Here is a 115,343-nt window from a genome sequence, read left to right as displayed (position 1 = left end):
CCTCAACGGTCTGAAGGAGGCCAACGACCGGCTGGGCCACGATGCGGGCGACGCATTGCTGCGCCGGTTTGGCGAGATCCTGAATGGCGCCGTGTCCCATCCCGACTATGCCTGCCGCATCGGCGGCGACGAGTTCGCTGTCCTTATGCCCGGTGCGGATGCGAAGGGGGTGGCGACAATGACCGAAACCATCAACGAACTGCTCAAGATCAACAACCAGTTCTACTCCAGCGCTCCCTTGCGCATGTCCTATGGTGCGGCGACCAGCGAGCCTGGTGAAGCAATCGAGAACGTCATAAAGCGAGCGGACATGCAAATGTACGAGCGCAAGAGGGAGTACTACGAGGCCGATGGCGCCGGCGAGCTTGCGAAGGGTCGGTCGGCGCGGCGCGCCTGATCACCAGCCTGGATCTCCGGCAATCGTACAAGCCTTGAACTGCCGCCATCCAACCGATATCCGACGCGCATGATCGGACACGTAAAGCTATTGATAGGTTGAGCAGCATGGCCCCAGACTTTCTCGTAACGCATTCCGGCGGCTTCCATGCGGATGAGCTGCTGTCCAGCGTCATTCTCACCCGCCTTTTTCCTGCTGCTCAAATCGTACGCAGCCGCGCGCCTGAGTGGGTTACGCCGGGCAGTGACAGGATCATCTACGATGTCGGCGGCGCCTACGATCCCGGTGCCGGAATTTTCGATCACCACCAGCGCGGAGCGCCGCTGCGCGAAGACAGCCAGCCATTCAGTTCCTTTGGCCTGATCTGGCGCCAGTTCGGGCGGGGCTACCTGGAGGCCCACGGCGTGCCCGCCGCAGACATCGAAGCACTCCATGCGCGCTTCGACCTGGATTTCGTCCTTCCCGTCGACCTGATGGACAACGGCGCCGTGAGCCCATCGGGCGCCGGTGTGATGGGCAAGCTCACGCTGCCTGTCCTGCTCGAGACGCTCAAGCCCGTCTTCGACGACGAGGAGCCGGATGCCGGCGACCGCGCATTCCACGGCGCGCTGTCGATCGCTCGCAGTTTCGTGGAGGCAAGCATAAGGCAAGGTGCTGCGAAACTGCGGGCCGAAACGATCGTGATGGAGGCGATTGCGGAGACGGGAGACGGTCACGTGCTGGAGCTTCCGATGGGTATGCCCTTCCGTCCCGCGATCGTGAAGGCGGGCGCCGATCATCTGCTGTTTGTCGTGCACCCCCGCGAGAATGACTGGTGCCTGACCGGAATCCGAAGGTCCGGCGAAGGATTTGAGCTTCGCGCCGATTTGCCGTTGGCCTGGGCAGGTTTGACCGGCGCAGATCTCGCGGCGGTCTGCGGGGTAGCTGAGGCAACCTTCTGCCACAACGGTCGCTTTATCGCGGCGGCAAAGACTCGCGACGCGGTGCTGGAGATGGCACGGCTCGCCGTCGCGCAGGCTCTGCCGGCGTAATCGCCACCCGCTCGCACGGCATGAATTTGATCTGATCCGGTAGCGCGATATCGGACATGAGGCGGCGCGCAGACGCAGAAGCGGCCGCACGGCGCTGTGTCGTGCGTGTCGGAACCTGCAGACTCGTGAGGACATCCTCGGCTTGTGGATGGCAAGGATCGTCGCATGATTGACACATAGACAATATATATTATGTTTAATTGTATATCGACTTCAGCAAGGGGGAAGCCAATGAAGATCGTAGCGGTCAGCGATACGCTCTCGGTCGCGTCCCAGCCGGAAATTTCCGACTTTGCTGATTTGAAGGCAAGCGGATTCGGTGCCGTCATCAACCTTCGGCCGGATCGTGAAGCGCAGGATCAGCCCGGCAACGATGCGGAAGCCGAGGCGGCCAGACGCAACGGCATGGCCTATGCGTTCATACCCGTAACGATGGCGACCATTTCCGAGGCTGATGTGCGCGCCTTCCAGAAGGCCGTGAATGCGGCCGGAGCTCCGGTCGTGGCTCATTGCAAATCCGGTGCGCGTGCGCTGTCGCTGCACGCGATCGGAGAGGTTCTCGACGGCCGCATGAAGGCAGACGAGGTCGTGGCTTACGGCAAAAGGCTGGGCTTCGATCTGGCGGCGGCCGAAGCGTGGCTAAACCGGGAGTCGTCCCGGCGACCGCAGGTACGGGGCTTTTTTGATCCCCGCACCTATAGCGTGCAGTACGTGGTTTCCGACCCCGAGACGGGCAAATGCGCCATCATCGACCCTGTGCTGGATTTCGACGAGAAATCCGGCTCGACGGCAACGGCCAGTGCCGATGCGATCCTCGCCTATGTCAAGGAGCGGGGGCTCAGCGTCGAGTGGATCCTCGATACCCACCCGCATGCCGACCATTTCTCCGCGGCCTCCTATCTGCAGGAAAAGACCGGTGCGCCCACCGCGATTGGGGTGCGTGTCGTGGACGTGCAGCGGCTCTGGAAGGTCATCTACAACTGGCCGGAGTTTCCCGCCGACGGGTCGCAGTGGGATCGGTTGTTCGCCGATGGCGACACCTTCAAGGTCGGCCAAATTGAGGCCCGCGTGATCTTCTCGCCGGGCCATACGCTCGCTTCGATCACCTATCTCGTCGGCGATGCCGCCTTTGTCCACGACACGTTGTTCATGCCGGACAGCGGCTCGGCACGGGCGGATTTCCCGGGCGCCGATCCCCGTGTCCTCTGGAATTCGATCACGCAGATCCTGGCCCTGCCCGACGAAACCCGGCTGTTCACCGGCCACGACTACCAGCCGGGTGGCCGCGCACCGCGCTGGGAAAGCACGGTTGCCGAACAGAAGCGCGCCAATCCGCATGCCGCCGGTATTTCGGAACAGGAATTCATCGCGCTGCGAACCGCTCGCGACCGAACCCTGCCGATGCCCAAGCTCATCCTGCACGCCCTGCAGGTCAACATTCGCGGCGGGCGGCTGCCGGAGCCGGAGGCGAACGGCAAGCGTTATCTGAAGTTTCCCCTCAACGCACTGGGCGGGGCGGCATGGTGATGGACACGCCGATCACACAGGCGGCAAAGACCGGAACATCGCCCGCCGCAATGGGCGCGCGAGCGGAAGAGGTTGCCGCACTGCTCAAGACACTGGCCCATCCGGCCCGTCTGATGCTGGTCTGCACGCTTGTCGAGGGTGAGCATTCCGTTGGCGAACTGGAAGAGAGGCTCGACCTGCACCAGCCGCACCTCTCGCAGCAGTTGACCGTGTTGAGAGCGGCGGGTGTCGTTGCGACAAGGCGCGACGGCAAGCAGATCTTCTACAGCCTTGCCGAGGCGAAGGCCGCCCGACTGATCGGGGCGCTGCACGCGATTTTCTGCGCGGAGGCCATGCAATGACGGTATACCTGACTTCTCTGCTGGGCGGAATGATGATCGGGCTGGCGGCGGCGTTGCTGCTCTTGCTCAACGGGCGCATCGCCGGGGTCAGCGGCATCGTCGGAAGGCTGGCGCTCGGGATCGACCGTGCCACCAATCTGGCCTTCGTGCTCGGCCTCGTCAGCGGGCCGCTTTTCTACCGTGCCGCCTTTTCGGCGTGGCCTTTGGTGTCGATCACGGCGGGATGGCCGCTGTTGATGCTGGCCGGGCTGCTGGTCGGCTTCGGTTCGCGCATGGGCTCCGGCTGCACCAGCGGCCATGGCGTGCTGGGGCTTGCGCGGCTCTCCGTGCGCTCGATGGCGGCGGTGGCCACCTTCCTTGCGACCGGCGTTCTGGCCGTTGCCCTGCTTGAGAGTTTTACCCCATGAAGAGACATCTCGCGCAAGTCGCCACCGCGCTGGCATCGGGCAGCCTTTTCGGCTTCGGCCTCTCGTTGTCGGGGATGCTGAACCCGGCCCGTGTTCAGGGGTTCCTCGACGTCTTCGGCAACTGGGATCCCAGCCTCGCCTTTGTCCTGGGTGGTGCGGTTTGCGTTGCCTTTGCCGCCGTGCAGCTCATGAAGCGCCTTGCACATCCCGCTTTCGACGCGTCGTTCCATCTGCCGCCAAAGGGCAGGATCGATCCGCGGTTGATCATCGGGTCGGCGATCTTCGGTGCCGGATGGGGGCTTGGCGGCTTCTGCCCCGGACCGGCGATCGCATCCCTGTCGCTTGGCAGGCTCGAGCCGGTCCTGTTTGTGCTGGCGATGCTCGCGGGCATGGCGGCTCATGACAGGTTCGTTCGCGGGCGCCAATGAACCGAACCGGGTCGCCAGCCGCGATCCAGCCTGTCATGCGAAGGTGGGGGATGGCTGCGGCAAATTCGCCGGCGACCATAAGATTAACGAAGTTCTAAGCAATCGGTCTGAACCTCGTGGTGATATTGCGCCGATTCTCGCAAACGACACATCAGGAATTGCACCGACTGATCCGCATGATGATCGATTTTCTTTTTCGCCGCCTTCGCGGCACGACTGTATCGCCGTCTGCTCTGACGTCTCGCCTGGCGGCCGTGGCGCTTGCCGGGGCGCTGTTGTCCGGCTGTCTCGCGATGGACTACGAGTCCCTTTCGAAGGTCGAGCCGAAGCTGTCTTCGAAGGTCGCCGCCGAAATGTCGCGCAAGGGGATGAAGCCGGAGAGTCCCGTCCTGGTCCGCATCTTCAAGCAGGAGAGCGAGTTGGAGGTCTGGAAGGTCGACAAGAGCGGAAACTATGCGCTGTTCAAGACCTATCCGATGTGCCGCTGGTCCGGAAAACTCGGGCCGAAAACCAAGAGCGGCGACCGGCAGGCGCCGGAAGGCTTCTATCACGTCTCGGCCGGCATGCTGAACCCGAACTCCCAGTACTACGTGTCGTTCAACCTCGGCTATCCCAATCGCCTGGAATCGGCGCTTGGCTATACCGGCGAGGCGCTGATGGTGCACGGCGCCTGTTCCTCCGCCGGATGCTACGCCATGACCGACCAGGGCGTCGGCGAGATATACGCCATCGTCAGGGCAGCGCTGAAGGGCGGCCAGGAGCGGTTCCAGGTTCAGGCTTATCCGTTCCGCATGTCGGCGCAGAACATGGCGTTGCATCGCGACGATCAGAACATGTCGTTCTGGCGGACGCTCAAGGAGGGTTACGACACATTTGCCTTCACGAAGAAGCAGCCGAAGGTATCGATGTGCGGCGGGCGATACGTCTTCAACACCGAATTCGAAGGTGAAGAGCCAACAGACCCGCTCGCCCAATGCCCGCCGGTTGCCGGCCCGCCGGCGACGGAACTGACGGCGCGGATGCAGACGGAGCGGCTTAAGATCGATGCGGCTATTGCCGACGCCACTTCCTCGCCTATCTCTGCTTATGTGGACGGTGGCATGCATCCAAGCTTCCGTGCGCTGCTCAAGCAGCAGGGCCCGAAGAGGATGGCGGCCAAGGTCTCGGGAACAAAATATCCGGTCAGCCGTCCAGAGGCAGCGTTGGCTGACCCATACGCCAGCAGCAGGTAGAGGATGATGAGCATGAGCCTTGTGCACGCGAGAACGACCCGGCGGTCCTTCCTTCTCGGTGGCGCAGGGATGGCGAGCGGGGTGCTCGCCGGTTGTTCGACGGCTCCGCGCCCCACGCTTGCAGTCGCCCCGCAGCCGGTGGAAACCTCGATCTTCGCCAGCATGTACGGCGAGAAGCCGGACGAACTCTATCCGCTGCCGGCCATCCCCTATGAGAGGATCGAACCGCAGTTCCGCCGGCAGATGGTACCCGACCCGACCGGCGAGCGGCCGGGCATTCTCGTGGTCGATACCGCCAACCACTTTCTCTACCTCACCTATGACGGCGGCCAGGCGATGCGATATGGCGTCGGCCTCGGCCGCGCCGGCTTCGAATGGGAGGGTCGGGGCCAGATCCAGTACAAGCGGCAGTGGCCGCGCTGGACGCCGCCGGATGAGATGGTTGCCCGCCAGCCGGAGCTCGATCCCTACAGCATCGCCAATGGCGGGATGGAGCCGGGGCTGAACAATCCGCTGGGCGCCCGGGCTCTGTACATCTTCCAGAATGGCGAGGACACGCTCTACCGCATCCACGGCTCGCCGGAATGGTGGACGATCGGAAAATCGGTGTCGTCGGGCTGCGTGCGGATGATCAATCAGGATGTGGTCGATCTCTACGACCGAGTGCCCAACGGCACACCAATTGTCGTCACGAACTTGCTCGGTCCGAGACCCGTCGTCTGATTGCAGGCGGCGGCGCAAACCGCGCCTTCGGCGGGGAACTCAGGTCTCAGGAATGTTCTCGCGGAATATGACCTGCAGGCGCGGCGGATGGTAGTCGATCGGACGCCCTTTCGCCGTCAGGCTCAGCATCGACAACGCCTCGCGCGCCTCGACCCGCGGGTTCTGGTCGATCACCGCATCCATCACCCCGCTCAGAAGCAGCATCTTGGTATGCTCGGTCAGTTCGTGGCCGACGAAAATCACATCCTTGGCGAGGCCGGATTCGACCAGGGCCCGGCCTATGCCGGAATTGCCGGCGCCGATGTTGTAGATGCCGGCGAGGTCGGGATGACGGCGGAAGAGGGCGGTCGCCTCCTCGAAGGCGCGATCGCGGTCGTCGCGGATTTCGCGCAGCTCCACCACCTCGAGATCGGGAAATTCATCGGCGATGATGTGGCGAAAGCCCATTTCGCGCTCCTCGTGTCCCCGATACGACAGCGAACCGGCAAACAGCGCGACCTTGCGCTTGACGCCATGCCCGAGGAAACGCCCCAGCAGATAGCCGCCGAGCCGTCCTGCCGCCCGGTTGTCGATGCCGATGTAGCCGATGCGCGGCACGTGCAGAATGTCTGAGACGAGGGTGACGATCGGAACGCCGGCGGCGGAAAGCGAGCGCATCGCCTCGCGCACGGTCGGATGGTCGAGCGCGATGACGCCCACCCCCATGGTCTGTCCGTGCAGGTCGTGCAGCGTGCGCGCCAGCGTGTCCGGATTGAAGCCCTCGATGGAATGGATGCGCACATCGAGGTCTGGCCGGGTGGCAGCCTGGCTCTCCAGTTGCTGCAACAGGTTGGCAATGAAGGTGTTTGTCCCGGCGGGCAGGACGAAATCGAGCCGGACGCGGCTGTCGACGAAACCGGCCGGGGAACCGGCGCTGACATAGCCCAGCCGGCGTGCCGCATCCATCACCACTTCCCGGGTGCGTTCCTTGACGCCGGTGCGATTGTTCAGGACGCGATCGACCGTGGCGCTGGAAACGCCTGCTTCCCGGGCGATGTCAATCAGAGTCGATCGCACTGCGAATCCTTTTTGTTGAATGATGTAATTTGATGTAAATCGATGCAGCAAAGATGCAAGCCCTCCGTCGCGTTTTTCCGCGGAATCCAGTGATTTTGCGCGCCACTTTCTTGGGCCAGGTGCAAAAATCGCAAATCAAATCAGAAAAATGACGTTATAGATGGGATTTGCCGCATCGCAGACGCGGAAATGAATGATGTAAAATGATTATTTATGATGTTGACAATGATGGTGCTCAAGGTCAGTATCCCGGCAATTCGGTAGCGGAGGAATAAGTCTGCCGATGGGGAGGAACGTCATGTCAGATATTTTCCGCATGTCGCGGCGCCGGCTTCTTGCCGGTAGTGGGAAGGTGGTCGCGCTGACCGCTGTGGCCGGCATCGCGCCGCAGTTCATTCGTCCGGGCCGTGCTTTTGCAGCCGACGCGCTCGCGCCGGGTATGGTCGGAGGTCCGACGGGTTTCGACGGCGCCGAGCGCTACCAGTATGGACCCGACACGCCCGAGGGGCGGGCGATTGAGGCAGTCAAGTCGCTGAAGGGCGCCGGCAAGGCGCCGGATCGCATCGTGCTCGGCCTGTCAGATGGGTCGATCGGCCAGTTGACGCAGCCGTTCCCGGCTGGTGCGCCGTCCATCAAGGAGCTCTGGGAAAAGGAGACGGGAATCACGCTCGACATCGTCGGCGTGCCGAACGGCCAGGAGTTCACCAAGACGATGCAGGACATTTCCACCAAGGGTGGGGCGTTCGACATCTACGCCGTCGAATGGAACCGTCTGGGCGATCTCGCCGAAACCGGCGGCATCGTGGCCCTCGACGACTATGTCGCCCAGCACAAGCCGGAATGGGACGATCCCGAGCGCGGCTATGTGAACGGGCAGAGGGGCGTCTCGCTGCTGAACCAATATCGCGGCTCGACCTACGGCGTCTCGCTGGATGGCGACTTTCAGACCTGGAACTTCCGCACCGACCTCTTCAACGACGAAGCTGAAAAGAAGGCCTTCTCCGACAGGCACGGTTACGAGCTGGCACCGCCGACGACCTGGAAGCAGCTCGACGAGGTCGCCGCCTTCTTCCATCGCCCTGACAAGGGGCAGTTCGGCTGTACCGACCTGCGCAACCAGGGTTGGGGTTACACCAACTGGTACCAGCGTTTCGTCTCGATGGCCTCGCCCAACCAGTTCCTGTTTGACGACGACGGCAACCCGCTGATCAACGGCGAGGCCGGGTTCCAGGCAACCAGGGAATATGTCGACTCGCTGTCCTACCACTCGCCGGACGCGATCTCCTGGGGCTGGCCGGAACAGTACGGCAACTTCGCCAGCGGCGGGGCGGCGATGACCTGCGCCTTCTCGAACCTGCCGAAGTTTCTCGACAATCCCGGCAACCAGGGCTCCAAGGTCACCGGCAAGGTAGGCTCCATGCTGCCGCCCGGCCGCGAGGTCGACGGCCAGCTTGTCCGGCGCTCGGTGCTATGGCTCAACCTCTCGGCCTCGGTGTCCTCGCAGAGCAAGCACCCCGAGGCCTGCTACCTGCTTCTACAGTGGCTCGGCTCCAGTCGCATCTATTCCTGGATGACGGCCAATCCCGGCGGCTATTTCGATCCTTTCCAGCTGTCGAACTTCGCCGATCCGCTGGTGCGCCAGACCTATCACGACTACCACATGGATATCGTCCGCGAGACGGTGGCGCGCACCGTGCCGACCATCAACTATCCCGGTGCCACGGCCTTCCACAACGCGCTCGATGAGAACCTCGTTGCAGCGCTGACGAAGACCAAGACCCCGGAAGAGGCGATGGCCGATACCGAGCGCCAGTGGAACCGCATCGCCCGCCGCATCGGCGAGGACAAGCTTGTGGCTGCCATCAAATCCAACAAGGAGGCGTGGCCGACCGTGCTCGATCCGGTGACCGGCTGATAAGCCGGTCCACTCGACGGAACCGGAGCGGGAGCGATCCCGTCTCCGTTCCGCATGCGTGCACAGATGCTGCAGTGATATGATGAACCGCTCCGTCCCCTTTGAAATCTTCCGCTATGCGACGATCCTTCTGGCGCTGGCGATCACGCTGGTGCCGACGCTCTGGATGGCCTCGATGGCCTTCAAGCCGATCGCCGAATGGTCTGCCGCCGGCGCCGATCTGACGTGGTGGCCGAAGAACCCGACGCTCGACAATTTCCGCTTCATCTTCGGTACCTCGACCAGCGACCTGATCGTCGCGCTCGACCGCACCGCCGGCAAGCCGATCCTGTCGTCGCTGCTCTCGGCGGTCTTCGGCACGCTGATCGCCATGAGCTGCGGCACAGCCGCGGCATACGGCCTGTCGCGCTTCGGCTCGGGTCAGAACCTGCCGCTGGCGCTGATCCAGCTCAGGCTCTTCCCGCCGATGGCCGTGATGATCCCGGTCATGATCATGTGGGCCTTTCTCGGCCTGGTCGACAGCTGGTGGGGGCTGGCGCTGATCTACGGCATCGTCACGCTGCCCTTCGCCTTCTGGCTGATGAAGACCTTTTTCGACGACATGCCACGCGAGATCGAGGACGCCGCACTTGTCGAAGGCTGCTCGCGCACCCGCGTGTTCATGAAGATCACGCTGCCGATGATGCGCCCGGCACTCGCAAGCTCTGCTCTCTTCGTCTTCATCCTCAACTGGTCCGATTATCTGATCGCGCTGCTTCTGACGACGCGCGAATGGGTGACAATCCCGGTCTACATGGCCTCGCTGTCGTCCTCGATGACCGGCCAGCTCTATGGCGCGAAAGCAGCGCTCGGGCTGATCGCCGCCGTTCCTCCCGTCGTCATGGGCATCGCCATCCAGCGTCATCTCGTACGCGGCCTGACCTTCGGAGCGCTGAAGCAATGACCAGCCTCGCAACCCCGGAGAAAATGCCCATGGCGGATGCGGCTCTGAAAGACGGCGCCGCGGCTGCGGACGACGGTCGTCGCCTCGGCTTCGCACTGACGATGCCGGCCCAGGTGCTGGTGCTGTTCATCGCCGTCTTCCCGCTGCTCATGCAGCTCTATATCAGCCTGACGGACTGGTCGCCTCTGGACGGCATCGGCTGGTGGCAGGCCTATGAACTGTGGAACGGCTTTGCCAACTATACCGACCTGATGGCGGATACGCGTTTCTGGAGCGCGCTCGGCCGGACTGCGCTCGTCATGCTGATCTGCGTGCCGGCCGAATTCCTGCTCGGCCTTGGCCTTGCGATCCTGTTCATGGACGACTTCGTCGGCAAGCGCGTGTTCTACTCGATCATGCTGGTCCCGATGATGGTGGTGCCCGCGGTCGCCGGCTACATGTTCTTCATGCTGTTCCAGTCCGGCGGCCCGGTGAACGACATCCTGTCCGGCGTCACGGGGATGAACGTCTCGATCGCCTGGCTCTCTGATCCGACGACTGCGCTGATTGCGGTGATGATCGCCGACATCTGGCAGTGGACGCCGCTGATGTTCCTGATCCTGCTTGCCGGCCTCGTCGGCGTGCCGGAAGATCAGGTCCGCGCCGCGACCCTGCTGGGGGCTTCCTGGTGGCAGCGCTTCCGCACGATCGTACTGCCGAAGATGAAGACCATCATCATCATCGCGCTCGCCATCCGCGTCATCGAGAACTTCAAGATCTTCGACACGCTATACATCATGACCGGCGGCGGGCCGGGCGTGGCGACCGAAACGATCTCCGTTTACATCTACAAGGTGACGCAGCAGGACCTGATCTGGGGCTATGTGGCGGCGATCGCGCTCGTCATCCTCATCTCCCTCTCCATTCTCGTGTCGCTGGCCATCAGCCGCATGAACAAGAAGAAGGAAGCCTGAGCTGTGACCGCCATTCACCTTGAAAACCTGGTCAAGCGGTTCGGAGCCTTCACGGCGCTGAAGACGATGGATCTGGAGATCCGCGACGGCGAGTTCATGGCGCTGCTCGGCCCCTCCGGCTGCGGCAAGTCGACCACAATGAACATGATTGCCGGCATGGAGGGCCCGTCGGAAGGCCGCATCCTGTTCGACGGACGGGACATGAACGGCGTGGCGATGGGACGCCGCGGCGTCGGCTTCGTGTTCCAGAACTATGCGATCTTCACCCACATGAACGTCTACGACAACCTCGCCTACGGCCTGCGGGTCCGCGGGTTGCCGGACGCCGAGATCGACAGCCGGGTAAAGAAGATTGCCGATTTCCTGCAGCTGACGCCGCTGCTCAAGCAGCCGTCCGCCAAGTTGTCGGTGAACATCCTGCAGCGTCTGGCGATTGGCCGCTCGGCGATCGTCGAGCCGGCGATTTTCCTCCTCGACGAACCGCTGTCGAACGTCGATGCCGCCTTCCGTGCGGTCATGCGCACCGAACTCAAGCATCTTCAGCGCCAGTTCCGCCAGACCATGGTCTATGTGACCCACGACCAGCTGGAAGCGATGACCATGGCCGACAGGATCGCAGTGATGGATCACGGCGTCCTGCAGCAGGTGGGTACGCCGCTGGAAGTCTACAACAACCCCGTCAACCTGTTCGTGGCCGGCTTCATCGGTTCGCCGGGCATGAACCTTCTGAGGGGAAGCCTTGCAGATAGCGACCGCGGTCTCGTCGTGGATCTCGGCGAACTGGGTCTGACCGCGCCGCTCTCCCCGGAAGTGGCAGCCGCGGCGCGCGCCCATGCCGGCCGCGAGGTCGTCTACGGCTTTCGGCCGGAACGGGTCTCGCTCTCGGTGACGGGCGAGGGAGTGCCCATGCCGGTGACCTTCGTCGAGCGCATCGGCGCGCGCACCATCGCCCATCTCGGCACCGGCGCGCAGCGGGTCAAGGCGGTCTTCGACAACGATGTCACAGCCGAAAGCGGCACCACCGTCTCCGTCGCAGTCGAACCCGCGTCCGTCCGGCTCTTCGATGCCGCAACGGGCATTGCCATCAGGGAGGCGTGACGATGGCCGGTATCTCCTTCCGCAATGTCACCAAGCGCTACGGCAAGACTGTTGCGGTCAAGAATGCGAGCTTTGATATCCAGTCGGGCGAGTTCTTCTGCTTTTTCGGGCCGCCGCTTTCCGGTAAGTCCACGATCCTCAAGCTGATACTCGGACTTGAGACGCCCGACGAGGGTGAGGTGCTGATTGGCGGCAAGCCAGTCAATCACGTTGCGCCGGCGAGCCGCAATGTTGCGATGGTGTTCCAGAACCTGGCGCTCTTTCCGCACATGACGGCTGCGCAGAACATTCGCTTCCCGCTGGTGGAACGGAAGGTGCCGGAGGCGACGATCAAGGCGCGCGTCGATGAAGTGGCGGCGAAGCTTCACATCGCGCACCTGCTGCACAAGCCGCCGGCGCAGCTGTCGGGCGGGGAACGCCAGCGCGTTGCCATCGCCCGGGCACTGGTGCGCGATCCCGTCGCCTACCTGATGGACGATCCGATTTCGGCGCTCGACGCCCGGCTGCGCGAAGAGACACGCGTTGAGCTGAAGCGGATCCAGCGCGAGCTCGGCCAGACGCTGATCTACGTGACCCACGATCAGGAAGAAGCGATGTCGGTGGCGGATCGTATGGCGATCATGGAGGACGGCGAGATCCGACAGATCGGCACGCCGGTCGAGATCTACGACCGTCCCGCAAGCCGCTATGTCGCCCAGCTTCTCGGCGCGCCCATGATGAACCTGATGGCGGTCGACGCTTCCGGGCTGGAGGCGGGCGAGGGCACGATCATCCTGCCGGGCCAGGCGATGCCGCAGGACGTTGCAGGCGTCGGCATCCGGCCGGAAGACCTCAAGGTCGAGCCCTGGGCCGAAAGCCATCCGGGGCGGCCGGCAACCGTCTACGAGGTCGAACCCCTCGGCGGCTACACCGTCGTCACGCTCGACACTGGCGGCCAGAAGCTGCGGGCGCTCATGCGCGGCCAGCCGGACGTTCGCATCGAAAGTGCTGTGGCGCTGAGCTGCAACCCCGAGCGGATACACTTCTTCGGCGCGGCGGGAGAGGCGCTGCGTCCATGAACAGACAGATGAAATGGGAGGAACGAATGAGCGACTCGAACGGCTTCGTGCCTGATCCGCCGGTGCGGGTGAAGGATTACAGGATCGGCTGCATCGGGGCCGGCATGATCATGGCCGAATGCCACCTGGCTGCCTACAACGAGGCCGGCTTCCCAGTCGTCGCCATCGCGTCGCGTACGACGGACAAGGCGAAATCCGTCGCCGAGCGCTGGGGCATTGCAACGGTGCATGACACGCCGTCGGCGCTGATCGATGATCCGCAGGTCGAGATCCTCGACATCGCCTATCCGCCGGACCAGCAGCCGGCACTGATCCGCGAGGCGCTGGGCAAGCCGCACATCAGGGCGATCCTGGCGCAGAAGCCGCTGGCGCTCACGCTGGACGAAGCCCGCGCTTTGCGCGACGAGGCGGCGAGAGCCGGGAAGATCCTCTCGGTCAACCAGAACATGCGCTACGACCAGTCGATGCGGGTGCTGAAGCAGATCCTCGACCGGGGCGAGCTCGGGACCCCCGTCATGGCGACGATCGAGATGCGAGCCATCCCGCACTGGCAGACCTTCCTCGAGGACTACGACCGGCTGACGCTGTCCAACATGAGCGTGCACCACCTTGATGTGCTGCGCTTCCTGTTCGGCGATCCCGACGCGATCACCACGGTGACGCGCACGGACCCGCGCACGAAATTCGCCCACAAGGACGGCATCACCGTTTCCACCCTGACGTTCCCGAGCGGCGTCCTTGCCGTATCGATGGAGGACGTCTGGTCGGGGCCGCGCGAAGAGGGTTTCGACAGCGACATCTATATCAAGTGGCGCGTCGAGGGGACCGACGGTGTGGCGCAGGGCACCATCGGCTGGCCGGACGGGTCTCCGTCCACCCTTTCCTACGCCTCGAAGAAGACCACCGGCGGCAAGTGGGTCTCGCCCGAATGGGCAACCATGTGGTTCCCGCATGCCTTCGTCGGCGTGATGGAGCAACTGCAATATGCGGTGAAGTCCGGCGAGCCGCCGGCGCTCTCCGTCGCCGACAACGTCAAGACCGTCGCGCTCGTGGAGGCGGGATACCGCTCCATCGAGGAGGGGCGAACGGTCAAGCTTTCAGAAATCGCAATCAACTGAATTCCAAGGGAGGATTTTCATCATGATGCAAACCGGCATTTTCTCCGGATATTTCCCCTACGGGCTCGAGGAGACGGCCCAGAAGATCAGGGCGCTCGGCTTCAACACCGTCCAGCTCGACATGCACTTCAAGGATATCGACCTTTCGGCCGGCCAGATCACCAAGGACAAGTGCGTTCGCATCCGCGAGACGTTCCGCGATCATAACCTGCCGATCTGCTGCATCTCCGGCTACACGAACATCATCCATCCCGACAAGGCCGAACGCGAGCGCCGCGTCGGCTACCTGAAGGAAATCATCCGCTACGCCCAGCACCTCGGCACGCCCTATGTGATTTCCGAGACCGGCACCTTCAACACCGAATCCGACTGGGTGCATCACCCGAAGAACAAGACCGAGGAAGGCTTCGAGGAATGCCGCAAGGTCATCGCCGACCTGTCGCAGCACGCCTATGACCATGGCGCGGTCTTCCTCCTGGAAACCTACGTCAACAACGTGGTCGGCTCGGTCGAGGAAACGGTGAAGATGTTCGCCCAGGTCGACCATCCCGGTCTCGGGCTGCTGATGGACCCGACCAACTACTTCGAATCCCACAACATCGACCGCATGGACGAGATCCTGAACCAGGTGTTCGACACGCTGTCGGACAAGATCAAGATCGCGCACGCCAAGGACGTTAAGCGTTCCGGCGACGACAAGACGGAGAAACACGCCGACATCGGCGATGCGGAGGCGCTCGAAAGCCACACCTTCCGTGGGGTCGGCGAGATCGAGCTGCCGGCACCGGGTCTGGGTTCGCTGAACTACGACCTCTACCTCCAGCGGCTTTCCAAGAAGCACCCGAACATCCCGATCATCATCGAGCATCTCGATGAGAGCGACGTTCCGCGCGCCAAGAAGTTCCTTGACGGCAAGCTGCGCGCCAACGGGCTCTAAACGCCAATCCGGCAGCCGGGCCCTGGTCCGGCCGCCTCAACCGAAGACAGGACAGTCCGCAACACCGGGCTCACAACAGGAATACTCTCATGGTCGAACTCTACGGGAGGGCGATGTCGCGCCGCGACGTTGCCGCCAGCGCCGGATCCTTTTCGCAATTTGCCGGCGTGCGCCTGATGACGCTCGGAGACGGTGTCGAGCGCGGCATCCGCATGCTGGAGTTTCGCAGCGGTACGGGGCTGCGCTTCACCGTTCTCATCGACCGAGCCTTTGACATTGCCGACTGCGAATATCGCGGCATGGCGATCGGCTGGAACTCGCCGGCCGGCTTCAAGCATCCGGGCCTTGCCGAATATGAGGGCGAGGGCGGGCTGGCGTGGCTGCGCTCCTTCTCGGGTCTGATGGTCACCTGCGGCCTCGACCACATCCTGTTCATGAACGACGAGCCCGGCGACACCTACGTCTACGGCCCGCGCAAGACCATCAGCCATTCGCTGCACGGCCGCATCGGCACCATTCCGGGCAAGCTCACCGGTTACGGCGAAGACTGGGAGGGCGACGACTGCGTCCTCTGGTGCGAGGGCGTGGTGACGCAGGGAACGGTGTTCGGCGAGCATCTGGAACTCGTCCGCCGTATCGAGATCAAGGCCGGCACCAACGACATCAGGCTGACCGACCGGGTCGTCAACCGTGGCTTCTACCGCACGCCGCACATGTACTGCTACCACATCAATGTGGGCCACCCGGTTTTGGCGGAAAAGTCGCGCTATCTCGCGCCGCTCAAGGAGGTGGTCTGGGCGGCGCATGCGGGGGCCGACTATCGCAAGCAGGAAGTCGGCTACCGCACCATGCCGGCGCCGCAGATGAACTTCCACGAGCAGGTCTGGCAACACGAGATGATCGCCGACGGCAACGGCGAAGTGCCGGTGGCACTCGTCAACGACGCGCTCGGCATCGGTTTCGAAGTCGTCACCCGCAAGGACCAGTTCCCCTGCATGTACGAGTGGCAGAACCTGCAGTCGGGCCAATATGCGCTGGGCATCGAACCGTCGACCAACCACGTGCTCGGCCACACCGCAGCGCGCGAACGCGGCGAACTCATCTGGCTCGAACATGGCGAGGAGCGCCGCTACGACACCACCTTCCGCATCCTGCCCGATGCCGAAGCTATTGCGGCGAGCGAGCGGAGAATCCGGGGGCTTTCGGGGCAGCCGGCCGAAGAGTTCCCGGAACCCACCGGCAACCACGCGGAAATCGGAGGCCGGCGATGAACCTCCAGCTTTCCCCAGCCAAGGAGACGCTTTCCGCCATGTCGATTTCAGGCAAGGTCATACTCTACACGGGGGCGGCCGGCGGCCTTGGCACCGATACGACGCTGAGTTTCCTGCGTGGCGGTGCCAGGGTCGTCGCCATCGACAATGACGAGAGCAAGACGCGAGCATTGCTTGATGCGGCGGCGAGAGAGGGCCTGAAGGGCCTCACGGTGCGGGTGATCGACCTCTCCGACCTTCTAGGCCTGCGAGCGGAGCTCGACCGCTTGACCGGCGAGGTCGGCGGCATCGACGTCGTCATCAACAACGCCGCCATCTATCCCTCGAAGCCCTTCGAGGAATACGGCATCGAAGATTTCCAGGCGGTTCAACGGGTGAATGTCGATGCAGGCATTGTCTGCGTCCAGGCGGCCCTGCCGCATATGCGCAAACAGGGTTGGGGGCGCATCGTCAACATTTCCAGCGTCACCGTCTATGGCGGGTGGGCGAACCTTGCACCCTACGTGCAGTCCAAGGGCGCGCTCGTCGGGCTGACGCGGGCCTGGGCGCGCGAATTCGGCGCCTACGGCATCACCGTCAATGCCGTGGCGCCCGGTGCCTTTCCGACGGATGCGGAGAAGATCCACCCGGATCCGGAAGGCTACACGCGGTTCGTGCTGGAGCATCAGGCGGTCAAGCGGCGCGGCAGCCCTGCCGATATCGCCGCCGCCCTGACGTTCCTGATTTCCGATGCTGCAGGTTTCATCACCGGCCAGACGCTGAACGTCGATGGCGGCTGGGTGATGCACTGACCCTTTGTCACACTCAAGGAACTGAAAGAAATGGGAATTCTTAGCGGATTTCGTGTCCTCGACTGCTCGATCGCCATGGCCGGGCCGTTCGCCGCGCAAAGGCTCGGCGATCTCGGGGCCGACGTGATCAAGGTGGAGCCGGTCACCGGCGAATGGCAGCGGCATGTCTCGGCGGGCGGGGCCGGCGGAAACAAGATCAACGTCTCGTTCCTGTCGCTGAACCGCAACAAGCGGTCGCTCGCCGTCGACCTCAAGTCGGCCGAGGGCAAGCAGGTGTTGCTCGACCTCGTGAAGACGGCCGACGTCTTCCTGCAGAACTATCGCCCGGGCGTGGCGAAGCGTCTCGGCGTCGACTACGAAACCCTGTCGAAGATCAATCCGCGGCTCGTCTATGTCTCCATGTCCGGCTATGGCGAGGATGGCCCCTACATTAACCGGCCCGGACAGGATCTCGTGCTGCAGGGCATGTCCGGCGCCATGCTTTCGGCCGGACGCGGCGACGAGGCGCCGACGGCGGCCGGCCAGTATCTCGTTGATGCGATCACGGCCTACAGCGCCTTCGAAGGCGCACTCGCGGCCCTCTTCCACAGGGAGCGGACGGGGGAAGGGCAGCTCGTGCAGGTCAACATGCTGGACGCGATCGCGACGATCCAGATGCAGGAGCTGTCGGTTTTCACCATCGGCAACAAACCGCAGACCCGCTCGGCCGAACCGCACGCGCATGTCTATATCCGCGCACCCTATGGCGCCTTTGCCACCAGCGACGGGTTCATCATCGTCGCCTTCCCCAAGCTGAAGACGCTGGGCGAGGTGATCGGCGAGGAAAGCTTCCTGACGATGGAGGACGAAGTCGACAGCTGGACCAAGCGTGACGAGATCTTCGCCAAGACCCGCGAACGACTGAAGACCCGAACGTCCGCAGAATGGCTGGAGCGGATGCGCGCCGCCGACATCTGGTGCGGTCCGGTCTACGGCTATGCCGATCTCGTCGAGGATGCGCAGATCAAGCACAATGGCACCTTCGTCGAATATGACCATCCGACCGAGGGGCGGGTGAAGACGCCCGGCTTCCCGATCAAGTTCTCCAAGACGCCATCGACCATCGACCGCGGCGCGCCGATCGTCGGCCAGCATACGCGCGAGATCCTCAAGGAGGCCGGCTACGACGACGCCCGTATCGCCGGGCTGGAGCAGGCGGGGGCCGTGGCCTCCGGGGAGCTTTGACCATGCAGCGTCTGAAAGGGCTGACGTGGGACCACCCGCGCGGCTACAACGCCCTCGCTGCGGCAGCAAGACGCCCGGAGCTTGCCGAAAGCGGCCTTGCAATTGAATGGGAAAAGCAGCCGCTCGAAGGCTTCGAGTCCCATCCGATCGCCGATCTCTGCGCGCGCTACGACCTCGTCGTGCTCGATCATCCGCATGTCGGCGAGGCCCTCGCCGGGGATTGCCTCCAGTCGCTGGGGGAGGTGTTCGGCGAGGAGACGGTGCGGGCGATCGAGGCGGACAGCATCGGCCCGTCCTTGCGCAGCTATCGGTTCGCGGGCGCCCATTGGGCGCTGCCGCTCGACGCGGCGACGCAGGTGCTGGCCGCCCGCACAGACCTCTTGCCCGCGGCCGTGCCGGGCCTGTGGGAAGACGTCGTCTCCCTGTCGCGGCAAACGGGCAGGGTGGCGCTTTCGCTTGCCGGCCCGCACGCCGCGCTCTCCTTCCTGTCGATCGCTGCCGCCTTTGGCGAGCCCCCGGCTGAAAGGGACCCCGACATTCTGGTCTCCGTCGAGACCGGAAAGCGCGTCTACGACCTGATGTCCGATCTGGCCTCGCGCAGTCCGCGGTCTGTCAGGGACAAGAACCCGATCGGAATCCTCGGCCACATGGCTGAGAACGACGACGTAATCCTTTGCCCGCTGGTCTACGGCTACGTGAACTATGCCGCCCCCGGCAGCGGCCACGCGATCACCTTCCATAACGCACCGCGGGCTGTCGCCGGCGGACGACCGGGCTCGACGCTGGGCGGGACGGGCATCGGCATCTCCAAGCGATGCGAGGTTACCCCCGCCCTGAAGCAGCACCTTCTCTGGCTGATGGGACGGGAAGCGCAGGTCGGCTTCATCCCCGACCATGACGGCCAGCCGTCACGCCGCGAGGCCTGGCACGACGGCGGGGTGAATGCCCGGTGGGGCAGCTTCTACGAAAACACCGCCGATACGCTGGAGCAGGCCTATGTCCGCCCGCGCCACGACGGCTACATCGCCTTCCAGGGACAGGCGTCGGCACTGCTGCGGCAGGCCTTCGAGGAAGGGGCACCGGCCGGTGGCGCGCTCGATCGATTGCAGACCCTTTACGCAAGCCACCGCTCAGCCGGCGGCGAAAGGTAGGAATGACATGACCGAAGACATCCTCTTTGCCGTGGACGGTGCCATCGCCACGATCACGCTCAACCGTCCGCAGAAACTCAACGCGGTGACGCCGGAGATGGCCGATGCGATCGTAGCCGCCGTCGGAGAGTGTAACGACAGCGACACGATCCGGTGCGTCATCCTGACGGGCGCGGGGGAACGCGCCTTTTGCGCCGGCTCCGATATCCGCGAGCTCGACACCTACGAGACGCCATGGCAGTTCCGCAACCGTCCCGACTATTGCGACGCCTTCCGCGCGCTGCTGAAGCCGACGATCTGCGCCGTTAATGGATATGCGCTCGGCGGCGGTCTTGAAACGGCGATGTCCTGTGACATCCGTATTGCCTCGGACAATGCCCAGTTCGCCGCCCCCGAGATCAAGCTCGGCTGGATCGGTGGCGGCGGCATGGCCGCCCATCTCATGCATTCGATCGGCGCCTCCAACGCCGCGCTGATGCTGATGACGGGCGACACGATCCCGGCGGAAAAGGCGCTGTCCTGGGGCCTCGTCAGCGAAGTCATCGCGCCGGACGAACTTCTGCCGCGGGCGCGCGCGATCGCGGAGGTCATTGCCTCGCGGGCGCCGATCGCCGCCGAGACGGCCAAGGCCAATCTGAAGGCCGCGGTCTCGATGCCGATCGACAAGGCGATCGAATACGAGCGTGACCTGCAGACGATCTGCTTTGCCACGCAGGACGCCGCCGAAGGACGGGCCGCCTTCAAGGAAAAGCGCGCGCCTGTCTTCAGGCGCCGGTGATCGCCATGCAGGCAGGACTGACATTCGTGCGCGGCCTTGGCCGCCATCGTGAGGCCTCGGTCTTCGCGATGCTTGCCGCCGTCGCTATCTACCTCTCCTTCGCAAGCGATTATTTTCTCGAGCCGCGCAACCTGCTGAACGTCGGTCGCCAGGCCTCGGTCGTCGCCATCGTCGCGCTCGGCCAGGCGCTCGTGATCATCGCGCGCGGCATCGACCTGTCGGTCGGCTCGGTAATCGGCCTGTCGGCGGTGGTGGCAGCAGTACTGATGCGGGATACGGGCAGCGAGGCCATTGGCCTCACGGCGGGCCTGCTGACAGGCCTTGCCTGCGGCCTCGTCAATGGCGTGCTCTACACCCGCTTTCGCATCAATCCGTTCATCGCCACGCTCGGTACGCTTTCGATCGCGCGCGGCATCGCGCTTCTGATGACCGGCGGCATTCCGGTGCCGTTCGGCGGCTTTGCGGAGTTCGTGGGCGCCGGGCGCATCTTTGATATTCCGGTGTCCTTCCTGCTAATGATCGTGCTGGCCGTGGTCGTGCACCTGTTCGCCAGCCGGACCGTCATCGGCCGCGAAATCTACGCGATCGGCGACAATCCGAAGGCGTCGCGGCTCGCGGGCGTGAACCTGCGCGCCATCCGGCTCTTCGTCTTTGCGTTCTGCGGTCTGCTCGCGGGCCTGGGCGGGCTGATCCTTGCCGGCAATCTCGCCAGTGCCGATCCGAACCTCGGCATGGGCTACGAACTCGACGTCATCGCCGCCGTCATCCTCGGCGGCACCGCCCTCAGTGGCGGTCGCGGCTCGATTCTCGGGGTGGTCATCGGCGCGCTTCTGATGGCGCTTCTCAACAACGCTTTCGTGCTGCTCGGCATTTCCGCCTACTGGCAGGTGGTGACGAAGGGGCTGGTGATCATCTTCGCCGTCGGCCTGGACGGGCTGCAGCGCGGCGGCGACGACGACTGATAGATATTTGATGGAGGAGACGAACATGCTTTTCAACAAACTCAGGACTATGACGCTTGCGGCGGTTGCCGCCACGACCATGTCGCTTCCCGCACTTGCAGCCGAGGCGCCGCAGGGCGGCAGCGTCGCCGCGGTCGAAAACACCAAAGGGCCCGTCCGGATCGCGTTCCTGTCGTTCCAGAACAACCCGTTCTGGACGCCGGTGACGGAGGGGGCGAAGGCCGCCAACGATTATCTTTCGAAGTTCGACGCGACGGTGGATTTCGTCGATCTCGGCGACGAGCTTTCTGCGGAAGCCGTCGTTGCCGGCATCGAGGGGGCGCTCGCCAAGAAATATGACGGCATCGTCGTGGTGCCGATCTTCGACGGCACGGCGCGCATCATCAACGAGGCGACCGACGAGGGCGTTCCGGTCTTCAATATCGTCGCCGAGGGGGCGACGGAATCCAGGCGCCTTGCCTTCATCGGCCAGGACGCGACCTCGGCGGGCAGGCAGATCGGCGAGTTCATTGCCGAGAAGATGGACGGCAAGGGCAAGCTCGGCGTCATCACCGGCTACTTCGGCGCCACCCAGCACACCCAGCGCATGAACGGTGCGCTGGATTATCTCAAGGCCACCTTCCCGGACATCCAGATCGTCGGGCCGTTCGAGAACAAGGACAAGGCCGAATCGGCCTATTCGCTCGTGCAGGACATGATGACCGCCAATCCCGACCTCTCGATGGTGTATGTGACGGCGGGCGGCCCATTTGGCGCGGCGAAGGCAGTCAAGGATCTCAACCTCACCGGCAAGGTCGGCGTCGTCGGGTTCGACCATACGCCCGACAACATGCAGTACCTGAAGACGGGCGAGATGGTCGGGCTCCTCGACCAGGCGCCCTACCAGCAGGCGCTCGATTCCAGCGTGATGCTTTATAACTACGTCGTCGCCGGCCAGGAACCGCCTGCGAAAGTCATTCCGGTGACCGGAAAGCTGCTGACGTCCGATGATGCAAAGTGACCGCATGAACGAGGCGGCTGCGCCGGACGCAGCCGCCGCTTCGGCGCAGCCGCCGCTCATCCGGGCGCGCGGCATCGCCAAGAGTTTCTCAGGCAACGCGGTGCTCCATTCCGTCGATCTCGACCTGCATGCGGGCGAGGTTGTTGGCCTCCTCGGCGAAAATGGTGCGGGCAAGTCGACGCTGATGCACATCCTGTCGGGCGGCCTTCAGCCGGATATGGGCACGATCGAGATGGAGGGTGAACCCGTCCGCTTCGGCTCCGTCGCGGAGGGCATCGCGGCCGGCGTCAGTTTCGTGCACCAGGAACTCTCCGTTATCGGCGCGCTGAGCGTGGCGGAGAACCTTCACCTTGGCCGAATGGCGAAGACCGGCGCCGGCCTGGTGGACTTCCGGCTCATGCAGGAGGCGTCGCGTGCGCTTCTCGAACGGGTGGGGGCTGGCCACATCGATCCGCGCCAGGAGGCAGGTTTGCTTCGTGCTGGCGAGCAGCAGCTGATCGAGATCGCCAAGGCTGCGGGCCGCAAGCCGCGCCTGCTGATCCTCGATGAACCGACGTCCTCGCTGACGCCGCACGAGGTCGGCGGCTTCTTCTCCTATGTCCGCGAGGCGCGCGCGGCGGGTGCCGCCATCATCTTCATCACCCATCGCCTCGAAGAAGCAATGTCGCTCTGCGACCGCGTCGTCGTCCTGCGCAACGGCGCGATCGTCAGCGAGCGCCGGCCGGCCGAAACGAACAGGCAGCAACTGATTGCCGACATGACCGGCAAGCCCGCGATCTACGAGCACAGGCCGCGGTCCGTGCGCGGCGGCGAGATCGCGCTGTCGCTTCGCGGCGTATCCGACGATCGCCTGCTCGAGGGTATCGACCTCGACATCCGCAAGGGCGAGATTTTCGGCATGTTCGGGCTCGTCGGCGCGGGGCGGACGGAACTGCTGGACCTGATCCACGGCGTCCATCGCCATAAGGCCGGCACGATGACGCTGTTCGGCAAAGAGCTGTCGCTGCGCGATCCGAGCCAAGCGGTGAGGGCGGGGATCGCACTCGTTCCCGAGGGACGCAAGACGGCGGGCATCCTGCCGCAGCACTCCGTGCGCGACAATGCGGCGATCAGCAGTCTCAGGCGCTTCGCCAGGGGCGTGTTTTCCGATCGCGCAGGTGATGCCGGTCGCGTGGAGCGCCACCGCCACAGCCTCGGCATCCGCATGGCGTCGGATCGGCAGGCGATCTCGACGCTTTCGGGCGGAAACCAGCAGAAGGTCATCTTCGCACGCGCCCTGATGGCCGATCCGCGCCTGCTTCTGCTGGATGAACCGACCCACGGCGTCGATGTCGGCGCCAAGTCCGATCTCTACGAGATCGTGACCCGGGAGGCGGACAAGGGATTGACGGTCATTGTCGCCTCCTCGGAGGTCCCGGAAATCCTGGCGCTTTGCGATCGCGTCGCGATCCTCTCCAAGGGAAGGCTTGCGGGGGTTCTCGAACGCGCCGAGATGACCGAAGATCGAATTCTGACCATGGCATTCAAGGAGCACTGAACGTGAGCACGAACCAGAAAGCATTTGCGACCGGGGTCTTTGTCGGCAGGGTCTGGAACCCCGCAGTGGCAGGGCCCAGCGTGGTGGTCGTGCGGGACGGAAACGTGATCGACATCACCTCGAAGACGGTGCCGACGATGCGCGACCTGCTGGAGCGCGAAGACGCTGCGGCCTATGCGGCGAGCGCGGAGGGGCCGGTGCTGGCAGATCTCGAGGGTCTCCTTGCACGGGGTGTCGGCACGCCCGAGGCGAATTCCGTCCATCTTCTCGCGCCGAACGACCTGCAGGCGGTGAAGGCCTGCGGCGTCACCTTCGCGCGCTCGATGATCGAACGGGTGATCGAAGAGCGTGCGGCAGGAAACCCCGATGCCGCCCAGAAGATCCGGGAGAAGGTGAGCGCGGTCATCGGCGAAAGCCTGCGCGACCTGAAAGCCGGCTCACCCGCGGCCTTGAAGGTGAAGGAGGCGCTGATCGAGGAAGGCGTCTGGTCGCAGTATCTTGAAGTCGGTATCGGCCCGGATGCGGAGGTCTTCTCCAAGGCGCAGGTGCTTTCGTCCGTTGGACACGCGGCCGATGTCGGCCTGCATCCGATTTCCAAGTGGAACAATCCGGAGCCGGAAATCGTGCTCGCGGTCAATTCCCGCGGCGTCGTCCAGGGGGCAGCACTCGGCAACGACGTCAATCTTCGCGACGTGGAAGGACGCTCCGCGCTTCTGCTGGGCAAGGCGAAGGATAACAATGCGTCCTGCTCCATCGGCCCCTTCATTCGCCTGTTCGATGCTACCTACACGATCGACGACGTGCGAAACGCCGAGTTGACGCTGCGCGTCGAGGGCGAGGACGGCTTCGTTCTCGACGGACGCAGTTCGATGAAGGAGATCAGCCGCGACCCGCTCGACCTTGTCGGCCAGACGATCGGCCGCCATCATCAGTATCCGGACGGCTTCATGCTCTTCATGGGAACCTTGTTCGCACCGACAGAAGACCGGGACGCGCCGGGGCAGGGCTTCACCCACAAGATCGGCGATATCGTCACGATCGCCAATGACAGGCTCGGCGCGCTGACGAACCGCGTCCGCCTCTCGACCGAGTGTGCGCCCTGGACTTTCGGGGCCTCGCATCTGATGCGCAACCTTGCGGCACGCCAGCTACTTTGACGAACCTCAGGGAAGGCCGGCGGGATCTTCCGCCGGCCTTCCCCTTGCCTGAAGGTTACGAAGATTTAATGCGGGCAGTCGTTGACGTTCGCAGGTCGACTAAATAACGGTACCAAGTAGTTCTGTTATTAGTGTCGATCATGAAGCTCAGATATCCAATCATTCTACTATGCCTGCTTGCCGCGGCTGCCGCCTTCTTCCTGAAGGAAGATCTGTCAGCCGCACAGTCGGCCAGCTATCTCACCGCACACGTGGAGAGGGGCGACATCGAGGAAACCGTACTGGCGAGCGGCACGCTCAAGCCGTCGCGGCTGGTCGCCGTCGGTTCGCAGGTGTCGGGCCGCATTACCGCGCTGAAGGTCAAGCTCGGCGACACCGTGCGCGAGGGCGATCTCATCGCCGAGATCGATTCCACCACGCAGGACAACGCCCTGCGCAAGTCGAAGGCAGCCCTTGCGAACGTTCAGGCACAGCGCAGCGAAAAAGTGGCCGAACTCGAAAATGCGCGGCTGACGCTTAGCCGGCAGCAGACCATCTTTTCCAAGCACGTCGGTTCGGAAGCGGATCTCCAGTCGGCCGAAGCGGACGTCAAGATGGTTGCCGCACAGATCGAAGCGCTGGACGCCCAGATCGCGGAGGCCGAGGTGGCCGTGGAGACCGCCAGGGCCGACGTCGGCTACACGCGCATCACCGCGCCGATGGACGGGACCGTCCTCGCGGTCGTCAACCAGGAAGGCCGTACCGTCAATGCGATCCAGTCGGCGCCGACGATCGTCATCCTCGGCGACCTCACGACGATGACCGTGCGGGCCGAAATCTCCGAGGCCGACATTACGCGCGTCAAGGAAGGCCAGCCGGTCCGCTTCAGCCTGATCGGCGACCGGGCAACGGCCTACGACGCGGTCCTCGCTTCGATCGAACCCGCGCCGGAATCGATTACGAGTGACAGCAGCGTCCAGACCTCGACCTCGACGTCGCAGACTTCGTCTTCGTCCTCCTCGTCCGCAATCTACTATATCGGCGTGTTCGACGTTCCCAATGACGACGGTCGCTTCCGCACCTACATGTCCGTGGAGGTCAGCGTCGTGCTCGGCGCGGCCAAGGGCGCGTTGACGATACCCTCTTCTGCGCTGGGAACGGCAGAAGGTCCGGGGCGCTACCGTGTACGGGTCATGGCCGCCGATGGCACGGTGGCGGAGCGGAGCGTCGAAATCGGCCTGAACAACAAGATCACCGCCGAGGTCCGCTCCGGGCTGGAAGAGGGCGAGCGCGTCGTCATCAGCTCGGCGAGCACAAGCGCCTCTCCCGCAAGGACCGGTCGCGCCGGTGGCCCGCCGCCGATGGGACTCTGACCGATGACGCCGCTGATAACCGTTGAAAAGCTGAGGCGTGAGTATGCTTCGGGCGAGGGCACGATCGCCGTCCTCAAGGACATAGACCTGACCATCGAAAAGGGCGAGATGGTGGCGATCGTCGGTTCCTCAGGGTCCGGCAAGTCCACGCTGATGAACATCCTGGGCCTGCTCGACCGGCCGACATCGGGAACCTATCGCATTTCCGGTCAGGAAACCTCCACGCTCGAAAACGACGAGCGCTCGGCCTTGCGCCGGGAGCATTTCGGCTTCATCTTCCAGCGCTACCATCTGCTGTCCGAACTGTCGGCGCTCGGCAATGTCGAGATACCGGCAGTCTATGCCGGTCGGGCCCGCTCGCAAAGGCGCGAGCGCGCTGCCGCCCTGCTTGGGCGTCTCGGAATGGCTGAGCGGACCGGGCACCTGCCGGGGCAGCTCTCGGGCGGCCAGCAGCAGCGCGTTTCGATTGCCCGCGCGCTGATGAACGACGCCGAGGTCATCTTGGCAGACGAGCCCACCGGCGCGCTCGACAAGGCGAGTGGCGACGAGGTGCTACGCATCCTGGACGAGTTGCACGCCGAGGGGCGCACCATCATCATCGTCACGCATGATCCCGGCGTGGCCGCGCGCGCCGGACGCATCATCGAGATTTCGGACGGCCGCATCATCGCCGACCGCCGTTCGCAGAGGGATTCCGCCGGCGTCGAGACCGCTGTTTCGGCGACGCCCGAAGCACCGTCTCCTTCGAAGATCGGCGCGCGCGTCGATCGCTTCCGCGAAGCCTTCTTCATGGCGATCAAGGCGCTGCGTGCACACCGCATGCGCAGCTTCCTGACGATGCTCGGCATCATCATCGGAATCGCCTCGGTCATCTCGGTCGTGGCACTCGGCACCGGAAGCCAGCAGAAGGTGCTGGCGAACATATCCAGTCTCGGCACCAATACCCTGGAGATATTTCCCGGTACCGGCTTCGGTGACGTTCGTGCCGCAAGGGTCAAGACGCTGGTCGTGTCCGACGCAGACGCGCTGTCGCAGCTTTCCTATGTAGATGCGGTCACGCCGACCGTCTCCACGGCTGAGACCGTCCGTTTCGGTGCGGTGGAGGCCAATGCGCTCGTCAACGGCGTCGGCAGCGAGTATTTCGTCGTAAAGGGCTCCACGCTCGTTAACGGGCGGCTTTTCAACGCGGACAGCGTTGCGTCCATCGCACAGGATGCCGTAATCGATGAGAACGCCGCAAAGGCGCTCTTCGGCGACAGCGGGCGCGATCCGATCGGTCAGGTCATCATGGTCGGCAGCGTTCCCTGCCGGGTCGTCGGTGTGATCTCGTCGCAGCAGGGCGGGTTCGGCTCCAGCGACAACCTCTCGATCTTCCTGCCCTATACCAGCGTGCAGGCGCGCTTCCTCGGCGACATGTCGCTCCGGAGCGTCACGGTCCGCGTGGACGACACGGTCGATACCGCCGTGGCCGAACGGGCCGTGACGGAGTTCCTCACCCGCCGCCATGGCACGAAGGACTTCTTCATTCTCAATACGGACGATATTCGCCAGACTATCACCAGCACGACGCAGGCGCTGACGCTGCTTGTGAGTGCCATTGCCGTCATCTCGCTCGTCGTCGGCGGGATCGGGGTGATGAACATCATGCTGGTATCCGTTTCGGAGCGGGTCAGCGAGATCGGCGTGCGCATGGCGGTCGGCGCGAGACGCCACGATATCCTGCAGCAGTTCCTGATCGAGGCGGTGCTCGTCTGCCTCATCGGCGGCGTGGTGGGAATAGCGGCGGCGTTGGCCTTCGGACTCGCCTTCAATGCGGCCGGCACCAGCTTCACGCTGGTCTTCTCGATGACGCCGATGCTCGTGGCGTTCGCCTGCTCCTGCTTCATCGGCATTGTCTTCGGCTATCTCCCGGCCCGCAACGCTTCCCGGCTCGATCCGGTGGCGGCGTTGTCATGACCCGTGCGGGGGCGCAATGTATCACTCGACAGGCAAGGGCAGCCCGAGACCAGGAATGGCCAACCGCGAAGAGAAACGACCCGTAACCCAAACGGCCCGGAAGCGGGGACGCCCGAGGACGCAGAGCGACGACGAGCGCCGCGCCTTAATCGCTGACATCGCCCGGCGCACCTTCGTCGAACTCGGCTATGCCGGCACGACGACGGATATCGTGGCGACGCACTGTCGGATTTCGAAGCAGACGCTCTACCGGCTCTTTTCGACGAAAACGGCCCTCTTCCTCGCCGCCGTCGCCTCGCACCGGCAGATGATGCTGGCGCTGCCAAGGCCGGAGCAGGAGGAAGGGAGCCTGCAGGACGTGCTGGAGCAGATCTTCATGATCGACCTGGACGAAGGAAGCTACCGCGAGCGGGAGGCGTTCATCCATGTCGTCATGCGGGATTCCGCGCGCGTGCCGGAACTTGCAGAGATCTTGCGGAAGGAGGGCATCGAGCGATCCCGCGACAGTCTCGCAGACTGGCTGAAGCGGCAGGATGAAGCGGGCCGCCTTGTCATGGATGACCCCCAGAGCGGCGCGAGAATGCTGATGGACATGATCTTCGGGGGGATGAGGCCCGGATGGCTCAGTCCGGAGGCCCGGCGCGTTCATCTGCGGCGATGCATCCGGGTTTTCGTCCGCGGCGTCTCGCCAACCTGATGTCGAGCAATCGCGCTCAGCGCAGGCGGTGATCCATCCGGCTCAATCGGACGACGTTTGATTCGCTGAGGGCATGTTCGATTTCGGCAAACAGGCCCTCGATCAGGTCGATGAACTCGGCGCGCCGCCGATCGCGCAACTCCGGCGGCAGATTGTCGACGGTGGCCAGCGCACGTTCGGCGGCTGCCAGATCATCGCACATGGAGCGGAAGTCGTCGTCGCGCCAGATCAGCGCTCGTATACGTTCGGCCTGCATCGGAAATCGACGAACGACCGATGGCATGCCCTCGCTCAAGCTGAAATCGGCAGTCGCCATGCCCACGCGTCCTCCCTGTCAGGAGCGTTGATGCATCTCTTGCGATGATATTGGACAACGTGTCGAGTTGACGTAAGATACCCGAGTATACAGGCGTGGGCGCCTGTGGCCTCGCGTGTTGCGGCTGGGGGAAGCTATGAGCCTCGTACACCAGGGAACACTGCTGGCGGAGGTGGAGACGCCGCCCTCGGATCGCGAAGTCAGGGCGCAACTGGCGAAGATCCAGGGCAGTTCAGCCTTCGAAGCGCCGGAACGCGCGCGTAGATTTCTTACCTATGTCGTTGATGAAACACTGCAAGGTCGCTCCGACCGGATCAAGGCCTTTTCCATCGCGGTCGAGGTGTTCGGCCGCGACGCTTCCTTCGACGCCCAGAACGATCCCGTCGTCCGCATCGAGGCCGGGCGCGTTCGTCGCTCGCTGGAGCGATACTACCTGCTGGCCGGGCAGAACGATCCCATCATCATCACCATGCCCAAGGGCGGGTATGTGCCGGTCTTCACCCGATTCGGGGGGGCGGTAGCAAGACCGCAGTCCGATGAGGGACGCCGTACGAGCGTAGGCTCCCCGCCCGCGCTCCCGCGCCAACTGGCCTGGGCGGTTGTCGGTGCTGCCGCAGTGGTCGTGGCGGCGCTCGTCGTCTACACGGCGCTGGTGCGACCTGCGACAGAGCTTGCCAGGCGGCAAAATTCCATTCCAGGAAAACCGGGCGTTGCGACGGTGCTCATCGAGCCGTTCAAGGACCTGACCGACACAAGAAACTCGTCTGCCCTGGCCAGAGGGCTCACGGACGAAGTCATCGGTCAGATGGCGCGCTTTCGCGAAATCACCGTTGTGACCAAGCAGGCGGATCCGGGCGGTAAAGAGGACACCTCGCAGCCGCATGGTGGACTGCCTTTCTATGCGCTCGAGGGAAGCGTGCGCACCGACGAGCAGAAGATCCGTCTGAGCGTGCGCTTGCTGGATCGTGCCGACAACTCTGTCATCTGGTCGAACAGCTACGACCGCCAACTGCAGGTCTCAGACGTATTGGCCATGGAGACCGACATTGCGCGCTCCGTGGTGACAGCTTTGGCGCAGCCTTACGGTGTGATTTTCCAGACGGATGCAGCCAGGTTGCTGCAGTCGCCGCCCGACGACTGGGACGCCTATGCATGCACGCTGTCCTACTATGGGTATCGCGCAAATCTCGACAGCAGATCACATGCCGCCGTTCAGAACTGCCTGTTGCGCGCTGCAGAAAAGTATCCGGATTATGCGACTGCCTGGGCACTGCTTTCGCTCACCTATCTCGATGAGTACCGCTTCCGCTATCACCTGCGCTCACCTGCGGTCGCATCGATCGACAGGGCCGCGGAGACGGCGAAGCGTGCGGTCGAACTCGATCCGGAAAATCTTCGCGCTCTGGAGGCGGAGATGCTCGCCTATTTCTTCCAGGGAAATGTGGAGACGGCGCTTTCAATCGGCGCGCGCGGCATTTCGATCAATCCGAACGATACGGAGTTTGCGGCGGAGTACGGCTTCCGGCTCGCGCTGGCGGGCGAATGGGATCGGGGGTGCGCGATGGTCTCCGATGCCCTCGGTGCCAATCCCGGACCGCTCGGCTATTTCGAAGCCGCCCTGGCCGTATGCGCCTATGTCAAGGGCGACTACGGCGCGGCGGAAAAATGGGCGCGCATGTCGGACCTTGCCAGCAATCCGATCTACCGCATCATCATGATCGCCATCCTCGGCCAACGTGGCGAGATGCAGGAGGCTGCGGAGCAGATGCGCTGGCTGGAAATCAACGCTCCGGAATTCGTCAAGGATCCCGCGCGGGAAGTCCGCACCCGGATCCATCGCCCCGAAGATCAGGCGCATTTCATCGATGGCTTGAAGAAGGCGGGCATGGCCTTGCCTTCACCCGCAAGCGTGACCCGTTGACAGGCCGAGCCGACATAGGGGCGGACGATAGCCGCGCCGTTGATGCGTGCGCTGTGCCGCAACAGACCGATTCCGCCTTCGTCGGTTCGAGCCATGTTCGTCGCCCGGCTCGTTTCGGAGCTGTCCTGCATTGGAAATGGATGTGATGGAGCCGGTCGCCGACATGCCCGACCCCTCGCAGAGCACCCTGCAAGCAGTTGTGGAGCCTGTGCACGTCCTGGCCGCGCGCGTCGGTGCCGTGCTTTCGGCAATGCCGCATGATGTCCTGGATGCGGCCGAACGCCGGCAGGCGGATGGATTTGTTCACCTTGAGGATCGGGAGCGCTACCAGGCAGGCCATGCGCTCGTTCGCCATGCGATTGCAGCCGTGAGCGGTATTCCGGCCTCTGCACTTGCCTTTGTGGCCGGCCCGAATGGCAAGCCTGCGACCGTGGTGCCGATGGGGCTCGACTTCAACCTGACGCATAGCGGCCGATGGGTCGCCATCGGCCTGTCGAGGTCGGGGGCTGTCGGTGTCGATGTCGAGGCAGATCGACCCGAGGCCTTCTGGCGCGAGATAGCGGCTTCCTTCCTGTCGCCCATGGAAATGCGGGACCTGCCATCGGCGGGAACGTCGCGATATCTGCGGGTCTGGACGGCGAAGGAGGCGGCTCTGAAAGCTTGCGGCGCCGGCTTCTCCATCGCGCCAGAGAGCATTTCCGTCGCTATTCAGGCCGGCGGCTTCTCCGCCGACATTGCCGGCAGACACGTTATCGGGACGTGGCATCTGCTGGACGACGACCACCTGCTTGCGGAGGCCCGGGATGCCGCGCGCGCCTCGTTTGTCGCGTGCCGAACCTCAAGCGAGCTCACGGACGAACTGGAGCGCCTCACAATGGCACGGCAAGCCTGGTTCGGCGGCGCCTATTGACGCGAGGGCATGGGCTTTTGGCCCAGAATAGTTTCGAAAAATGGCGATCGTCAAGCATTTGTAATATTTGCCGTATGTTCAAGTCGGAAGTATTGTGCCATAAATCTGCTAATTGAGGATCGGCGTCGCCCGGTTTGACCCACGAAATACATATTGGGCGGACGCTTTTGGCGCGTCTTCTCCTTGGGGGGTTTGTTTGTTTTGACCCCTTCTGTTGAAATTACGGTGCATTGCATGAATCTTCCGCCTCGGGAGGTTTCCCATACATGGAGCGTCACTATTGTTTCACCGTCTCATGCTTCGGTCGTTTCTCACGATTTCTCCCACCTCCTTCTACTTCCCGAAATAGGCTAAGATCGGCCAGTCGCCGTAAGTATATCTCGCGGCGGCCGCCGTGCAGATCCATACGAACGCGCTCAGACGTGGAAGCAAGTGCCTTTCCTGCAGAAACCGGGTCGAGCGCGTGATGCGTTCAGGCCGGCGGTCCTGTCGGCCTCGGTGTCCCGGCCCTTCAGGAATCCCGCGTCACCGGAATTGCCATTGGGAGTTTCGTTATGAACACAAACGTTGGAATGCTGACTGGACGAGAAGCCGACCTGAATTTCAATTCCGCGGTAGCACATGTCGCCGGGCAGGCGGCACGCGGACGTGGCGCAGCGACACAGCCGGCCGAGATCGCCCCCCTCGTTCCAACCTATGCATTCTCGACGGATGCTCTCCGCGTCGCTGACCGCTTCGACGCCTGGTGCCGCAGTTTTGCGCCGATGGTCGATCTTTCTCGCGAGACGCGCGGAGATTTTTACGGAAGCCAGGATCTTTGGGATCTCGGCGGGCTCGCCTTCTCCCGGATCAAGACGGGGGCGGTGCGCTATTCCTGCAGGCCGCCGCAGGCGCAGAGCCACCCGCTCGATCATTGGGTGATGACGCTGCTGCTCAGCGGCCACTCTTCAACGACGACTTCCAACGCAAGCTTCGTCGGGCGGCCTGGCGTGGTTCAGATCCACACGCTGGGCCGGAAATTCCAAGGCGCGATGTCGGACAGCGAAATGCTGATGCTGTGGGTGCCGCGCGACTTCTGTCGCGATATGGCCGGGGTACTCGACGCGGCCGAGTTCACGACGCTCGACACGGCGATGGGGCGTATGTTCACGACGTTCATGATTGGCCTCGCCCATCAGGTGACGTGCATGCGTGTGGACGAATTGCCGAGGTTGATGTCGGCGGCGCGGGAAATGATTTTGTCCTGCGTGGCACCCAACGCCGACCGGCTGGACGAGGCGCAGGGCACCCTCGTGACGCTCCGTCTGGAAAAGGCGCGGCAGTTTATTCAGAAGAACCTCTACAATCCGAAGCTCGGGCCGGAGATGCTGATGCGGGAGTTGGCGATTTCACGCACGCGCCTCTACCGGCTTTTCGAACCGGCCGGCGGCGTCAACCGCTACATCCAGCACCGCCGGCTGCTGGACGCCCACTCCGCGCTCGCCGATCCCAACGAGCAAAGGCGCATCCTGGAGATTGCCGAACAGCGCGGCTTCGACGGTGCCGAGTTCAGCCGTGCTTTCAAGCGCGAGTTCGGTTACAGCCCGAGCGACGTTCGTCGCGGGGAGCGCATCGGGCGGCCGAGCTATGCGGCGGAAAGCATGTCCAGCCTTCCCCCCGAGGAGTGGCTGGGCGCCCTTCTATGGCGCCTGCAGAACGACAGGAAGGCGGCCTGAACGGTCTGGCGCCAAGACCGCGGGTGGAGGATTTCACTGCCCTATTGGCGCCGGTCGCCGCCGGCAATGTTCCCGCGGAGCACGCTTGATTGGCCCAGAGCTCGCTGAGGTTCCTATACCTCGTCAGACGCCGTTGTGGCCGGCGGGATCATAGAAACGCAAACGGACGTCTGCCGCGGCAAGGCGTTCGAACAGCTTGCGTTCTTTTGCGATCGGCCACCATTCGTACAGGAAGATCTCCAGCGGACGCCACAGCGCCACCCAGCCAACGATCACGAGACCTTCCTCGACGAAAACGACGATGCCATTTTCCGGCATGAAGGCGGCGAAGGCCTGCGCCAGGATCAGACAGGCGCCGAGGATCAGGCAGCCGATGAGGAGGGTCCTGCGGCCGGTGCTGAACAGCTCGCGCAACTCCCTGTTCGTAACGGCCGCGCGCTGGCGGAAGAAGGTGGCGATCGAGGCGCGCAGATCGCGCGCCACTTCCTGCTCGCCCGTCCCTTCGGGAAGATAGACCACGAGCTCAAACGGCTTGTCACGTGGCATTTCGCGGGCGCTGTCGGCAATGTATTCCTCGGCATGCGCGGCCAGATCGCGCGCACGGAAGGGTAGCGGATCCAGCGTCTCGAACAGCTGCGACAGGTCGCGCAGCTTGATTTCGATCCGATTGACCGCATCGCCATTGCTCATCGTTTCCTCGCCGCGGTGCAGCGCGTCGGGCGCCGGCTTGCCCGATGTCACGACGTCGTTCGCCGGCCGCGTTGCGCCATCCATCGGGGCGCTCACGAGCCGGCCGGTGCCAGTTCCGGCTGTTCGGTGCCGGTTGGCGCAGGCTCGTCCTTCGCCTGCGGCGGTACACGGAACCAGAGCACGTAGAGAGCCGGCAGGAAGATCAGCGTCAGCACGGCCGCCACGATCAGGCCGCCGATGACCGTAAAGGCCAGCGGCTTCCAGAACGGATCGCGGATGATCGGCAGCATGCCGAGAATGGTCGAACCGGCCGTGAGGAAGATCGGTCGGACACGGTCCGCCGTTGCATCGATCACGCTCTGCCAGGAGCGCCCGTGCTGCTCGATCTTCTTGTCGATCTGATCGATCAGGACGACGGAGTTGCGTGTGATCATGCCGATCAGGGCGATCATGCCGAGCACCGCAATGAAGCCGACGGGCACGCGCGTGATCAGCATGATCAGCACGACGCCGATCAATCCGAGGGGCACGACGCTGATGACGAGGAACAGCCGCTGCACGCTCTGCAACTGGAACATCAGTATGACCAGGATGATGACGGCCATCACCGGCAACATGGCGGTCACGGCGGCAAGGCCGTCCTCCGCTCCCTCGACCGAGCCGCCGACCTCGATCCGGTAGTTCGGGTTGTCCTGCGCGAGCGCTGAAATCTTCGGCGCGGCCGCATCGACGATGTCGGTCGCCAGCACGCCCGTTGCCGCATCGGCCTGGACCGTGATCGTCGTGGATCCGTCACGGCGCCAGATCAGCGGCTGCGTTGTCTGGTATTCCACCGATGCTATGCTTGAGAGCGGCACCGTGTGGTTGGGGCCCACCGGGATTTGCAGCGACCGAAGCGTGTTGATGTCGATGCGCTGCTCCGGGGTCGCGCGGATAACGACATTGACCAGATAGATCGAGTCCCGCACCTGCGTGATCGGCAGGCCGGAGGACGTCGCAAACAGCGCCTGGGCAATGACCGAGGAGTTCAGCCCGACCAGCCGGGCGCGGTCCTGATCGACATTGATGACAACCTTGCGGATCGGCTCGTTCCAGTCGAGGTTCGGCTCGACGGCTCCCGGAACGTCGTGGAGCACGTCCGCGACCTTCCAGGCGAGGTCGCGGACCCCGGCAATATCCGGCCCGCTGACGCGATACTGGACGGGCCAGCCGACGGGCGGTCCCATTTCCAAAGGTGAAACGCGTACGATGACATTGGGGAACTGGTCGTCGAGCTGTTGCTGCAGCCGCGCCTGCAATTCATCGCGTTCGCCGACACTCTTGGCGATGACGACCGCCTGCGCGCGGAACGGCGCCGGCGGGTTGATATCCATCGACAGATAGAAGCGAACGGGATCCGAGCCGACATAGAAGCTCCAGTCCGCGACGCTTTCGTCGGCGGCCAGAATTTCTTCGATCCGCGTCACCTCGGCACCGGTCGCCTCCTGCGAGGAGTCTTGCGGCATGGTCAGGGACAGGAGGAGTTCCGGCCGATCCGAGGCGGGAAAAAATTGCCGCCGCATGTATTGCGATGCGAAGATCGAAACGACGAACAGGGCAACCGTCGCCAGGATGACGAGGACGCGCATCCGTATGCAGGCGAACAGGATGTTCTTGAACCCGCGAACGAGCGCACCTTCCGCTCTCTCGCCCGTGCTGGTGCTTTGCTTCAGAACAGCAAGGCCGACGATCGGGGTCAGCAGCACGGCCACCAGCCAGGATACGATCAACGCAAATCCGATGACGAAGAACAGAGAGCGCGCATATTCGCCGGACGAGCTCTGGGCGAAGCCCACCGGAATGAACCCGGCGATGGTAACGAGGGTGCCGGCGAGCATCGGGAAGGCCGTCGAGGTATAGGCGTAGGCAGCCGCCTTGACGCGGTCCATCCCTTCCTCGATCTTCGCCATCATGATCTCGACGGTGACCATCGTGTCGTCGATCATCAGCGTCAGCGCGATGATGAGGGCACCGAGGGAGACACGCTGCAGGGCGATGTCGGTGATGTTCATGAAAAGAAACGTCAGCGCCATCACCAGGGGAATCGATACTGCCACGGCCAAACCGGCGCGAACCCCGAGCGCCAGGAAGCTGACGCCGAGCACGATGATGACGGCCTGCCCGAGCGACGTCGTGAAGCCGCGGATAGCGTTGTCCACCACCGTCGGCTGGCTTGCGACCCGCGACAAGTCGATGCCGATCGGCAGGTCGTGCTCGAACCGGTTCATGACGGCGTCGATGTTCGCGCCGAGTTGCAGGATGTCGCCGCCGGAGGCCATCGAGACGGCCAGTCCGATCGCAGGCTTGCCGTTCACCCTGAACCGTGGCTGCGGAGGGTCTACCGTGCCGCGCGTGACGCTGGCGATGTCGCCGAGGCGGACGAAGCCGGAGCTGGTCGGAATATTCAGATCGCGCACATCGTTTTCGTTCACGAGGCTGCCCGACACTTGCAGGACCGTCCGATCTCGATCGGTGGTCAGCTGGCCAGACGGAAGGACCGCATTCTGCGCCTGTATGGTGGAGATGATGGTCGCGGTGCTGAGGCCGAGGCTCGCCAGCCGTTCGACGGAGAACTCAATGTAAATCGTCTCTTCCTGCGTGCCGATCAACTGGACCTTGCCGATATTGTCGAGCTTCAGCAGGCGGTTGCGCGCTTCATAGGCCCAGTCTCGAACTTCGCGGTCGCTGAAGCCGTCGGACGTAAAGCCGTAGATGATGCCGAACGTGTCGCCGAAATCGTCGTTGAAGAAGGGCCCGCGGACGCCGGCGGGCAGGGTCGCGGCGATATCGCCGACCTTCTTGCGGGCCTGGTACCACGATTCCCCGACCGCATCTGGCGGCGTCGCATCATCAAGAATGACATAGATGACCGACTGCCCGGCGCTCGTCAGGCTGCGCAGATGGTCGAGATGCGGCACCTCTTCGAGCGTCCGTTCCAGCCTGTCGGTGATCTGGTCGGTGGTCTGCTCGATCGTGCCGCCCGGCCAGCCGGCGGAGACGACCATTGTCTTGAAGGTGAACTCCGGATCCTCGTCGCGGCCGAGATTGACGTAGGCGAAAATGCCCGCGGCGGCGCTGAGCAGAACGAGAAAGATGATGAGGGCCTGGCGCTTGATCGCCCATTCGGACAGGTTGAAGCCTTCGTTCATCAGCGGTTTCCCTGCAGCAGGCGCACAGCCATGCCCGGGCGCAGCTGCTGCGCGCCGGCGACGACCACGTTGTCGCCGGCGGCGATGCCCTTCGTCACCAGGAAATCGTCCGTCTCGAAGCGCAGGACGGTCACCGGCACCAGTTTTGTCGTGCTGCTCGCGGGATCGACGACCCAGACCGCCGAGTCGTTGCCCTTATTGAACAGGGCCGTCATCGGCAGACGGGCGACGGCATCGCCGGCGAGGCGGACGCTGCCGCGCACCGCACTGCCGAAACGGAAGTCTTCCGGCGGATTGTCCAGGGCGACGCGGACGGTGAAGTTGCGGGTGATCGCGTCGGCCACCGGCGAGATCTCGCGGACCCTGCCGCCGGTCGTGCTCTGCGGATTGCTCAGAAGCCGCACCTCGATGCGCATGTCGCGACTGGCCGCCTGGATCGCGCTTTCGGGGACCTGGAACACTGCGTCCTTGTCCTCCAGGCGCGCCACGCGAACCACCATCTGGCCACCGCCGACATTCTGGCCAACCTCGGCGCCGACGGCCGTGACGACGCCATCGGTATTGGCCTTCACGGTGCGGTTGTCGAGGTTGTTGTTGGCGACGCGAAGCGCAGCTTCGGACGCGTCCTTGCTCGCCTGGGCCGTGGTAGCCTGGGCGATCGCGGCATCGAGCGCCTGCCGGGTTGCCGTGCGGGGATAGAGCGACTGGGTCCGGTCTCGGTTCTGGACGGCGTTCTGCAGGTTAGCCACGGCCGCAAAGACGTTGGCTTCGGCCTTGCGGACGGCATCCTGCTGGTCTTCGGAATCAAGCCTTGCGAGTACGTCGCCCGCCTTGACAATATCGCCCACCTCGACGGCGCGCTCGCGCACTTCGCCGCCCTGTCGGAAGCTGAAATTGGTTTCGAAACGCGGCTGCACCTCGCCAACGAGCGAGCCGAAGGTGTCGTCCGGATTGAAGGATACGGTGACGGTCTTTACCGGCCGCGGGGGCACCTCCGTCTGTTCCTCCTCGTTCTGGCAACCGGTTACGAGAAACAGTGCGGCGGCCAGCCACATGCCGCGCACGGCCACCTGTCGTGTGAGGAAGAGCTTCGGCGTCATGAGAACCTCTTGTGGCGGCTGGGACAGCGCGCGACCGCGGCCGCGCGCGTTTCTCTCGAAGGTTGTCAGTAGTCGACCGCATCACGGATGATCGGGCAGGTCATGCAATGACCGCCGCCGCGTCCGCGGCCCAGTTCGGCGCCGGTGATCGTAATCACCTCGATGCCTTCCTTGCGCAGCAGCGTGTTGGTGTAGGTGTTGCGGTCGTAAGCATAGACAACGCCCGGCGAGGCGCAGACGAGGTTCGCGCCACTGTCCCACTGGGTGCGTTCGCGCATGTAGTCGTTGCCGCCGGTCTCCACAACGCGCATTTTCTTGAGGCCGAGCGCATCGCGCACGGTCTCGACAAATGTGCCCTTGTCCTTGTGCAGTTCGACACCACCCTTTCCGTCGGGGCGGTAGGAGAAGGCGTCGATGCCGTTGACGATATCGGGATAGAGCAGCACGCAGTCACGGTCGGCGAAGGTGAACACGGTATCGAGATGCATGGCCGCGCGCAGCTTCGGCATGGCTGCGACGATGACGCGCTCCGCCGCGCCCTTTTCGAACAGGGCCGCCGCCACCTGGCTGATCGCCTGGCGTGACGTGCGCTCGCTCATGCCGATCAGCACGTTGCCCTTGCCGATCGGCATGACGTCGCCACCCTCGATCGTGGCCAGCCCCCAGTCCTTGGTCGGGTCGCCCCACCAGACGTTCACCTTGCCGGCGAAATCGGGGTGGAACTTGTAGATGGAGGAGGTGAGGATCGTCTCTTCGTGCCGGGCGGGCCAGTAGAGGGAGTTCAGCGTGACGCCGCCATAGATCCAGCAGGTCGTATCGCGGGTGTAGAGCGTGTTCGGCAGCGGCGGCAGCAGGTATTCGTTGACGCCGGCCGCATCGCGGATCAGCATCAGCTGGTCGCCGCCGACCGTCTCGGGGAATTCATAGGTCGAAAGGCCGCCGATCAGCGTTTCGGCGAGTTCCCGGTTGGAGAGGCCCTCGAGATAGGAGCGGACCTCGTCCAACAGGCCGAGGCCGATCTGGTTCGGCACGACCTGGTTGTCGAGGATCCATTTCTTGGCCTCGGGTATGGCCACGGTTTCCGCCAGCAGGTTGTGCATCTCCACCACCTCGATGCCGCGATCGCGCATCTTGGTCATGAAGTCGAAATGGTCCCGCTTGGCATTGTCGACCCACAGCACGTCATCGAACAGCAGGTCGTCGCAGTTGGAGGGGGTGAGACGCTGGTGCGCGCGGCCGGGCGCGCATACCATGACCTTGCGCAGTTGGCCGACTTCGGAATGCACGCCGAAATTGCTTTCCATCTTGGGGACTCCCGTTCTTTTCTCGTTAGTGGGTGATGGTGCCTGTCAGCAGGCCGTATGTGCCGATAGCGCCGGCTACGACGGTGACGGCAAAGATGACGAGTTCCACAGGCGTAAAGATCTGTGCGTTCTGCTCGCGGCGGGCCCAGAAGTAGAGAATGGTGCCGGGCACGAAGAGCACTGCGACCAGAAGCACATATTTCAGACCGGCGGCGACGAACATGAACAGCGTGTAGACCACTGCGATCCATGCGAAGATCTGGTCTCGCCCGCGCTCCTGCGGCGTCGTCTCGTAGCCTTCGCCGCGCCGGGCGATCAGCACGCCGTAGCCGGCGACGAGAAGATACGGCAGCAGCGCCGTCACGCTCGTCATGTCGAGCATGAAGTTGAAGGCGTCGCGCGACCAGTAGGTCGAGATCACGAAAAGCGAAACGACGATGTTCGTCAGCCACAGCGCGTTGGCCGGCACGCGGTTGCGGTTCTGTGCTGCGAATATCCGCGGCATGTCCCTGGAGTTCGCCGCGGCGAACAGCACTTCGGCGCAGATCAGCGACCAGGCGAGATAGGCGCCGAGCACCGATACCAGTACGCCGATGGAGATCATCACCGCGCCCCAATGGCCGACCGCGAGTTCCAGCGCACCGGCGAGCGACGGGTTTTGAACACCGGCGATGTCAATGCGCGGCGCAGTCGCATAGGGCAACAGCGTGACGGCCACCATCAGGCCGGTCACGGCGACGAAGCCCAGAATGGTGGCCGAGCCGACGTCGGAACGCTTCTTCGCAAAGCGAGAATATACGCTTGCGCCCTCGATGCCGAGGAAGACGAAGACGGTGATCAGCATGGTGTCGCGCACCTGTGCAACCAGCGACTTCTCGTACATGCCGACGCCGCCAAAGAAGTTCTCGGCAAACTGCGAGTAGTTGAAGACGACGACGAAGGCGATGATTGCGATGATGAGCGGCACGATCTTGGCGATCGTGACGACCGTGTTGATGAAGGTCGCCTGTTCGACGCCGCGCAGGATCATGAAGTGGAAGGACCAGATGCCGACAAGAGAGACGACGATCGCGGTCAGCGTGCTGCCGTCGCCGAACACTTCCGGAAAGAACCGCCCCAGCGTCGAGCCGATCAGGACCCAGTAGAAAACGTTGCCCAGGCAACTCCCCAGCCAGTAGCCGAAGGCCGAAAGGAAGCCCATGTAGTCGCCGAACCCGGCCTTGGCGTAGGCGAAGACGCCCGAATCGATGTCAGGTTTCTTCTCCGCCAGCGCCTGGAACACCCTTGCCAGCATATACATGCCGGTGCCCGCGATCAGCCAGGCGATGATCGCGCCGAACGGTCCGGTGGCGCTGGCAAAACGGCCAGGCAGGTTGAAGATGCCCGCGCCGACCATGGAGCCGACCACCATGCCCGTCAGTGCGAACAGTGAGAATTTCTGCGTCGTCTCCGTAGCCATCTCGCCCCCGATAAGTGCTTTAAAACTACTGATGATTTTCGTTGGATGCCGTCGCATCGGCCCAAACTATAATGCGGAACAACAACGGCTGTGATGAGCACAGAATCCCAAAACTATGCTTTGCGTTCACAATTCCGCCCCTTGACTTCCGCGAAAAAAAGCTGCCGCCCGCCCGCTGCGATCGGCGTTGCTTCCCCTTGCCCCTTGAATTCAAGCGGTCGGCATCGGGCAACGGCGGGTTAGGCCGTGATTACGCCTGTCGCGATCAGGTAGATGGCGAGGCAGGCACCGAGGACTGCGAGGATGAAGAGCCCGAGCTCCAGCGGCGTGAAGGCACGTTTTGCCTGCTCCCGGCGCGCAATGAGATAGAGAATCGTTCCAGGCGCATAGATCACGGTGGTCAGCAGAAGGTGTTCGGAGCCTGCGGCATAGATCAGGCCGGCGGTGTAGAGCGTCGCAATGCCGGCGCGAACGAGATCGGCGCGGCGAGAACCGGGCTCGCCGCCGTAGGTTTCCCCGCTCCATGCCAGCTTCAGACCATAGGCCGCGACCAGAAAATACGGGATGAGAATCATCGAGCTCGTGAGCTCAAGCGCCAGGCGGAAGGCATACTGCGTGAACAGCGTGACGATCAGGAAGATCTGGACGACGATGTTCGTCAGCCACAGCGCGTTCGAGGGAACGCCCTGCGCGTTCTCATGGGAAAGAAAGCGCGGCATCGTCTCGTATTTCGAGGCCGAGTAGAGGATCTCGGCTGCCAGCAGCACCCAGGAGAGATAGGCACCGGCAACCGAGATCAGCAGGCCGACACTGACGAACACGGCGCCCCACGGGCCTACGACGGCCTGGAGCACCCCCGCCATAGACGGGTTGCGCAGGCTGGCGAGTTCGGCCCGCGGCAGCACGCCATAGGAGAGCAGCGTCACCAGGATCAGCAGGCACAGCACGCCGGCAAAGCCCATCAGGGTCGCGATCCCCACGTCCTCTCGCCTGCGGGCATAGCGCGAATAAACGCTCGCGCCCTCGATGCCGACGAACACGAAGACGGTGACGAGCATTGTCGCGCGAACCTGGCTGGCAACGTCCGACAGGCCGGCCTGCTCGCCACCCCAGAAACTCGCGGTGAATTGCGCGGCATCGAAATTCAGCGCGACGATGACGATAAAGAGCAGGATGGGAATGATCTTGGCGAAAGTGACGATGTTGTTGAGCGCCGTCGCCTGCTTGATGCCGCGCAGGATCAGCGCGTGCATGCACCAGAGCAGTACCGACGAGACCGCGACCGCCGCGATCGTGTTTCCGTCGCCGAAGACGGGAAAGAACAGGCCGAGCGTGGACTTGATGAGCACGAAGTAGGAAACGTTTCCGAGGAGGGCTGCGGACCAGTAGCCGAGCGCGGACAGAAAGCCCGGATAGTTGCCGAAGCCTGCCTTGGCGTAGGCATAGATGCCCGCATCGAGATCGGGCTTGCGGCGTGACAGCGTCTGGAAGACAAGCGCCAGCATCAGCATGCCGACGCCGGCTATGGTCCAGGCGACCAGCGCGCCGAACGGACCTGTGGCACGACCGAAGGCCTGCGGCAGCGAGAAGATGCCGGCGCCGACCATCGAGCCGACCACCATTGCCGTCAGTGTCCAGAGCGTGAATTTCTGCGGCGTCACCGGCGCCATGTCCTTCATCCATCCCTTGCAATATCAGTCCCTGATTCCTTCAGGGTTCCCGCGATCCTGCACAATCGACAGCGCTCTGTAATCGGCTGCGAATCCCAAGACTTGGCAGAGCGTCCCGTTTGCCGCGGCGGCGTTTCTCCGCGGGTCTCTTCGGAACGGGCCGCCCCTGTTGCCGTCAGACGAGACCGGTGATCTATTGCAGCCGCGTTCGTCACATGATTGAGATGATGCGCCAACACATTGAAGCATCGCATGCGCCGGACGTTCGACCCCGCTGTCCTTCCGGCATCCGTGCGTTTCGTGGGCCGGGCAAGATCCGAACGGGGCGACTTTGACGAAGCGACTGATACTCCTGCTGACGATGCTTGCGGTTCTTTCCGGATGTGGGGGGCGTGCGGTCACCGGGCTTCAGGCCGGGGTCTCCGGCGAAAAGTCTGCAGCCGTCGTGCCGATCTTCCTTGCCACCAACCGTGCGCGCTCCGACAATCCGGCGCTGCCCTATTCGGCCGAACGGTCTCAGATGCTCAATTTTGCCGAATTCGACATCGGCATCCCCGGAAACCATATGCCCGGCCGGGTGGAGACGAGTTCTCGCGTTCCCGATCCCGCGCGCCAGTTTGCCGCTCTCGACTATCGCCCGATCGAGGACCGCAAGCGCTTCGTCGCCGCGCTGAACGCTGCCCTCGCCAAGCGCGCGCCGGCAGACCGGGAGATCTTCATTTTCGTCCACGGCTACAACAACAATGTCGCCGAGAGCCTGTTCCGCAACGCGCAGATCACCCACGACTACGGGATCAACTCCGTGTCGCTTCACTATGCCTGGCCGTCCGGTGGTGCCATCCCGCTCTACGTCTTCGATCGCGACAGCGTCATCGTCGGCCGCCGCGGGCTGGCAGAGACGATCGAGATCGCCGCACAGACCAATGCGACGAACGTCGTTCTCGTCGGCCATTCGATGGGGGCCTACGTGGTGATGGAGGCACTGCGGGACCTCGCGCTCAGCGGCCGGCAGCGTTACCTGCAGCGGTTCGGCGGCGTGGTGCTCGCTGCCCCCGATATCGATATCGACGCCTTCCAAAGCCAGGCGGACGATATTGGCAAGCTGCCGCAACCCTTCACCATCATCGTTTCGCGCCGCGACCGCGCGCTGGGCTTCTCGCGGCGCATCGCCGGCGGCCATCCGCGGGTCGGCAGCGGCGCCGATATTGCACTTTTGCAGTCGCGCGGCATTACCGTGCTCGACGTTTCGGAACTCGAGGGCGGCACGCACAGCGTCTTTGCCAGCTCGAAAACGCTGATGAAGCTGGTCGACAACAGCCGCCTGATGCGCGCCACCCTCGACGACGAGAAGGCGTCTACGGAGCCGTCAGCCCTTGCCGCCAGCGCCGCCGCCGTCGAGGGTGCCACCTCCCTGACACTGTTCCTGCCCGCCCGTCTGATCGGCAGAATTGCGACTACGACGCCCAGCCAATAGCGCCCCGGAAGCGCGGGGCGGCGAGCGTTCGGCGTCCTGTCGAATGGGACGCAGTGCCATGTACAATTGCCGGCGCTCGTGCATCATCACCCGGAAGTGAGCCTTCCGTGTCCGTTCTGCGGCACATTTCAGGAGCGCATGCCTGTGTCATCGGCGGAAGACAGACGACAGCGAACAGGATCCTCACTGCCCGCAGGGTTCACCGGCCTGTGGCTGCTTTTGTTCTCCCTCTGGCTGATCTTCAATAGTTCGCTCGCCCTACCGATCCTTGCGACCGGCGTCGTTGCCGCAACCGCGCTGGCCTGGATCTTCGCGACGCGCAGCACGGTCTGGCACGATGTGCGACTGACGCCGCGCACGTTCTATCACTTCCTCGCCTATACCGGCGTCTTCTGCGTGGAACTGGTGAAGGCGAACGTCAACATGCTGCGCTACGTCTATTCGCCGCGTATCGACATTCATCCCGGCATCGTCAAGATCCGCATCAGGTTGCGCTCGCCGATCGGCCGGCTGGCGCTTGCCAATTCCATCGCGCTGACGCCCGGTTCGCTCGTCATGGATGTCGAAGAAGACGCCCTTTACGTCCACTGGCTGGATGTCAGGACGACGGATATCGAGCAGGCGAGCGCGATGATTGCCGGGCCGTTCGAAAAGCATCTGGGGAGGGTCTTTGGCTGACACGATCCTCCTGTTTGCCGGCTTGTTGATCCTGCTGAGCATTGTCTTTTCCTTGCTGCGGCTGGTCATCGGCCCGACGATGGTCGATCGGGTGGTTGCGATCGACACGCTGACGGTGATCTCGCTGTCGCTGGTGGCGCTCTATGCCCACCTGTCGGGTCGCTTCGTCTATCTAGACGTGGCCCTCGTCTACGGGCTCCTCAGCTTCCTTGCGGTGCTGGCGCTAGCCCGTTTCCTGGAAAAGGGGCGTTAGCGATGCTGTCTGAGCTCTTCATTCTGGTCATCTGTGCCGGCATTCTCGTCAGCGGCATCCTCGCGGTCTCCCTGCACGGCCTGATGGCGGCGATGATCAGCGCGGGACTGGCGAGCCTGTTTGCCGCCGTGTCCTATGTCCTGCTGGCCGCACCGGATGTGGCGATGGCCGAGGCTGCGATCGGTGCCGGGCTCTCGACGCTGGTTTTCCTTTACGCCATTCGCAAGACGAACGCCGGAAAGGAGTGACGATGGAATTGATCGGCAGCATCGTCATCCTCGTCGGCGCGTTTTTCCTTTTTTCTGCGGGCCTCGGCCTTCTGCGCATGCCAGATGCGTTTACCCGCATACAGGCGGGTACCAAGGCGTCCACGCTCGGCAACATCCTCGTCCTTGTCGGCCTGGGTTTCTATCATCCCGACTGGGCGCTCAAGCTGCTGGTCATCGCCTATTTCGTCATCCTGACGAACCCCATGTCCTCGCACGCGCTTTCGCGCGCAGCGCATGCCATACGCACGCCGATGGCGGCGGGCACGGTCGTCGACGCGCTGTCCGAACGGAACGGCGCGGCGAAACAGGGAAGGATGCGGCGATGAGGCGGTTGTTCGGCGCGATCGCCGTCCTTCTTTTCGGTGTTGTCTTGTCGGGCGTGGCGACCGGCTATGTCGAGCGCATCGCTCCATCGGAACTCGCCAGGCGCTATCTGGCTGAAGTCCCGCTCGACCTTGGCGCGGCCAACGTCGTCACCGGCATCCTGATCACCTATCGAGGCTTCGATACGCTGGGCGAAGTCGCCGTGCTGTTCATGGTGGCGGCGACGGTCGGCCTTCTGCTGGGTGCCGAGACCCGCGGCACTTCCGTAGCTTCAAGGCCTGAACCGCGGCCGCCGAGCGAGCTCGTCAGCAATGGCGCCGAGATCGTGCTTCCCGTCATATTCCTGTTCGGCGTCTATGTCATCGCCAATGGGCACCTGTCCGCCGGTGGCGGCTTTCAGGGTGGCGCGGTGGTCGCGTCAGCCGTAGGCTTGATGGTGCTGGCGCGGCCGTCGATCGGCCTCGACCACGGCTTTCTCAGCGTCGCGGAATCGCTTGCCGGCGTCTTGTACGTCACGGTCGGCATACTTGGCCTGGTCCTCGCTGGCGGCTTTCTCGACAGCCGGTTCCTGCCGCATGGCGCGTTGGGCGCCTTTGTCAGCGCGGGCGCCATTCCGCTGATCTCCGCGCTCCTCGGCATCAAGGTCGGAGCGGAGCTCAGCGTTATCATCGATCGATTCCGAAGCTGACGAGGGCAGGATGGGACTGCCGATTTCGCATGTGCTTCTGGTTACAGGCCTGCTGCTGATGCTGATCGGGCTGTGGGGCGTCTTTGCGCACAGGAACATCCTGCGCATCATCATCGGCTTTTCGATCTTCAACACCGGGATCCACATCGTCATGGTCGCGACGGGTTACGTGACGGACGGCACCGCGCCGATCATAGACAGGGCGCTGCCCGTGGGGGAGGCCGTCCGCCGCGCCGTCGATCCGATCCCGGCTGCACTCGTGGTGACGGCGATCGTGATCGGCTTTTCCGTGACCGCTGTCATGCTCGCCTATGCCGTCAGGCTCCATCAGGCCCGCAAGACGCTCAGCATCGACGCCTTCACGGAGTCGAAATGGTAGAGGGGCTCATCCATCCGCTGAACATCTTCCTGCTGGGGCTTGGCGGCGGCTTCCTGATACCGCTCCTCTATCGCCTGTCGAAGCGGCTGCCGGCGGTTGCCTTCTGGGTGGCGCTTGGCGGGATTGCGGCGCTGTCGGGGATCTGTTTCTGGCGCGTTCTCGAAGGGGGAGGGGTCATCGAAATCGAGACGGCGGGCAGCCTGCCTCCGCTGGCGATCAGCCTGCGCTTCGGCGTCGCCGAGGGTTATTTCGCCTTTCTCGTCAATCTCGTCGCGGTGCTCGGCGCCTGGCAACTGTGGCGCAGTCTGCGGGAAAGCTACACCACCCTGCTTCTCTACCTGATCCTCGTCATGGGCATCAACGGCATGATCATGACGCGGGACCTGTTCAATCTCTTCGTCTTCCTCGAAATCGTCTCCGTCGGAACCTACGGCCTGTTCGGGCTGGGGCGGTCGCCGTCGGCGCTCGCGGCGAGCTTCAAGTACATCATGGCGACGGTACTGGCCTCGTCCCTTTTCCTTCTGGGTGCAGCGCTTCTCTATCACGTCTGCGCGACCCTCAGCATCGACGAGTTGATTGCCCGGCGCGGGCTGATTGCAGGGCCGGTCGGGGCGACGGGGCTGATGCTGGTGCTGGCCTGCCTCGTCATCGAACTGAAACCCTATCCCGCCAACGGCTGGGGGCTGGATGTCTATGAGACCGCACCTGCAGGCGTCGCCGCGATCGTTTCGGTCGGCGTCTCTGCCGGCGTATTCTTCGCGCTCCTCAAGCTTCTGCCGCTGTTCGAGCCGCATCTGACGCTGATTGCCATTTCGGCGGCGATCACGTTTCTCGCCGCCAATCTGATCGGCCTGCGGCAGGCGAATGTGCAGCGGATGCTGGGATGCTCCTCCGTTGCGCAGATGGCGCTCCTGACGATGGCGCTCGCGCTGTTGTCGCGGTCCGGTGACGCTGAGTTGAACGTGGCGTTTGTGATTGGCGGGCTTTTCGCCAATCACCTTTTCGCGAAGGCGGGATTGTTCTGGCTGGCTGGCGCTCTCAACCGGGAGCGGATACGGGACTGGAACGTGCTGTCCACCGGCGCGCCTTTCGTGATGGTTTTCGCGGCTCTGCTCGTGGCGATCGCCGGGCTGCCGCCGTTCCCCGGCTTCTGGGCCAAGTGGGAACTTGTCATGCAGCTTGCTGTCAACGGGGATCAGGTTTGGATCGCCGTCGTGCTGTTCGGCTCGCTGCTGGAGGCCGCCTACATGTTCCGGTGGTTCTGCCGGGCGGTGGGCGACGCAAGAGGCGAGGATGCCGCGGTCTCGGCATTGATGCGCTGGCGCCGCGGCCTGATGCCGTCCGCCGCATGCGTGGCGCTGCTTCTTTTTGGCGGTGTTGTTGCGGCGTGGGAGGTGGGCGCGGCCTCGGCCTGGCTGTTCGCCCCGCTGGTGTCCGGTGTGATTCTGCTCGCCTCCGAAGGCCTCGCTGGCAGGGTGAAATGCGTTCTGATGCTGCTTCTGGTATCCGCCGTCGGGTTCTGGCTGCTCCAGGGCGTCGGCGGTATCAGCGGGCTGTTTGGCGCGCTGTTTCTGGCAGGCGGGGTGGTGATCGCTTCGGCGGGCCTCTATCGCGACGATGCGCGGCATGGCTACTACCCGCTGATGGCGGTGTTGCTGCTGTCGATGATCGCACTGTTGCGGGCAACAACCAGCCTTGAGTTCTTCTTCTGCTGGGAAATGGTGACGCTCGCCTCGTCGTTCCTGCTTGCCCTTTCGCCATCGGCGCGCCGATATGTCCTGCAGTTCTTCCTGTTTTCGCTCGCTGCCGCCTTCCTCCTGCTTGCCGGTTTCGGACTTGTCGCGGCGACACTCGGAACGAGCAGCTTTTCCGCCTTCGTGACGGCCGGGCCTGCTGCGGCACCCGCCTTTGTGCTGCTGGCGCTCGGCTGCCTGGTCAAGATCGGCGTCATCGGCGTGCATGTGTGGTTGCCCAACGCGCATGCGACGGCCGATGGCGATCTGTCGGCCATATTCTCACCGCTCGTCACAAAGGTGCCGGCCTTCGGGCTGTTCATGGCGACCTATCTGGCCACACGCTCGCAGGTCGGCCTCGAGCTGGCACACGTTGTCGGATGGATCGGCATGCTGACTGCGGCCGGAGCCGCGCTGCTGGCCCTCAACGAGCCAGACATGAAGCGGATGCTCGCCTATTCGAGCCTCAGCCAGACCGGATACATTGTCGCCGCCATATCCTTGATGAGCCATCTTGGCTGGGTTACTGCCCTCTACCTCGTGGCAAACCACATGATGGTGAAAGGCATCCTGTTCCTAACGGCGACGGCCATCATTTACCGTACGGGCCTGCGGCGGCTGGAGGACTGCGGGGGGCTCGCGCGCCGGATGCCGCTCACTTTCATCGTGTCGGTCGCCGCCCTCGTGTCGATGTCGGGGCTGCCGCCACTGGCGGGCTTCGGCGGCAAGTGGCTGCTCCTGACCGCCATGCTGCAGAAAGAGTGGTACGGCCCGCTTGCGCTCGGGGCCGTCGCCACGCTGATCGGCCTGCTCTACATGTTCCGCTTCGGCCACGCGCTGTTCCTCGGGCCGCTCAAACGCGCGCTTTCGGATGCGCGCGAAGCGCCGGCCGCTCTCCTCGTTCCGCAGTTTTTGCTGCTCGCCGGCATTCTGCTGCTGTCGTTCTTTCCGAAGCCCTTCATGGTTCCGGTATCCGCGGCGATCGACCCGCAATTCGCGTCGACGCTCGTATGGCAGGGCATGTCGCTCGAACTGATCTACGCCTACTGGGATCCGACGAGGGCGATTGTCATCGCCGTTATCATCGCGGCAATCGGCTGGCTCGCCCTTTGGTTGATCTATCGTGGGGGGCGCCATCCAGCGCAGGTGCCGGGTGTGGCCCGTTTCTTTCAATTCTACCGGTTGATGCTGGCCCCGTTGCGGAAGGCTTACGTCGAGCGCTTCTGGGACGGCGTGGCGATCGCCGCGGAGCGGGGCGCCGGCGCGGCGCGTTTACACCGGCAACGGACAGACCTATGCGCTTCAGGTACTCTACTATGTCATAGCGCTCTATTTCCTCGCGATCGAGTTTCCCAAGTGGTGAAGCCGGTGATGAGCAGCATCTTCAAAGAGAAGGAAGGAAAGAAGATGAGAAACGCTTTCTTGATAGTTGCCTTGGTCGGAATCGTCGCCTCGGGCTGCACGGCAACTGAAAGAGGTGCCGGTATCGGTGCCGCTACCGGCGCGGTGGTCGGCGGCGCCATCACGAACGACGTGCGGGGGGCCGCAGTGGGCGCAGCCATCGGTGGCGTTTCCGGCGCTGTAATCGGAAACGTCGCCGGCCGTCCCGGCCAGTGCTACTACCGTGACCGCAACGGCCGCCGCTACGTCGCCGCCTGCCCGCGGTAGTCGATAGCTTTTCTGTCGCAGGCGTGTCGGCCCGGTTTGCTTTTTCAGCCTCGCCGATACGATCTCCGGCGGTTCGGGCCAGGCATTGATGGATCGGCCGGCGGAAAAGCCGGCGAAGGAAATGTGCTTCCGCGCGCAATCAAATGCGGAGGAAAGAACGCCGTGCCGCGCCGCATGTCGGCACGCCGGCGATGAATGGAAACTAATTTTGAAGGAGAGTTTCTTGCGCAGAGCATTTATCGCATCCCTGCTTGCGGTCCTCGCCGCGACTCCGCCGGTGCTGGCGCCGGTCCCGGCCGAGGCAGTGACGGTCAACATCCAGATCGGCACCAACATCAGCGGTGGCCGCTCGATTTCCTGCCAGGAGGGCAGCCGGCGGCTACGCAGCCGGGGGTTCCGTGATGTGCGGGCGATCGATTGCCGCGGCCGTTTCTTCGTCTATCGCGCATGGCGTGGCGGCAGCCGCTTCGAGATCGCGATCAACCGCCACACCGGCCGCGTCGTCGACATGCGCCGGCTGCGGCGATAGCGTCGCAATCTGAACTGCGGCTTACGGAGCGGGGTCCGATGTCGCTCCATGTGCCGCCTTGGAGCTTGTTGCGACGAAGGATGCGGGAGCGGCGGAATTTTCGTCGTCACCCGACAGCAGCACGGCGATCCAGCGTGTGGTCTCCACCCGCCGGCCATACTCGATGAGGCAGATGAGGATCGGCACGCCGATAAAGGCGCCCGGAAGGCCCCACATGAAGCTCCAGAAGAAGACCGCGAAGATCACCGCAAAGGGTGAGATCGCGAGCGAGGCTCCCGTCAGCCGCGGCTCGAAATAGCTGCCGATGATGAACTGGATGACGTTCAACCCGACGAACACCATGATCGCCGACTGCCAGGTGTCGAACTGCGCGATGGCAAACAGTGTCGGGAAGGCCGTTGCGATGAAGGGCCCGAGGAAGGGAATATAGTTGAGCGCAAAGGCGATCGCGCCCCAGGCTGCGGCCAGTTCCAACCCGACGAAGCTTGCAAAGATCCAGACCACAAGCCCGGTCAGCACGCTTGCAAACGTCCGCACTGCCATGAACCGCCTGAGCTTCGCAGCGATCGTCAGATTGGCGTCGAGTATCAGCGTGCCCTGCGGCTGAACGCTCGGCAGCATCAGCCGCCGCTTGAAATCGTCGACCTCGAGAAGGCCGAGCAGGACGGAGATGAAGATGACGAGCGTAAGCCCGGCAAAGCTGTTCATGCGGCCGGCAACGCCTTGCAGCATGCTCACCAGCCACCCGACGTTGAACTGCTCCGCAAGCGGGCCGGCGATCGCGATACCATGTTCTTCGAGCCAATTCGTCCAGTCCAGGTAGATGGTCTGGAAGCGGCTGGCGTTGAGAAACAGCCAGTGCCCGAGAACGCTCATGCCCCAGGCAATCGAGGATGCCACCGCAACGACGACCAGTATGGTGACGATCAGGGTAATCAGAAGTGCGAGCATGCGCGGCATGAACCGCTGCAGCATTGCCTGCAGCGGCCACACCAGTGCAATCACCAGGATCGAAAATGTCAGCGGTACGAAGACCGCATGTGCGACGTATAGAAGTGCCAGCACGAGTATGCCGGCGACCACCAGCGTTGCCATGCGTCCGTCTTCGATTTTCATCATGCGCGATCCCCGTCGAACGCGGCCGTTGCCGGTGCGGCCAAGTCAACCTTAAGCGGGGTTGGTCGCGGACTGCAATGCGTCGCGCAGGACCTTTTCCTTGGTTTCGTCCAGCGAGCTCTGCAGGACTTCGCCGCCATAACCGGAAATTTCCTTGAGCACCTTGTCGGCCGTCATTTCGCGGACCAGCACGAAAAGCGCAGCACTCCCGGGTGTCAGCTTCGCCGCCAGCTGCTTCATGAAATCGTCGTTGATCCCGACATCGGTCAGCGCGCCCCCGACTGCACCCGATGCGGCGCCGACCGCGACCCCGAGCAGGGGATTGAGGAAGATGACGCCCACGAGCAGACCCCAGAAGCTGCCGGACAGCGCCCCTGCGGCCGTCGTGTGCAGCATCTGGTTCAGCCGGACCTTGCCGTTGTCGTCGCGCGTGGCGATCACCGCGTCGGCCAGCGTAATCAAGTATTCCTTCTGCAGGTCGATCAGGCGCTGGCGAACTTCCTCCGCCTTGGCTTCGGTCGGATAGACGATGGCGATCAGGTCGGACATGACAACTCCTGGCGATGGATTTCGCGTTGATTCGCGCGGACGATAGCCTGCCGGTTTCGGGTTTGAACTAGCATCCAGTCCCGAAGTTAGGCACGCAGTCTCTTTCTGCGAACGCGTCGTCAGGGTCGCGCCGGTCGGCTGTTACTCGACGTAGTAGCGCGTGTAGTTCTTGCGGAACTTCTCCGAGCCGCCGCTGTCGCCGTAGGCCGGCAACTGCTCCATGTCGGTCTTGTTCAGAACGACGCCCAGAACCTTAGAGTTGATGTCTATCTCGGCCTCGAGGATGTCGCGTACCAACCTTGACGGCGTCTTGCCCCATTCGAGAACGAGGATGAAGCCGTCGGCATGTTGGGCAAAGGCCTTGGCGTCGACGACCGGTCCGAAAGGGGCGAGATCGACGATGGTGTAGTCAAACGTCTTGCGCGCGTTTTCCATCAACGTGCCCATGCCGGGAGAGGCGAAGATCTCGTTGGTATAATGGAACTGTTCGGTTGCCCCGTCCGGTACGTTCGGCAGGATCGCAAGCCGGGTCTGCTGGTCGATCTTGATCGCGGAGGCCCATGGCACGTCACCCAGCACCGCTTCTACCAGGCCCGCCTTGGGGGCCGGCTTCAGCATGCGGCTGAGGCTCGGATTGCGCAGGTCGGCATCGACCAGCAGGGTGCGCTTGCCCGCCGAAGCGAGCAGCAGCGCGAAGTTCGCTGCAAACGTCGTGTTACCCTCGCCTGGGGCGGCCGAGATAATTCCGATGACCTTGTTCGGCCGCTTCTGCAAAAGCATCTCGCAGGCCAGTTTGGCGTTTCGAAGCGTTTCGGCGAAGGTCGATTGCGGCGCATCGCGCACGATGCGGGTCATCTGTTCCAGTGGCATCGGCTCGTCCGATTCGACGTCTTCGCGCCGTTTCCGTCTGAACAGCCTGCCGAAAGGCGAACGCTGCCCTGCTGTCTTGCGCCCGATGAGCGGCAGATAGCCGAGCGAGCGATGTCTGAGCTGGGACCGGACATCGCTCTCCAGCCGCAGACCGCGTTCCCGCATCTCCTGCACGAAGGCGAAGGCGCCGCCCGCCATCATGCCGAGGACGGCAGAAAGCGCCAGGATCATCGTCTTCTTCGGGCTCGAGGGCGAGACCGGCAGGCCGGCTTCGGAGATCACGCGCGCCTTGGCGATCGGGAACGAGCGCTGCTGGCTCGCCTGCTCATAGCGGTTCAGGTAGGATTCGTAGACCGCCTTGAGCGTCGTTGCCTTCTGCTCCAGTTCGCGCAACTTGACTTGCGCTTCGTTGGCGTCGGAGTTGCGGCCGGCCACGCGGTCGATGCTGTCGCGTAACGACTGCTCGCGTGAACGTGCGACCTCGTATTCGTTGCGGTAGGTCGCCGTCATCTGCTGCAATTCGCGAAAGATCTGCCGGGAGAGATCGAGCTTCTCGGCACGCAGGGCGACGGCCTGCGGATGGTCCGCGCCGAAGTTCTGCGTCACGTCCTGCTCTCGCTTGCTGACGGCGCCATAGCGGCTTCTCAACTCCTGTATGGCGGAGTTGTCGATTTCCTTGGCGGTCAAGACGGAATTTTCGACGGCCTTTTCCGGGCCGGTCTGGATGATCGAATTCAGCTGGTCGTAGCGCGCGGACGCACTCGCTGCGTCCGCCTGGGCGATGATGAGCTGGCTGTTGAGGTCGGCAAGCTGCTGCTCCGACATCAGTGCGCCGCGCGTGGAGGTGAGATTGTTGTCGCGCTTGTAGGTCTCGACTTCCATGGCGGCGGTCTGGGCGCGCTTGCCGAGGTCGTCGATGCGCTCCTGCAGCCATTCGGAGGCCCGTTCGGAAGCCTCGAAGTTTGCGCTCAACTGGTCGGACAGATAGGCGTCGGCATAGGTGCGGGCGACGAGGGCCGACAGTCGCGGATCGGGCGAAGTAAAGGCGATCGAGACGACCGAGGAGCGCGAGACGCGCTCGACCCTGAGCGACTGCTGCAGCATGGCGGCAGCCTTCTGGCGCCGGGCATTGGCCAAGTCGTCTTCGGATACACGCGCCCCCTTGGCGAAGACGCCGCTGACCGCAGCAACCCATCCCTTGACGGTTGCCATGAGAGAGCGTGGCGGGTTGGTCAGCAGCTCATTGTCGGAGAGATCGGCCTGATCCACGACACGCAGCGCGAGCTTTCCGGATTTGAGGATCTCGACGGTGCTGGCGATGCGGGTGTCGAGCTGCTGGCCGGTCTGGGCCGAACTTTCCTGCTCCTCGGCATAGCGCGACAGGCTGTCGTCGATCAGCACCTGGGTCATCGAGGTATAGAGCGGCGTGGCGAACGCCAGATAGGCCGCCCCGCAGAGGATCGCCGCAATCGTGAAGAACACCAGTGTCTTATACCGCCGCTGGATCGCCGAGAAGAGGCGGTCGAGGTCGATGAAGGCATCGGAGCTGTCGATCGTGTGCGGCAGCGACCTGCTGAGCGGTAAACTTCTCTGGTTCATGAAAACCTCGCTGTTCCCGGATAGGGAAACCTGTCCTGGCTTCATGCCGGGACAGGTCGTTGGCGGGACATGCCCGGGACGGGCGGGGCCCATCTTATGCGGCCTGAATGCGGCTCTCGTGGGTCAGCACCATGTGTCTGACCGATTCGAACACCATCCCGCCGATGTCGGGACGCGAAAGGGCGAGGGCGACATTCGCCTCGATAAAGCCCTGTTTCGAACCGCAGTCGAAGGTCTGGCCTTCATAGGGATGGGCGTGGAAGCGCTGGTTCTTCGACAGGTGCAGCATGCTGTCGGTCAGCTGGATCTCGTTGCCGGCGCCACGCTCCTGGCGGGCGAGCAGGTCGAAGATCTCCGGCTGCAGGATGTAGCGCCCGTTCAGGAAGTAGTTGGAGGGCGCCTCGCCGGCACGCGGCTTTTCCACCATCCCCGTCACCTCGAAGCCATGTGGAACCGCATCGCCCTTGCCGACGATGCCGTATTTGTAGGTCTCCTCGGGCGGGCATTGCTCCACGCCCACCACGTTGCCGCCGGCGAAATTGTAGAGATCGATCAGGCCGGCCATGCAGCCGCGGGGGCCATGGCAGATCATATCAGGCAGAAGCAGGGCGAACGGCTCGTTGCCGATCAGGTCGCGCGCACACCACACGGCGTGGCCGAGGCCGAGCGGGGCCTGCTGGCGGGTGAAGCTGACGGTGCCGGCTGCCGGCAGCATCGCCTCGAGTTCTGAAACCTGCGCCGTCTTGCCGGAGCGCGACAAGGAGGAGATCAGTTCCGGCGCGTCGTCGAAGTGGTCCTGAATTGCCTGCTTGTTGCGGCCGGTCACGAACACGATGTGCTCGATACCCGCCTCGCGCGCTTCGTCCAGCGCGTACTGAACGACGGGCCGGTCGACCACCGTCAGCATCTCTTTCGGCATGGCCTTGGTGGCGGGAAGGAAGCGGGTGCCGTTTCCTGCGACAGGAATGACGGCTTTGCGCACGCGTCTGATTGGGTCCATGGCGCTATCCTTTGCTGGTATGAGGGCGTTTGCCCGGGGATCTGTCAGATTGTTTGATCGCGCGCGCCGGGCGTCCGATGAGCCGGCGCAGGCGTGCCTCGATCGGCATGCGCAGGTGGCGCACCGCTGCCGGATCGCTGATCGCTGTTCGCAAGGCCCGCAGCAGCGCGCCGCGTTTGAGATGCTCGACGAGATCGAGGAAGGAGCGGGCTTCGCGAAGGCTGTGCGTGCGCACACGCTGGGCGGCCTGCGCGGCAGAATCCAGGCGGTTGTCCATGAGGAAGCGCTGGTCGGAGACGAGCATCGCCTCGACATGGTCCTTTCTGAGGACGCGCGATATCGAGCCGTCACGCACATTGTATATGTAGCCTGCGGTCGGCTCGACCACGCACCGGCCGCCGCGGGCGAGCGCGGACGCCAGGAGGATGTAGTCCTCGCCGATCCTTAGCGTTTCGTCGAAACGAAGCGCATGTTGCTGCAGGAAGCCGCGCAGGAACACCGGCTTCATGTAGCCGTAGTTGTGTTCCGACCGGAAGAGCGCGTTCGAGGCGATAAACGCCGGCAGCGTCAGCTGGCTTTGCCGCGCGAGGTCGGATTCCGAGAACATGCGCTGGCGCGATCCGTCCCCGGAAACCACGTCCAGATTGTCGACCACGATCTGGGCATCGGCCTTTTCCGCCCGCGCGATCATGCGGGCGAGCCGGTCGGGTTCGACGGTATCGTCTGAATCAAGGATCGCGATCCATCGTCCACGTGCGGCCTCGAGGCCCGCATTGCGCGCGCCGCCGGGCCCTGTGTTCCGCTCCAGCGCAATCAGCGTCAGCCGCGTATCGGCGAGGTCCCCCACGACCTCCCGCGTATCGTCTGAAGAGGCATCGTCGACGACGACGACTTCGATCGAGACGTGCCGCTGGGCAAGCGCGCTCTCGATCGCATGCCGGATCGTCCCGGCCGAGTTGTAGGCGGCGATGACGAAGGTGACGTCGGGCGGTTCGATCATCGGCTTTGTACCTCGGCCAACCCGTATTGTTCGATCTCGCGCACCCCGGCGAGGCCGCTGATGACGCCCGCGTGCAGAACGGCGCGCAGCCGATAGCTGTTGCTGCGCGAAGGCGAGAATACCGTGATCGCACTTGCGGCCGCGCAGACGACGAACTTGGCGCCGGCAAGGCCGACCTGAACGATCCGCCTTGCGCCTTGTGCGCGTCCGGCGATCAGTCGACCATGGGTCTGTCCCATCCGGTAGCGTCGCTTCGCGAGCCAGCCGAACGTCGCGCGGCCGGCCGTCACGGGCTCGAACACCCACGCCTCCGCCGCGAATTCGATACGGGCGCCGGCCTGCTTTGCGAGCGTGAAGAATTCCGTGTCCTCGCCGCCGGTCTTCCCGAGAGAAAGGCTGAAGCGTCGTCCTGCAAGAGCGGCAGACGTGAGCCGCATCAGCACGTTGCAGGTATAGCCCGTCTTGATCTCGCCGCCGACCCACACGGGGCGGGTCGAGTGAATGTCTGCCCGCCGCATCCATTGCGGCGCAGGCGTTGCGTAGGTTGCCTGGACCGGGCCGAGAACGACATCGGCGCCGGTTTCGCTCATGCGTTCCGTCAGGCGGACAAGCCATTCGGGCGCAGCGATCTCGTCGTCGTCGATGAATGCCACAAGCTCGCCGCGGCTGTGGTCCAGGCAGGCGTTGCGGGCAATCGAAATGTTTGCCGCAGGGCAATGCACGTAGTCGATGGCGAAGGGAAGCTCCGAACGGAGTGCGTCGACCAGGTCCGAAGCGCTCGGCACGCCGTCGTTGTCGGCGATGATGATGCGGACAGAGCAGTTCTCCGGCACCTCGATTGCGGCAAGTGAACGCAACGTCTGCTCCAGCGCCGGGCGGCGGAAGGTGCAGACCGCGATGTCGATCAGGGTGAAGGGCAGCGTTTCCACGCGGGTGGCCGTCATGGGGTCACCCGTGCTTGGCCGAAGGTCGCGGCCGACCGCCGGCGCGGGGAGAGCAATTCGCGCCAGAAGCCGGCAGACCATGCGAAATGCATGATCATCGCGGAGACCGCTGCGAGCGGGCCGTAGGGATTGCGCTGTCCGACGGCCATCCACACGCCATAGCCCAGGCAGGCCGCAGCCCAGAAGACGAAGGGGATTGCGGCGGCCCAGTTGATCACGGCGAGAAGCGCCCCGGCGGCGACCGGGGCGACGCTCAACGGGATCATCTGGCGCAGGCTCGGCCAGGAGCGATGTTTGAGCAGGTTGCGGGCCCGGCCGCGGCCATAGGCGAAATACTGACGAAACAGGGGACCCGCGCTGGCACGCGGGTAGTAGACCATGTTGGTCCTGTCCGTCATCCAGATGCGATAGCCCGCGGCATTGAGCCGGAAGTCGAGTTCCGCATCCTCGTTGTGGCTGAAGTCCTCGTCGTAGCCGCCGACCGCGCGGAATGCCGCAATACGCATCAGCGCATGGTGGCCATGGTCGGCCCAATGGCTCTTGGAGCCAACCCGATGCCGGGCGCCGCCATTGCCGAGCTTGGAATTCTGTGCGTAGGCGGTCGCCTTCTGGAAGGCGCCTGTTCCGACGGTCTCCATCGCGACGACCACGGAATCGGCGCCGGTCGCGGTCGCCTCGGCCACGAGCGTCTCGCAATAGTCTTCCGGATAGTCGCCATGGGCGTCGATGCGGATGAGGTAGTCGTACTGGTCGCCGAAGGCGGCGACTGCAAGGTTGATCCCCGCGCTCTGGATCCGCTTCGGATTGTCCAGAAGCGCGATGTCGTCGCGCAACGCCGCGATGTTGTGGACGATCTCGCGGGTGCCGTCCGTGCTGCCGCCGTCAACAACGACGAGGACTGCATCCAGCGTTTCGATGGCGCGGCCGAGCCGGCCGATCAGAGGGCCGATGTGGCGGGCTTCGTTCAGGCAGGGGATGACGATCAGGCAGCGTGCGGACTTCGGCGTTTCACCTGTCATTAAGTTCCATCTCCATGGTTGCGGCCGCCACCTGCGCGGGATTGCGGGAGGCTGTTTCAGGGGCGTTGGCTATCGCCGAAAGGCGGTTGACGAGCTCGATGCAATCTCTGCGCCGGAAGGTCCATTGCTTCGCGCCCTGGTCGGCGATGCGGGTCGCCGCATCGACATAGCGCGTGTGGTCGATGCCGGAGAACAGCGCGACAAGCGCGTCGACGGAGGCCTGCTGCAGAACGAAACCGATGTCCCTGCCGCCGATGAAGCGGGCGGTTTCGGTCCCGGCGATCGCGATCGGGACGGCGCCGTAGCGGCAGCCCTCGTACATCCGGTTCGGCAGGAGCCAGGCGGAGTTCTGCCCTTCCTCGAAAAAGTCGATCGCCCAGCAGAACTGGACTTCGCCGTAGATTTCGGCGAGGTCCTCCGGATTGCGATAGGCGCCGCGAAAGCTCATGAACGGTTCGCCCCGCATGAAGCTGTCGAAGTCCTTGAGTTCCGTGTAGGCAGGGCGGCCCCGGACGACGATCTCGACCTTGCCTTCCATCGCCCGCGAGAACCGGGACAGAAGATCGAGCGACTTGCGGCACCGCAGCGCGCCGAACCAGCCGATCTTCCAGGGTTGGCTTTCCGTTGGCGGGCGGGGCGCGGGGACGACGGGATTTTCGTCGTCCAGCTCCAGAACCTTGTTTTCCAGGAGCATCACGGGTGCGTCGAGACCCGAGAGCGGCTGGAAGTAGTTTTCAACATAGGCCGGCGAACTGGTGATCAGCAGGCTGACCTCGCTTCCCAGCCTGCGTTCGGCTGCGCGCAGCGCACGGCCGCCGATATCGTTTCGAAGAAGCAGGCGATGGATATCGAGGCATTCGTAGACGACCGGAATGTCGTCGCCGAAGAGAGCCACCGCGCGCCGGGCGACTGCGAGCATTTCAAGATTGCGGGCAATGACGAGGTCGGGCCGCACGACGCCGCGCATCGAAGTGCCGAGGTTCATGCAGGCGCGCGCCACGGCGCCGGCGCGCTGCAGGAAGCGTGCGTCCTCGGTCGTTCCCAGTTCTATCGCCGTGACGCCGTTCATGGCCGCGGCCGCCTGTTCGCCACGGCGGAAACCCGCCAGCGTCACCGATGCATTGCCGGTCTGCAACGCCAGGACCCGGCGTCTAATGGCCGGGTCGGAGAGGTCATGCGCGAGATAGAGAATACGCAGCATTCAGTTTTCCCGTTCTCCTGCCCGCTTTTGCGGGCGCTTGTCGATAGGCGGAAGTGCAGGTCCAGGCCGGGAGGGCTTCCCCGGCCCGTCGTCAATTCAGAAGGCAGACCACGGAATCGGCGAACTGGCAGGCGTCGCCCTCTGCGGTGAAGGCGATGCGGTCGATCTGCATCGAGGTCGGCGCCTTGTAGGCGAAGGTGCCCATCCAGTCGCTCAGCGTGTCGGTGCCCCAGAGGCTTGCGAAGATCTTCTGGGCGTTGCTGGGCAGCTTCTCGGTATCTGTGACCTCGTGAACGAGCTTGCCGTTGACATAGTAGCGAAGCCGCTCCTTCTCCCAGATGAAGGCGTAGTCGTTGAAGCCGTTGTTGGCGCCGCCAGGGACGTCTGCCAGCTTCTCGTTGCCACCCTTGGCCGCGACATACTGGTTCAGCTGCACCTTGGCGGGGTTCTTCCCCAGGACTTCGAAGTCGATCTCGTCATGCGGCTTCTTGTCGGTCGGGCCGATGAACGTAAAAAACGCGGAATTGAGGCCGGTCCCGTCTGCGGTCTTCATCCGCACCTCGTAGGCGCCGTATCCGAAACGCTTGCGGGTTTGCACCTCGCCGCAGGCATAGTCACGTTCGCCGAGCGGCTTCTTTTCGAACGTCAGGTTCAGGATGCCTTCGGAAACGCTGACCTGGCCCTTCGACCATGTGCAGTTCTGGTGCCCGCCATTGTTCCAGCCGTCGGAGACGTACCAGAAGCCGGTGTCGAGCTTGTCGAAGTTGTCGACGAAGGAGGCGCCGGTGGCACCTTCCTGGGCCAGGGCGGCCTGGGCGGAGAGCGCTGTAGCGAAAGCGGCGGCGAGCGCTGCAAAAAGGGGTCGTTTCGTCATGGTCGGTCGCATCCTTTCACCGTCGAGTGGTCGAGTAGCGGACGTCATGGTGGGCACTGGCGCCCGTGGCGGAAGCCGTGCGCGACAGGCTGGTGCGGCCCGCGCGACTGCCGGTCAGGAGGGCGTGAAGGGTTGGAAAGGATCGCTGGGCAATGGCGTGGGAGATGACCAGGATCGCGATCGTCAAAAGGGGCGCCGTGAAATAGAAGACGGCGAAATGATCTATGCCGACCCGGTTCCACGCCATCCAGAACCCCACCAGAAGCGGATAGTGGGCGCAGAAGATCCAGAAGCTCAGGCCACCGCCCTTCGATAGCTCCGCCCCCAGCCGTGTACGCAGCAGAAGCTCGGAGAGCGCCCATGCGCCGACAATGCCCGAGAGTGCGGTGAGGGCGCGCAGCATGTCCAGCCAGGCCGGGAATTCCGGGCCGATCGCGTAGAGCGCGATGGAGAGGAGCAGGGCTGCTGCCAGTACCGCTGCGACGATCCGGCCGGCATTGCGATCGATCGCGCTCGTATCGACGCGGTGCAGTGCGACGGCAATTCCCGTGCTGAAACCGAAGAGGATCGATTTCTTCAAGAAAATCCCGTTCGGAACCGGCAGAACCGCATAGGCGAGAAAAGCGACCAGCGTTAAGCGCGGATAGCGCATCACCAGCACCGCAAGCACCGGCGAGAGGATCAGGCACAGCAGCAGGTCGCGCAGGAAATATAGCGGCAGGTTGATCGGCCAACCTTCCAGCGCAAAGGCAAGCGTGGCGGCTTCGCGTGGCGTCGCATGCACGACGTCTGGCAGATAGCCGAAGCCGATGTTGTTCTGCTGTGCCAGAAAGACGAAGACCAGGAACGAGAGGTTCCAGAGCAGCAAGGGCACGAGGACCGTCGCCGCCTTCGTGCGCAGTGTTTTTCCGTAGCTGAAACCGTCGAGGCCGCGGCGAAACAGGAGATAGCCCGAAATGGCGCTCAGGCATGGGACACCGACCCGGAAGAGGCTGTCGCCGAGAAACACCCGCAGCCAGTCGATCAGGCCATTTTCACCCAGGAAGGGGCTATTGGCCGGATCGTAGGGCACATGTACGAACACGATCCCCGAAATGAGGACGATACGCATCAGATTGATCCGCGAAGAAACGCCCGCGTTCATTTCCACGATGTCAGCTACCCCTTGCATTGGTGCCGTTTCCGGCAGCCGTTTGGACAGAGCAGACTTGAGCCCGCATCGAAAATGGTAGGGCGGTTCGGGCGGAAAAATATGGCAGTGCAGCAAAAATCTGCGGGGCGACTGGTTGCACTGCACAATGACGAGGCCGAGGTCTCGGACCGTCCGGTTGCTATCACAAGGCCGTGAGCGGGAAAAAGCGCCGCTGGTCCCGCAAATTGCAGAAATTGCTCATAAACTCAGATACATACACGCTTCAAGTGTATCGCGGTGCGAGAATTTCTCTGAATTTCTGTTTCTAAACGCAGCATCCAAGCACAATTGTGAGCGCAAGGCCGCTCAATTGTGTCTGAAATGAGGCGGTGCGCCTGCTATTCGGCGGGGCTCGCCTCCGCCGCAGGGGACCGCTTCCTGGCAAGGTCCTTGAGCTTGCGCAGGAGCGGGCGCTCTGTTGCCAGGACAATCGCGCCGTAGATCAATCCGCCGATCACCGCCCCGATCGCGACCTGCAGGGCGGCGTGGGGCACCAGATCGCCGTAGCGTTCCAGCAGCAGGCGGACGGCGCCGGCCATGATCGCGGCGGACAGCATCGGGCGGCAGCAGATCAGGAAGCCACGGACGAACGGCGTCCCGTCCGCCCGGAACACGACCAGCGAATAGCCGACGAGCACGACGACGTTCACCGCGCAAAGCCAGATCATCGCTTCGACAAGCGAGCCGTTGTAGGCGCCGAAGGCAACGGCTGCTGTCGTGATGAGCGCCCGCAGGATGGCCCACCAGAACAGCGTGCCGCCGCGGCCAACGCCCTTCAGATAGGGAATGAAGGTGCTGCAGGGTGTGAGGACGCCCTTCGACAGCGCAAGCAGGCCCAGCACCGGCCAGGCATAGGCCCATTGCTGGCCGAACAGCATCAGCATGGCCGGTTCGGCAAGCGCCCACAGGCCGAACATCATCGGTGCGAGCAGAACTGTGGTGACCTGCGTGCTGAGCATCAGCGCATTGGAGCGCCGGGCGCTGTCCTGCATCATGCTACTGAAGGCGGGGAACAGCACGCCCATCACGGCGGAAAGGACCACCTGGTTCGGGATGCTGGAAAAGCGGTTGGCCGCGGAATATGCGCCGGCGTCAGCCAGGCCGAGGAAGCGCGAGATGATCACCATCGGCGATTGGAAGCTGACGAAATTGGCGATCTCGGATCCCATCATGCTCAGGCTGAACCGTGTCAGCCCGATGACGCGGCGCACAGACATCTGCAGTCGCGGCACGTAGCGCGACACCGCAAAGAGACCGACAAGCCGGATGATGGCCGACAGGAACAGCTGCGCGATCAGCGACCAGATCCCGAATCCGGCCAATGCCAGCACAACCGCCGCCAGTGCGCCGGCCGATTCGGAAACCATGTTCCAGAACGCGTCCTTGCCGAACTGCATGCGCCGTGCGAGCAAGGCATAGGCGACGTCGCCGCCGAGCTGCAACGGAATGAGCACGCTCATCAATTGCACCAGGTAGGCTGCCTCCGAAGCGCCGAGCAGTGTCGCGATCGGTTCGGCCCAGACGAAGATGCCGATCGCCATGAGGCAGGAAATGGCGAGATTGGCCCAGAAAACGGAGTGGATCGTGCGCATGTCTTCGTCGCGCTGGATGATCAGCGCGGATGCAAGACCGGCCCCGCCGATCATGGCCAGGAACTGCACGACGGTCAGTGCGACGGCGACCGCACCGAATTCTTCAGGGGTAAGGATTCTTGCCAGAATCGGAACCGTGACAAATTTCAGCCCGAATGTGCTTGTCTTGGATAGGACGCTCCAACCGACGTTTCGCGTGACAGATTTCGCGTTGATTACAGTGGGCATGGCAGCGTCCCGAAGTTTGGAGGAGAGGGAAGTCGCTTATTTTTCAAGTCTTTGTTGAATGAATCGGCCTTTGGGAGGAAGCCGACCCACCTCTTTCTAGAGAAACCGAAAGGGCGAAATGATGGCGAAACTGACGGTCGCAATCCCTTACTACCAGAAGCAGGCAGGCATCCTGAGGCGCGCGCTCGCCTCTGTTTTCGAGCAGAGTTTCACGGATTTCGACATCATTGTTGTGGATGACCAGTCGCCTTTTTCCATCGATGAGGAACTGGCGCCGCTGCCCGCCGAACAGCGCACCCGCATCACCGTGATCCGGCAGAAGAATGCCGGACCCGGCGGCGCCCGCAACACCGCGCTTGACAACGTACCGGCGGAAACCGAATTCGTCGCCTTCCTTGATTCCGATGACGTGTGGACCCCGGACCACCTCAAGAACGCCTATGAAGGCATGACCGGTTTCGGCGCCGACTGCTACTGGGCATCGATCACCGGCGGCGACGCGTTCTACTACCATTTCGGCGTCGCCGATCTCGAAAAGACCGAGCGCGTCGAGCGGCTGCGGGATAAACCGCTTACCGTGGAATTGCCGGAACTCTCCAGCGTGATGCTGAAGAACTGGAGCTTTCTGCACCTGTCCTGCATGGTCATCGGCCGCAAACTTTTCGAGACGGTTCGCTTCGACGCGCGGCTGCGGCTGGCGGCCGAAGACGTGCTGTTCTTCTGTGATTGCGTCAAGGCGGCCGATCGCGTGATCCTGTGCGATGAGCCCGGTGCGGTGCGCGGCGAGGGGATCAACATCTTCCACGGCATCGACAACGACTCGCCGCAGTTCCTCAAGCAGCAGTTCAACACATGGATCGCGCTGGACATGCTCGAGGGGCGGTTCGCGCGTCGCTCGAGCGAGGCGGCGTCGATCCGTTCCTACAAGAGCACGGCACGGCGGCAGGCCCTGTGGAGCCAGGCGAAAAGGGTGCGCAGCCGCAAGCTGCCGCAACTCGATCTCCTCGCAAAATGGGTCTGGCGCGATCCGGTGCTGCTGCGCAGCGTCTTCGAACTGGCCGCCGGCAAGATCGCCCGCTGAGGCGCCCCGATCGGCCCGTTCTGGAAACAATTTTCTCAGGAGACTTGCATGAAGCCCTATTACTGGGAATCGCATCACGGCAATTTTGGAGACGACCTCAATCTCTGGCTTTGGGACTTCCTGCTGCCTGGCTTTCGCGACGTCCATCCCGACGTTCTGCTCGTCGGCGTAGGCACTGTCCTGAACAAGGTTCTGCTGCCCGAGGAGGGCCGCAAGCTCGTGATCGGCAGCGGCTTCGGCTATGGCAGCCTGCCGGACATGAGCGACGGCAAGCTTTGGGACATCCGCGCGGTTCGCGGACCGCTGACGGCGAAGAAGGTCGGGGTGGACGAGGCGCTCGGCATTGTCGATCCGGCGGTGATGGTGGCGGAGATGCCGGAATTCCGACATCTGCCCAAGGCCCACAAGAAGAGCTTCGTTCCGCACTGGGAATCGGCGATCGCCGGCCTCTGGCCGGAGGTCTGCGCGACGGTCGGGATCAACTACATCGACCCGCGCGGCGATGCGAAGGAGGTGATCGCCGAGATCGCACGCTCCGAAACGATCATTGCGGAATCCATGCACGGCGCGATCCTGGCCGATGCGTTTCGCGTGCCGTGGGTGGCGGTCTCCACCTCGCGCAACATCAACAGCTTCAAGTGGAACGACTGGGCCAATACGCTTGGCGTCTCCTATCGGCCGCGACACGTCCCGGTGTCGAGCCGGGCCGAGGCCATCCTGAAAGGCACGCGCTTCTGGGGCGTGGGTTTCGAAAACCCGCAGCCGGAAACAGCCCCGCAGCAGGACGCCTCGCCCGCGCCTGACGGCGAGTTGATGGTGCGCGAGCGCGAGCCGCGCAAGGCCGGGCTGCGCGGAGCGGCAAAGCAGATGCTCGCCGTCCCCTCCGCGCTGGCGCTCTGGCAGGCCGGTCGCGCCGAGCCGCAACTGAGCGCGGACACGGCTCTTGCCTCCCGCAAGGCCCGGTTCCGCGAGGTCCTGGACGGCGTTCGCCGGGACTATTTCTAGCCGCGCCTTGCCGAAGCCGGGGGAAGCTCCCAGTCGATGGGACGCTCCCGACGGGCCTGATCAACTCGGGTGCAGAGGCTTGCACGACCGCTGCCGCGCGGCCATGTTCTCATGGAGAGGCTTTCGACGATGGCAGCAGGTAACGGATCGTGCCGGTGCCCCCGAGTGCGGCCGGTTCCTCCGCCTTCCGGCGGAAGCGCGCGGTCTTGTCGAAGAATATGCCTCCGGCGATCGCGGGCACGGCTGTGGGATGCGTTGCGGCATAGAGGAACGCGCGGCCGATGCCTTGTTCCCTTTTGACGTCGAGGAAATGGCGCAACTCGTAGCGGGCGCGGATGTGTCGCTCGTGCCGGGCGATCAACGCTCGCTGGGCCGGCGACAGACCCGGCTCGGCCAGGATCGCGCGATCGGCCTCATAGAGGCGCCTCAGATCCTCCGTGCGATGGCTGCCGCTCAGCGAATTGCCGCGGACCACGGCGCCGTAGCCGCAGCTGTGGATGATCTTGTAGCGGGCCCCGTTCGTTAGCGCGCGCGCATAAAGGTCATAGTCCTCGCCAAGGCGCAGTCCTTCCTTGTAGCGCAGCGCAAACCTGTCGAGGAAATCCCGGCGGATCAACGGCTTGAGGAAACCGATCTCGCCGCGCCGCACGCCGCGGCGGGAAATGTTGCCCTCCACGAAGCCCTCCAGGTCGAGCAGCCGCGGCTGCGGCGCGATCTCGGTGATTTCGTAGCGTGCCTCTTCTGCGCGCGCCTCGTCGACGAAGGCGATGTTGTCGGCGATGAAATCCCAGTCGCGCTCCGCAAGCAGCCGCTCGAAGCGGCCGGGAAGCAGGAAGTCGTCGGCGTCCAGCACACCCAGCAGCGGCGAGCGGGAGACGGCGATGGCATGGTTTCGCGCAGCAGCCGGCCCCCGGTTCATGTCGAAGCGGTGCACGCTCAGGCGGGCGCTTCCGTCATCGGCGGCCCTGGCAGCTTCCCCGGTGGCGTCGGAGGAGCCGTCATCGACGACCACCACCTCGTTGGTCTCAGGCTGTTCCAGCGCCGAGGCGACCGCGCGCCCGATGGTCTGGGCGGCATTCTTCGCAGCGATGATGACGCACACTTCCCTGTTCATCGTCCAGTCGGCCTCCATTGCAGATCAAGCGCAGGGCGCTCGCCCCTATGGTGCAACGCAACATGGCGAGAAGATGAAGACCGGGTGTTTTGGGTGTGCGGGCAGAGCGTTGGCCCGTGCGGCCAGGGCAGCGTTCAGAAATTTGGGTGGCCGGGCTTGTTCAGCGAGGACACGGACAGGCCGGCACTGGTGCTGGGCTCGCCTGCCGCGACGGCGCGGATGGCTTCCTCCGTCTTGCGGCGCCGTTCGCGGGCTTCCTTCCACACCAGAAAGAGGACGCCGGCAAAGTAGCCCACCTGCAGAAGAACGGCGCAGATGAGCGTCTGGATGAGGGTCGCCGACAGCGAGCCGCCCAGCGCATAAGTCGCAATTGCGAAGACCAGCAGAGCGCCGATCATGCTGAAGAAGACGCGCGGACCATACATCGGCGCTAACTCGCAGTCCTGAAAGGGGATGAAAACGACATGTGTATGCGTACTCCTCCCGGCATCCGGCTCCTTGCCGTAACGAGAGTATATTCGTTGGATGCCGTCGGTTCAATTGTCAGCCGTGCGGCTGATACAGCGCGAGGCGAATTGCTGCAATTCAAGAGGTTGTGAGCGGTGCGGATGCAGCGCGGCGCGCGAGCTCTCGAATCGTAAGCCGCCACGTTTTCGCCCCAATTCGGCCGCGTTGCAGCGAATGCGGGAACAGCAATTTGACCTGCGCAGCTATTGGTAAGCACGACTGACCTATTCCGATCAACTTTTGTTACAACGATTTTCTGGCGAGAGGCGTCGATTGTGTGCAATGCAATATAATGTTGCGCCGCAGAATTCCATTTTGAGACAAATTATCATCATCGGATCCCCCGGCACTCAGCGTATTTCCTGGCCTTTTTGAAATATATCGCATTTATATCTGGCGCTGACGCGGTTTAACAAAACGTAAATGCATGCTTTTCTAGAGAAAAGACGGCGAAAACAGGCATGCATATATTCTGAATTACACTGTGTCGCTCGAAGGGATTATCTAATTTATATATTATAAGGTCCTTATATATCCCCGATTGGCATCTGGGCAAAAAGATTTCTCTTCCAAGACCAAATTCTGACCATACCATTCGCCTTGGATGTCCCTCGTCCAAGCAGACAAGACCTATCGCCAAAACGGAACGGAGCCCACTCTATGAAGTCCGCGACACGATCGGCCAGTTCGACGTTCATCAGCGTAGCCAAAACCGGCGCGCCCCCACTCGGGGGAATCTCCAAACGCGGTTTCGATGTTGCCACGGCGTTCGTGGCCTTGTTGTTCCTGAGCCCCATTTTCCTGCTGATCGCCGCGCTGGTGAAGCTGTCCGACGGCGGCAGCGTCTTCTACGGCCATCGCCGCGTCGGCCACAACGGCCGCGCCTTCCATTGCCTGAAGTTCCGCACCATGCGCCCCGATGGGGACCGCGTGCTCCAGGCCTACCTGCAATCCAATCCCGAGGCCTATGAGGAATGGCGGGCGACCCGCAAGCTCAAGTTCGATCCGCGCGTGACGACGGTCGGTGCCGTGTTGCGCAAGCTGAGCCTCGACGAACTGCCGCAGCTTGTGAACATCCTGCGCGGCGAGATGAGCATTGTCGGCCCGCGGCCGGTGGTGGAGGACGAGCTTGAGCTCTACGAAACTGCCGCCGGCTACTATCTCCAGACCCGCCCCGGTCTCACTGGGCTCTGGCAGGTCAGCGGTCGTAACGACGTCTCCTATTCGACGCGTATCGCCTTCGATACCGAATATGTCCGGACCTGGTCCCTGACCAAAGACGTGATCATCGTCGCACGGACCATTCCGGCGGTCTGCCTGTCGCGGGGCAGCTACTGATCGCGCCCAACCGTTACCCGGTCCGGGAGTTTGCGCTTCGTCTTTCGCCGTAGCGCAGCCATTCAGAAGAAACGGATGCTCAGCATGAGATCTGCAACGACGGCCGCTCGGCCGAATCGTATCCGGGACGCTGCAAGGCGTCTCGTCATCGCCAGCCTGCCGGCGGCCCTGCTTTTGCAGGCCGCGCCGGCCTGGGCGGATGAATACCGCCTCGACGTCCTCGACAAACTGCGCGTTCGCGTCGTCGAGTGGCAGACGGCGGAAGGCGCGGTGCGCGACTGGTCGGCGGTGAGCGGCGATTACGCCGTCGGCGCGTCTGGCACCATCTCCCTGCCGCTTGTCGGCGAACTGCCGGTGTCGGGAAAAACGACCGAGGAGGTGGCGGCGGAGATCGGCGCGCGCATGCAGAAGCTGTTCGCCCTGCGCGATCTGCCCTCCGCATCCGTGGAGCTGGCACAATATCGACCCATCTACGTGGCGGGCGAAGTGCAGACGCCGGGCGAGTATCCCTTCGCCCCCAACATGACCGTGCTCAAGGCCGTCAGCCTGGGCGGCGGCCTGCGTCGCGGTGATGCGGGCCAGCGTTTCGCCCGCGATTTCATCCGCGCCGACGGTGACACGGCGGTGCTCGTCGCTGAGCGCAACCGGCTTCTGACGCGTCGCGCGAGGCTTCAGGCGGAAATCGCCGAAAGCGACAGCATCAAGGTGCCCGAGGAGATGAAGGACATGCCCGAAACGGCAAGCCTGATCGAGAGCGAGACGGCGCTGATGGAATCGCGCGACCGGCGCCAGAAGGTGCAACTGACAGCGCTGGCGGACCTGAAGACCCTGTTGCAGAAGGAGATTAGCGCTCTCGAACAGAAATCGCAGACGCAGAACCGCCAGCTCGACCTCGTGGAGCAGGACCTGAAGAAGGTCGACAGCCTCGCCGAGAAGGGACTGACGATCAGTTCGCGCAAGCTGGCGCTGGAGCAGCGGGTCGCCGATCTGCAGGCCGCGCTCCTCGATATCGATACCGCTTCCCTCAAGGCGAAGCAGGATGCCACGAAGGCGAGCCAGGACGAGACCAACCTCGTCAACGACTGGGACGCGTCGCTGGCGCAGGAACTGCAGAACACCGAGAGCGAACTCGAGGCCGTCACGCTCAAGCTCGATACCAGCCGCAAGCTGATGTCGGAGGCTTTGCTGCAGTCGGCCGGTGCCGCTGCCACGAAGCAGAACCCGTCCGAAGCGGATGTCTCCTTCGTCATCGTCCGGCAGAAGGACGGTAATGCCGCCGAGATTGCGGCGACGGAAACGACGCAGGTTCTTCCTGGCGACGTGATCAAGGTGCGCTACAACGTGGCGATGCGATGAACGGCCGATGCGGATCGCAAAGGCCAACCTCGTAACGCCGGGTGAAAACCAGCTCTTCGGCATCGCAGCCGTGGCGCTGTCGCTGCTCGTCTTTGCCTATTCCGCGCGGTTCGGGCAGGTCTCGATCCTCGCCTATTACGGGCTCTGGCTGCCTCTGGTGCTCGTCGATTATCGCAGGGTGCTGGGCAACTACACCCGGTATCTCTGGATTTTCGGCTTCACCGTCTTTGCCTGCCTGTCGATGTTCTGGTCGGCGGCTCCCGGCCAGACGGCGCGCACGGGCATTCAGTATTTCACGCATGTCGTCTGCGCCCTGATTGCAATGCGGGTGCTGGATATTCGCACGCTTGCGCGCGGCGCTACTGCCGGTGTTGCGCTCGTGCTCGCCTACTCCTTTGCCTTCGGGGTCTATCACGCCGATCCACTCGACGGCACCGTCAGTTTCGTCGGTGCCTTTGCTTCGAAGAACCAGCTAGGCTTCTATGCTTCCCTGGGCGTCTACTTCGCCGTCGCGACGGTCATGATCCTGCGCGAGAAGGGCCTCTGGCGCCTTGGCGCTGCTGCCGTGTTCCTGTTGTCGGCCTATGCGCTCGCGGCCTCGCAGTCGGCGACCTCCGTGCTCACGACCGGGGCTGCGGTCGCATGCCTTCTCAGCCTTCGTCTCCTGCTCTGGCTTTCTCCCGACAACCGCCGGTCGCTGTTCATCGCAGCCGTCATCTTTCTTGTCATCGGTGGCGCCGCGTTCGTGTCGGCCGGCGGCTACGAGATGGTGCTGGCCGCATTCGGCAAGGACGCGACGCTGACCGGGCGCACCTATCTCTGGCAACAGGGCATGGCGGCTGCCGCAGACAGTCCCTGGCTTGGCGTCGGTTATCAGGCCTATTGGGTGCAGGGTTTCTCCGAAGCGGAACGGCTTTGGGAAGAGTTCTACATCGGCAGCCGCGCCGGCTTCCATTTCCACAACACGCCGATCGAGGCGATGGTGGAAACGGGCGGCATCGGGTTTGCGCTGCTTTTCATGGTTCTGATCGTTACGATCGCCGGCCATCTCCGGCGCTTTCTGGCTGGAGATGGCAGTGCCGACGCAGCGTTGCTGCTGGGGATCGCAATCCTGCTCGCCATGCGGTCCTTCTTCGAAATCGATATCATGAACCCCTATCACATCGGCTCGTTTCTGCTGTATTTCGCAGCCGGCAGGCTGACCGTACGCGCGCCGCAGAAGCGGATCGTCGTAGCGCCCATGCCGGTAGTGCGGCGCTTGCCGGTGACGTCGCTGGCGAAGGTGGGCTGGCGATGAAGACGCTCTACGGCATTCAGTATCTGCGGGCATTGGCGGCGATCGCAGTGGTCGTCTTCCATGCGGCCGAAAAGGCCGGCGGGAGCTTCGCGATCGGTGCGGCCGGCGTCGACGTCTTCTTCGTGATCAGCGGTTTCATCATGTGGGTGATCACGGCGCGACGGCCGGTGACGCCGGCGAGGTTTCTGGCCGATCGGGCCGTGCGGATCGTGCCGATCTACTGGCTGGCGACGTTGGCGATGGTCGCAGGTGGCCTCCTCGGGCTGTTTCCGAACCTCAAGCTGACGATTGCCCACGTGTTGGGTTCGCTGTTCTTCATTCCGATGCGCTCGCCGAGTTCGGGCGAAATCTGGCCCGTCCTGGTGCAGGGATGGACGCTGAACTACGAGATGTTCTTCTACGCAGTGTTTGCGCTCGCGCTGCTTCTGCCGCGGCGGAGCCAGCTGCCGGCGGTGGCGATCGTGATGGGGGCGCTGACGCTGGCAGGCGCCGTGCTGCCGTCCGACAATGCGCTGGCTGCGACTTACATGCGGCCGATCATCCTCGAATTCGTGGCCGGGATGATGCTGGGCCAGCTCTGGCTGTCGGGACGCGTGCCGGGAGCTGTGGTCGGCGGCGGGCTGGTGGCCCTCTCGCTTTCGGGCTTTGCGGCGATCGCGATCTTCCGGTTGCCCTTCGACGAATGGACCTGCGGCCCGCTGGCCGCTATGCTCGTGCTCGGAACCGTCAGCCTCGAGACACGGGGGCTGGTGCGCCCGATGGCCGTGCCGAGGCTTTGCGGCGATGCCTCCTATTCCATCTATCTTTGGCATACCTTCGTGATCTCGGTCGTGGCCAAGCTCGGCGAGCGGCTGGGAGTCTCACCGCTCACGACCCTGGTTGTCGCCTCCATCGCCGGCGTTGCCGGCGGCATCGTGGCCTATCGACTGCTGGAGCAACCTTTGCTGAACCTGCGCCGCCGGCCCGCTGTCCCCTCCGTGGCGCCGGCAGGCCCGGATGCCCTGTCAGGAGCGGGGCGAAGCCTCTAGCCGCAAGCGGTCTCGAAGCGCCAGGCTGCCGATGCCGCTTGCACGCCGCCAAGGCTTTCGGTGTCTTGCTCCCTCCACCTCGCCCAACACATCATACAAGTTATGGATTCCGCCGCTTATCTGGTATATGCCGTTGCAGGCAGGTCAGTTGGCTTGCGAATGACGTATGACAGCAATGGCAGACAGGGGGTGCCGATGACCATTCAAGCTAGGTCGGGTGTGGGGAGTGCTGCGGGCACCTTGACGACGCGGCTTGCGGACGAGCTGCGCCGCGCGATTGCCGGGGGACAGTTTCCGCCGGGAAGCAGGTTGCCGAGCGAGGCGCAACTGACCGAGGCGCACGGGGTAAGCCGCACAGTCGTCCGTGAGGCCATCGCGGCACTCCGAGCCGACCGCCTCGTGGAGGCTCGTCAGGGCGCCGGCGTCTTCGTACTCGACGTCGCTTCGCCCGGGCTGTTCCTCAAGAACGTCGACCACGATCGCGTATCGTCCATGATCGAGCTTCTGGAGTTGCGCACGGCGGTGGAGGTCGAAGCGGCGGGACTGGCGGCGGTCCGTCGCTCTCCGGCCCAGGAGGAGGTCATCATCGAGCGGCATTTTGCCGTACGCGCCTGTCTGGAAGCCTCGCTGCCGACCAGCGAGGCAGATTTTGCCCTGCATATCGCCATCGCCGAGGCGACCAACAACCCGCGTTTTCGCGAGTTCCTTGCCATGATCGGCAAGAACGTCATACCGCGCGCAGCACTTCGAAACGACGAACCGGATGCTGATCACGCCGCCTACATCAACCTGCTTCTGCGCGAACATCAGGAGATCGTCTCGGCCATCTCCAATGGCGACGAGGAGGGAGCGCGCGCGGCGATGCGCCGGCATTTGCGCGGGAGTCAGGCCCGCTATCGAAAATTGCTGCACGAGCAGCGAAACTTGTATGATGAGTGATTGACATATTTGCGCATAATACATATTACAAGTTTATAAGTGGCAGACGCAGGAGGACAGCCCGTGAATCCGCAGGAGATAAAGGCCGCGCTTGGCGCAGGCTTGCTTTCGTTCCCTGTCACCCATTTCGATGCGGAAGGGCGATTCAAGCCGGAAAGCTATCGCCGGCATATCGACTGGCTGTCGGGCTTCGAGGCGCCGGTCCTTTTCGCGGCAGGCGGGACAGGTGAATTCTTCTCGCTCGCCCCGTCGGAAATTCCGGGCATCGTTCGCGCGGCGAAAGAGGCTTCGGGAAAGACGGCGATCGTCTCGGGATGCGGCTTTGGCACGCATGTGGGCGTGGAGCTGGCGCGCGAAGTGGAGAAGGCAGGGGCGGATGGCATTCTCCTTCTGCCGCACTACCTCATCGACGCTCCGCAGGAAGGGCTCTACCAGCACGTCAAGCGGATCTGCCAGTCGGTCGGCATCGGCGTGATGGTCTATAATCGCGACAATTCCGTCCTTGCGGTGGATACGCTGAAGCGCTTGTGCGACGAATGCCCCAATCTGATCGGTTTCAAGGACGGGACGGGCGACATCGGCCTCGTGCGCCAGGTGACGGCGACCATGGGCGATCGCCTGACCTATCTCGGCGGCATGCCGACGGCGGAACTGTTTGCGGAAGCCTATCTGGGGGCTGGCTTCACGACCTATTCGTCGGCGGTGTTCAACTTCGTTCCTGAGCTGGCCGTCGATTTCTACAAGGCGTTGCGCCGCGGCGACCGCGCGCGCTGCGAAACCATCCTCAATGAGTTCTTCTATCCCTTCATGGAGCTTCGCAGCCGGCGCAAGGGCTATGCGGTCGCGGCGATCAAGGCGGGCGTTCGCCTGCAGGGATTTGCGGCCGGCAAGGTTCGTCCGCCGCTGGACGACCTGACGGCCGAGGAGGAGGGCATGCTGGAGCGCCTTATCGCGCCATGGAAGCGCTGAGATGAAGATCGTCGCCGTCCGGACCCATCTGCTGGAGCACCGGCTGGCGGTGCCATTCGAAAGCGCGTCCATGCGCTTCGACCGTCGCGCCCACGTCCTCGTAGAGATCGAATGCAGCGACGGGACCACCGGCTGGGGCGAGTGCCTCGGCCCCGCACGGGCAAATGCGGCCGTGGTCGCCACCTATGCGCAATGGCTCGTCGGCGCCGATCCGCTCGAGACGGAAAAGCTGTGGGCGGTGCTCTACAACGCCCTGCGCGACCAGGGTCAGCGCGGCCTGACGATTACCGCCCTGTCGGGTATCGACATCGCGCTGTGGGACATCAAGGGCAAACACTTCGGCGTCCCGGTTTCCACGCTGCTCGGCGGACGGTTTCGCAACGAAGTGCGCGCCTATGCGACGGGCAGCTTCAAGCGCGAGGGTGTTGATCGCGTAGAGGACAATGCTGCAGATGCGGCGCGTTATCGCGCGGAAGGATTTCACGCAACCAAGATCAAGATCGGCTTCGGGGTGGAGCAGGACCTGGCCGTCATTCGCGCCGTGCGCGAGGCCATCGGTTCCGAGATGCGGCTGATGATCGATGCCAATCACGGTTACGACGTTCTTGAAGCGGTCGACCTCGGCCGTCGCGCAGCCCAGTACGATATTGACTGGTTTGAGGAGCCGGTGGTGCCCGAGCAGCTCGACGCCTATCGCACGGTGCGCGCACGCCAGCCGATACCGGTGGCAGGCGGCGAAACATGGCACAGCCGCTGGGGCATGCGCGAGCCGGTGGAAACCCGTGCGATCGATATCCTGCAGCCTGACCTTTGCGGCGTCGGCGGCTTCAGCGAGGCCCGCCGCGTCGCCGACATGGCAGCGCTGCACGGCGTCCGGATTGTGCCGCACGTATGGGGAACCGCCGTCCAGATCGCGGCGGCACTGCAATTCATGGCGGCCATGGTGCCGAACCCGGTGCGCGTCAATCCGATCGAGCCGATCCTGGAGTTCGACCGCACGGAAAACCCGTTCCGTCAGGCTATCGTCACCAAGCCGATCGAGCATGTCCGCGGGGTGGTCAAAATCCCGGATGGTCCGGGCCTCGGCATCGACATCGATCGTGATGCGCTTGCCGAGTTCCGCATGGAGGATGCTTGAATGATCGTCAGATCGCTTTCCGGAAGGTCGCCTCGGATCAGGCTCCCACGGGGGGCGGTCGACAGTCAGATGCACATGTATCTGCCTGGGTTTCCGGCACGCGACGGCGGGCCGCCGCTGCCGGGCGGTGCCCTGCCGGACGCCGGTCAGTATCGCAGCCTCATGACGTGGCTCGGCATCGATCGCGTGATCATCACCCAGGGCAACGCCCACCAGCGCGACAACGCCAACCTCGTCGCCTGCCTGCGCGAGATGGGCAGCACGGCCCGCGGCGTCGCCGTCATCGACGGTGGTACGTCCGAAAAGGAACTGGATGCGCTGGCAGACGCGGGCGTCGTCGGTGCCCGGATCATGGATCTTCCCGGCGGAGCGGTCGGGCTCGACCATCTGGAAGCGGTCGACGCGCGTGCAGCCGCCCGCGGATGGATGGTCGCCGTTCAGTTCGACGGCAGCAACATCGAAGCGCACGAGGACCGGCTCGGGAAACTGAAATCCCGCTGGGTCCTCGACCATCACGGAAAGTTCTTCGGCGGCGTGTCGCCGCAAAGCCCGCAGGTTAATGCGCTACGCCGTTTGCTCGATGCGGGCAACTGCTGGTTCAAGTTCGCAGGCGTCTATGAATCGTCCAGAAGCGGGCCGCCCGACTACGAGGACGTCGCCGCTGTCGCCCGCGATATCGCAGCTCATGCCCCCGAGCGCATCGTCTGGGGGACGAACTGGCCGCACAATCTGGCGCGTACCACGCAAGACTACCCGAACGACGCGGACCTGACCGATACGGTACTGGGCTGGCTGCCGGACGACGATGCACGCCGGCTGGCGCTCGTCGACAATCCGGAACGCCTATTCGGCTTGCCGGCCTATTCATGAGGGGTCACTGACATCTGCTGTTTTCGGAGCGAGGAGGCTCTGAACGGCATTCTTGGAGGAGGAAGAAAGCATGAATATCGCAAGATCGCTTTGTGTTGCGCTGGGGGTTACCCTGGCAGCGGGCACGGGACAGGCGCAGGAAATCACGCTGCGCTCGGCCGACATTCATCCGGATGGTTATCCGACGGTGGAGGCGGTGAAGTACATGGGGCAACTGGTGTCGGAGCGCACCAATGGCCGTATCAAGATCGACGTCACCAACAACGCCGCGCTCGGCAGCGAAAAGGACACGATCGAACAGACGCGCTTCGGCGTCATCGACATGAACCGCGTCAATGCGGCGCCGTTCAACAATCTGGTGCCGCAGACGGTCGTCCTGGGCCTGCCCTTCCTGTTCCGCTCGACCGAGCACATGCACAAGACGGTCGATGGGCCGATCGGCGAGGAAGTGCTTGCCGCGTTCGAGCCGCATGGGCTCGTTGGTCTGGCGTTCTACGATTCCGGTGCACGCTCGTTCTACACCACCAGCAAACCGATCGAAAAGCTTGCTGACCTGAAGGGCATGAAGATCCGCGTGCAGCAGTCCGACCTGTGGATCGCGATGATGGAGGCCTTCGGCGCAAACGCCACGCCGATGCCTTTCGGTGAGGTCTATTCTTCGCTTGAAACCGGTGTCGTCGACGGGGCGGAGAACAACTGGCCTTCCTACGAATCCTCACGCCACTTCGAGGTCGCGAAGAACTACACGTTGACAGATCATTCGCTGAATCCGGAAATCCTTGTCATCTCGAAGATCACCTGGGACAAGCTTTCACCGGACGACCAGAAGGTGATCAAGCAGTCGGCAAAGGACTCGGTCATCAAGATGCGCGAACTCTGGCAGGCGCGTGAGAAGGCCTCCGAAGAGAAGGTCCGCGCTGCCGGCGTCAACGTGATCACGGTCGACAAGGCGGAATTCGCCGAGGCCATGGCGCCGGTCTACGAGAAATTCGTCACCGATCCTCAAATGAAGGACCTGCTGGCGCGCATTCGCGCGACCGACTGACCTGGCCGGCCGGATCGGATGCCGATCCGGCCCCACCGCTTACGGTCGCGTGCGGGGAGCGCGATTGATGCCCTTGGAGGAAAAGGCAATGTCGACTTATTTGCATGCGGGCCGGCCGGTGCTCGCCTGGCTCAGCCGGGCGTCGCTCTATATCTCGGGAATTGGCCTGGTGGCGATGACTGCGGCCGTCGGCTGGCAGGTGTTCGCCCGGTACGTTCTGAACAACACACCGAGCTGGTCGGAGCCGCTTTCGCTCCATCTGATGTCCTGGTTCATCATGCTCGGGGCTGCCGTGGGCGTGCGCGAAAGCGTGCATCTCGGGCTCGACTTCGTTCGACATGGAGCGTCTCCCGCCGCGCGCCGCACCATGGACCTGCTCAGCCTCGGCCTGATCGTGCTCTTTGGTCTTGCCATGGCCTGGTACTCCGCGGTGCTCGCTGCCGGGACGTGGGCTGCAACGATTCCCGTGCTCGGCTGGCCGGGCGGCGTCGATTTCTTTCCGATGATTGCGGGCGGCCTTTTGATTTCGCTCTTTGCCGCCGAACGTTTCGTCGATGTGGCGGCGGGCGAGCAGACGGCGGCCGAGATCATCGCGCAGGAGCTGGCGTAATGGCTTATACGGTTCTCTTCGGCGTTTTCACCGTACTGATGTTCATCGGCATGCCGATCGCCTTCTGCCTCGGCATCGCAGCATTGGCGACGGTGCTCTACATGGGACTGCCGCCGATCGTTGTCTTCCAGCAGATGAATTCAGGGATGAGCGTCTTTGCCATGATGGCGATCCCCTTCTTCATCTTCGCCGGCGATCTCATGGTTCGCGGCGGCATTGCCGACCGGCTCATCCGTTTTGCCGCCAGCATCGTCGGCCATCTGCGCGGCGGCCTCGGCCAGGTCAACATTGTCGCCTCGACCTTGTTTGGCGGGATTTCCGGTTCCGCGGTCGCCGACGCCTCGGCGGTCGGCGGCCTGATGATCCCCCAGATGGCCGCGCGCGGCTACGACCGGAGCTATGCGGTCAACGTGACGGTCAACGCCGCGATCATCGCGCTGATGATCCCGCCGTCGCACAACATGATCCTCTATTCGATCGCAGCCGGCGGAAACGTGTCGGTGGCCGATCTTTTCACGGCGGGGATTCTGCCCGGCCTACTGCTTGCGGCGGCACTGATGGTGACGGCCTATTTCGTCGCCCGGCGGCGCGGCTACCCCTCGGAGCCCTTTCCCGGGTTTCGGAGGATGGGCTACTACATGCTGGCCTCGATCCCTGGACTCCTGCTGATCGGCATCATCTTCGGCGGCGTGCGCTCCGGCGTGTTCACGGCGACGGAGAGCTCGTGCATCGCGGTGTTCTACGCGCTTGTCGTCGCGCTGCTCGTCTATCGCGAGCTTGACTGGAGCGGCTTCGTCGAGGCCGTGCTGCAGGCGGTCCGCACGACTGCGATGGTGCTGCTGGTGATCGGCACTGCCGCCGCCTTCGGCTGGTTGATGGCGTTTCTGCAGGTGCAACAGCAGATGATCGCCGTGATCAGTTCCATCTCCGAGAACCCGATCGTCGTGCTGTTGCTTATCAACGTGACACTGCTTGTGCTCGGCACCTTCATGGACATGGCTCCGCTCGTGATCATCACGACACCCGTGCTCCTCCCCGTTGCGAAGGCGTTCGGCATCGATCCGGTCCATTTCGGCGTCGTCATGATCCTGAATGCCGGCATCGGCCTCAATACGCCGCCGGTCGGAACCGTGTTGTTCGTCGGCTGTGCGGTGGGCGGCATTTCGATCCGCGAAGCGATGCGGACCATCTGGCCGTTTTTCGGGGCAAGCATCGCCGTGCTGATGCTGGTGACTTACATCCCCGGCCTGTCGCTCTGGCTCCCGAGCCTGTTCAAATAGGCCGGCGGCATCGCCGTAACCTCCTGGTTCGGCATCGATATCCGTTGACGCGTCTCTGACGCGTCATACTATGATTGGCAACTTAGAGGACAAGTCTGCGGTCCGCCTGCAGGTTTGGAAGTGTTCGGGAGTATCCATGCTCAAGACCTTGTTGATGACGGGCGCCGCTGGAGGCGTCGGAACCGCGTTGCGCCCGATGCTGCGCGAACTGGCCGAGACGGTCGTTTTGTCGGATATGGCCGACATATCGGATGTTCAGCCGCACGAGCAGTTCAAGCGCTGCGATCTCTCCGATGCGAGGGGCGTCGACGATTTGCTGGAAGGCGTCGACGGTGTGATCCATCTCGGCGGCATCTCGGTCGAGCGGCCCTTCGACCTGATCGTGCAGGGCAACGTCGTCGGCATGTACAATCTCTACGAGGCCGCGCGGCGGCATAGCCGGCCGCGCGTCATCTTCGCCAGTTCGAACCACGTGGTCGGCTTCTACCGGCGTGACGAGCGGCTCGACAACCAGGTGGTGCCGCGACCGGATTCGCTCTACGGCGTTTCAAAGGTGTTCGGGGAAGCGATCGCCAGCCTCTATTTCGACAAGTTCGGGATCGAGACACTGTCGGTCAGGATCGGCTCGTGCTTTGCCAAGCCCGCCAATCCGAGAATGCTGGCGACGTGGCTCAGCTCTCGCGACATGCTTTCGCTGTGCGCGCGCGCATTCGCTGCACCCCGTATCGGTCACACGGTCGTCTACGGCGCATCTGACAACGAGGAGCAGTGGTGGGACAACGGAAACGCGGCCTTCCTCGGATGGAGGCCAAAGGACAGTTCCGAGCAGTGGCGCGCTGAAATCCTGGCGTCGCTTGGCCCGGAAGATCCGGCCAATCCCGCAACCCTCTATCAGGGCGGCGGCTTTGTTTGCGGCGAGCATCCTGCCAACCTCTAGGTTGGCGGCGTCGTCAGCAGCTTTTTGGCGGGACAGATGCGGATAGTGATGCTGCCGGGCCTTGCTGCCCGGGCAGCCATGACGGCGGCACGAATGGGAACTTTGGGTTCAAGGCCGCCGTTGCGAGGCTCTTCTAAGCGCGCCACAAATTGACTGGGCGCGATCGGCTGACCGGATGCTCCGGTCGCCGATGGTTCGGTCGTTCTATTAACGGCCGTTAACGGCAGAGCGGATCTGCGAACGCGACAGACCAATATCGGCCAGCGTGTGGTCGTCGAGCATGCTCAGTTCACGAATGGCCTTGCGGCGTTCTGCGAAGTCCTTGATTTTCTGACGGATGTTCATCTCTTTTCTCCATATCTTTGAATGCGCCTGATATGGTGCAAATCGTGCCTATTATGAAGGCATAAGCATGCAGAAGAGGCATGCAAAAATGCAGATGCTTGCTTATCGCCTCAGCAGGCGGTGTTACATGGCGAATTTTTCGGCATCACTGATGCCGTCAGCAAGCCCTGCCGGATCTGCGAAACGCAAAGAGAGGGAGAAGCTTTCGCTCCTCCCTCCCGGGTTCTAATGCCGCTGGCTCGCTACCACTTCTTGCTGAGCTTGAACGTGATCGTCCGGGCATCGCCGTAGCCGCAGACCAGAAGACCGCCGCAGCCGCTGACATATTCCTTGTCGAACAGGTTGGCCACATTGAGCGCGGCGCCCCAGTCGTTCTTCTCGTAGCGGATGCCGGCATCGAATACGGTCGCGGAGGGAACCTTCGCCGTGTTCTCGTTGTCGGCCCAGCTTTGGCCCTGATAGCGTACGCCCGCACCGACGCTCATGCCTTCCAGCGCACCGTCCTGGACGGTGTAATCCAGCCACAGGGAGGCCTGGGTGTCGGGGATGAGGTAAGGTGTGTTGCCGATCAAGGCGGTATTGGCGTCCTTGGTGATCTGGAGGTCGATGAACTCCAGGCCGGCGATGAGTTTCCAGCTCTCGTTAATATTGACCTTTCCTTCCAGCTCGACGCCGCGCGAGCGCACTTCGCCCATCTGGCTGGAAAGCATGGTCAGCGGGTCGGTGACGACGACGTTCTGCTTGGTGAGCTGGTAGACCGCGGCAGTGAACACGCCGTCGAGGAAGGCAGGCTCGTACTTGACGCCGGCCTCGAACTGGTCGCCCTCTTCCGGCTTGGTGTTGCCCGTCAGGGTTACCGCGACGATCGGGTTGAAGAAGGTCGAGGCGCTGATGTAGGGCGTCACGCCGTTGGCGAACTCGTATGCCAGTCCGGCCCTGCCGCTCAGCGCGCTTTCATTGTAGTCGAACGTCGCGTTCTGCGCCGGATCCCAATAGGTCGGGCCGTTCTCCGTCTTGGTGTCGACATAGTCGTAGCGGCCGTTCAACGTCACGATCCAGCCGTCGCTGAAGCGGATCTGGTCCTGGGCGTAAATGCCGAGCTGCTGCTGGGTGATCTCCTGGTTGATGTAGATCCTGTTGGGCGGCTGCAGCGCGCCGTAGATCGGGTCGGTGGCGCTGATCGGCGTGGCCGCGGAGGATGCCTGCTCCTGATCGAGCCGGTAGAACTTGTAGTCCAGGCCGACGAGGACGGTATGGTTCAGTGCGCCCGTGTCGAATTCGCCTTCGAGGCGATTGTCGACCGCGAAGGTGTCGACCTTCGAGGTGTGCTCGAAGCCGAGGCGGTAGAGCAGGTTGTCGGGCGTGACCGGGGCGTTCACGTAGGATGGCGCGGGGAACACGGCGTCGGGATCGTAGTAGCCATAGGTGTAGGGCGCGTTCTCGTGCTTGTAGAGATGGCCGTAGCGCAGGTTCTGGGAGAAGCGCCAGCCGTTGTCGAACTCGTGCTTGAACTCGTAGCCTAGCATCTGCTGGACATAGGTGCCGGTGTCGATGTCCGGTTCGCCGAAAAATGCCCGCCGGTCGATCTTGCCGAACGAGGCTGCCTCCACGGTGCCGATATAGGGAAGGAAGCTGCCGCCGCTGTGCCTCTGGTCGAGGCCCTGCAGGACGCCATAGACCGTCAGGCTCGTCGCGTCGTCCTTTTCGAACGTCACCTGCGGCATGATGAACCCGCGCAGATCGTTCGAATAGTCGGTGTAGTTCTCCCCGCCGGCCACTTTGCCGGTGACGCGATAGTTGACGCCCTCGTTGAGGATGCCGTTCACGTCGAAGCCCGCGAACGCGTTGGCATTGCTGTTGATGCCGGTCTCGGCATAGGCCGAGGTTTCACCCGTGGGCCGCTTGCTGACCATATTGACGATGCCGCCTGGATTGGCGCCGCCGTAGAGCACCGAGGCCGGCCCCTTGAGCACTTCCACCCGTTCCAGCATGAACGGGTCGACCTGGAAACCGCCGAAGCCGTAGCTGAACAGGTTCAGCCCGTCGAGGAAAACGCCCGTCTGGGTCGCGTCGAAGCCGCGAATGTAGAACCAGTCGGTGTCGGGGTCGACGCCGAAAGGCTCGGCCGTCACGCCGGGCGTATAGCGAAGGATCTCGTCGACCTTGTTGACGATGCCGCGATCCTCGATCTCCTGGCGGCCGATGACCGAAACGGATTGCGGAATTTCCGAAAGCGGCGTGTCTGTCTTGGAACCGGTGGTGGTTTCTTTTGCGACGTATCCCTGCACGGGACCGGTGCCGCCACCTTCGCCGGTACCTTCGACGACGACGGTCGCGAGCGGCGTTGCCTGCTGTTCCTGCGCTGAAGCCGCCACGGCCCCGAGGATTGCCGCTCCCGCGACACCGCTCCGCAGTGCAGCCCTGATGCTTGTGGCTGCCGTGCCCTTACCCTTGCTGATCATTGCCCCCGCATTCCCCGCTATGAGTGACCAGGCACCGCAATGGGCGCCAAGTAACATGAGCAATTATATCAACTTAAATTGACGTGCTTGACCGCATCGGGGAAAATTGAACGTTATTGGCTCTTTCGTGCACTGCGCACAGATTTCAGTCGCGCGTCATCTTGCGCCACCGGGCGGGCGTCGTGCCGACGTTTTTGCGAAAGACACGGGTGAAGTGAGCCTGGTCGGCAAAGCCGGTTTCCGCGGCGATGGCGGTCAGCGGCGTGTCATGCTTGCGCAGGATGTTTTTCGCCCGTTCCAGGCGGGCGTTCATCTGCCACTGATGCGGGGCAAGGCCGGTGGTCGCCTTGAAGGCGTGACTGAAGTGCGACTGGGAAAGCCCGGTCAGGCCCGCCAGTTCCTCCAGACGGATGCTGCGCAGGCAATTCTCGTCGATATAGTCGGTCACCCGCCGCAGCTGCCAGGCGGCGAGTTGGCTCCGCTTGCGCGGCTGCGGGCGGTTGACCTTGAAAAGGTCGATGATGAGGGCCAGCGAAAGCCCGTCGCCATAGAGATCGTGCAGGGGCTGCGGATTGGCGCATTCCGCAGCGATCAGTTCTGCAAGGGACATGATGCGTGGGTCGTCGAACATCAGCCGCGGGGTTTCAACCGGCTGGCTATCGAATTCGTCGGCCAGACGCTGCCGGAGAATATCGATATCGAAATGCAGGTCGAGATGGCGGACAAAGCTGAGATCGACCACTTCGGCCCAGAGTTCCATCCCGGCCGGAACATAGGAGATCGCGTGACGATGGTCGCTCTGCACCATGCCCCGGGCAGAAGGCGCGACCTTGAGGTTGCAGTTTCCACCGCCCTCGGCTTCGAGGACGATGAAGATGCGCGGATCCTGCCCAACATAGAAGCCGCCGGCATTGGGCGCGCATTCCACGTCCCACAGGTCGGCGACGATGCCGTTCCAATGACGCCGGCGGAGGTCGCCGACCACATGGAACCCGCTGATCTTGTTGTTCATGCGCGGCTGAAAATTCATCGCCCAATCCATTGATGCGGGGGCTCGCCCACATCCAGCGTTTAAACCTTCATATTTTAATCATGTTTTATTGCAACGCGGCCGGCATTGCAATCCGCCGCCCGAACCGTTCAGAACTGCGCACTCAGCAGGCGGGAATAAATGCCGCCGCGCTGTTGGAGCTCGTCCGGATCGCCCTGCTCGACGATCCCGCCCTCGTCGATGACGACGATGCGGTCCGCATTGCGGATGGTAGCCAGGCGATGGGCGATGATCAGCGTCGTGCGGCCTTTCGACAGTTCCGCGAGCGCCTGCTGGATTGCCTGCTCGGTGACGGTGTCGAGCGCCGAGGTTGCCTCGTCCAGGATGAGGATTGGCGGGTTCTTCAGGAAGATCCGGGCGATGGCAAGGCGCTGCTTCTGGCCGCCCGAGAGCTTGACGCCGCGTTCGCCGACGACCGTGTCGAGGCCGGCTGGCAGCATGGCGATCAGGTCGTCGAGTTTAGCGCGCCGCACCGCCTCCATGATCTCCTCTTCCGTGGCGCCCAGCTTCCCGTAGGCGATGTTCTCGCGGATCGAGCCGCCGAACAGGAAGACATCCTGCTGAACGATGCCGATCTGCGCCCGCAGTGACGCCTGGGTCATGTCCCGGATATCGACGCCGCCAATCGTGATGGCGCCGGATCCGACTTCGTAGAAGCGGGGCAGGAGCGAACAGATCGTCGTCTTGCCGGCACCGGAAGCACCGACAAAGGCGATGGATTCACCGTGCCGTATCGTGAGGTTGAGATCGTCAAGCACACGGCGCCCATCGCGGTAGGCGAAGCTGACGTTTCGGTAGACGATATCGCCTTCGACATGCGCCATGGCAACCGCGTTCGGCCGGTCGGCAATGTCGGGTTCCGTGTCGATCAGGTTGGTGAAGCGGCGGAAGCCGGCGATGCCTTTCGGATAGCTTTCCAGCACGGAGGTGATCTTGTCGATCGGCCGGAAGAACACATCGATCAGCAGGATGAAGCTGACGAGGCCGCCATAGCTGAGGCTGTCCTGCATGACGAACCATGTGCCGGTGACCATGACGATCAGCTGCACGAGGCGGGTGCTCAGGTAGCTGAGCGCTATGCTTGCCGTCATGTAGGCGTAGGCGTTCAGCTTGGTCCTGCGGTAGTTCTCGTTGTTGACGGAGAAGAGCGCGCGCTCGTGATCCTCGTTGGCAAAAGCCTTGACGACACGGATACCGCCGACACTTTCGGCGACCCGGTTGTTGAAGTCGCCGACCTGGCCGAACAGCCTCTCCCAATTCTGCGTCATGCGTGCGCCGTAGCGACTGACGAGCCACGCCATGAAGGGCACGATGATCAGCGTTATCAGCGCTAGTTGGGCGTGCACCACGAACATCAGCGCGAACGCACCGATGAACGTCATGATGGCGATGAAGACGTCTTCGGGGCCATGATGGGCGACCTCGCCGACCTCCTCAAGATCCTTCGTGACGTGGGTGATCAGGCGGCCGGTCTGGTTCTCGTCGAAGTAGGAGAAGGAAAGCTTCTGCAGGTGATCGAAGGCGCTGCGGCGCATGTCCGTCTCGATGCCGACGCCAAGCGCATGACCCCAATAGTTCACGATCGCCATCAGGATCGTGTTGGTGACGTAGATGCCGAGCAGAACCGCCGCCGCGCCGAGGATCATACCCCAGTTCCTGCCGGGAAGCAGATCGTCGATGAAATACTTGATGGCAAGCGGGAACCCGAGTTCGAGCAGGCCGGCGAGCACCGCACAGCCGAAATCGAGCGCGAAGAGCTTCTTGTAGGGAGCGTAGTAGGAAAAGAAACGGGCGAGCATCGAACCGGAACTCTGGCATGCGAAAATGGAGAGACGCCGTCAACTATAACGTGATGCACGCTTTGGGAAGCCTGTGATGTTTCTTTGCCCGCAATGGACGATCACGTCCCGGCTTGGGCGCAGGCCGCGACGCCCGATGTCCCGGCCACATAGCCGCGGCGCTTCTTGCGCTCCGCCTGCCGGTGCAGGACGCCGTGAGCGTCGTCCATCGGGCCCAGGAAGCATGACTTGCTGCGGCCGCGCGTGCCGATGCGCCCCCAATGGCGCATGACGGCGACCTCGCCGAACAGGGTCGGCTCGAGCGTCAGGGCGTAGAAGCGGGCCATGTTGCAGGCTGGATCGATCCGGCGAAGGAAAACGGATTCATCGGTCCGGGGGAGGGGTGGCGTCTGGTTCATGTCGCGCAGTGTCGGTGAGGCGGATTCCGGCGTCCAATGAAAGGTTTGAATCGGTCGCACCCAACCGATTCACGGCCGTGATGGATGATGTTTCCTCGATGCGATGCCGTGCCTTCGGCGGGCACGAGGTCCTTTTGTCCTCCGCTTGATAGTTACAAAATTGATAGTTACGAATGCAACCAATTTCGATCTGGCGGAGGAGGCCGATCATGCTGGATAAGTCGGAGGCAGGTGCGCGCGCAGGCGCGTCGATCAGCAACAACGTCGGCTACATGCCCGGCTTCGGCAACGACTTCGAGACCGAATCCCTGCCGGGCGCGCTGCCGCAGGGGCAGAACAGCCCGCAGAAATGCAACTACGGTCTCTATGCGGAACAGCTTTCGGGATCGCCCTTTACCGCCCCCCGCGGCACCAACGAGCGTTCATGGCTCTATCGCATTCGCCCGAGCGTGCGCCACACCGGCCGGTTCTCGAATGCGAGCTATCCGTACTGGAAGTCCGCCCCCTGCCTGGACGATCATTCCCTGGCGCTGGGACAGCTGCGCTGGAATCCGCTGCCGGCACCCGCAGAGCAGCTGACCTTTCTCGAAGGCATTCGCACCATGACGGCGGCGGGAGACGTCATGACCCAGGTCGGCATGGCGGCGCATGCCTATGTCTTCAATGCCGACATGACGGACGACTATTTCTTCAACGCCGATGGCGAACTGCTGGTGGTGCCGCAGACCGGCGCTATCCGCGTCTTCAGCGAAATGGGCATCATGGATGTCGAACCGCTGGAGATCTGCCTCGTTCCGCGCGGCATGCTGTTCAAGGTATCGCGGCTGGGGGACGGCGATATCTGGCGCGGCTACATCTGCGAGAACTACGGCGCCAAGTTCACGCTGCCCGATCGCGGACCGATCGGCGCCAACTGCCTGGCCAACCCGCGCGATTTCAAGACGCCGGTCGCCGCCTTCGAGGACAAGGAGACGACCTGCCGCCTGCACGTCAAATGGTGCGGAAAGTTCTATGTGACCGAGATCGGCCATTCCCCGCTCGATGTCGTCGCCTGGCACGGCAACTACACCCCGTTCAAGTATGACCTGCGCACATTCTCGCCGGTCGGCGCGATCCTGTTCGACCATCCGGACCCCTCCATCTTCACCGTCCTGACCGCTCCGTCGGGCGAAGAGGGAACGGCGAACGTCGACTTCGTGATCTTTCCACCGCGCTGGCTGGTGGCTGAGCACACGTTCCGCCCGCCCTGGTACCACCGCAATATCATGAGCGAGTTCATGGGCCTGATCCACGGCCAGTACGATGCCAAGGAAGAGGGATTCGTGCCGGGCGGGATGAGCCTGCACAACATGATGCTGCCGCATGGTCCGGATGCGCCGGGCTTTGCAAAGGCTTCGAACGGCGAACTGAGGCCGGTGAAGCTCGACAACACCATGGCGTTCATGTTCGAGACCCGCTTTCCCCAGCAGCTGACGAAGTTTGCCGCCGAGCTCGAGACGCTGCAGGACAACTACATCGAATGCTGGGATGGGCTGGAACGCAAGTTCGACGGTACGCCGGGCATCAAATGACGGGGAAAAGCAGCATGCCTGCGGCGGCCCGGTCAGCCGCCGCCCTGCCAGGCCTTCACCGCCTCCAGCGGCCAGACCAGCATCAGGATGTTCAGCGCCAGGCCGTCGCGGATAAGGTAGGTCGTCACCGCCTCGAAAACGATGATGATTGCAATGCTGGCCCAGACGGGAAGCCGGGCGGCAAGGAAAAAGCCGATCACCATCGCGGCGACGTCTGCCGCCGAGTTGATGATGCTGTCGCCGTAATAGTCCAGCGAGATGGTCGCCTCGCGGTAGCGATTGATGATGAGGTCGGTGTTCTCGAAGATCTCCCACGCACACTCCACGACGAGTGCCAGCGCCAGGCGGGTCACGATGCTGGCGCGTGGAAGCAGCCACGTGAAAAGCGCGTAGAACAGGATACCGTGAATGATGTGGCTCGGCGTATACCAGTCCGTCAGGTGCTGCGAGTTTTCCGAGGAGACGACCACGCCGTGCCAGAGCTTCACGTAGCCGCACTTGCAGATCCAGATTCGCCCCATCAGGTGCAGGATTACAGCTGTAACGGCGATGGCGGCGGCGGCGATGCCAAGGGAATTCACAAACGTGCGGTTCAAGCGGGAGATTCCTCAGCAGGGCTGACGTGACAGGCGACGCGTCGCGGCGAAGATGCCATAGTGGCGCGGGAGAATTCAAGACCAGGGAGAGAGCATGAAACTTGCCACACTCAAGGATAGTACCCGCGACGGCAGGCTGGTGGTCGTGTCGAGGGATCTGACCCGCTGTTCGGAAGTCGGGCACATCGCCCGCACATTGCAGGCGGCGCTTGACGACTGGGCGCATGCCGGACCGCGTCTGGCCCGCGTAGCCGAAGGAATGGAAACCGGCTCGCAGCCCACCATTCGCTTTCATGAGCACGAAGCGGCCTCGCCTTTGCCGCGTGCCTATCAATGGGCCGACGGCTCGGCATATGTGAACCATGTGGAACTGGTGCGAAAGGCCCGCAACGCTGAAATGCCGGCGAGCTTTTGGACGGACCCGCTGATCTACCAGGGAGGCTCGGACAGCTTTCTCGGCCCGCGCGATCCGATCGTGATGGCGGATACGGCCTACGGCATCGATATGGAGGGGGAGATCGCGGTCGTCGTCGACGACGTGCCGATGGGCGCAAGCATCGAAGAAGCGCGCGCTGCCATCCGGCTGGTGATGCTCGTCAACGACGTGTCGCTGCGCGGCCTGATTCCCGGCGAGCTTGCGAAGGGCTTTGGTTTCTTCCAGTCCAAGCCGTCCTCCGCCTTCTCGCCGGTGGCCGTCACGCCGGACGAGCTGGGAGAGGCCTGGGACGGCGGCAGGCTCCACCTGCCCCTGCTCGTGTCGCTGAACGGAAAGCCCTTCGGACGCGCCAATGCCGGCATCGACATGACCTTCGATTTCGGCCAGCTCATTGCGCATGCGGCAAGGACCCGGCCGCTGGCGGCGGGTTCGGTGATAGGCTCGGGCACGGTTTCCAACAAGCTCGACGGTGGACCGGGCAAGCCCGTCTCGGAAGGCGGGGCCGGTTACTCCTGCATCGCCGAGATCCGCACCATCGAGACGATCGAGACCGGCGCGCCGAAAACCCTGTTCATGACCTTCGGCGACACGGTGCGCATCGAGATGAAGGACGGCGCGGGCCATTCGATCTTCGGTGCGATCGAGCAGACGGTGAAGCAATACCAACGCGACTGACGTAAGGGGCGGGTCGTCCCGCTCGATGGGAGGACCCGCCGGCGCTGCGACACGGGAGACACCATGCCGTACGAAACCGTCCTCTATGACTATTGGCGCTCATCGGCGAGCTATCGGGTCCGTATCGCTCTCAACAGCCTCGGAATCGAATACCTAACGGTGCCGGTAAACCTTCTGGATGGCGAGCACAAGGCGACCACGCATCTTCGCCGCAATCCGCAAGGGCTGGTGCCGGCGCTTGAAATCGACGGTCTGATGATGACGCAATCGCTTGCGATCATGGAATACCTTGCCGAAACCCGCGTCGGATCGGGTTTGCTGCCCGGCGATGCTCCCGGTCGCCAGCGGGTCCGGGCGCTTGCCTATGCGATCGCCATGGACGTCCACCCCATCTGCAATCTCGGCGTGGTCGGCCATGTGATGGAATTGACGGCGGGCGACGAGGCGGCGAGAGTGGCGTGGATGAGGAAGTTCATCGGCGAGGGTCTCCTGGCCGTCGAGCGGATGCTGGACGATCCGCGAACCGGCCTCTTCTGCCATGGCGACAGTCCGACCATGGCCGAAATGTGCCTCGTGCCGCAGGTCTACAATGCAGAGCGATGGGGTGTCGATCTCTCGGCGCTTTGTCATGTCCGGCGCGTTGTCGCGCTCTGCAATGAACAGTCTGCCTTCCGTGCAGCGCATCCCGACCGGGCGAAATTGCAGTCCGCATGACGTGTGCCATTTTGCGGCGAATAGAAGCAACGGCAGGCCCGTCATCCATGCATGGGGCAGTGTGTCGAATCCTTGCAGCCACGGCATTCCGCCGTCGACGGCAAGGCGCGGCGCCGTCGTTATCCCCTCGCAGATGGCATTCCATTGACAAGCATCGTGGCGCCGGAACCGCGGCGATCCAAAGCCCGCAATTGGCCGCCAGCGCGTAATCTCGGATAGACGACCATGAGCGAACCAACCCAAGCCTTTGTCCCGCGTCTTGCCGACGATCGTCTGCTGCCGCGCAACACGCTCCGTTCCCTGCCGATCGCGTTGTTGCGTGCGCGCGAGGCTGTGATGAGCCATTTTCGACCGATGCTTGCGGCGTATGATGTCACGGAGCAGCAGTGGCGGGTCATCCGGGTGCTGGCGGAGGCCGGGACGCTGGACGCTTCGGAGGTGGCCGAGAAGGCCTTCATTCTCGCGCCCAGCCTCACCCGAATGATCAAGTCGCTCGAGGAACGCGGATACATCACGCGCAGCAAAGACAAGGAGGACGGCAGGCGGATTCTGCTGGAAGTCGCTCCCGCCGGCATGGCGCTTATCAACGCGGTTACGCCAAGCACGCATGCAATCTATACCGAGATAGAGAAGCGCTACGGGAAGGAGCGGGTAGAGCACCTGATCGACCTCCTGGAGGAGATGGCGATGCTCAAGGAGACATCGCCATCCGCTCGCGAGCATTGAAACTTTCTGAAGGCAGGAAACGTAAATCGCCTCCACCATGACGACATGGCGGAGGCGATTTTGATCTGGACTGATGGCAAATGGCGCAATGACCATTCGCGTACCGGTTTCAGGCGATGTTGCCCATGCAGAGATACTTCATCTCCAGGTAGTCGTCGGCGCCGTGCGTGGAGCCTTCGCGCCCCATGCCGGACTGCTTGATGCCGCCAAAGGGGGCTGCCTCCGAGGAAATCAAGCCGGTGTTGATGCCGACCATCCCGTATTCCAGCGCCTCGGCGACCTTCCACACCTTCTTCAGGTCTGCGGCGTAGAAATAGGCCGCAAGGCCGAACTCCGTGTCGTTCGCCTGGGCGATGACGTCCTCGACCGTCTCGAAACGGAAGAGCGGCGCCACCGGACCGAAGGTTTCCTCGCGGGCAACCTTCATCGTCCTGTCCACGCCGGTCAGGATCGTGGGGCTGAAGAAGGTGCCCTTGCCGTCGACGCGCTTGCCGCCGGCAACGACCTTTGCGCCCTTGGACACCGCATCGGCGATATGCGCCTCCACCTTGTCGATGGCAGCCTCCTCGATCAGCGGGCCGATCGCGACGCCGGCTTCGAAGCCGTTGCCGACCGATAGCTGACGCACTTTCGCGACCAGTTTCTCCGCAAAGGTGTCGTAGATCTTCGACTGGACGTAGATGCGGTTCGCGCACACGCAGGTCTGGCCTGCGTTGCGGTACTTGGAAACGAGCGCTCCCTCGATGGCGGCATCCACATCGGCGTCGTCGAAGACGATGAAAGGCGCGTTGCCGCCGAGTTCGAGGCTCACCTTCTTGATCTGGTCGGAGCACTGGCGCATCAGGATGCGGCCGACCTCGGTGGAGCCGGTAAACGAGATCTTGCGGACCTTCGGGTTGAAGCAGAGTTCCTTGCCGATCGCCGGGCCGTCGGTGCCGATGACGACGTTGAAGACGCCGGCGGGAACGCCTGCCTTCTCCGCGAGCACTGCAAGCGCGAGCGCCGACAGAGGCGTCTGTTCCGCCGGCTTGGAAACGACCGTGCAGCCGACGGCGAGCGCCGGCGCCACCTTGCGGGCGATCATCGCGGAGGGAAAATTCCACGGTGTGATCGTTCCGACGACGCCCACGGGTTGCTTGATCACCAGCATGCGCTTGTCGGCAGACGGGGCGGGGATGGTTTCGCCGTTGATGCGCTTGGCTTCTTCCGCATACCACTCGACATAGGACGCGGCGTAAAGGATCTCGCCTCTCGCGTCTGTGAGAGGCTTGCCCATTTCTGCGGTCAGGATCGCCGCCAGTTCGTCGGCGTTGGCGATCATGAGGTCGTGCAGCTTGCGCAGGATGGCGCTGCGTTCCTTGGCAGGCCGTGCGGCCCAGGGCCCTTGTGCCTTGTATGCGGCGTCGATCGCAGCAGCGGTCTCCGCCGCCCCCATTTCCGGCAGCGTCGCGAGCTTTTCGCCGGTCGCGGGATCTAGGACATCGAAGGTCGCCGTGCCATTGCCACCGACCCAGCTGCCGTCGACATAGCCGGAATCGCGCAGGAAATCCTTCGATTTCAGGTGCCTGGTAAGGGCGTCGTAGAAGGCCATTTCGTCATTCCTTCAGGTATCACGCAGGGTGCGCCCGGACTGTTTCGTCCGGGCGTGGTCGCTGCGGCAGGTTGTCGTTTCGGTTGTGTCAGCCGCGGGCTTCGATGATCGCGGCTTCGAGGATGTCGAGCGCTTCGGCGAACACCTCGTCCTGCACAGTGAGTGGTGCAAGGAAGCGGATGACGTTGCCATGGACGCCGCAGGTGAGCAGGATCAGGCCCTTCTCAAGAGCCTTGAGCCGCACCTTGTTGGCAAAGTCGGCACTCGGCAGCTTGGTCGTCGCGTCGTTGAATTCGACGGCGTTCATGAAGCCGGGTCCGCGCACGTCGACGATTTCCGGAACCTTTTCCCGCAGCGATTCAAGACGCTGCTTGAGGCGGTTGCCCAGGCTGGTGGCGCGGTCGCAGAGATCCTCGTCCTTGATCACGTCGAGTACGGCATGTGCCGCGGCCACACCCAGCGGGTTGCCGGCATAGGTGCCGCCGAGGCCGCCAGGGCCGGGTGCGTCCATGATTTCGGCTCGGCCGGTCACAGCGGCAATCGGGAAGCCGCCGCCCAGCCCCTTGGCCATCGTCGTCAGGTCGGTCACGACGCCGTGATGCTCCATGGCGAAGAGCTTGCCCGTGCGGGCGAAGCCGGTCTGCACTTCGTCGGCGATCAACAGGATGCCGTGCTGGTCGCAGATCTCGCGGATCTGCTTCAGGAATGCCGTGGTGGCCGGGTAGAACCCGCCTTCGCCCTGTACCGGCTCGATGATGATCGCGGCGACGCGGTTGGGGTCCACATCGGCGGCAAACAGTTTCTTCAGGGAAGCGAGCGACTGTTCTGCTGTCTGGCCATGCAGCTCGACGGGGAAGGGGATATGGAAGACGTCGCCCGGCATCGCGCCAAAGCCGACCTTGTAGGGGACGACCTTGCCGGTCAGCGCCATGCCCATGAAGGTGCGGCCATGGAAGCCGCCGCCGAAGGCTACGACAGCCTGGCGGCCGGTGGCTGCGCGAGCAATCTTCACCGCATTTTCGACGGCTTCCGCACCCGTCGTCACGAAGATCGTCTTCTTGGCGAAATTGCCCGGGACGAGCTCGTTCAGGCGCTCGGCAAGCTCGACGTAGTTCTCGTAGGGAACGACCTGGTGGCAGGTGTGGGTGAAGCGGTCCAACTGCTTTTTGACCGCTTCGATGACGCGCGGATGCCGGTGGCCGGTGTTGACCACCGCGATGCCCGCTGCGAAGTCGATGTAGCGGTTGCCTTCCTTGTCCCAGATCTCCGAATTCTCGGCGCGGTCGGCATAAATCTGCGTCGTCATGCCAACCCCACGGGAGATGGCAGCGTTCTTGCGGTCTGTAAGAGAGGAGGTCGCGGTCATGATGCAGATCCTGGCGCTAGAGAAAGGCTATATCTTGCATTTTTTCTGCAAGACTTGGTGGAATAGCTACATTTTTTCTGTAAGATTGCAACGGGTATTTTGTTACTGAACGGCACTTTGGGCAACGGCGGGAAACGCCATGCCACGCACCGCTTCGCAAGCTGTTATAACGCGGCGATTATACAGGAATCAGGGTTGATTGGCATGAACGAGCGGGACAGCGTTCACTACAAGGTGGCGGAGGCGGCCCGCATGGCCGGCGTATCCGCGTCCACGCTCCGTCTTTGGGAAAGTCAGGGCTTGGTCGTGCCGGGACGTTCCGACACCGGCCACCGCCAGTACAGTGCCGACGACGTGGCGCGACTGAAGAAAATCGCCTGGTACCGCACCGAGCGAGGCCTTAACCCGGCGGCGATACGCCAGGCGCTGGACAGCGAGGACGCCGGTGCAGAGGCGGGCGTCTCTGTCCCGTTCGTCGATGGCGATGCATCGCTTGGGGTCGGCCGCAAGTTCCGCGCCTTGCGCCATGCGGCCGGCAGGACGCTCGATCAGGTCGCAGGCGACATCGGCATTGCAACCTCCGTGCTTTCGACGTTCGAACGCACGTCTCAGGGTGTGACATTCCGCGTGATGCACGACCTTGCGGAATACTATGGCACCACGGTTTCGAAGCTTTCGGGCGAGGACGAGGCCGAAAGGCGCAGCCTCGTGCGCGCCGGCGAGTGGAAGTTCTGGCCGGAGACATCGCCGGGCGTAACAGTGCAAGTGTTGGCGGACGGGCGCAACATGATGGATTGCCATCGCTTTGTGCTCTCGCCCGGCGCCTCGAGCGACGGGGCATACCGGCACGAGGGCGAGGAATTCATCCATGTGCTTTCCGGTCGTTTCGAGATGGTGCTGGACGGGGACGAGTTTCACGACCTCGGCCCGGGGGACTCGCTCTACTTCGACAGCCGCCGCCATCACTCCTGGCGCAACCGCCATGACGGAGAGACGGTGCTTATCTGGATCAATACCCCGCCGACGTTTTGAGAACGTTCACGGTTTCGCGCGACGACAGACGGGGGCATTTCCTGCCAATACGCTATTGAACCGTCTGTGACGGCGGGAGGCACTGTCGCGAGGCGTCCGCTGCCTGAATGGGCGCGCGCTGCCCGGAGATCGGGCCGGGATCCGGCTCCTCGGGCGGCCTGCACTCGATTGTGACCCCCACAATGCCGTCCCAACCCTTCAGGATGATGTCCCTCGCCCGCCGCTGTTCCTCAACGGTGGGGAATACGGGTTCGGCGCGACCGCCCTTTCCGTCGCTCTCGGGGCTTGGCAGGTCCTGCAGAAGGTTTGCCGGAACCTTGCGGTCCCGCAGCAGCGCTCCGAGCCGGATCGGGTGGCAGCGGCCGGACAGCAAGATCAGTTGCACCTCATCCGAATAAAGATATTCCATCCATAGCCGTGCAGCATTCGGACGCCGCGCATATGCGCTGATGGCCTGCGCATAAATGCCGGCGACAATGCCCGTTCGCGGACGGACAACGGCGATGCGGGTCTTACCTGCAAGAGCATCGCGATCGCCGAGTGCCAGATGATCCCATCGGATCAGAACCGGTGTGCGGCCGTCAGCGAGGGTTTCGGCGTTGCCAATCATGGGTAGGAGATTGCCGCGCCGGTTCAGTTCGGCAAAAAACTCCAGTCCGCGCTGAGCAGCCTCCTCGATCCGCCCATTCGTCGCCGAGAGGCCCGCAGCCAGCACCGTCTGGATCGTCTGGTTCGAGCCTGGCGCGCCGGCGATCCCGATCGCATTCCTGAACTCCGGCGATGCGAGATCTGGCCAATCAACGGGCAGCCGGGCGACACGGTCGGCATTCACTTCAAAGGCGAGGAGCCCATAGTAGTCGCCGTACCAATAGCCGTTGGCATCCTTCGCCGCGTCGGGAATGGAATCCCAGGTCGATACCTTGTAGGGCTGCAGCAAACCCTCCTGTTTCGCGGCTTCCGCGAAGGACAGACCCACGTCGATGACGTCCGGCACAATGGGATCGCCATTGCCACGACTTGCCCGAATTGTCTCGAGCTCCGTCTCTGAAGAGGCTTCCGGTTGCAATTCGTCCACCGCCAGGCCGTACCGCGCCTTGAAGCCGTCGATGATGCGACCGTAATTGCACCAGTCGCGCGGCAGGGCGATCACCGCAAGCCGGCCTTCCTTTTGCGCCGCCGCCACGAGTTCGTCCGGCGGAGCGGCGGCCGCAATGATGGTGGATGCAAGAAGCAAAAATGCCGATGTAGCAAGAATGCCCGTCGCTGCCAGCAATCGTCTCATCTGCCCCTCCATCCGACCGTGGACAAAGCGGCAGCAATTCTATCACTACGACGGAGCGCAGGCCATGCCGGCGCAGCGCGGCAGACCCTAGGCCGCGTGCGTTTTTGCGCCGATCGCTCCCGCACCCGGCAGCAGCAGGCGCATCGCATTCAGCGTCACCAGCACCGTCGCACCGGTGTCGGCGAAGACGGCAATCCACAGGCCGGTGATGCCGAAGATCGTGGTGACAAGGAATACCGCCTTCAGGCCGAGGGCGATGGCGACGTTCTGGCGGATGTTCGCCATGGTCGCCCGGCCGAGCGTGATCACGCGCGCGACATCCACGACACGGTTGCCCATCAGCGCCACGCCTGCGGTCTCGCGCGCCAGCCCGGTGCCGGAACCCATCGCCATGCCGACGCTTGCCGCTGCCAGTGCCGCCGCATCGTTGATGCCGTCACCGACCATCACCACGCCGCGCTTTTGCGACATCGCCTTCAAGGCGTTGACCTTGTCTGCCGGCAACAGTCCGCCGCGCGCGTCGTCGATGGAAAGAGCACGGCCGATGGCGGCCGCCGTAGCCGGATTGTCGCCGGAAAGCATGACAGTCTCGATGCCGAGAGCCCTGAGCGCCTCTATCCCCTCGCGGGTGTCGTCGCGCGGCTCGTCGCGTAGCGCGATGGCCCCGATGCCGACGCCATCGGCGATGATCACGGCGATGGTATTGCCGGCCTGCTGCATGGTCTTGATTCTGTCTGCTAGCGCCGGACCGATCTTGCCCTCCTCGGCTGCGAAACGTGGCGCGCCGATGAAGATCGTACGCCCGTTGACGGAGCCGGAAACGCCGCGCCCCGCCAGTGCCTTGACGCCTGATGCGATCACCGGCACCAGTCCTTTCGCCTTCGCCTCGGCAACGATTGCTTCTGCCAGCGGATGGTTCGATCCCGCCTCTATGGCCGATGCAAGCGCCAGCAGTTCGTCCGCGCCGGCTTCGACGGCATGAACCTCGGTTACCGCCGGCTTGCCCTTCGTCAGCGTGCCCGTCTTGTCGAAGGCCACGACGTCAGCCTTGGCGATCGTTTCCAGAATGACGCCGCCCTTGACGAGAATACCGGCACGCGCGGAGGACGACAGCGCCGAGGCCACCGCGGCGGGTACGGAAATGACCAGCGCACACGGGCAGCCGATCAGGAGAAGGGCGAGGCCGCGATAGATCCACGTGTCCCAGTCGCCGTCGAGGAACAGCGGCGGAATGACGGCGACCAGCAACCCGAGGGCTGCAACCAGTGGCGTGTAGATACGCGAGAACGCGTCGATGAAGCGTTCGGCCGGCGCCTTGGCGTCCTGCGCCTCCTCGACGAGCTGGACGATGCGGGCGATCGTGTTGTCTGACGCCGTCTTTTCGGCGCGGATCTTAAGCGCCGCATCGAGGACGATGGAACCTGCGAAAACTTTCTCGTCCAGACCGCGCGAAACCGGAACGCTTTCGCCGGTAATGGCCGCTTCGTCCAGATGCGCGCGCCCCTCGACGACGGTGCCGTCGGCAGCGACGTGGTCGCCGGGGCGGGCAAGCACGATCTGTCCGGGACGTATCTCGGAGGCGGGAATTTCGCGGACGACCCCGTCCTCCTCGATGAACGCCCGATCGGGAACGAGGGAGGCGAGCGCCTGGATGCCGGCACGGGCGCGCCCGGCCGCATAGGCTTCCAGAACTTCTCCGCTTGCAAAAAGGAAGACGACGACCGTCGCCTCGGCCGGCTCGCCGATCAGGACCGCACCGATAACGGCGATCGTCATCAGCATCTCGATCGTGAACGGCGCGCCCGCGCTTGCCGCGGCGAACGCGCGGCGCGCAAACGGCAGCGCCAGCAGGATCGCCGCCGCGATGAACATCCAGTGCCCCATCTGCGGCGAGAAATGGCTGACGGCGAAGGAGAGCGCCGTGGCAGCGCCGCCGACGATGGCATGCAGTCCTTTGAAGGTTCGCCACCACGCGACAGGCACCGGTCGCCGCGCGGGCGCGTCTTCGGTCAGCAGCTCGGCGCCGTAGCCAAGGCTTTCGACGCGCTCGCGCACGGCTGCAAGCGGCGTCTTTGTCTCGTCGAGCGCGACCGACATCATTTCCCGGGTGACCGAGACGCGGACGTCCGAAACGCCTGCCATGCCGCCCACGGCCGTGCGGATCGTATTCGCGCAACTGGCGCAGTCCATCCCGGAAATACGCAGGCGCCGATAGCCGTCGATCGCCTCCGGGAGGGCTGCGTCGGCGATCGTGTCGCCGTCGGATGCACAGCTTTCGCCATCGCCGTGCGCATCTCCCGCATGCTCGTCATGAGCGTGGTCGTGGCGTCGACCGGAAGGCTCTGCCGCGGTCCCACGGGCGTGCGCAGCGCCGCTGCAGCAGTCGGGGGCATGGCCCTCGTGCGCAGCCGGTTGGTGCTTGTGGTCCTCCGCGCGGGAGGACGTGGCCGAAACTTCGGGACGGTGATCGTGCATTGCAAATCTCTTTGATTTGCACCACCTATAATTCCTGTAGTCACTAGAGCTTCAAGCGGAAAAATTCATGGAACGCGTCTTTTCTATCGGCAAGCTCGCCGCAGCCGGCGGGTCGAAGGTCGAGACGATCCGCTACTACGAGGCGATCGGCCTTCTGCCTGAACCAGAACGCAACGCCGGCAACCAGCGCCGTTACTCCGCGCGCCACTATGACAGGCTCGTGTTTATTCTTCACGCCCGCGACCTTGGACTTTCGATCGAGGCCATCAGACAACTGATCGATCTTTCCTCGCACCCCGACATGCCCTGCCACGATGCCGACGAAATCGCGCGACGTCAGCTCGACGACGTCCGGCAACGGATCGCCCGGCTGAAGCTGTTGGAGGCGGAACTCGAGCGCACGCTTTCTGATTGCAGTCACGGCACGATCGCCGAATGCAAGGTGATCGAGACGCTCGCCCAGTGCGGCGCGTGCGAGCGTCACCATCGTCCGCCGCGTTGACGACGGCGCCAGCCCGTCTCGAGCGGCCTTGGTAATGCCGCGGTAAGCGTGTAGGCATAGGCGGATGAACGAGAAAAAGCGACCGATGCGGATGGGCAGGATGGCCGTGGGTGCTGCCGTGGCTGCGGGCCTCCATGTCGCCCCCCTTGCCTCGGAGGCGGCCGGCGCGGCCTCGGCGCCCGCCATGGCGCCGGCGCGCGACCCGAACATCGCCGTCCAGGAGGAATTCGATCTGGCACGCCAGAGTGGAACGGCAGAGGCCTTTGATCTTTTCATCCGCCGCCATCCGAAGCATCCGCTGGCGGAGGTGGCGCGCGAAGAGCTCCGCAGGCTCGGCGGAAAGTAGGGAAGGATCCCGGCTGCGGCGCTTGCATCCAGGGAAGAATGGAGCGATGGCCGATAATGCCACCTACGAACTTGGTCGCTTTCACCAGGCGCAAGCGGAGACCTATTCGCAGGCGCTCGGAGAGTTGAAGCGCGGGCGGAAGGAAACCCACTGGATGTGGTTCGTCTTTCCGCAGTTCGAAGGACTCGGCCTGTCGGCGATGTCGCAACGCTATGCGATCCGCTCCCGAAGCGAGGCGCGGGCCTATCTCGCCGACCCCATTCTCGGCGGCAGGCTCCGCGAATGCGTGGCAGCGCTTCTTGCCGTCCCCGACAAGCCGGCGCATGCGATCATGGGTTCTCCCGATGACAGGAAGCTGCAGTCCTGTCTGACGTTGTTTGCAGCGGTGGGCGATGATCCGGCGCTTTTCGAACAGGCGTTGTCGCGCTTTTATGAAGGCGTGCCGGACCATGAGACGCTGAAATTGCTGTCGAGGCATCCCTAAGCGAGCGTCTGTGCTGCCAAACAATGCGGGCGAAAAGACACCTCGACTGGCCGACCAGATCGTGGCGGCCTGCGGAGGCAGGGCTGTGACTTGCCGCCGCCGTCTCCTACGCAGGCCTGCTCAGCCCCTGACTTTCCGACCCGGTCCGCTAGATATCATAGGCGTCTCGCCGGCCGCGCGGCTGGTAGATGTGCGCAAAAATTGACCGAATGGGAAAAATTTTCTGCATCTGCCGGTTTCGAGCGCAGTTTTCTGCGCTCCGCGCGACCAAAATTTCTGCGATCTAATGATCACCAGCCAATACCAGATACGGAGATCGACATGTCCTGGTTCAAGACCCTTGCCGCTGCCACCCTCCTGCAGGCGGCTTTCCTGCTTCCGGCACATGCCGGCGAAAATCTCGCTGCGATCCAGTCCGCCGGCGTCCTCAAGATCGGCACCGAAGGTACCTACGCTCCCTTCACCTATCACGACAAGTCGGGCACGCTCGTCGGCTTCGACGTCGAGATCGGCGAGGAGGTGGCCAAGCGCCTGGGCGTCAAGGCCGAGTTCCTGGAGGGCAAGTGGGACGGCCTGATCGCCGGTCTCGATGCCAACCGCTATGACGCGGTGATCAATCAGGTGGGCATCACCGATGCACGCAAGCAGAAGTACGATTTCTCCGATCCCTACATCGCCTCCAAGGCCGTGCTCATCGTCCGCGCCGACGACGACAGCATCAAGGGCTTCGCGGATCTGAAGGGCAAGAAGTCCGCCCAGTCGCTCACCTCCAATTTCGGCAAGCTCGCGCAGGAGAACGGGGCCGAGCTTGTCGGCACCGACGGCTTCGACCAGTCGATCCAGCTGGTGCTGACCGGCCGCGCCGACGCGACGATCAACGACAGCCTCTCCTTCCTCGATTTCAAGAAGCAGAAGCCGGATGCGAACGTGAAGATCGTGGCTGAACAGCCGGGCGCCGATTACTCCGGCATCATCGTAAGCAAGGGCGAGCCCGAACTGGTCGAGGCATTGAACAAGGCGCTGGCCGAAATCAAGGCCGACGGCACCTATCAGAAGATTTCCGACAAGTATTTCGGCCAGGACGTCTCCAAATAAAACTCCCAGATCTGGATGGATGCCCCGGAGCACGGACCGTGTTTCCGGGGTTTCTGCTAGTCGTCGAAACGCTGCTCCTCGAAAACGAGGTGACGCGGCCGCCGCTCCTCCTGTAGATTGCCCGCATTTCGCAGCTTTCGCGTCGGTTCGCATGTCCGGCGCCTGTTTCCGGGGTCCGCCTTGCCGCACTGGCTTCAATTGATGCTCGAGTCGCTCGGCCCGCTTCTGTGGGCCGGCCTCATCTTCACGGTTCCGCTGACGCTCCTGTCGTTCGCCTTCGGTCTTTCGCTCGGGCTGCTCGTCGCGATCGTTCGCCTGTTCGCGGCCGCACCGTTCGTGGCGATCGCCCGCTTCTACGTGTGGATCTTTCGCGGCACACCGTTGCTGGTGCAGTTGTTCGTGATTTTCTACGGTCTTCCGAGCATCGGCATCCTGCTCGATGCGTTTCCGGCGGCCCTGATCGGCTTCACGCTCAACATCGGCGCTTATACGTCGGAGATCATTCGGGCGGTCATCGCCTCGGTGCCGCGCGGCCAGTGGGAAGCATCCTATTCGATCGGCATGACTTGGGGGCAGGCGATGCGCCGCACGATCCTGCCGCAGGCGGGCCGCACGGCGGTGCCGCCGCTGTCCAACACCTTCATATCGCTGGTAAAGGATACCTCGCTTGCAGCGGCGATCACCGTCCCGGAGCTTTTCCAGACGGCGCAGCGCATCGTCGCCACCACCTATGAACCGCTGATCCTCTACATCCTCGCAGCGCTGGTCTACCTCGCCATGAGCTCGGTGCTTTCCGCGCTGCAGGTACGGCTGGAGAAACGCTTTGCCCGCTTTGGCGGGTTCCTGGAGGCACGCGCATGATCGAGTTGACGAACATCGAGAAGCGTTTCGGCGACAATGTCGTACTGAAGAATGTCAGTGTCGACATGCCCGAGGGCACGGTGACGGCGCTCGTCGGGCCGTCCGGCGGGGGAAAGAGCACGCTATTGCGATGCGTCAACCTGCTCGAGACGCCGACCAGCGGCTCGGTGCGCATCGGCGAGGATGTGCTGACCTTTTCGCCAGGCACGCGGGTCGGCTGGGCCGACATCCAACGCCTGCGCCGGCAGACGGGCATGGTGTTCCAGAATTTCCAGCTTTTCCCCCACCGTACCGCGGTGGAAAATGTGATGGAGGGGCTGGTGACCGTGCTGCGGTGGCCAGCGGAACGCGCGCGGGCGCGGGCGATGGAGCTGCTGGAAAAAGTCGGGATGGCGCACAAGGCCGATGCCTGGCCGGCGACGCTCTCCGGCGGGCAGCAGCAGCGCGTGGCGATCGCTCGTGCGCTTGCGCCTTCGCCGCGTGTGCTACTGTGCGACGAACCGACCTCGGCGCTCGACCCGGAGCTGGCGGAAGAGGTGGTGGATGTTCTGGGGCGGCTCGCCCGCGAAGGCACAACGATGATGATGGCCACGCACGACCTGCGGCTTGCCTCCCGCGTCGCCGACAAGGTCGTGTTCCTCGACGGCGGCTCCATCGTGGAAAGCGGCCCACCGGGCAAGATTTTCTCGCAGCCGGAGCGCGAGCGCACCAAACGCTTCATCGCCTCGCTGAATGTCACGGCCGATTATGTGATCTGAGCTGGCTTCACGATTGCTGTCAATTGGCGAAAGAAAACACATCGTTTGCTTTCGTTGAGCGAGTCGGACATCGTGCCGCCATGCACTACGACACGCGCAATCTCGATCTCGCGGCGCTCTTTCTGCCCTGCTGCAGGGCGGTGGAGGCGCTGGCGCGGATGGACGAGCGCGTCTTGCGCTCCACGATCCGCGAGGGGTTTCTGCAACGCCAGGACTTTCAGGACGCCGCCGCCTCGCTTTGGGTCGACGGCGAACTGGTGCATGTGGAGGATCTCGTCCTGCACGATGCGCGCATGGACGTGCGCACGCCGACGCACGAGCTGACGATCGCCCATTCCGTGCTTCGCGCGCGGCGCCAGATCTTCGATCAGCCGCCGCCCTGGGCATTGACGGCTGCGGGGCTGGCACGCCTGCGCGGACGTGCGGACGGAGAGCGTAGCGACCAGATGGCGGTATCGGTTTCGCCGACGTTGGATGGCGCTGTGGCCGGCAACGGCGACCGCGACGACGCAGCGGATGATGAGGTGGGCGCCGAGTTTGCGGAGATAGACGCGCTGCTGGCGCGCAGCAGCGCCGTGCTCGACGGCGTGATCGCGCCTTCGGCGCGCACCAGCCGCTCCGAGCGGGATCCGCTGGTGTACGATGCGGATTGGGACGAGGAGGAACGCCTGGCGGAATGGCGGGCAGTGTTCGCGCAGACGGCGGAACTGCCTGCCGTCCTGCGTGCGGCGCTGCTGCTCGATGCCTGGAACCGGCTGCAGGTTCTTCAACATATCCCCTGGCTCGGCCGCCAGCTTGTTGCTTCGTTCCTCAGGAGAGAAGCGAGTACCGGGGCCCATCTCGCCGCCGTCAATTCCGGCTTGCGCGCGGTCGCGCGCGAGCGCCGTCACGCCCCGGATCGCCAGACGCGATTGCTGGCGATCCTCGAAGGTTTCGAACTGGCATCCGAACTGGGGTTGAAAACGCATGACCGGCTGGTTCTGGCAAAGCTGCAGCTGGAGCGACGGCTGGTCGGAAAACGCGCCAATTCGAAGCTGCCCAAGCTGGTTGATCTCGTCATTGCGCGTCCGGTGGTATCCGCCGGCATCATCGCCAAGGAACTCGGAGTCACCCCGCAGGGCGCACTCGGGCTTACCGCCGAACTGCAGCTTCGCGAAATCACCGGGCGCGAACGCTTCCGCGCCTGGAGTATCCTCTGACGGGGAAGAAGTTCCCGTCACCTGTCCCTGAAGGGGATTGGCGCATACATCTCGATGATCTGCAGGAGGGCGTCTCCAGGCGGTTGTTCGGCGAACACCCGGAGCGGGTCGATGGTGTCATCGGCCTCCGGAGGGAAGAATGCGCGCCATGCATCGCTACGCCATGCAGCGATATCGCTTTCCGCAACCGTTGGCTTTCCGGTGCGCACAGTCAGGATGCGGCCGTAGAGCGGCCCCTTTTCCGGCGGTGCCGGCGGATTTCCAGCTTCGAAGGGTTCGAGCGTGATGTTTCCGCTGCCGTCCGCCTGGGCCTCGGGGGAATGATAGAGGCCCACGAAGGCCTCGTCGGTTCCACCCGCGCCGTTGGCAATCCCGGCAGTCACCAGAAGCAGGTTGAAAAGCCCCTGGTCCTTCCGGCCCGCCGCCCGTTCCTTCCTGAGTCCGTTCGTTGCGAGCCAGCCGCCTGCCGCGCCGAGCAGCAGCTTCGCTCTGTCTTGCGGGTGGAGCTTAAGCGAAAGGTTGTCTACGGGCACCTTGCCGAGCCGCCCAAGCACCTCCATGTTGGGCAGGAACTGCGTCCAGCGCCCTTCGGTCGGGTCGGACAGCTGTGGTGCTCTGCTGACCCGGATGTCGCCCGAGGTTGCGCCCGTCGTTACAACCGTCATGTCGAGCGTGAGCGATTCGCCCGACGTGTCTTCGATGCTGCCGGGAGGCGCAGCGTTGAACCAACGGTCCTGCCAGGCGAGGAACCAGTGCCCGCCCGTTTCGCGAAACAGCAGCACGATATCGAACCACGCATAGCGCGGGCCGCCGGCATTCTCAGGATCGATCGGGGAGGAACGGCGAACGGCGACGAGACGCGCGTCGAAGCCGGCGGAAGTCAGGTCGACCGTTCCTTCACCGAAATCGAGCGTCCATTTCCCGCCGGCGCGAACGCCGTTGACCACAAGGTCTTGTCCGCGGGCGTCGAGCCGGGCTTGCAGCACGAGCCGGATGGTTGCCTTTTCGCCGCTCGCGGCGATGTCGTGCTGGGTCAGCGAAATCTGCGCTGATGTCGAGCCGATCGGCAAGGCCTGCGCGTCGTCCCAGTAGCCTGTCAGGGCCTCGGCGAGGGTGAGGCGGCGGAAGGCGAGCTTGCCCATCCACCAGGCGCCAGGATCGGTGTCGGCAAAGGCCGGCGCCCGGACAATGAAGGAACTGTTGAGGAAGAGGCCGGTTGCGGTACCGGTGTCGAAGCCATGACCTAGCGGACCTGCAACCGTAAGCGGCGCCACGCTCCTGAGTTCGTCAATCCTCGGGGAGGCGGACGCCTCCGCATTGCGCCCCAGTCCGTGGGTTCGCACCAGCGGGTCGGGACCGAATTCGACAGCGCGCGCGGGTGCACCTTTGCCAGTCTCGGGATCGATCAGTTTCCCGCGGTAGGCGATCTCTGTACCGGCGAGCAGCCATTCGGCAAGGCCCGCCTGTTCGTACCAGGCGCCGTCAGTGATCACGAGCACGCCGGATACCGGCGAAAGCTCGCCGCCGTCGTGCACTGCCCTTGTCAATGGAACGATCGCCTTGATGCCTGGTTTCGGCGGAGGTTTCATTGCCGTGGCAGGCCGCAGCATCCGGTACCAGCCGGAGGTCCAGCTGGCGTCGGCATTTGCCCATAGAGCGCGGGAGCGTTCGAGTGCGATGCCAGCTCTCTCGTAGGCCGCCGTGTAACGCGATGCGGCGCGTGCCCGGAAGCGCAGATAGCGGGCCGGCTCCAAGCGCTGCGGCGCGTTGAGGGCGATGCGTGCAGCGAGCGGCTGCGCCGCGCCGCTGGTGCCAATCCTCTCGGAAATCGGGGTCGCTACGGTGAGATCGCCGAGCGTTTCGTCCAGGCGCTCGGCAAAGCCGAATACATCCCAGAGCAGGGGATGGCTTGACGGCGGCGGCGGCTCGCGCCGGTTCGCAGGATTGCTGTCGTTCGGGTCGGCGGGATCGTCGGCGGGGAAATCGTTGAAGCCGCCCGCCGGCTTGAACGGGAAGGGTGGCAGCGGCCGCCCCGTCCAGCGCCAGGCCTGCGTGCCCACCGTGATCGATCCCACGGCATCCATCGCTACGCTCGGCGTCCGGGTGAACTCCAGACGGATATCGCCCCCATGCTCGTCTGCAGCCACAGTGCCGGTTACGACATGGCCAGCGATGGCGGCGGCAAGCCCTTCCGGGGAGGGCATCTCCTGGGACGCACCCTCGACGGCGAAGGCGTGCAGGCTGAACAGGCGATAGGCCTGGCCTGTCCCGTCCACCGGCAGTGCGCTGTCGGGCAGGGGCTTGCCGGGCGAGCTGCCGATGCAACTGTCGCGCACGACCCGGTCGAAGCGGCGCTCGCCGTCGGGCAAGACCGGATCGCTGAAACGTTGGCTTCGAACGGCTGCGAAGATCTGCACGATCACCACGTCACCGGCAGCCAGCGTGACCGTCAGACTGTCCTTGTCGAACAGATCGTCAGTCTGCGCTCCGAGCCTGCATTCCAGCCGAACCGGCGTTCTTGTCGCGAATGGTGAGTCGATCTCCGTTCCCGGCTGCCATTCCCATGCCCATGGCAGTATCAACGGAGCAAAGGCGCCGTCCGCAGCAACATTTGCGCCATCGCGCCGCACGCGCACGACGCGGATGGCGAGCCCGTCCACCGCCGGATCCTGCAGGACGAGGTCCTCGCGGATTTTGGCAATCCTCCTTTGCAGTTCTTCGGCGTCTTTCCCCCGTGCCGTCGCAAGCTGCCTTTCGCATTCATCGAGCTCCTGCGTCAGCGCTTGCTGCCGATCCCGCAAGCCTTTTCGAAAGGTGCGAAATTCGTCACGGTTCGGGTCGTCGCCTGCCAGCAGAGCCTCGTCCAGGGCGATCCATCGGTCAAAATCCTCAAGCGGCGTGACCGGCGGATCGATACGCAGTTGCAGGCGGCCGCAACTGCCGTCGACCTTGCCGAGGCTACTGTCGGCGAGGAGAACCGCCGTCTTCATCTTCAGCGGGCGGATGGCCGCAGGAGTGGGGGATGGAAGCCACGGCTCGACCACTTGCGAAGGCACGAGGATTTCCTCTGCCAGCGGACGCGTGTCCTTGCCAGGCGCGAGCGGATGGTAGCTTTGCCCGTCCGGCAACGGATCGGCTGCAACGCGCAACGCACCAATGCCGGTGCGGCGCAGATAGGTGAAGCGGCGGACGATGTCGCTGTGGGCCGCAAAGAGTTCATCCGTCAGCTTCTCGGTCGCAAGCAGGGCCGGATGCTCCGTCTTTCTGATCATTTCCGGCAGCGCGCCCTGATTGGAGATGCCGAACGGAGCGATCTCGTAGGTCGCGCCATAGGCGAGGAACGGAATCAGCGTTGCCTTTGGTGCGTTGTCCTGCCTAGCCGGTTGAACGAGCCGTAGGATCCGGGGATCGGGGTCATCGCCCTGTTGGCGTTCGATCGCTGTACTGTCCTGCATGTCGCCGATGATCGGATGGTTGTCATAGACGACCGTCGCCTGCGGCGCGAGGCCTATGTAGCCGACCGGCAGTGCACCGAGCACGGTCCTGTCTGCCGCCTTGAACTCGACCGGACAGGGTCCGCTGCCAAGCTTCCGGTCAGGATCGATTTCCGCATAGGATGCTGTCAGGCAGCACCAGTCGCCCGGCGGTTGCGACCGGCGCATGAGAACGCCATAGCCGGCAAGGTCGTCGTTGAAATCCGCCTCGGTAGACTGGCTGACGACGAAGCGGTCGATCTGCAGGACCAGCGGATGGGCGTCGGGTGCCAGAGGACCGCTCAGCAGTGTCTCGCCGCCGACGTCCATGTCGGGCTCGGCGAACCAGGTGCGGACGCGGCCGGCAACAGCAGTGTCGAGCGCGTCCGCAAGCGCATCGCGGGCGCCGGCCGGCAGGGCTGCGACCCGTCCGTGCAGGTCTGCATAGCTGGCTTCCAGCCCGGCCGCTACGCCTGCAGCCTCACAGAGCGTGCCGAGCGCATAGGCACCGATCGCCTCGCGAATCCTGCCTTTTTCCGTCAGACTGCCGCGCAGGAGATCGATATCGCGCGCGGTGCCTGGCGCAGACTTGCGCCAGATGCCTGCATCATCGTTCCAGGGGAGATCGATATTGGCGTGCCGTAGAACGGAGAGTATGTCGAATTTCTGCTGCAGCAGACGCGAAAACGCTTCGGCCGCATCGACCACCCAGCGTTGGAAAGCGGCATCGGCGGCGACGGCCTTGCGCCAGATGGCAAGCTGGATGGCGGTCATCTTGGCGGGATCGACCGCGGCATCCACGATCTTCCGCAGGGGGGCCGCGTCGTAGGGGCCATCGAGGTCCGGCGCACCGGCGACCTGTTCGGCGATCGACGCCACGAAGGCCTCGCCGTCCGCGGGCAGCTCCAGCGCCGGCGCGATGACGCCCGCGAGCAGCGCGACCCATGCGGAGAGCGCTTCGCCGGCACTGGTTCCGCCCATGCGAACCGCGTCGCGAAACGCCCTGTCGTCCTGCTCCAGTAGTGTGGCGAACCCCGCGGCACCTTTTGAATCCAGTTTTGCGTCCCGGATCAGTAGGTTGACCTGCGCGATGATTGTCCGGTGCGCCGGCGAGCCGTTCGGTCCTTCGAGCACTGAGCCGTCCGGCCGCGTGACGACGCCAGGTCCGACGATGTCGCGCAGGGCGGCAAGCGTGGCAAGCGTCAGGCGGCGGGCGCCTTCCCGCCTGTCGCCGGCCGCGATCGCGGCGGTCAGCGGTGATCCGGGCGCTGCTGCATCGTTTTCCAGCGCCAGCAGGAGGAGGCGCGGCAGGTCGAAGCCCTCGGCGGCGCGCGCGGGAAGCCGCGCCAGCCAGTCCTCGAAACCGATGCCGGAGCGCGGGTCGTTGGCTGCCGCGCCGCTGTGTCTGCGCCGAACCCAGAGCGTATCGAGGTCGATAAAGCTCGCCGCACTTGCGGGAATGGAGAAAGGATCGATGGCCCTGCAGATCGCCTCGACGGCGTAAGTGCCGGATGTGGTGTCGAATGTGGCTTTGTACGGGATCGTGGCGACGATGGACCTGTCGCTGCCTGACCATGCGATCTGTGAGAAATCGGGCTCCAGAACCGTGCCGGAAAGCAAAGCGAGCCGGGGGGCTGCGACCATCAGGCATTTTTCGCCAGAGCCCGGATCCCGGATCGCCGTCAGCTTGGCAAACCGGACGAGATTGAGGGCGCCGTGCGGTATGGGGGCCGGCAGTGAAGCGAGGCCAGCCATCAGGGCTTCGTAGCGATAGCCGCGTTTGTCGTCGTAGGTTTCATCGATCCGGTGCCTGGAATTGTCGTCTCCGAGCCCGGCCAGCGCGAACGCGTCGAGCACGGTGAAGTTTGCCGTATGCTCAGGCGATAGTAGATCGGCAAGTGCGGCATGGCGTAGCGCGGTGAGCGCTGCGTCCGTCAGATTGTAGTCCGGTGTGCCTGCGCCGCCCGAGGGAAGGGGGATATATTGAAGGGTGAAGCCGTTGGGGTCGGTAACCGGCGGTGCCGTCGGATCTGCCGCGGGGAATGACGCCCACAGTGCTTCGAATTCGACATCGCCGCCGATCCAGGGAAACAGCGGACCGCCCCCCTTTGCCAGCCGGTCAAGATAGCCGGAAAAATCGGCGCCACCGGCTTCCGGCAGGGGCAGGCCGCTGACGTCGGAGAACAGGGGCCTGGCGGCCTTGGCCACATCCTCGCCCGGAGAAGTGGCGCGAAGTGCAGCACCCGTCAGGCGCATGCCGACCACGGGCGCGTCCTTTGCGCCGGGGGCGCGCACGAGATCACAAAGAAGCACGAATTTCATCGCGTGGCCCTCATGCAAAGCTGTCGAGATAGTGTGGCCGTGAAGAGGCTGCCGCGGCCCTGCGGGACGACGACGACTTCACCAGGTGATAGGTCACCGACTGGCGCACCTTGATTTCGCAACACCAGCAGATCCGGAAGCTGACCTCGATCGTCCCCCGTCCGAACAGTGAGCCGTCGTCGCGATAGACGAGTTCCAGCAGCAGCGACAAGCCGATGTTGAAGCGCCCGAGGATGACGATGCCGCCGCGCAGGAGAAAGATCACGGCAATGGAGAAGCTGGTTCCGCGGCTTCCGTCACTCTCGAATTCGGCGTACGCACCGAACATAGCGTAGACGAAACCCCGGCATGGCCCGAACGCGAAATCGATCCCGAGGCCTGCCGTCAGGCCGATGGAGACCCCGCTCGAGAGGCGGCCGGAGGCCGGAAAGTAAGTCGCGCGGGTCTCGAGCCAGCCGCCGCCGACCAAGAGCCAGACCCGCAACGCGAAGGGCTCGGCCTTGCGCCCCATCGCCAGCGTCGTCGAAAGTGCGAAATCGCCGCGCTTTCCACCGGATCTCGCCGTGATAAGGGCGAACGAGCTCGAAAAGCGCAGGCCCGTTGCCGAGAACGCGCCGAAGGAGAGCGGCGGCATCGGCAGGTCGAGCCGTGCGGCAAGCCCGGCCGGGAAGCCTTCTTCCTCCAGCATTTCGAGAAAGAAGCCCGCGCCTGGTTCGCTGAATGTCTTGACCAGGTCCGAGAGGAACTGGATCGACCGGTCCAGCCGAATCCGGCGCGGATCGATGTCGACGTCCAGACCCTTGCCGTCCTCGAAGGTGACGCGCGTACGCTCAAGCGTCACCAGCGGTCGGCCGCTGAACGCAAGCTGCCAGTCGCCCACAACTTCCCCTTGTGTCGTTCGGCGCGTGATGCCGTCCACACCGGCCGCGAGATCTGCAAGTGCCTCGAAACGGCCGCCGGCCATGGACAACTCCAGAGGTCCCGCCTCGAAGATTTCGCAGCGATCCGGAAAGGGCGCTGCCGCTTCTGCCTTGGCCCACGCCGTCAGCGTCGCCTTGTCGAAACCATGCGTCAGCTTGACCTTGTCGTTCAGGGACGCCGGCATTTTCAGATTCTTGAAAAGGCCATCCAGCTTCAGGCCGCCAAGGTCGGGGAAGAGCTTGCCGAAATCGAACTGGTCCATGCCCTTGGGAACGAGACGATCGAGGATCTCGTCGGTGGGAACGCGGATGCCGAGCGCCTTGAGATCGTCATCGAGGCGGTTCATCAGCGCAACGACTGGCGAAGTCCGGATGGCATCGCGGGCATCGTCGAAGAAATAGGCGATGCGCTCGCGGTTGAATTTCAGGTTCGGCAGGATGGGCGAAGTGCCGGCTGCGCGCACCAGCGCCAGCGTCTCGCCCGGGTTCTGGAACGTCGGTGCCTGCGACAGCCGCTCATAGCCGGCTTCGAGCATGCGGACCTGGTCGCTGATCGAGGCCGGCACCTGCTGGCGCAGCCCCTCCGCGACCGCATCGGCGGCGTCGCCGAGTTTACCCGCCGCGTCTGCGATGACGGCGGCCAGGTCGCTGGTACCGCCCTTCAATGCCGCGATGCACGCATCGACCGAGCGGATCAGACGATCCTCCAGCGAAGATATCGCACCCTGCGCGGTTTGCACCGTGGCTATGGTGCCGTCGATCTCCTGTTCCACGACATCGACGGCGGCCCCGAGCTCGTCCAGCAGGTCGCCCGTCGCGGCCTTAAGGGCATCCTTCGTCGCCGCGGCCTTGCCCGCGAGGTCCACAGCGAAGGAGCGAAGTGCGCCAAGTGCCGTCCTCAGGACCGCCAGCTTGTCATCGATCGACGGCCCCACCGCGGCGCAGACGGCATAGATATTGGCGATCTCGCATGTAAGGTGCTGGTCGAGATCGCGACCGAAGGCGGCGACCGCGTCGTCGCCTTCGGCAGTCATTTGGCGCCCCTGTGCGACCAAGCCCGAGAGATCGAGGCATGCGGCATCCATCGATGCGGCCGCGTCGTCTATCGCCGCCGCTATCGCCGATTGAAGGGCCGCGAGCTCGAATGCGGCGTTCTGCGCCGTCTTGATCGCTTGTCCGTGGAACGAGACAAGCGTGTCTCGCAGGTGGTTCAGGAATTCGTCGAGCGTCTTCTTGCCGCCGGCGAAAAGCGTCATGGTCTTGATCGAGCGCGGCAACTGCCTGCGCGCCGTCTCTGCGACGGTGTCCAATCTGGCGAGCAGCAATCGGTGGAAGGCGTCATACGAGGCGACAAGCGCCCTCGTCTCCTCCGGCTTCGCCGCATTCAGTTCATCGCGAAGCTTTGCAGTCGCCGTCTCAAGCGCATTCCGCGCGGCGTTCATTTCGCCCGTAAAGCCGGCGATCGCCCGGTCGAGCCGGGATAGCGCCTCGCCGACCTTGCCGGGGCCACGGACGATGGCTGTTCTAACGGGCGTCAATGCCTCCTCGATCCGCCGTGCAAGGACGTCCGCCGTCAATGGGGTTATGCCGTCCGCGAGCGTGTCGAATCCGTCGATCAACGCTTCGCTCGCTTTCAGCAATTGGTCGGCGCGCGCAACGAGGGCTGCTTCCACGCCGGACCAAAGCCGCGCTTCGGCCGTATCAACGTTGTCTGTCCAATGCGATTTCGCATCCGCAAACAGATCCTTTGCCCGCTGCGCGGCCGCCCCGATCGCCATGCGTGCATTTGCGGCCTCCCTGCGGATGACGGCTTTGATGGCTCCCAGGCGATCGATCTCGGCATCCAGTGCCCGCTTGATTTCCGTCTCGTCGGGACGGCGAAGACCGAGCCGCGTGAGATTGGCGAGTGCGGCCTGCGCTTGCCCGAGGCCGTCATCGAGCACGCGTTCGAGCCGCCGCGCGTCTGCGAGGATACGATCGAGCTCCTGCCGGAGCGCCAGCGCCTTGCCCGGCCTGCCGCCGTCCTGCCCGCTGGCGGACGAGCGCATCATCGTCACGTTTTCCAGGACCGCGCCGATGGGGTCGGCCACGCTGCGTCTGTCCATCAAATTGGCGGCCGTGCCGGAGGTGTCGAGGTCGAAGGTGCAGGGATTGAAAAGGGGATCGCGCATCATGTCGTCCGGTGCCGGCGCATCCGGATCGGCAGCGTTTACAACAGGCTTGCCGACGGGCGAAGGCGGTGGCGCGTTGATGAAATCGATGGCCGCGCATGATGCCCACAGATTGGGATCGTCGCCTTCCTTGCGCGTCGTGGTGAAGAAGACTAGCTGGCTCGGGTCGCTCAGCCGGGCTGGCGTGGAGGCTGCGGCGCCCATATGTGCGGCGGCGATCTGCAGCCGGATATCGGGTTTGGGATAGATGTCGGGATCGGCATCGGGCTGCCAGAGGGGGACGATCCAGCCACCGTCGACGTCGCGCCCCCACCGGCTGTCGACGGGGATGCGGCGGGAGCGGAACAGGCAGGCCTCGACGAAGCCGCGCGAGCGCGGCGCCGCACCGCTTTCCGGATAGGAGCGGTCGCACTGGATGATGTCGATGTATTCGGCCGCCTTGCGGACGATCGGTCGCCCGAAATGCTGGCCCGCCTGCTGCCCGGCGAATTGATCATGCGGCAGTACCGTTCGCTCATAGACGATGACGTGTTTGGCGATGTTCCAGAAGACGCCGATGCGACCGATCCGTTCGACGCTGTAGGTCTCCGTTCGTCCGAAATTCGTGTCGGAGACGATGCGTGTCTTGTCGTGTGCGAAGAAGGCCCGGACGAAGCCCGAACCGCCAAGGGCGGAGAAGCCGGGCTGAACGATCTGGCCGCGCGTGCTGCGCGGTTGCTTCACGACCTCTTCGAAGATGTTCCTCGATTCGAAGCCGCGTGTCGCGCCGCCCCTCAAGCCGGCCGAGGGGCTTTCCGGGTTCCACGGTTCCCGGTCCAGGTCCGCATCGTCGCGAAGCTCGAAGGCGACCTTCTCCTCCACCGACAGCGGCGCATCGCTCCCCTCCCGATAAACCTCGAATGCGGCGAGCCGCGTGCCGTAGAGTTTGGCGAAAGAGGCGCAGAGGTCGCGGAAACGATCGTAGAGCTCCGCCTCGACGAGCGGTTGCGCCGAGGTGGAGGTGCCACTGCTCGCCGCGGCCAGCCGCCGCCGGATGCCGGCTGGGCGGGCGGGCAGCGGATCCCGGATGGCGCCGATACGGGCGCCCTGCTCGGCGAGCCGCAACCCCGCGGTCGTCATCCGGCCCGCGAGCCCGTACAGAAACTCCATCCGCGCTGTTCGCAGTCCGGCTCCGGGCGCACGCTCGCCGGCAAAGCCCAGCACACGGCGGACGTTCCAGGGCGCTTCCGCATACCGCTGGCGATAGTAGGACGACGACAGCGCCAGCCGCGACACGGTGCCGAGCCGGTAGTCGAGTGCCGCTTCCGACCCCGAAGGAGAGATGGAGGGCCAGGGTTCGCCCTTTTCGAAGGCTTCGCCTGTTGCCTGCGGGGTAAAGTAAAGGTCGAAACCTTCGGTGACGCCCGCGACTTCCCACTTGGCCCCGCCGTTCTCGGACAGTTCCCAATTGGCGATCTCGCCGTCGTTTTCCTGGGCGTCGGTTGCCGACGGAATGAAGGTCGGCACGTCCACCATCGTTACGGTGAAGGGCTCGGGATCGACGACGATCGTTCGCTTCTTCGTCCTCTGCCGCGTCGGGGAAGCACGGGGTGCCCGGTGCAGCGTCAGGGCGAGGTGGCGATTGCGGTTCGTGGCGGTTGTTTCTTCACCGCGCAAAAAGAACGGCGTTTCCCCATTGCCGCCGTTT

At 63.7% G+C, this 115,343-nt stretch carries 98 protein-coding genes and 1 pseudogene (2 of these 99 cut by a window edge); 66 read left to right on the top strand and 33 right to left on the bottom strand.

The genetic code is table 11. From position 1 onward, the window contains the following. From CRO48_RS03645 to CRO48_RS03610, 8 genes are all read left to right on the top strand, one after another. Nucleotides 1-397 carry the 3' end of a sensor domain-containing diguanylate cyclase gene (locus tag CRO48_RS03645; RefSeq protein ID WP_097136386.1) on the top strand. It extends 1,073 nt beyond the left edge of the window, so the window shows 397 of its 1,470 coding nt (coding positions 1,074-1,470); the start codon falls outside the window, past its left edge; it ends in the stop codon at nt 395-397. Between the two features lie 107 nt (nt 398-504). Next, on the top strand, nt 505-1,428 hold the full coding sequence (locus CRO48_RS03640; protein ID WP_097136384.1) for an MYG1 family protein: 924 nt from the start codon (nt 505-507) through the stop codon (nt 1,426-1,428). Between the two features lie 231 nt (nt 1,429-1,659). Further along, nucleotides 1,660-2,955 (top strand): bifunctional sulfur transferase/dioxygenase Blh, encoded by a 1,296-nt coding sequence (blh, locus tag CRO48_RS03635; RefSeq protein WP_097136382.1) that lies wholly within the window; start codon nt 1,660-1,662, stop codon nt 2,953-2,955. Further along, the gene (gene bigR / locus CRO48_RS03630; RefSeq protein WP_407071886.1) at nt 2,949-3,296 is read left to right on the top strand and encodes a sulfite-sensing transcriptional repressor BigR; all 348 of its coding nucleotides are present in this window, start codon (nt 2,949-2,951) and stop codon (nt 3,294-3,296) included. Before blh ends, bigR begins: the two co-directional genes overlap by 7 nt. Continuing rightward, on the top strand, nt 3,293-3,703 hold the full coding sequence (locus CRO48_RS03625; RefSeq protein WP_097136380.1) for a YeeE/YedE family protein: 411 nt from the start codon (nt 3,293-3,295) through the stop codon (nt 3,701-3,703). The genes bigR and CRO48_RS03625 overlap by 4 nt, the downstream gene beginning before the upstream one ends. After that, nucleotides 3,700-4,131, top strand: a complete 432-nt coding sequence (locus CRO48_RS03620) for a YeeE/YedE family protein (RefSeq protein ID WP_097136379.1) — start codon at nt 3,700-3,702, stop codon at nt 4,129-4,131. The genes CRO48_RS03625 and CRO48_RS03620 overlap by 4 nt, the downstream gene beginning before the upstream one ends. Before the next feature lie 179 nt (nt 4,132-4,310). Further along, on the top strand, nt 4,311-5,363 hold the full coding sequence (locus tag CRO48_RS03615) for a L,D-transpeptidase family protein (protein WP_245423412.1): 1,053 nt from the start codon (nt 4,311-4,313) through the stop codon (nt 5,361-5,363). Between the two features lie 6 nt (nt 5,364-5,369). Then, nucleotides 5,370-6,086, top strand: coding sequence for a L,D-transpeptidase (locus CRO48_RS03610; protein WP_210201968.1), 717 nt, complete (start codon nt 5,370-5,372; stop codon nt 6,084-6,086). Between the two features lie 39 nt (nt 6,087-6,125). On the opposite strand, the gene CRO48_RS03605 is transcribed toward CRO48_RS03610, so the two are convergent. Next, a complete protein-coding gene (locus CRO48_RS03605) occupies nt 6,126-7,142 on the bottom strand; it encodes a LacI family DNA-binding transcriptional regulator (protein ID WP_097136376.1) in 1,017 nt (338 codons plus the stop codon). 298 nt (nt 7,143-7,440) lie between these two features. Here CRO48_RS03605 and CRO48_RS03600 point away from each other — a divergent pair, with 298 nt between their 5' ends. The 19 genes from CRO48_RS03600 (at nt 7,441) to CRO48_RS03510 (ending at nt 29,040) form a co-directional block, all read left to right on the top strand. Beyond that, entirely contained in the window at nt 7,441-9,057 is a 1,617-nt protein-coding gene (locus CRO48_RS03600; RefSeq protein ID WP_097136375.1) for an extracellular solute-binding protein, read from the top strand. 82 nt (nt 9,058-9,139) lie between these two features. Then, nucleotides 9,140-10,000, top strand: coding sequence for a carbohydrate ABC transporter permease (locus CRO48_RS03595; RefSeq protein ID WP_097136760.1), 861 nt, complete (start codon nt 9,140-9,142; stop codon nt 9,998-10,000). 23 nt (nt 10,001-10,023) lie between these two features. After that, the gene (locus CRO48_RS03590) at nt 10,024-10,953 is read left to right on the top strand and encodes a carbohydrate ABC transporter permease (RefSeq protein ID WP_097136374.1); all 930 of its coding nucleotides are present in this window, start codon (nt 10,024-10,026) and stop codon (nt 10,951-10,953) included. A 3-nt stretch (nt 10,954-10,956) separates the two neighbouring features. After that, nucleotides 10,957-12,051 (top strand): ABC transporter ATP-binding protein, encoded by a 1,095-nt coding sequence (locus tag CRO48_RS03585; RefSeq protein WP_097136373.1) that lies wholly within the window; start codon nt 10,957-10,959, stop codon nt 12,049-12,051. Between the two features lie 2 nt (nt 12,052-12,053). Then, entirely contained in the window at nt 12,054-13,109 is a 1,056-nt protein-coding gene (locus tag CRO48_RS03580; RefSeq protein WP_097136372.1) for an ABC transporter ATP-binding protein, read from the top strand. Between the two features lie 26 nt (nt 13,110-13,135). Next, the gene (locus CRO48_RS03575) at nt 13,136-14,227 is read left to right on the top strand and encodes a Gfo/Idh/MocA family protein (protein ID WP_097136370.1); all 1,092 of its coding nucleotides are present in this window, start codon (nt 13,136-13,138) and stop codon (nt 14,225-14,227) included. Between the two features lie 22 nt (nt 14,228-14,249). Next, entirely contained in the window at nt 14,250-15,164 is a 915-nt protein-coding gene (locus CRO48_RS03570; RefSeq protein WP_097136369.1) for a sugar phosphate isomerase/epimerase family protein, read from the top strand. An 89-nt stretch (nt 15,165-15,253) separates the two neighbouring features. Then, nucleotides 15,254-16,435 carry an aldose 1-epimerase family protein gene (locus CRO48_RS03565; RefSeq protein WP_097136368.1) on the top strand — a complete coding sequence of 394 codons (1,182 nt, stop codon included), beginning with the start codon at nt 15,254-15,256 and terminating at the stop codon, nt 16,433-16,435. After that, entirely contained in the window at nt 16,432-17,226 is a 795-nt protein-coding gene (locus CRO48_RS03560) for an SDR family NAD(P)-dependent oxidoreductase (protein WP_097136367.1), read from the top strand. Before CRO48_RS03565 ends, CRO48_RS03560 begins: the two co-directional genes overlap by 4 nt. A 30-nt stretch (nt 17,227-17,256) precedes the next feature. Further along, nucleotides 17,257-18,450, top strand: a complete 1,194-nt coding sequence (locus tag CRO48_RS03555; RefSeq protein WP_097136365.1) for a CaiB/BaiF CoA transferase family protein — start codon at nt 17,257-17,259, stop codon at nt 18,448-18,450. A 2-nt stretch (nt 18,451-18,452) separates the two neighbouring features. Continuing rightward, nucleotides 18,453-19,601, top strand: a complete 1,149-nt coding sequence (locus CRO48_RS03550; RefSeq protein ID WP_097136364.1) for a type 2 periplasmic-binding domain-containing protein — start codon at nt 18,453-18,455, stop codon at nt 19,599-19,601. A gap of 7 nt (nt 19,602-19,608) precedes the next feature. After that, nucleotides 19,609-20,379, top strand: coding sequence for an enoyl-CoA hydratase/isomerase family protein (locus tag CRO48_RS03545; protein ID WP_097136363.1), 771 nt, complete (start codon nt 19,609-19,611; stop codon nt 20,377-20,379). 5 nt (nt 20,380-20,384) lie between these two features. After that, nucleotides 20,385-21,341, top strand: a complete 957-nt coding sequence (locus CRO48_RS03540; protein ID WP_097136758.1) for an ABC transporter permease — start codon at nt 20,385-20,387, stop codon at nt 21,339-21,341. Between the two features lie 25 nt (nt 21,342-21,366). Next, nucleotides 21,367-22,341, top strand: coding sequence for a sugar ABC transporter substrate-binding protein (locus CRO48_RS03535; RefSeq protein WP_097136756.1), 975 nt, complete (start codon nt 21,367-21,369; stop codon nt 22,339-22,341). Continuing rightward, complete coding sequence (locus tag CRO48_RS03530) at nt 22,328-23,878, top strand: sugar ABC transporter ATP-binding protein (protein ID WP_097136362.1); 1,551 nt, start codon at nt 22,328-22,330, stop codon at nt 23,876-23,878. Before CRO48_RS03535 ends, CRO48_RS03530 begins: the two co-directional genes overlap by 14 nt. Next, nucleotides 23,875-25,035 (top strand): fumarylacetoacetate hydrolase family protein, encoded by a 1,161-nt coding sequence (locus tag CRO48_RS03525; protein ID WP_097136754.1) that lies wholly within the window; start codon nt 23,875-23,877, stop codon nt 25,033-25,035. Before CRO48_RS03530 ends, CRO48_RS03525 begins: the two co-directional genes overlap by 4 nt. 140 nt (nt 25,036-25,175) lie before the next feature. Beyond that, a complete protein-coding gene (locus tag CRO48_RS03520; protein WP_097136360.1) occupies nt 25,176-26,387 on the top strand; it encodes an efflux RND transporter periplasmic adaptor subunit in 1,212 nt (403 codons plus the stop codon). A gap of 3 nt (nt 26,388-26,390) precedes the next feature. Then, nucleotides 26,391-28,343, top strand: coding sequence for a MacB family efflux pump subunit (locus CRO48_RS03515; RefSeq protein WP_097136359.1), 1,953 nt, complete (start codon nt 26,391-26,393; stop codon nt 28,341-28,343). A 55-nt stretch (nt 28,344-28,398) separates the two neighbouring features. After that, the gene (locus CRO48_RS03510; protein WP_097136358.1) at nt 28,399-29,040 is read left to right on the top strand and encodes a TetR/AcrR family transcriptional regulator; all 642 of its coding nucleotides are present in this window, start codon (nt 28,399-28,401) and stop codon (nt 29,038-29,040) included. Nucleotides 29,041-29,056: 16 nt separating this feature from the next. Here the strand turns inward: CRO48_RS03510 and CRO48_RS03505 are convergent, their stop codons facing one another. After that, nucleotides 29,057-29,356: a hypothetical protein gene (locus CRO48_RS03505; RefSeq protein WP_245423410.1), complete on the bottom strand. Its 300-nt coding sequence runs from the start codon at nt 29,354-29,356 to the stop codon at nt 29,057-29,059. Between the two features lie 136 nt (nt 29,357-29,492). Between CRO48_RS03505 and CRO48_RS03500 the strand changes: the two genes are divergently transcribed. From CRO48_RS03500 to CRO48_RS03490, 3 genes are all read left to right on the top strand, one after another. Then, nucleotides 29,493-31,277, top strand: coding sequence for a hypothetical protein (locus tag CRO48_RS03500; RefSeq protein WP_097136357.1), 1,785 nt, complete (start codon nt 29,493-29,495; stop codon nt 31,275-31,277). Between the two features lie 145 nt (nt 31,278-31,422). Continuing rightward, nucleotides 31,423-32,187: a 4'-phosphopantetheinyl transferase family protein gene (locus CRO48_RS03495; RefSeq protein ID WP_176526642.1), complete on the top strand. Its 765-nt coding sequence runs from the start codon at nt 31,423-31,425 to the stop codon at nt 32,185-32,187. Between the two features lie 554 nt (nt 32,188-32,741). Next, nucleotides 32,742-33,902 (top strand): helix-turn-helix domain-containing protein, encoded by a 1,161-nt coding sequence (locus CRO48_RS03490; protein ID WP_097136355.1) that lies wholly within the window; start codon nt 32,742-32,744, stop codon nt 33,900-33,902. Nucleotides 33,903-34,025: 123 nt separating this feature from the next. On the opposite strand, the gene CRO48_RS03485 is transcribed toward CRO48_RS03490, so the two are convergent. From CRO48_RS03485 to CRO48_RS03460, 6 genes are all read right to left on the bottom strand, one after another. After that, the gene (locus CRO48_RS03485; protein WP_245423409.1) at nt 34,026-34,676 is read right to left on the bottom strand and encodes a hypothetical protein; all 651 of its coding nucleotides are present in this window, start codon (nt 34,674-34,676) and stop codon (nt 34,026-34,028) included. Nucleotides 34,677-34,684: 8 nt separating this feature from the next. Then, nucleotides 34,685-37,780, bottom strand: coding sequence for an efflux RND transporter permease subunit (locus CRO48_RS03480; RefSeq protein ID WP_097136353.1), 3,096 nt, complete (start codon nt 37,778-37,780; stop codon nt 34,685-34,687). Then, nucleotides 37,780-38,880 carry an efflux RND transporter periplasmic adaptor subunit gene (locus tag CRO48_RS03475; protein ID WP_097136352.1) on the bottom strand — a complete coding sequence of 367 codons (1,101 nt, stop codon included), beginning with the start codon at nt 38,878-38,880 and terminating at the stop codon, nt 37,780-37,782. The genes CRO48_RS03480 and CRO48_RS03475 overlap by 1 nt, the downstream gene beginning before the upstream one ends. A gap of 65 nt (nt 38,881-38,945) precedes the next feature. Continuing rightward, nucleotides 38,946-40,184, bottom strand: coding sequence for an arginine deiminase (gene arcA, locus CRO48_RS03470; protein WP_097136351.1), 1,239 nt, complete (start codon nt 40,182-40,184; stop codon nt 38,946-38,948). A 25-nt stretch (nt 40,185-40,209) separates the two neighbouring features. After that, the gene (locus CRO48_RS03465) at nt 40,210-41,643 is read right to left on the bottom strand and encodes a basic amino acid/polyamine antiporter (protein WP_097136350.1); all 1,434 of its coding nucleotides are present in this window, start codon (nt 41,641-41,643) and stop codon (nt 40,210-40,212) included. A gap of 239 nt (nt 41,644-41,882) precedes the next feature. Continuing rightward, nucleotides 41,883-43,313, bottom strand: a complete 1,431-nt coding sequence (locus tag CRO48_RS03460; RefSeq protein ID WP_097136749.1) for a basic amino acid/polyamine antiporter — start codon at nt 43,311-43,313, stop codon at nt 41,883-41,885. 361 nt (nt 43,314-43,674) lie between these two features. Between CRO48_RS03460 and CRO48_RS03455 the strand changes: the two genes are divergently transcribed. The 10 genes and pseudogenes from CRO48_RS03455 (at nt 43,675) to CRO48_RS03410 (ending at nt 51,308) form a co-directional block, all read left to right on the top strand. Further along, nucleotides 43,675-44,787: an alpha/beta hydrolase gene (locus tag CRO48_RS03455; protein ID WP_097136747.1), complete on the top strand. Its 1,113-nt coding sequence runs from the start codon at nt 43,675-43,677 to the stop codon at nt 44,785-44,787. Between the two features lie 138 nt (nt 44,788-44,925). Continuing rightward, a complete protein-coding gene (locus tag CRO48_RS03450; protein WP_097136349.1) occupies nt 44,926-45,465 on the top strand; it encodes a Na+/H+ antiporter subunit E in 540 nt (179 codons plus the stop codon). Beyond that, entirely contained in the window at nt 45,458-45,718 is a 261-nt protein-coding gene (locus CRO48_RS03445) for a monovalent cation/H+ antiporter complex subunit F (protein WP_097136348.1), read from the top strand. The genes CRO48_RS03450 and CRO48_RS03445 overlap by 8 nt, the downstream gene beginning before the upstream one ends. Nucleotides 45,719-45,720: 2 nt before the next feature. Then, entirely contained in the window at nt 45,721-45,966 is a 246-nt protein-coding gene (locus CRO48_RS03440; RefSeq protein WP_245423408.1) for a hydrogenase subunit MbhD domain-containing protein, read from the top strand. A 2-nt stretch (nt 45,967-45,968) separates the two neighbouring features. After that, complete coding sequence (mnhG, locus tag CRO48_RS03435; RefSeq protein ID WP_097136346.1) at nt 45,969-46,313, top strand: monovalent cation/H(+) antiporter subunit G; 345 nt, start codon at nt 45,969-45,971, stop codon at nt 46,311-46,313. Further along, complete coding sequence (gene mbhE, locus CRO48_RS03430; protein ID WP_097136345.1) at nt 46,310-46,999, top strand: hydrogen gas-evolving membrane-bound hydrogenase subunit E; 690 nt, start codon at nt 46,310-46,312, stop codon at nt 46,997-46,999. The genes mnhG and mbhE overlap by 4 nt, the downstream gene beginning before the upstream one ends. A gap of 10 nt (nt 47,000-47,009) precedes the next feature. Beyond that, complete coding sequence (locus CRO48_RS03425) at nt 47,010-47,378, top strand: sodium:proton antiporter (protein WP_097136344.1); 369 nt, start codon at nt 47,010-47,012, stop codon at nt 47,376-47,378. Further along, a pseudogene (locus CRO48_RS03420) lies at nt 47,372-49,855 on the top strand (complex I subunit 5 family protein); the annotation flags it as partial. The gene CRO48_RS03425 and the pseudogene CRO48_RS03420, both read left to right, overlap by 7 nt. Before the next feature lie 663 nt (nt 49,856-50,518). Continuing rightward, the gene (locus CRO48_RS03415; protein WP_176526641.1) at nt 50,519-50,779 is read left to right on the top strand and encodes a YMGG-like glycine zipper-containing protein; all 261 of its coding nucleotides are present in this window, start codon (nt 50,519-50,521) and stop codon (nt 50,777-50,779) included. Between the two features lie 223 nt (nt 50,780-51,002). Beyond that, a complete protein-coding gene (locus CRO48_RS03410) occupies nt 51,003-51,308 on the top strand; it encodes a hypothetical protein (protein ID WP_245423407.1) in 306 nt (101 codons plus the stop codon). A gap of 21 nt (nt 51,309-51,329) precedes the next feature. Here the strand turns inward: CRO48_RS03410 and CRO48_RS03405 are convergent, their stop codons facing one another. From CRO48_RS03405 to CRO48_RS03355, 11 genes are all read right to left on the bottom strand, one after another. Then, a complete protein-coding gene (locus CRO48_RS03405) occupies nt 51,330-52,427 on the bottom strand; it encodes an AI-2E family transporter (RefSeq protein WP_097136342.1) in 1,098 nt (365 codons plus the stop codon). Nucleotides 52,428-52,475: 48 nt separating this feature from the next. Continuing rightward, nucleotides 52,476-52,973 carry a DUF1269 domain-containing protein gene (locus CRO48_RS03400; RefSeq protein WP_097136340.1) on the bottom strand — a complete coding sequence of 166 codons (498 nt, stop codon included), beginning with the start codon at nt 52,971-52,973 and terminating at the stop codon, nt 52,476-52,478. Nucleotides 52,974-53,114: 141 nt separating this feature from the next. Continuing rightward, nucleotides 53,115-55,442: a polysaccharide biosynthesis tyrosine autokinase gene (locus CRO48_RS03395; RefSeq protein ID WP_097136339.1), complete on the bottom strand. Its 2,328-nt coding sequence runs from the start codon at nt 55,440-55,442 to the stop codon at nt 53,115-53,117. 94 nt (nt 55,443-55,536) lie between these two features. Then, complete coding sequence (locus tag CRO48_RS03390) at nt 55,537-56,442, bottom strand: UTP--glucose-1-phosphate uridylyltransferase (RefSeq protein ID WP_097136338.1); 906 nt, start codon at nt 56,440-56,442, stop codon at nt 55,537-55,539. A gap of 4 nt (nt 56,443-56,446) precedes the next feature. Continuing rightward, a complete protein-coding gene (locus tag CRO48_RS03385; RefSeq protein ID WP_097136337.1) occupies nt 56,447-57,442 on the bottom strand; it encodes a glycosyltransferase family 2 protein in 996 nt (331 codons plus the stop codon). Continuing rightward, nucleotides 57,439-58,386: a glycosyltransferase gene (locus CRO48_RS03380; RefSeq protein ID WP_097136336.1), complete on the bottom strand. Its 948-nt coding sequence runs from the start codon at nt 58,384-58,386 to the stop codon at nt 57,439-57,441. Before CRO48_RS03380 ends, CRO48_RS03385 begins: the two co-directional genes overlap by 4 nt. After that, on the bottom strand, nt 58,383-59,405 hold the full coding sequence (locus CRO48_RS03375) for a glycosyltransferase family 2 protein (RefSeq protein WP_097136334.1): 1,023 nt from the start codon (nt 59,403-59,405) through the stop codon (nt 58,383-58,385). The genes CRO48_RS03380 and CRO48_RS03375 overlap by 4 nt, the downstream gene beginning before the upstream one ends. Next, complete coding sequence (locus CRO48_RS03370; RefSeq protein WP_245423406.1) at nt 59,395-60,606, bottom strand: glycosyltransferase family protein; 1,212 nt, start codon at nt 60,604-60,606, stop codon at nt 59,395-59,397. Before CRO48_RS03370 ends, CRO48_RS03375 begins: the two co-directional genes overlap by 11 nt. A gap of 91 nt (nt 60,607-60,697) precedes the next feature. Next, on the bottom strand, nt 60,698-61,492 hold the full coding sequence (exoK, locus tag CRO48_RS03365; RefSeq protein ID WP_097136333.1) for an endo-1,3-1,4-beta-glycanase ExoK: 795 nt from the start codon (nt 61,490-61,492) through the stop codon (nt 60,698-60,700). A 4-nt stretch (nt 61,493-61,496) separates the two neighbouring features. Further along, entirely contained in the window at nt 61,497-62,624 is a 1,128-nt protein-coding gene (locus tag CRO48_RS03360) for an acyltransferase family protein (RefSeq protein ID WP_097136740.1), read from the bottom strand. 386 nt (nt 62,625-63,010) lie between these two features. Next, nucleotides 63,011-64,492 (bottom strand): lipopolysaccharide biosynthesis protein, encoded by a 1,482-nt coding sequence (locus tag CRO48_RS03355; RefSeq protein WP_097136332.1) that lies wholly within the window; start codon nt 64,490-64,492, stop codon nt 63,011-63,013. A gap of 121 nt (nt 64,493-64,613) precedes the next feature. On the opposite strand from CRO48_RS03355, the gene CRO48_RS03350 reads away from it, so the two are divergent. Both CRO48_RS03350 and CRO48_RS03345 read left to right on the top strand, forming a co-directional pair. After that, nucleotides 64,614-65,573 (top strand): glycosyltransferase family 2 protein, encoded by a 960-nt coding sequence (locus CRO48_RS03350; RefSeq protein WP_097136738.1) that lies wholly within the window; start codon nt 64,614-64,616, stop codon nt 65,571-65,573. 48 nt (nt 65,574-65,621) lie between these two features. Beyond that, complete coding sequence (locus CRO48_RS03345) at nt 65,622-66,578, top strand: polysaccharide pyruvyl transferase family protein (RefSeq protein WP_097136331.1); 957 nt, start codon at nt 65,622-65,624, stop codon at nt 66,576-66,578. A gap of 109 nt (nt 66,579-66,687) precedes the next feature. Here the strand turns inward: CRO48_RS03345 and CRO48_RS03340 are convergent, their stop codons facing one another. Both CRO48_RS03340 and CRO48_RS03335 read right to left on the bottom strand, forming a co-directional pair. Then, the gene (locus CRO48_RS03340) at nt 66,688-67,692 is read right to left on the bottom strand and encodes a glycosyltransferase family 2 protein (RefSeq protein ID WP_097136736.1); all 1,005 of its coding nucleotides are present in this window, start codon (nt 67,690-67,692) and stop codon (nt 66,688-66,690) included. A 134-nt stretch (nt 67,693-67,826) separates the two neighbouring features. Then, entirely contained in the window at nt 67,827-68,117 is a 291-nt protein-coding gene (locus CRO48_RS03335) for an exopolysaccharide production repressor protein (RefSeq protein WP_097136330.1), read from the bottom strand. A 742-nt stretch (nt 68,118-68,859) separates the two neighbouring features. Between CRO48_RS03335 and CRO48_RS03330 the strand changes: the two genes are divergently transcribed. The 12 genes from CRO48_RS03330 (at nt 68,860) to CRO48_RS03275 (ending at nt 81,006) form a co-directional block, all read left to right on the top strand. Further along, entirely contained in the window at nt 68,860-69,537 is a 678-nt protein-coding gene (locus CRO48_RS03330; protein WP_097136328.1) for a sugar transferase, read from the top strand. 84 nt (nt 69,538-69,621) lie between these two features. Then, the gene (locus CRO48_RS03325) at nt 69,622-70,893 is read left to right on the top strand and encodes a polysaccharide biosynthesis/export family protein (RefSeq protein WP_245423404.1); all 1,272 of its coding nucleotides are present in this window, start codon (nt 69,622-69,624) and stop codon (nt 70,891-70,893) included. 7 nt (nt 70,894-70,900) lie between these two features. Continuing rightward, entirely contained in the window at nt 70,901-72,190 is a 1,290-nt protein-coding gene (locus CRO48_RS03320; protein ID WP_097136326.1) for an O-antigen ligase family protein, read from the top strand. Then, nucleotides 72,187-73,218, top strand: a complete 1,032-nt coding sequence (locus tag CRO48_RS03315; RefSeq protein ID WP_097136325.1) for an acyltransferase family protein — start codon at nt 72,187-72,189, stop codon at nt 73,216-73,218. Before CRO48_RS03320 ends, CRO48_RS03315 begins: the two co-directional genes overlap by 4 nt. Before the next feature lie 195 nt (nt 73,219-73,413). Further along, nucleotides 73,414-74,157, top strand: a complete 744-nt coding sequence (locus CRO48_RS03310; RefSeq protein ID WP_097136324.1) for a FadR/GntR family transcriptional regulator — start codon at nt 73,414-73,416, stop codon at nt 74,155-74,157. Between the two features lie 63 nt (nt 74,158-74,220). Continuing rightward, entirely contained in the window at nt 74,221-75,126 is a 906-nt protein-coding gene (gene kdgD / locus CRO48_RS03305; protein WP_097136323.1) for a 5-dehydro-4-deoxyglucarate dehydratase, read from the top strand. Nucleotide 75,127: 1 nt separating this feature from the next. Further along, nucleotides 75,128-76,264: a mandelate racemase/muconate lactonizing enzyme family protein gene (locus CRO48_RS03300; protein ID WP_097136322.1), complete on the top strand. Its 1,137-nt coding sequence runs from the start codon at nt 75,128-75,130 to the stop codon at nt 76,262-76,264. Beyond that, entirely contained in the window at nt 76,265-77,134 is an 870-nt protein-coding gene (locus tag CRO48_RS03295; protein WP_097136320.1) for an amidohydrolase family protein, read from the top strand. Between the two features lie 70 nt (nt 77,135-77,204). Then, nucleotides 77,205-78,179, top strand: coding sequence for a TRAP transporter substrate-binding protein (locus CRO48_RS03290; protein WP_097136319.1), 975 nt, complete (start codon nt 77,205-77,207; stop codon nt 78,177-78,179). A gap of 88 nt (nt 78,180-78,267) precedes the next feature. After that, nucleotides 78,268-78,789 (top strand): TRAP transporter small permease, encoded by a 522-nt coding sequence (locus CRO48_RS03285; protein WP_097136318.1) that lies wholly within the window; start codon nt 78,268-78,270, stop codon nt 78,787-78,789. Continuing rightward, the gene (locus CRO48_RS03280; protein WP_097136317.1) at nt 78,789-80,069 is read left to right on the top strand and encodes a TRAP transporter large permease; all 1,281 of its coding nucleotides are present in this window, start codon (nt 78,789-78,791) and stop codon (nt 80,067-80,069) included. The genes CRO48_RS03285 and CRO48_RS03280 overlap by 1 nt, the downstream gene beginning before the upstream one ends. A gap of 136 nt (nt 80,070-80,205) precedes the next feature. After that, nucleotides 80,206-81,006, top strand: a complete 801-nt coding sequence (locus tag CRO48_RS03275) for an NAD-dependent epimerase/dehydratase family protein (protein ID WP_097136316.1) — start codon at nt 80,206-80,208, stop codon at nt 81,004-81,006. 207 nt (nt 81,007-81,213) lie between these two features. Here CRO48_RS03275 and CRO48_RS03270 read toward each other — a convergent pair whose 3' ends face one another. The 5 genes from CRO48_RS03270 to CRO48_RS03250 all read right to left on the bottom strand — a co-directional run bounded on the left by CRO48_RS03270 (nt 81,214) and on the right by CRO48_RS03250 (nt 87,061). Continuing rightward, nucleotides 81,214-81,351: a DUF1127 domain-containing protein gene (locus tag CRO48_RS03270; protein ID WP_097136315.1), complete on the bottom strand. Its 138-nt coding sequence runs from the start codon at nt 81,349-81,351 to the stop codon at nt 81,214-81,216. 242 nt (nt 81,352-81,593) lie between these two features. After that, on the bottom strand, nt 81,594-83,813 hold the full coding sequence (locus CRO48_RS03265) for a TonB-dependent siderophore receptor (protein WP_097136313.1): 2,220 nt from the start codon (nt 83,811-83,813) through the stop codon (nt 81,594-81,596). A gap of 145 nt (nt 83,814-83,958) precedes the next feature. Then, entirely contained in the window at nt 83,959-84,843 is an 885-nt protein-coding gene (locus CRO48_RS03260) for a helix-turn-helix domain-containing protein (protein WP_097136734.1), read from the bottom strand. A 110-nt stretch (nt 84,844-84,953) separates the two neighbouring features. After that, nucleotides 84,954-86,663 carry an ABC transporter ATP-binding protein gene (locus tag CRO48_RS03255; RefSeq protein WP_097136312.1) on the bottom strand — a complete coding sequence of 570 codons (1,710 nt, stop codon included), beginning with the start codon at nt 86,661-86,663 and terminating at the stop codon, nt 84,954-84,956. 101 nt (nt 86,664-86,764) lie between these two features. Continuing rightward, nucleotides 86,765-87,061: a WGR domain-containing protein gene (locus tag CRO48_RS03250; RefSeq protein ID WP_097136311.1), complete on the bottom strand. Its 297-nt coding sequence runs from the start codon at nt 87,059-87,061 to the stop codon at nt 86,765-86,767. Nucleotides 87,062-87,270: 209 nt separating this feature from the next. On the opposite strand from CRO48_RS03250, the gene hmgA reads away from it, so the two are divergent. Further along, nucleotides 87,271-88,632 carry a homogentisate 1,2-dioxygenase gene (gene hmgA, locus CRO48_RS03245; protein WP_097136310.1) on the top strand — a complete coding sequence of 454 codons (1,362 nt, stop codon included), beginning with the start codon at nt 87,271-87,273 and terminating at the stop codon, nt 88,630-88,632. Nucleotides 88,633-88,664: 32 nt separating this feature from the next. On the opposite strand, the gene CRO48_RS03240 is transcribed toward hmgA, so the two are convergent. Then, nucleotides 88,665-89,213 (bottom strand): DUF2585 domain-containing protein, encoded by a 549-nt coding sequence (locus CRO48_RS03240; protein ID WP_407071888.1) that lies wholly within the window; start codon nt 89,211-89,213, stop codon nt 88,665-88,667. A gap of 109 nt (nt 89,214-89,322) precedes the next feature. Here CRO48_RS03240 and CRO48_RS03235 point away from each other — a divergent pair, with 109 nt between their 5' ends. From CRO48_RS03235 to hpaR, 3 genes are all read left to right on the top strand, one after another. Continuing rightward, complete coding sequence (locus CRO48_RS03235) at nt 89,323-90,339, top strand: fumarylacetoacetate hydrolase family protein (protein WP_097136307.1); 1,017 nt, start codon at nt 89,323-89,325, stop codon at nt 90,337-90,339. A 63-nt stretch (nt 90,340-90,402) separates the two neighbouring features. Further along, the gene (maiA, locus tag CRO48_RS03230) at nt 90,403-91,053 is read left to right on the top strand and encodes a maleylacetoacetate isomerase (protein ID WP_097136306.1); all 651 of its coding nucleotides are present in this window, start codon (nt 90,403-90,405) and stop codon (nt 91,051-91,053) included. Between the two features lie 225 nt (nt 91,054-91,278). Further along, nucleotides 91,279-91,779: a homoprotocatechuate degradation operon regulator HpaR gene (hpaR, locus tag CRO48_RS03225; protein WP_097136305.1), complete on the top strand. Its 501-nt coding sequence runs from the start codon at nt 91,279-91,281 to the stop codon at nt 91,777-91,779. 109 nt (nt 91,780-91,888) lie between these two features. Here hpaR and CRO48_RS03220 read toward each other — a convergent pair whose 3' ends face one another. Next, nucleotides 91,889-93,370 carry an NAD-dependent succinate-semialdehyde dehydrogenase gene (locus CRO48_RS03220; RefSeq protein ID WP_097136304.1) on the bottom strand — a complete coding sequence of 494 codons (1,482 nt, stop codon included), beginning with the start codon at nt 93,368-93,370 and terminating at the stop codon, nt 91,889-91,891. A gap of 88 nt (nt 93,371-93,458) precedes the next feature. Then, the gene (locus CRO48_RS03215; protein ID WP_097136302.1) at nt 93,459-94,736 is read right to left on the bottom strand and encodes a 4-aminobutyrate--2-oxoglutarate transaminase; all 1,278 of its coding nucleotides are present in this window, start codon (nt 94,734-94,736) and stop codon (nt 93,459-93,461) included. A 204-nt stretch (nt 94,737-94,940) separates the two neighbouring features. Here CRO48_RS03215 and CRO48_RS03210 point away from each other — a divergent pair, with 204 nt between their 5' ends. Continuing rightward, nucleotides 94,941-95,768, top strand: coding sequence for a MerR family transcriptional regulator (locus tag CRO48_RS03210; protein WP_097136301.1), 828 nt, complete (start codon nt 94,941-94,943; stop codon nt 95,766-95,768). A 52-nt stretch (nt 95,769-95,820) separates the two neighbouring features. Here the strand turns inward: CRO48_RS03210 and CRO48_RS03205 are convergent, their stop codons facing one another. After that, a complete protein-coding gene (locus CRO48_RS03205) occupies nt 95,821-97,050 on the bottom strand; it encodes an ABC transporter substrate-binding protein (protein WP_097136300.1) in 1,230 nt (409 codons plus the stop codon). An 87-nt stretch (nt 97,051-97,137) separates the two neighbouring features. Beyond that, on the bottom strand, nt 97,138-99,525 hold the full coding sequence (locus CRO48_RS03200) for a heavy metal translocating P-type ATPase (protein WP_097136299.1): 2,388 nt from the start codon (nt 99,523-99,525) through the stop codon (nt 97,138-97,140). A 67-nt stretch (nt 99,526-99,592) separates the two neighbouring features. Here CRO48_RS03200 and CRO48_RS03195 point away from each other — a divergent pair, with 67 nt between their 5' ends. The 7 genes from CRO48_RS03195 to CRO48_RS03165 all read left to right on the top strand — a co-directional run bounded on the left by CRO48_RS03195 (nt 99,593) and on the right by CRO48_RS03165 (nt 104,770). Further along, a complete protein-coding gene (locus tag CRO48_RS03195) occupies nt 99,593-100,027 on the top strand; it encodes a MerR family transcriptional regulator (RefSeq protein ID WP_097136298.1) in 435 nt (144 codons plus the stop codon). A gap of 64 nt (nt 100,028-100,091) precedes the next feature. Then, a complete protein-coding gene (locus CRO48_RS03190) occupies nt 100,092-100,373 on the top strand; it encodes a hypothetical protein (protein ID WP_097136296.1) in 282 nt (93 codons plus the stop codon). Nucleotides 100,374-100,419: 46 nt separating this feature from the next. Further along, entirely contained in the window at nt 100,420-100,857 is a 438-nt protein-coding gene (locus CRO48_RS03185; protein WP_097136295.1) for a DUF1810 domain-containing protein, read from the top strand. Between the two features lie 321 nt (nt 100,858-101,178). Further along, nucleotides 101,179-101,952 carry an amino acid ABC transporter substrate-binding protein gene (locus tag CRO48_RS03180; RefSeq protein ID WP_097136294.1) on the top strand — a complete coding sequence of 258 codons (774 nt, stop codon included), beginning with the start codon at nt 101,179-101,181 and terminating at the stop codon, nt 101,950-101,952. 180 nt (nt 101,953-102,132) lie between these two features. Next, nucleotides 102,133-102,813, top strand: coding sequence for an ABC transporter permease subunit (locus CRO48_RS03175; protein WP_097136732.1), 681 nt, complete (start codon nt 102,133-102,135; stop codon nt 102,811-102,813). Continuing rightward, the gene (locus tag CRO48_RS03170; RefSeq protein ID WP_097136293.1) at nt 102,810-103,571 is read left to right on the top strand and encodes an amino acid ABC transporter ATP-binding protein; all 762 of its coding nucleotides are present in this window, start codon (nt 102,810-102,812) and stop codon (nt 103,569-103,571) included. The genes CRO48_RS03175 and CRO48_RS03170 overlap by 4 nt, the downstream gene beginning before the upstream one ends. 80 nt (nt 103,572-103,651) lie before the next feature. After that, a complete protein-coding gene (locus CRO48_RS03165) occupies nt 103,652-104,770 on the top strand; it encodes an RHE_PE00001 family protein (protein ID WP_097136292.1) in 1,119 nt (372 codons plus the stop codon). 17 nt (nt 104,771-104,787) lie between these two features. On the opposite strand, the gene CRO48_RS03160 is transcribed toward CRO48_RS03165, so the two are convergent. Both CRO48_RS03160 and CRO48_RS03155 read right to left on the bottom strand, forming a co-directional pair. After that, nucleotides 104,788-110,565, bottom strand: coding sequence for a hypothetical protein (locus CRO48_RS03160; protein ID WP_097136290.1), 5,778 nt, complete (start codon nt 110,563-110,565; stop codon nt 104,788-104,790). A gap of 10 nt (nt 110,566-110,575) precedes the next feature. Then, nucleotides 110,576-115,343, bottom strand: the 3' portion of a protein-coding gene (locus CRO48_RS03155; RefSeq protein WP_097136289.1) for a phage tail tape measure protein. It continues 1,718 nt past the right edge of the window; the window shows 4,768 of its 6,486 coding nt (coding positions 1,719-6,486); its start codon lies beyond the right edge, outside the window; its stop codon occupies nt 110,576-110,578.

This window comes from Rhizobium subbaraonis (assembly GCF_900220975.1).
GTDB classification, from domain to species: Bacteria; Pseudomonadota; Alphaproteobacteria; order Rhizobiales; family Rhizobiaceae; genus Mycoplana; species Mycoplana subbaraonis.
This window is presented reverse-complemented; position numbering and strand designations above follow the sequence as displayed.

What these genes read in the sequence shown, in the direction of transcription:
- CRO48_RS03570 (WP_097136369.1), top strand. Translation starts at nt 14,250, where the DNA reads ATGATGCAAACCGGCATTTTCTCCGGATATTTCCCCTACGGGCTCGAG.
- CRO48_RS03290 (WP_097136319.1), top strand. Translation starts at nt 77,205, where the DNA reads ATGAATATCGCAAGATCGCTTTGTGTTGCGCTGGGGGTTACCCTGGCA.
- CRO48_RS03390 (WP_097136338.1), bottom strand. Translation starts at nt 56,442, where the DNA reads ATGGACCCAATCAGACGCGTGCGCAAAGCCGTCATTCCTGTCGCAGGA.
- CRO48_RS03275 (WP_097136316.1), top strand. Translation starts at nt 80,206, where the DNA reads ATGCTCAAGACCTTGTTGATGACGGGCGCCGCTGGAGGCGTCGGAACC.
- CRO48_RS03520 (WP_097136360.1), top strand. Translation starts at nt 25,176, where the DNA reads ATGAAGCTCAGATATCCAATCATTCTACTATGCCTGCTTGCCGCGGCT.
- CRO48_RS03555 (WP_097136365.1), top strand. Translation starts at nt 17,257, where the DNA reads ATGGGAATTCTTAGCGGATTTCGTGTCCTCGACTGCTCGATCGCCATG.
- CRO48_RS03200 (WP_097136299.1), bottom strand. Translation starts at nt 99,525, where the DNA reads ATGCACGATCACCGTCCCGAAGTTTCGGCCACGTCCTCCCGCGCGGAG.
- CRO48_RS03495 (WP_176526642.1), top strand. Translation starts at nt 31,423, where the DNA reads ATGGAGCCGGTCGCCGACATGCCCGACCCCTCGCAGAGCACCCTGCAA.
- mbhE (WP_097136345.1), top strand. Translation starts at nt 46,310, where the DNA reads ATGAGGCGGTTGTTCGGCGCGATCGCCGTCCTTCTTTTCGGTGTTGTC.
- CRO48_RS03385 (WP_097136337.1), bottom strand. Translation starts at nt 57,442, where the DNA reads ATGATCGAACCGCCCGACGTCACCTTCGTCATCGCCGCCTACAACTCG.
- hpaR (WP_097136305.1), top strand. Translation starts at nt 91,279, where the DNA reads ATGAGCGAACCAACCCAAGCCTTTGTCCCGCGTCTTGCCGACGATCGT.
- CRO48_RS03325 (WP_245423404.1), top strand. Translation starts at nt 69,622, where the DNA reads ATGAGATCTGCAACGACGGCCGCTCGGCCGAATCGTATCCGGGACGCT.
- CRO48_RS03540 (WP_097136758.1), top strand. Translation starts at nt 20,385, where the DNA reads ATGCAGGCAGGACTGACATTCGTGCGCGGCCTTGGCCGCCATCGTGAG.
- CRO48_RS03590 (WP_097136374.1), top strand. Translation starts at nt 10,024, where the DNA reads ATGCCCATGGCGGATGCGGCTCTGAAAGACGGCGCCGCGGCTGCGGAC.
- CRO48_RS03160 (WP_097136290.1), bottom strand. Translation starts at nt 110,565, where the DNA reads ATGAAATTCGTGCTTCTTTGTGATCTCGTGCGCGCCCCCGGCGCAAAG.
- mnhG (WP_097136346.1), top strand. Translation starts at nt 45,969, where the DNA reads ATGGAATTGATCGGCAGCATCGTCATCCTCGTCGGCGCGTTTTTCCTT.
- CRO48_RS03485 (WP_245423409.1), bottom strand. Translation starts at nt 34,676, where the DNA reads ATGGATGGCGCAACGCGGCCGGCGAACGACGTCGTGACATCGGGCAAG.
- CRO48_RS03350 (WP_097136738.1), top strand. Translation starts at nt 64,614, where the DNA reads ATGGCGAAACTGACGGTCGCAATCCCTTACTACCAGAAGCAGGCAGGC.
- arcA (WP_097136351.1), bottom strand. Translation starts at nt 40,184, where the DNA reads ATGGAAAGCAATTTCGGCGTGCATTCCGAAGTCGGCCAACTGCGCAAG.
- CRO48_RS03380 (WP_097136336.1), bottom strand. Translation starts at nt 58,386, where the DNA reads ATGACGGCCACCCGCGTGGAAACGCTGCCCTTCACCCTGATCGACATC.
- CRO48_RS03580 (WP_097136372.1), top strand. Translation starts at nt 12,054, where the DNA reads ATGGCCGGTATCTCCTTCCGCAATGTCACCAAGCGCTACGGCAAGACT.
- CRO48_RS03280 (WP_097136317.1), top strand. Translation starts at nt 78,789, where the DNA reads ATGGCTTATACGGTTCTCTTCGGCGTTTTCACCGTACTGATGTTCATC.
- CRO48_RS03330 (WP_097136328.1), top strand. Translation starts at nt 68,860, where the DNA reads ATGAAGTCCGCGACACGATCGGCCAGTTCGACGTTCATCAGCGTAGCC.
- CRO48_RS03320 (WP_097136326.1), top strand. Translation starts at nt 70,901, where the DNA reads ATGCGGATCGCAAAGGCCAACCTCGTAACGCCGGGTGAAAACCAGCTC.
- CRO48_RS03260 (WP_097136734.1), bottom strand. Translation starts at nt 84,843, where the DNA reads ATGAATTTTCAGCCGCGCATGAACAACAAGATCAGCGGGTTCCATGTG.
- CRO48_RS03315 (WP_097136325.1), top strand. Translation starts at nt 72,187, where the DNA reads ATGAAGACGCTCTACGGCATTCAGTATCTGCGGGCATTGGCGGCGATC.
- CRO48_RS03535 (WP_097136756.1), top strand. Translation starts at nt 21,367, where the DNA reads ATGCTTTTCAACAAACTCAGGACTATGACGCTTGCGGCGGTTGCCGCC.
- CRO48_RS03530 (WP_097136362.1), top strand. Translation starts at nt 22,328, where the DNA reads ATGATGCAAAGTGACCGCATGAACGAGGCGGCTGCGCCGGACGCAGCC.
- CRO48_RS03285 (WP_097136318.1), top strand. Translation starts at nt 78,268, where the DNA reads ATGTCGACTTATTTGCATGCGGGCCGGCCGGTGCTCGCCTGGCTCAGC.
- CRO48_RS03270 (WP_097136315.1), bottom strand. Translation starts at nt 81,351, where the DNA reads ATGAACATCCGTCAGAAAATCAAGGACTTCGCAGAACGCCGCAAGGCC.
- CRO48_RS03455 (WP_097136747.1), top strand. Translation starts at nt 43,675, where the DNA reads ATGCTTGCGGTTCTTTCCGGATGTGGGGGGCGTGCGGTCACCGGGCTT.
- CRO48_RS03615 (WP_245423412.1), top strand. Translation starts at nt 4,311, where the DNA reads ATGATCGATTTTCTTTTTCGCCGCCTTCGCGGCACGACTGTATCGCCG.
- CRO48_RS03450 (WP_097136349.1), top strand. Translation starts at nt 44,926, where the DNA reads ATGCCTGTGTCATCGGCGGAAGACAGACGACAGCGAACAGGATCCTCA.
- CRO48_RS03405 (WP_097136342.1), bottom strand. Translation starts at nt 52,427, where the DNA reads ATGATGAAAATCGAAGACGGACGCATGGCAACGCTGGTGGTCGCCGGC.
- CRO48_RS03265 (WP_097136313.1), bottom strand. Translation starts at nt 83,813, where the DNA reads ATGATCAGCAAGGGTAAGGGCACGGCAGCCACAAGCATCAGGGCTGCA.
- CRO48_RS03440 (WP_245423408.1), top strand. Translation starts at nt 45,721, where the DNA reads ATGCTGTCTGAGCTCTTCATTCTGGTCATCTGTGCCGGCATTCTCGTC.
- hmgA (WP_097136310.1), top strand. Translation starts at nt 87,271, where the DNA reads ATGCTGGATAAGTCGGAGGCAGGTGCGCGCGCAGGCGCGTCGATCAGC.
- CRO48_RS03500 (WP_097136357.1), top strand. Translation starts at nt 29,493, where the DNA reads ATGAGCCTCGTACACCAGGGAACACTGCTGGCGGAGGTGGAGACGCCG.
- CRO48_RS03250 (WP_097136311.1), bottom strand. Translation starts at nt 87,061, where the DNA reads ATGAACCAGACGCCACCCCTCCCCCGGACCGATGAATCCGTTTTCCTT.
- CRO48_RS03400 (WP_097136340.1), bottom strand. Translation starts at nt 52,973, where the DNA reads ATGTCCGACCTGATCGCCATCGTCTATCCGACCGAAGCCAAGGCGGAG.
- CRO48_RS03545 (WP_097136363.1), top strand. Translation starts at nt 19,609, where the DNA reads ATGACCGAAGACATCCTCTTTGCCGTGGACGGTGCCATCGCCACGATC.
- exoK (WP_097136333.1), bottom strand. Translation starts at nt 61,492, where the DNA reads ATGCGACCGACCATGACGAAACGACCCCTTTTTGCAGCGCTCGCCGCC.
- CRO48_RS03395 (WP_097136339.1), bottom strand. Translation starts at nt 55,442, where the DNA reads ATGAACCAGAGAAGTTTACCGCTCAGCAGGTCGCTGCCGCACACGATC.
- CRO48_RS03295 (WP_097136320.1), top strand. Translation starts at nt 76,265, where the DNA reads ATGATCGTCAGATCGCTTTCCGGAAGGTCGCCTCGGATCAGGCTCCCA.
- CRO48_RS03620 (WP_097136379.1), top strand. Translation starts at nt 3,700, where the DNA reads ATGAAGAGACATCTCGCGCAAGTCGCCACCGCGCTGGCATCGGGCAGC.
- CRO48_RS03475 (WP_097136352.1), bottom strand. Translation starts at nt 38,880, where the DNA reads ATGACGCCGAAGCTCTTCCTCACACGACAGGTGGCCGTGCGCGGCATG.
- CRO48_RS03425 (WP_097136344.1), top strand. Translation starts at nt 47,010, where the DNA reads ATGGGACTGCCGATTTCGCATGTGCTTCTGGTTACAGGCCTGCTGCTG.
- CRO48_RS03610 (WP_210201968.1), top strand. Translation starts at nt 5,370, where the DNA reads ATGAGCATGAGCCTTGTGCACGCGAGAACGACCCGGCGGTCCTTCCTT.
- CRO48_RS03335 (WP_097136330.1), bottom strand. Translation starts at nt 68,117, where the DNA reads ATGTATGGTCCGCGCGTCTTCTTCAGCATGATCGGCGCTCTGCTGGTC.
- CRO48_RS03510 (WP_097136358.1), top strand. Translation starts at nt 28,399, where the DNA reads ATGGCCAACCGCGAAGAGAAACGACCCGTAACCCAAACGGCCCGGAAG.
- CRO48_RS03625 (WP_097136380.1), top strand. Translation starts at nt 3,293, where the DNA reads ATGACGGTATACCTGACTTCTCTGCTGGGCGGAATGATGATCGGGCTG.
- CRO48_RS03490 (WP_097136355.1), top strand. Translation starts at nt 32,742, where the DNA reads ATGAACACAAACGTTGGAATGCTGACTGGACGAGAAGCCGACCTGAAT.
- CRO48_RS03370 (WP_245423406.1), bottom strand. Translation starts at nt 60,606, where the DNA reads ATGCTGCGTATTCTCTATCTCGCGCATGACCTCTCCGACCCGGCCATT.
- CRO48_RS03215 (WP_097136302.1), bottom strand. Translation starts at nt 94,736, where the DNA reads ATGACCGCGACCTCCTCTCTTACAGACCGCAAGAACGCTGCCATCTCC.
- CRO48_RS03300 (WP_097136322.1), top strand. Translation starts at nt 75,128, where the DNA reads ATGAAGATCGTCGCCGTCCGGACCCATCTGCTGGAGCACCGGCTGGCG.
- CRO48_RS03190 (WP_097136296.1), top strand. Translation starts at nt 100,092, where the DNA reads ATGAACGAGAAAAAGCGACCGATGCGGATGGGCAGGATGGCCGTGGGT.
- CRO48_RS03575 (WP_097136370.1), top strand. Translation starts at nt 13,136, where the DNA reads ATGAGCGACTCGAACGGCTTCGTGCCTGATCCGCCGGTGCGGGTGAAG.
- CRO48_RS03210 (WP_097136301.1), top strand. Translation starts at nt 94,941, where the DNA reads ATGAACGAGCGGGACAGCGTTCACTACAAGGTGGCGGAGGCGGCCCGC.
- CRO48_RS03600 (WP_097136375.1), top strand. Translation starts at nt 7,441, where the DNA reads ATGTCAGATATTTTCCGCATGTCGCGGCGCCGGCTTCTTGCCGGTAGT.
- CRO48_RS03355 (WP_097136332.1), bottom strand. Translation starts at nt 64,492, where the DNA reads ATGCCCACTGTAATCAACGCGAAATCTGTCACGCGAAACGTCGGTTGG.
- CRO48_RS03345 (WP_097136331.1), top strand. Translation starts at nt 65,622, where the DNA reads ATGAAGCCCTATTACTGGGAATCGCATCACGGCAATTTTGGAGACGAC.
- CRO48_RS03595 (WP_097136760.1), top strand. Translation starts at nt 9,140, where the DNA reads ATGAACCGCTCCGTCCCCTTTGAAATCTTCCGCTATGCGACGATCCTT.
- CRO48_RS03640 (WP_097136384.1), top strand. Translation starts at nt 505, where the DNA reads ATGGCCCCAGACTTTCTCGTAACGCATTCCGGCGGCTTCCATGCGGAT.
- CRO48_RS03255 (WP_097136312.1), bottom strand. Translation starts at nt 86,663, where the DNA reads ATGCTCGCCCGTTTCTTTTCCTACTACGCTCCCTACAAGAAGCTCTTC.
- CRO48_RS03480 (WP_097136353.1), bottom strand. Translation starts at nt 37,780, where the DNA reads ATGAACGAAGGCTTCAACCTGTCCGAATGGGCGATCAAGCGCCAGGCC.
- CRO48_RS03220 (WP_097136304.1), bottom strand. Translation starts at nt 93,370, where the DNA reads ATGGCCTTCTACGACGCCCTTACCAGGCACCTGAAATCGAAGGATTTC.
- bigR (WP_407071886.1), top strand. Translation starts at nt 2,949, where the DNA reads ATGGTGATGGACACGCCGATCACACAGGCGGCAAAGACCGGAACATCG.
- CRO48_RS03170 (WP_097136293.1), top strand. Translation starts at nt 102,810, where the DNA reads ATGATCGAGTTGACGAACATCGAGAAGCGTTTCGGCGACAATGTCGTA.
- CRO48_RS03560 (WP_097136367.1), top strand. Translation starts at nt 16,432, where the DNA reads ATGAACCTCCAGCTTTCCCCAGCCAAGGAGACGCTTTCCGCCATGTCG.
- CRO48_RS03205 (WP_097136300.1), bottom strand. Translation starts at nt 97,050, where the DNA reads ATGAGACGATTGCTGGCAGCGACGGGCATTCTTGCTACATCGGCATTT.
- CRO48_RS03550 (WP_097136364.1), top strand. Translation starts at nt 18,453, where the DNA reads ATGCAGCGTCTGAAAGGGCTGACGTGGGACCACCCGCGCGGCTACAAC.
- CRO48_RS03415 (WP_176526641.1), top strand. Translation starts at nt 50,519, where the DNA reads ATGAGAAACGCTTTCTTGATAGTTGCCTTGGTCGGAATCGTCGCCTCG.
- CRO48_RS03185 (WP_097136295.1), top strand. Translation starts at nt 100,420, where the DNA reads ATGGCCGATAATGCCACCTACGAACTTGGTCGCTTTCACCAGGCGCAA.
- maiA (WP_097136306.1), top strand. Translation starts at nt 90,403, where the DNA reads ATGCCGTACGAAACCGTCCTCTATGACTATTGGCGCTCATCGGCGAGC.
- CRO48_RS03180 (WP_097136294.1), top strand. Translation starts at nt 101,179, where the DNA reads ATGTCCTGGTTCAAGACCCTTGCCGCTGCCACCCTCCTGCAGGCGGCT.
- CRO48_RS03165 (WP_097136292.1), top strand. Translation starts at nt 103,652, where the DNA reads ATGCACTACGACACGCGCAATCTCGATCTCGCGGCGCTCTTTCTGCCC.
- CRO48_RS03465 (WP_097136350.1), bottom strand. Translation starts at nt 41,643, where the DNA reads ATGGCTACGGAGACGACGCAGAAATTCTCACTGTTCGCACTGACGGGC.
- CRO48_RS03375 (WP_097136334.1), bottom strand. Translation starts at nt 59,405, where the DNA reads ATGACAGGTGAAACGCCGAAGTCCGCACGCTGCCTGATCGTCATCCCC.
- CRO48_RS03310 (WP_097136324.1), top strand. Translation starts at nt 73,414, where the DNA reads ATGACCATTCAAGCTAGGTCGGGTGTGGGGAGTGCTGCGGGCACCTTG.
- CRO48_RS03460 (WP_097136749.1), bottom strand. Translation starts at nt 43,313, where the DNA reads ATGGCGCCGGTGACGCCGCAGAAATTCACGCTCTGGACACTGACGGCA.
- CRO48_RS03515 (WP_097136359.1), top strand. Translation starts at nt 26,391, where the DNA reads ATGACGCCGCTGATAACCGTTGAAAAGCTGAGGCGTGAGTATGCTTCG.
- CRO48_RS03235 (WP_097136307.1), top strand. Translation starts at nt 89,323, where the DNA reads ATGAAACTTGCCACACTCAAGGATAGTACCCGCGACGGCAGGCTGGTG.
- CRO48_RS03360 (WP_097136740.1), bottom strand. Translation starts at nt 62,624, where the DNA reads ATGAACGCGGGCGTTTCTTCGCGGATCAATCTGATGCGTATCGTCCTC.
- CRO48_RS03340 (WP_097136736.1), bottom strand. Translation starts at nt 67,692, where the DNA reads ATGAACAGGGAAGTGTGCGTCATCATCGCTGCGAAGAATGCCGCCCAG.
- CRO48_RS03195 (WP_097136298.1), top strand. Translation starts at nt 99,593, where the DNA reads ATGGAACGCGTCTTTTCTATCGGCAAGCTCGCCGCAGCCGGCGGGTCG.
- blh (WP_097136382.1), top strand. Translation starts at nt 1,660, where the DNA reads ATGAAGATCGTAGCGGTCAGCGATACGCTCTCGGTCGCGTCCCAGCCG.
- CRO48_RS03565 (WP_097136368.1), top strand. Translation starts at nt 15,254, where the DNA reads ATGGTCGAACTCTACGGGAGGGCGATGTCGCGCCGCGACGTTGCCGCC.
- CRO48_RS03505 (WP_245423410.1), bottom strand. Translation starts at nt 29,356, where the DNA reads ATGGCGACTGCCGATTTCAGCTTGAGCGAGGGCATGCCATCGGTCGTT.